The following is a 92009-nucleotide window of genomic DNA, read 5'->3' on the forward strand; positions in this document are numbered from 1 at the left end:
TTCGGATCGTTGGTGATCACACCGCCCAGGGAGCAGTAGGGAATGTTGATAGCGGTATAGGTCAGCGACAGCAGGAAGTAGGTAATAAACGCGTAGATCACCTTACTGTGATAGGTCCAGTCAGGGGTGGTGAACATTAATACGCTGAAAACGGCATACGGCAGAGCTATCCACAGCAGCCACGGGCGAAAACGCCCATATTTACTTTGCGTACGGTCGGCGAGGGCACCCATTAACGGGTCAGTCACCGCATCAATTACACGAATCGACAGCAGTAATACCCCGACCAGCGCAGGGGCGAGGCCGAAGATATCGGTATAGAAGTAGTTAACAAACAACATGATGGCGCCAAAAATGATGTTACATCCGGCATCGCCCATGCCATAGCCAATCTTCTCTTTAACAGACAGTTTATTGTTGTCCATTGCCGGTTCTCCCATTGCGATGTGGAAGAATTATTTGCCTGCAAATTTGACTTTGCGTAGCAGGATCAGGCCGCAGTGATGGACAAAATGGCTATGTAAAAGAAAGTGTGAGGAAGGTAACACAGTGATAATACCCCTCTCCCGGGCGGGAAAGGGGTAAACGGATAAGGATTAATGAGCTTTTACGGCTTTGGCGTTTTTCTGTTTGAGCATGTAACCGACGGCAAGGACCACAATCCATACCGGGATCAGCCATACCGAGATAGCCATACCCGGGGTCATCAGCATGATCACCAGCACCGCAGCCATAAACAGCAGGCAGATCCAGTTGCCTAACGGGTAGAACAGCGCCGGGAAGCGCGGCATCACGCCTTGCAGCTGTTTCGCGCGGCGGAAACGCATGTGCGCGAGGCTGATCATCGCCCAGTTGATCACCAGTGCAGACACTACCAGCGCCATCAACAGACCGAATGCGGACTCAGGCGCCAGGTAGTTGATCAGCACGCACAGTGCCGTCACGATCGCAGAGACCAGAATGGTGTTCACCGGCACGCCGCGTTTGTCGACTGAGAGCAGCGCTTTTGGCGCGTTACCCTGTTGCGCCAGACCGAACAGCATACGGCTGTTGCAGTAAACGCAGCTGTTATAGACAGACAGTGCGGCGGTCAGCACCACAATGTTCAACGCATTGGCTACAAACGTGTCGCCCAGTTCGTGGAAGATCAGCACAAACGGACTGGTATCCGCCGTTACGCGCGTCCACGGCAACAGAGAGAGCAGTACCGCCAGCGAGCCCACATAGAAGATCAGGATGCGGTAGATAACCTGGTTGGTGGCCTTCGGAATGCTCTGTTCCGGGTTGTCGGCTTCCGCGGCGGTAATCCCCACCAGCTCCAGACCGCCAAAAGAGAACATAATGATCGCCATCATCATCACCAGCCCGGAAAAACCGTGCGGCAGGAATCCGCCCTGTTCCCACAGGTTACGCACGGTGGCCTGCGGGCCAGCGCTGCCGCTAAACAGCAGCCAGCCGCCGAAAACGATCATGGCGACCACGGCGAAGACTTTAATGATGGCGAACCAGAACTCCATTTCCCCAAACACTTTTACGTTGGTCAGGTTAATGGCGTTGATGATGACGAAGAAGGCGGCAGCAGAAGCCCACGTTGGGATCTCTGGCCACCAGAACTGGATGTACTTACCCACGGCGGTCAGTTCCGCCATGGCCACCAGCACATAGAGCACCCAGTAGTTCCAGCCGGAAGCAAAACCGGCAAAGCTTCCCCAATATTTGTAGGCAAAATGGCTGAACGAACCGGCAACCGGCTCTTCCACGACCATTTCACCGAGCTGACGCATGATCAGAAATGCAATAAAACCGGCAATGGCGTAGCCCAGAATAATACCCGGACCCGCGGACTGAATGACTGACGCGCTACCCAGAAACAGGCCAGTCCCGATAGCACCACCCAGCGCGATAAGCTGAATATGGCGGTTCTTAAGGCCGCGCTTTAGCTGATCGCCGTGCTGTTGACCTTCCATTATGAAACCTCGTGTGTGGTTGTTATGTATACGCTGTCGTTTGCGTGTAAGCGATAAATTCCATTTTTTGTAGTTTTTAGTTTACGAAATGTTGAAGCGAATTTTCGTCCATCCCTTTCGTATGGCTCAGAATAGTGGTAAGCGCAGGGGAATGCATCTGCTTTATGAAGGTCAGATGACGACCTGGTGAAAAAGAAACCATTTGTCAGTAACCCACTCATAACCCCTCTTAAGTAAAATTGGTTATTTATGCGATTAATGTGAATACACATTCATTTATTAATTAACTGAATCGGTTCATATGCCTTAATTATCGTTTCAGGAAAGTTAAAACTGCCTCTTTCGTGGTAAACGGGTCATTTGTGCAAGGTTACATCTTTGAAACGTCATTTCTGTAACATTGTTAAAATGTGCATGGTTTCCTGATTTCAATCAAAACCTGTATGGACATAAGGTGAATACTTTGTTACTTTAGCGTCACGAACATGAAATTGGTAAGACCAATTGACTCTGGGCGAATGGTAGAGACAAGGAACAATGGCCTACAGCAAAATCCGCCAACCAAAACTCTCCGATGTGATTGAGCAACAGCTGGAGTTTTTGATTCTTGAAGGGACATTGCGTCCCGGTGAAAAACTGCCTCCAGAGCGCGAGCTGGCTAAACAGTTCGACGTTTCTCGTCCTTCATTGCGTGAGGCCATCCAGCGTCTCGAAGCGAAAGGTTTGCTTCTTCGTCGCCAGGGTGGTGGAACCTTTGTCCAGAGCAGTCTGTGGCAGAGCTTTAGCGACCCGCTGGTCGAGCTCCTGACCGATCATCCCGAATCCCAGTTTGACCTGCTTGAAACTCGCCACGCGCTGGAAGGCATTGCCGCCTATTACGCTGCGCTCCGTAGCACCGATGAAGACAAGGTACGCATTGGCGAACTGCATCAGGCGATTGAGCTGGCGCAGCAGTCGGGCGATCTGGATGCTGAGTCCGACGCTGTCGTGCAGTATCAAATTGCCGTAACCGAAGCGGCGCATAATGTGGTGCTGCTGCATCTGCTACGCTGCATGGAGCCCATGTTGGCGCAAAACGTTCGTCAGAACTTCGAATTGCTGTACGCGCGCCGTGAGATGCTCCCGCTGGTTAGCAGTCATCGTTCCAGTATTTTCGCGGCGATCATGGCCGGGCAACCGGAAGAAGCGCGCGAAGCGTCGCATCGTCACCTGGCATTTATTGAAGAGATTTTGCTGGATCGCAGCCGCGAGCAGAGCCGTCGTGAACGCTCGCTGCGTCGGCTGGAGCAGAGAAAGAATTAATATTTTCTGGTGCAGTTTGTACCGGAAGAGTTGTAACACCAGCGCCAAACTTTAGAGCGCGGCAACTAAACGCAGAACCTGTCTTATTGCACTTTTGTTGTTCAGTCATGATGAGAATGCAATGGGACAGGTTCCAGACAAATCAACGTATTAGATAGATAAGGAATACCCCCCATGTCAGAACGTTTCCAAAATGACGTGGATCCGATCGAAACTCGCGACTGGCTACAGGCGATCGAATCGGTCATCCGTGAAGAAGGTGTTGAGCGTGCTCAGTATCTGATTGACCAGCTCCTTTCTGAAGCCCGCAAAGGCGGTGTGAAAGTGGCAGCTGGCACAGGGGCGAGCAACTATGTAAACACTATTGCCGTTGAAGATGAACCGGAATACCCGGGCAATCTGGAACTGGAACGCCGTATTCGTTCAGCTATCCGCTGGAACGCAATCATGACCGTTCTGCGCGCGTCCAAAAAAGACCTCGAGCTGGGCGGCCACATGGCTTCCTTCCAGTCTTCTGCGACCGTTTATGAAGTCTGCTTCAACCACTTCTTCCGTGCCCGCAACGAGAAAGACGGCGGCGACCTGGTGTACTTCCAGGGCCACATCTCCCCAGGCATCTACGCACGTGCGTTCGTGGAAGGTCGTCTGACTGAAGAGCAGATGAATAACTTCCGTCAGGAAGTTCACGGTAAAGGCCTCTCTTCTTACCCGCACCCGAAACTGATGCCGGAATTCTGGCAGTTCCCGACCGTATCCATGGGTCTGGGTCCGATTGGCGCTATCTACCAGGCGAAATTCCTGAAATATCTGGAACACCGTGGCCTGAAAGATACCTCTGAACAAACCGTTTACGCTTTCCTGGGCGACGGTGAGATGGATGAGCCGGAATCTAAAGGCGCCATCACCATCGCTACCCGTGAAAAACTGGACAACCTGTGCTTCATCATCAACTGTAACTTACAGCGTCTTGATGGCCCGGTTACCGGCAACGGCAAAATCATCAACGAACTGGAAGGCATCTTCAGCGGTGCTGGCTGGAACGTAATCAAAGTCATGTGGGGTTCCCGTTGGGACGAACTGCTGCGTAAAGACACCAGCGGTAAACTGATCCAACTGATGAACGAAACCGTTGACGGCGACTACCAGACCTTCAAATCCAAAGACGGCGCTTACGTGCGTGAGCACTTCTTCGGCAAATACCCGGAAACGGCAGCGCTGGTTGCTGACTGGACTGACGATCAGATTTGGGCGCTTAACCGTGGCGGCCACGATCCGAAGAAAATTTACGCTGCATTGAAAAAAGCACGTGAAACCAAAGGCAAAGCGACCGTTATCCTGGCCCATACCATCAAAGGTTACGGCATGGGTGATACCGCAGAAGGTAAAAACATCGCTCACCAGGTGAAGAAAATGAACATGGACGGCGTGCGTTATATCCGCGACCGTTTCAATGTACCTGCCACCGACGAGCAGGTTGAAAACCTGTCTTACCTCACCTTCCCGGAAGGTTCTGAAGAGCACAAATACCTGCACGAACGTCGCCAGGCGCTGAAAGGCTACCTGCCGTCACGTCAGCCGAACTTCACCGAGAAACTTGAACTGCCGGCTCTGGAAGACTTCTCCCAGCTGCTGGAAGAGCAGAACAAAGAGATCTCCACCACTATCGCTTTCGTTCGTGCCCTGAACGTGATGCTGAAGAACAAATCGATCAAAGATCGTCTGGTTCCGATCATCGCTGACGAAGCGCGTACTTTCGGTATGGAAGGTCTGTTCCGTCAGATTGGTATCTACAGCCCGAACGGCCAGCAGTACACCCCGCAGGACCGTGAGCAAGTTGCTTACTACAAAGAAGACGAAAAAGGTCAGATTCTGCAGGAAGGTATCAACGAACTGGGTGCTGGTGCATCCTGGCTGGCGGCTGCGACCTCTTACAGCACCAACAACCTGCCGATGATCCCGTTCTACATCTACTACTCCATGTTCGGGTTCCAGCGTATCGGCGACCTGTGCTGGCAGGCAGGCGACCAGCAGGCTCGCGGCTTCCTGGTTGGCGGTACCTCCGGTCGTACCACCCTGAACGGTGAAGGTCTGCAGCACGAAGATGGTCACAGCCACATTCAGTCGCTGACTATCCCGAACTGTATCTCTTACGACCCGTCTTACGCGTACGAAGTGGCTGTCATCATGCACGATGGCCTGGAGCGTATGTACGGTGAGAAACAAGAGAACGTTTACTACTACATCACCACGCTGAACGAAAACTACCACATGCCGGCAATGCCGGAAGGTGCCGAGGAAGGTATCCGTAAAGGTATCTACAAACTCGAAACCGTTGAAGGCAGCAAAGGTAAAGTTCAGCTGCTGGGCTCCGGTTCTATCCTGCGTCATGTACGTGAAGCAGCACAGATCCTGGCGAAAGATTACGGCGTGGGTTCCGACGTCTACAGCGTGACCTCCTTCACTGAACTGGCGCGTGATGGCCAGGATTGTGAACGCTGGAACATGCTGCACCCGCTGGAAACCCCGCGTGTACCGTACATCGCTCAGGTGATGAACGACGCACCGGCTGTAGCTTCTACTGACTATATGAAACTGTTCGCCGAGCAGGTTCGTACTTATGTACCGGCTGATGATTACCGCGTACTGGGTACGGATGGCTTCGGTCGCTCCGACAGCCGTGAAAACCTGCGTCACCACTTCGAAGTTGATGCTTCTTACGTGGTTGTTGCAGCACTGGGCGAACTGGCTAAACGTGGCGAAATCGACAAGAAAGTGGTAGCGGAAGCCATCACCAAATTCAACATCGATGCAGAAAAAGTTAACCCGCGTCTGGCGTAAGAGGTAAAGAGATAATGGCTATCGAAATCAATGTACCGGACATCGGGGCTGATGAAGTTGAAATCACCGAGATCCTGGTCAAAGTGGGCGACAAAGTTGAAGCTGAACAGTCGCTGATCACCGTAGAAGGCGACAAAGCCTCTATGGAAGTCCCGTCTCCGCAGGCTGGCGTTGTTAAAGAGATCAAAGTCTCTGTTGGCGACAAAACCGAGACCGGCAAACTGATCATGATTTTCGATTCCGCCGAAGGTGCAGCAGCCGCTGCACCTGCTCCGGCAGAAGCGAAGAAAGACGCCGCGCCAGCAGCAGCCCCGGCCGCTGCGGCAGCCAAAGACGTTAACGTACCGGATATCGGCGGCGACGAAGTTGAAGTCACTGAGATCCTGGTAAAAGTCGGCGATACCGTGGCTGCAGAACAGTCGCTGATCACCGTTGAAGGCGACAAAGCCTCGATGGAAGTTCCGGCGCCGTTCGCGGGCACCGTAAAAGAGATCAAAATCAACACTGGCGATAAAGTCTCCACCGGCTCGCTGATCATGATCTTCGAAGTTGCGGGTGCAGCACCGGCTGCGGCACCGGCACAAGCGGTGGCTCCGGCTGCGGCGAGCGCACCGGCAGCAGCGTCTGGCCCGAAAGAAGTCAACGTACCGGATATCGGCGGCGACGAAGTTGAAGTGACCGAAGTGCTGGTGAAAGTGGGCGACAAAGTCTCCGCTGAGCAGTCTCTGATCACTGTCGAAGGCGACAAAGCCTCGATGGAAGTTCCGGCACCGTTCGCAGGCACCGTGAAAGAGCTGAAAGTGAACGTGGGCGACAAAGTCTCCACGGGCTCTCTGATCATGGTATTCGAAGTGGAAGGCGCTGCGCCTGCTGCGGCTCCGGCTGCTGCACCTGCTGCTGCTGCCCCGGCTGCTCAGGCGGCGAAACCGGCTGCTGCTCCGGCGAAAGCAGAAGGTAAATCTGACTTCGCAGAAAACGATGCTTACATCCATGCCACTCCGCTGATCCGTCGCCTGGCGCGCGAATTCGGTGTGAATCTGGCGAAAGTGAAAGGCACCGGTCGTAAAGGCCGTATCCTGCGCGAAGACGTACAGAACTATGTGAAAGACGCGGTTAAACGCGCTGAGTCTGCACCTGCTGCTGGCGCAACCGGTGGTTCTCTGCCGGGCCTGCTGCCGTGGCCGAAAGTGGACTTCAGCAAGTTTGGCGAAGTCGAAGAAGTCGAACTGGGTCGCATCCAGAAAATTTCTGGCGCTAACCTGAGCCGTAACTGGGTGATGATCCCGCACGTTACGCACTTCGACAAAACTGATATCACCGATCTGGAAGCGTTCCGTAAACAGCAGAACGCCGAAGCTGAGAAGCGCAAACTGGATGTGAAATTCACCCCGGTTGTCTTCATCATGAAAGCGGTCGCTGCTGCACTGGAACAAATGCCGCGCTTCAACAGCTCACTGTCTGAAGATGCACAGCGCCTGACGCTGAAAAAATACATCAACATCGGTGTGGCGGTGGATACCCCGAACGGCCTGGTTGTTCCGGTCTTCAAAGACGTGAACAAGAAGAGCATTACTGAACTGTCTCGTGAACTGACGGTGATCTCGAAAAAAGCGCGTGACGGTAAGCTGACTGCTGGCGAAATGCAGGGCGGTTGCTTCACCATCTCCAGCATCGGCGGCCTGGGCACCACCCACTTCGCGCCGATTGTTAACGCGCCGGAAGTGGCCATCCTGGGCGTCTCCAAGTCTGCCATGGAGCCGGTCTGGAACGGTAAAGAGTTCGTACCGCGTCTGATGATGCCGATTTCGCTCTCCTTCGACCACCGTGTGATTGACGGTGCGGATGGTGCGCGCTTTATCACCATCATCAACAACATGCTGTCTGACATCCGCCGTCTGGTGATGTAATCGAAAAAGCCGGCCTGACGGCCGGCTTTTTTCTGCTAATCTCATACTGCTTATGGGGTTATCAGGGGCAAAGGACAAATCGTTTGCCGTTTGTTGTTTCAAAATTGTTAACATTTTTGTAAACTGCGGGCGGATAGAACGTCCCGGTGGATGAAGGGCGACATGAAGTACCCCTGACCGCCGGAAATCAATAAGAGGTCATGATGAGTACTGAAATCAAAACTCAGGTCGTGGTACTTGGGGCAGGCCCGGCAGGTTACTCTGCTGCCTTCCGTTGCGCTGATTTAGGTCTGGAAACCGTCATCGTTGAACGTTACAGCACCCTTGGCGGTGTTTGTCTGAACGTGGGTTGTATCCCTTCTAAAGCGCTGCTGCACGTAGCAAAAGTTATCGAAGAAGCCAAAGCGCTGGCTGAACACGGCATCGTTTTTGGCGAGCCGAAAACCGATATCGACAAAATTCGTACCTGGAAAGAGAAAGTTATCACTCAGCTGACCGGCGGTCTGGCGGGGATGGCGAAAGGCCGTAAAGTTAAAGTGGTTAACGGTCTGGGTAAATTCACCGGGGCGAACACCCTGGAAGTTGAAGGCGAAAACGGTAAAACCGTGATCAACTTTGACAATGCAATCATCGCGGCGGGCTCCCGTCCGATTCAACTGCCGTTTATCCCGCATGAAGATCCGCGCGTATGGGACTCCACCGACGCACTGGAACTGAAATCCGTACCGAAGCGTATGCTGGTTATGGGTGGCGGTATCATCGGTCTGGAAATGGGTACCGTGTACCATGCGCTGGGTTCAGAGATTGACGTGGTTGAAATGTTCGACCAGGTTATCCCGGCGGCTGACAAAGACATCGTGAAAGTCTTCACCAAACGCATCAGCAAGAAATTCAACCTGATGCTGGAAACCAAAGTGACCGCCGTTGAAGCAAAAGAAGACGGTATCTATGTTTCCATGGAAGGCAAAAAAGCCCCGGCTGAAGCGCAGCGTTACGATGCCGTGCTGGTAGCCATCGGCCGTGTGCCGAACGGTAAAAACCTCGACGCAGGCCAGGCAGGCGTGGAAGTGGACGACCGTGGCTTTATCCGTGTTGATAAACAACTGCGCACCAACGTGCCGCACATCTTCGCTATCGGCGATATCGTCGGTCAGCCGATGCTGGCGCACAAAGGCGTACATGAAGGCCACGTGGCCGCAGAAGTTATCGCCGGTAAAAAACACTACTTCGATCCGAAAGTTATCCCGTCTATCGCCTACACCGAGCCAGAAGTTGCATGGGTGGGTCTGACCGAGAAAGAAGCGAAAGAGAAAGGCATCAGCTACGAAACCGCCACCTTCCCGTGGGCAGCGTCTGGTCGTGCTATCGCTTCCGATTGCGCAGACGGTATGACCAAACTGATTTTCGACAAAGAGACGCACCGTGTTATCGGTGGCGCGATTGTCGGCACCAACGGCGGTGAGCTGCTGGGCGAAATCGGTCTGGCGATCGAAATGGGTTGCGACGCTGAAGATATCGCGCTGACCATCCACGCTCACCCGACCCTGCACGAATCCGTGGGTCTGGCGGCGGAAGTGTTCGAAGGCAGTATCACTGACCTGCCGAACCCGAAAGCGAAGAAAAAATAAGTTTTCGCCACGCTAAAGCGCCTCTTCGGAGGCGTTTTTTTTGCGCCATTTTCGTGAGCGGGTAGAGACTTTCACTGCCAGGGTATAAATATTACGCAGATTTTGCCGATATTACCCTCTGTCGACCATTCCCGGCGAGAGAAGGAGTTTTATCGTCATGATCAACGGCCTCAACCTGTCGTCGCTCTCTTCCGCGGCGCGTGTTACCCCATCGTCAACAGTGAACACTTCGGCGCGTACCGCCAGCAGTAACAGCACTTCTGCGGGTGCAACGGCATCGGCAAAAGTGATGTTTGGCAGCCAGACCGCAGAAATCGCCGCGGTGTATAGCCTGTCGCCGAAGAAAATCAGCGCCAGCACATCCCTGCAAAACAATGCGACTATCCAGGCATTGATGCAGTCTGCAAAGGGGAGCAACTCTGTTTCCGCATTTGGCAGTCTGGGCAGCGTGCTGCTCAGTAACCTGAAAGAAAATCGCGCCGATTTCACCCAGGCACTCACCGGCGTCGGGATGAACGGGAGCGGCGGAAATGAGTCCGCTATCACGCTGGATATCGTCACGCAATCTGGCTCCACTGTTCATCTGATCATGACCCAGCAGGATGATGGCATGGCGGTGGAGGTCAAAACGGAAGGCGACAGTCTGAACGATGACGAAGCTGAGGCGGTCGCCAAACTGGGCGAGTCGTTGCAAAAAACGTTATCAGGACTGGGCCGCAACCCGCCTGAAGTCGACGTGAAGGGGTTAACGCAGTTTGACAGCAGTGTGCTCAAATCGGTGGATTTGAAAACGGATATGCGCACTGGCGACACGTCGCTGCAATCGCTCAATTTCCATGCGGACACGAAAGAACGCTGGATTGCCTATGAAGATAAGGATTTCTCGCTGAAGATGAGCAGCGACCTTTCTCAATCCGGGCTGTCTGGCAACTATGCACAGCAGCAAAGTGCGCTGAATGCCTACGACAGCAAGTTTGATAAAGCGCGCATTGCCGGTCACGGCGATCGCGCGCAGATGGAAGCGCTGAAATCGGTATTCAGGGCGTTAAATACCACGACGGAAAACGATGAGTCATTAAAAGTGGGCGTGGCGGATATTCGCGTCGGCGATAATGGTAAATCGCAGCTAAGCGGGCTGAATGACTTCTCTTTATCACTGACGCAAACGGAAAAATCCATCAACCCGCTGCATGAAGAAGAGAAAGATCGTTTTTCCTACCAGGCTTCGCAAACGACCGAAGAGTCTGTCGCCAGTGATGGCTCAAAAACCCTGAAGCAGACCGCGCGTAGCCATACCAGCGCCGCCTGGCATCAAGCGTTAGATCCCTCTTTCCCGCTGTCGCTGAACGGCATGAAGTCGTCGCAGAACTACTATTACCACTTGCTGGAAAATGACGAAGAGAGCAGCACGACCCTCAATTACACGGCGCGCGGGCAACTGGCGAGCGTGGGACACCACGAGCAGGTGAACAACCGCGAAACGGTGAAAAAATATGTGATGGGAGAACTGGTTGATCAAACCGTTACCCCGGAACAATACACGCGCAACAACGTGGTTTCCTTGCTACGAACGTTGTCACAATAACGTCATAAAAACGGTCCTTTGGGGCCGTTTTTTGTTTTTTATGGCGTCGATTCTGTTCCCTAAAAACCGTCTGCCGTCTGCTTTATTCCGCCTTTAACGATTCAGCCAATTTTTTATGTTGCTTTTTTGTAAACAGATTAACACCCCCCGTAAATCCTGCTATGCTGCCGAACGCGGTTCGCGGATTTACCCTACAAACTGCTGTCTCACAGGAGAGTGAAGAGAAACGCCTGCCGCATTATGACAATGAGAGCGAGGAGAACCGTCGTGCTAGAAGAATACCGTAAGCACGTAGCTGAACGTGCCGCTGAGGGGATTGCGCCAAAACCATTAGATGCAACCCAAATGGCAGGCCTTGTCGAGCTGCTGAAAAGCCCGCCTGCTGGCGAAGAAGAATTCCTGATTGATCTGCTGACTAACCGTGTCCCGCCAGGCGTTGATGAAGCCGCCTATGTTAAAGCGGGTTTCCTTGCTGCCATCGCCAAAGGCGACGCCACCTCCCCACTGGTTACCCCTGAAAAAGCCATTGAACTGCTGGGCACCATGCAGGGCGGCTATAACATTCATCCGCTGATTGATGCGCTGGATAGCGACAAACTGGCGCCGATCGCCGCTAAAGCGCTGTCCCACACGCTGCTGATGTTCGACAACTTCTACGATGTGGAAGAGAAAGCCAAAGCGGGCAACGCCCACGCGAAACAGGTGATGCAATCCTGGGCCGACGCAGAATGGTTCCTGAGCCGCCCGGCACTGGCCGACAAAATTACCGTGACGGTGTTTAAAGTCACCGGCGAAACCAACACCGATGATCTCTCTCCGGCGCCGGATGCCTGGTCCCGCCCGGATATCCCGCTGCACGCGCTGGCGATGTTGAAAAACGCCCGTGAAGGCATTGAGCCGGATGAGCCGGGCGTTGTTGGTCCGATCAAACAGATCGAGGCGCTGGCGAAAAAAGGTTTCCCGCTGGCCTATGTCGGCGATGTGGTCGGTACCGGTTCTTCCCGTAAATCCGCCACCAACTCCGTACTGTGGTTTATGGGCGATGACATTCCGAACGTGCCGAACAAGCGCGGCGGCGGTCTGGTGCTCGGCGGTAAAATTGCGCCCATCTTCTTCAACACCATGGAAGATGCGGGCGCGCTGCCTGTCGAAGTGGATGTGAACAGCCTCAATATGGGCGACGTGATCGACGTTTACCCGTTTAAAGGTGAAGTTCGCAACCATGAAACCGGCGAACTGCTGGCCAGCTTTGAGCTGAAAACCGACGTGTTGATCGACGAAGTGCGCGCCGGTGGCCGTATTCCGTTGATTATCGGTCGTGGGCTGACGACCAAAGCGCGCGAAGCGCTGGGTCTGCCGCACAGCGATGTGTTCCGTCAGGCGAAAGACGTGGCGGAGAGCAGCCGCGGCTACTCGCTGGCGCAGAAAATGGTCGGTCGCGCCTGCGGCGTGGCCGGTATCCGTCCTGGCGCTTATTGCGAACCGAAAATGACCTCCGTGGGTTCTCAGGACACCACCGGTCCGATGACCCGTGATGAACTGAAAGACCTGGCCTGCCTGGGCTTCTCTTCCGACCTGGTGATGCAGTCTTTCTGCCACACGGCGGCCTATCCGAAGCCTGTAGACGTGACCACGCACCATACGCTGCCGGACTTCATTATGAACCGTGGCGGTGTTTCCCTGCGTCCGGGCGACGGCGTAATCCACTCGTGGCTGAACCGTATGCTGCTGCCGGATACCGTCGGTACCGGTGGTGACTCGCATACCCGTTTCCCGATCGGCATCTCCTTCCCGGCGGGTTCTGGCCTGGTGGCGTTTGCCGCCGCCACCGGCGTTATGCCGCTGGATATGCCGGAATCTGTGCTGGTGCGCTTCAAAGGTAAAATGCAGCCGGGTATTACCCTGCGCGATCTGGTGCATGCCATCCCGCTGTATGCCATCAAACAAGGCCTGCTGACCGTTGAGAAGAAAGGGAAGAAAAACATCTTCTCTGGCCGCATCCTCGAAATCGAAGGTCTGCCGGATCTGAAAGTCGAGCAGGCGTTTGAGCTGACGGATGCCTCTGCTGAGCGTTCGGCTGCCGGTTGCACCATCAAACTGAACAAAGAACCGATTATCGAGTATCTGAACTCGAACATCGTGCTGCTGAAGTGGATGATTTCTGAAGGCTACGGCGATCGTCGTACGCTGGAACGTCGCGTGCAGGGCATGGAAAAATGGCTGGCGGATCCGCAACTGCTGGAAGCCGATGCTGACGCGGAGTACGCGGCGGTCATCGACATCGATCTGGCGGAAATCAAAGAGCCGATCCTCTGTGCACCGAACGATCCGGACGACGCGCGTCTGTTGTCTGACGTGCAGGGTGCGAGCATCGATGAAGTGTTTATCGGTTCCTGTATGACGAACATCGGTCACTTCCGTGCCGCCGGTAAACTGCTGGACAGCCATAAAGGCCAGCTGCCGACCCGCCTGTGGGTTGCGCCGCCGACCCGTATGGATGCCGCGCAGTTGACGGAAGAAGGGTATTACAGCGTGTTCGGTAAGAGCGGCGCGCGCATTGAGATCCCGGGCTGCTCCCTGTGCATGGGTAACCAGGCGCGTGTGGCGGACGGTTCGACTGTGGTATCCACGTCCACCCGTAACTTCCCGAACCGCTTAGGTACCGGGGCGAACGTTTACCTGGCATCTGCGGAGCTGGCGGCGGTCGCTGCGCTGACCGGTAAACTGCCGACGCCGGAAGAGTACCTTAACTTTATGTCGCAGGTGGATAAAACCGCTGCAGACACATACCGCTACCTGAACTTCGACCAGCTTAATCAGTACACTGATAAAGCAGACGGTGTGATTTTCCAGACTGCGGTCTGAGTGCCAGAGCCACCCTTCGGGGTGGCTTTTTTCTTTCCCCTCGCGCTGCAAAAAATCGCTTTTTAAGCGCATCAAATGTCTATTACTGACATATCGAAAACGCGGGTACCGCCGCAATCATCCTGTGTCTTATGCGCCACAGCAACCAGACGGATGATTTCCGCGCAGGCGAAACGTCCTCACGCGGATATTTTTCGTTGCTTCCCGTTACTACGCTTTTTTTCTGGCAGTGTGCTGCGATAATTACAGCATAGGCGGGCCATCAGGCCGGCAGGAGGAAGCGATTATGGATTACGAATTTCTGCGTGATGTCACCGGCGTGGTGAAGGTGCGTATGTCGATGGGCCACGAAGCTGTCGGACACTGGTTTAATGAAGAAGTGAAAGAGAACCTGGCTTTACTGGATGAAGTGGAGCAGGCGGCGAAAACGGTGAAGGGCAGCGAGCGCTCCTGGCAACGCGCCGGGCATGAATACACGCTGTGGATGGATGGCGAAGAGGTGATGGTGCGCGCCAACCAGCTGGAATTTTCCGGTGATGAGATGGAAGAAGGGATGAGCTATTACGATGAAGAGAGCCTGTCGCTGTGCGGCGTGGAGGATTTTCTTCAGGTGGTGGCCGCCTATCGCGAATTCCTGAAACAGCGATAGATAAAGGAGCCTCCGTGCTCCGTCGCGGGTTATACGGCTGGAATATTGCGGCCGTAGTAGATCTCGCGCATCTCTTTCCACAACGCTTCTGTGATCTCTTTGCGTTCTTCTGCGGTCAGGTCTTCCGGTTTGGTATGGAACATGTAGTGCTTAAGATCGAACTCTTTAAGCAACATCTTGGTATGGAAGATATTTTCCTGATAAACGTTCACGTCCACCATGTCGTACAGTGATTTCATGTCATCAGACATAAAGTTCTGAATCGAATTAATCTCATGATCGATAAAATGCTTCATGCCGTTAACGTCGCGGGTAAAGCCGCGCACGCGGTAATCGACCGTGACAATATCTGACTCAAGCTGGTGGATCAGGTAATTCAGCGCTTTGAGCGGAGAGATAACGCCGCAGGTGGAGACCTCGATATCGGCGCGGAACGTGCACAACCCGCCCTCAGGATGGCTTTCCGGGTAGGTATGGACGCAAATATGGCTCTTATCCAGATGCGCGACCACCGCTTCCGGCAGCGGGCCCGGGTGCTCGGTTTTATCAATAAGCTGCGGGTCGACGGGTTCTTCGCTCACCAGAATGGTCACGCTCGCGCCCTGCGGCTCGTAATCCTGGCGGGCAATGTTCAGGATATTGGCACCGATAATATTGCAGGTTTCGCTCAGGATCTCTGTCAGACGGTTGGCGTTATAGAGTTCATCAATATAGGCAATGTAGCCGTCACGCTCTTCCGCTGTTTTGGCGTAGCAGATGTCGTAGATACAAAAACTCAGGCTTTTTGTCAGGTTGTTAAAGCCATGCAGCTTCAGCTTTTTCAATTTTCATCACCTCCTTAGAAGGACAGAGCGTCTTGCAAATATTGCGGCAAGGCGAAAGCCGCCGTATGAATCGCCGGATTATAGTAACGGCAGGTTATTGCGGCAGTATGGAAACGGGCGGCGATGATCCCGGTTGAGAGGTGGCGCAATGCTTCGTTATCCGTCGCCCAGGCAAACGTCATGATGCCGCCGTAATAGGTCGGAACCGCTGCCTGATAAAAACTGACGTCGCTAAAATAGTGACTCAACTTGCGATGACTGCCGGTGACCTCCTCTTGTTGCAGAAAGCTTACGCCATTCTGCGCCACGAAGATCCCGCCCGGGTTCAGGCAGCGTTTGCAGCCCTCATAAAAGGCGGAGGTGAACAGGCTCTCCCCCGGACCGATAGGATCCGTGCAGTCAGAAATGATCACGTCGAATGTCTGGCGGGTGTGGTTAACAAAATTGACGCCATCGTCGATCACCAACTGAAAACGGGGATCGTCATACGCGCCTGCGCTGTGATTCGGCAGGTACCGACGGCAGAAAGAGACGACGCCTGCGTCGATTTCCACCATGGTAATGGTGGCAATATTTTTATGGCGCGAAACTTCACGCAACATGGCCCCATCGCCACCGCCGATGATTAACACATCTTTTGCGTGGCCGTGAGCCAGCAGCGGAACATGGGTCATCATTTCGTGGTAGATAAACTCATCACGTTCGGTGGTCTGAACAACGCCATCCAGCGCCATTACGCGACCAAACGCCGCATTCTCGAAGATGACCAGATCCTGATGATCGGTTTTCTCATGATACAGCACTTTATCAACGGCAAAGTATTGACCAAAGTGGTCATGCAGGGTCTCGTGCCACACGGCGTTGTCGGCCATAGGTTGCTCCTTTGTTAACACCGCGAAAATGGGCGCAACATCATAGCTAACTCTGACCGGGGTTGCACGGTCAGAATTTCACCGTTATCCCGTCTTGCTTCGTGGCGCAGTGCGATCAGAAAGAGGACGGGACAGGGAACGATTATTTGACGTAGGCGAGAAGGCTAAGGGAGTCGCGAGCGAGGGCTTTACATTTTTTTGCGGTAGGAATACCAATGCCGCTCAGGTCGCGGTAGCTATCTTCACCCAGCGATTTCATATCCCAGGTGTCATAGTTGCTGAGATCCCACTGGTTTTGCTGGGCAAAAAAGACCAGTGCGCGACGGATCTGCCCGTTAGGCAAGTTGTTATAGCCGCAGTCGTTTTTCAGAAATACAAACACGGCCGTCAGATCGGCCATATCTTCAGCTTCGGATTCACTTAGCGCATAACTGTTAGCGGAGACAGCCAGCAGGCTGCCGAGGACTACTGTTCTGAAAAACGTCTTCATTATTTCTACCACGGCGTAACGGAATTTAAACGTTAGCACAGTCCTGATAGGGCGACGATATTTATTATTATCTGATTTCTTGACCTTCCGGCAGGGGGAGGGTTTATGCTCAAAATATCGCCTGCAATTGATAAGGAAATGCCCATGCAACGCCGTGATTTTTTGAAATATTCCGCCGCGTTAGGCGTAATGAGCGCGCTGCCGCTATGGAGCCGATCGCTGTTTGCCGCTGAACGCCCGACACTCCCCATCCCGCCACTGCTCAGCCCCGATGCGCAAAGCCGTATTCAGCTTACGGTACAAGCGGGGGAAACCCTGTTCGGCGGTAAATCTGCAACCACCTGGGGTTACAACGGCTCACTGCTTGGGCCTGCGCTTCAGCTCCGCCAGGGGCGCGCCGTCACTGTTGATATCCGCAATACGCTGGCCGAAGAGACCACTGTGCACTGGCACGGCGTTGAAGTCGCAGGTGAGGTTGATGGCGGGCCGCAGGGCGTCATCAAACCCGGCGGCAGCCGTACGGTAACCTTTACCCCCACGCAACAGGCGGCAACCTGCTGGTTCCACCCGCATCAGCACGGTAAAACTGGCCGCCAGGTGGCAATGGGGCTCGCCGGGCTGGTACTGATTGAAGATGATACGCTTCGCCAACTGCGCCTGCCGCAACAGTGGGGCATTGACGATGTTCCAGTAATTATGCAGGACAAAAGGTTTACCGCGCAGGGGCAAGTTGATTACCAGCTTGATGTGATGACCGCGGCTGTGGGCTGGTTTGGCGATACCTTACTGACTAATGGCGCGGTGTATCCTCAGCACGCCGCACCCCGCGGCTGGTTACGTCTGCGCTTGCTCAATGGCTGTAATGCGCGTTCGCTTAATGTTGCGGCCAGCGATAAACGCCCGCTGTATGTGATCGCGAGCGACGGCGGCTTGCTCAGTGAACCGGTCAAGGTCAGTGAATTACCGATGTTGATGGGCGAGCGGTTCGAAGTATTGGTGGATATCAGCGACGGTAAGCCCTTCGATCTTGTTACGCTACCGGTACAGCAGATGGGGATGACGGTTGCGCCGTTTGACCAGCCGCAGCCGGTGCTGCGTATTCAGCCGTTGCAGGTCACCGCTTCCGGCATATTGCCCGATAAGCTCGCATCGCTGCCTGCGTTGCCTCCGCTCGAAGGGTTAACGCAACGGACGCTGCAACTGTCGATGGACCCGATGCTCGACATGATGGGGATGCAGGCGTTGCAACAGAAGTACGGTGATGCGGCAATGGCCGGCATGATGATGGGCCATGGGCAAATGAGTCATACCCAGAGCGGGAATATGCCGATGAGTCACGGGCAGATGGGCACGATGCAAATGAATCATGGCCAGATGAACCATGGCGGGATGAACAGTGATCAGGGTACGATGAACCACGGTAACGGCGGGTTTGATTTCCACTCCGCCAACCGGATCAACGGCAAAGCCTTCGACATGACCACTCCGGCTTTTGCGGCGCAAAAAGGGCAGTACGAACGCTGGGTGATCTCGGGCGAAGGCGACATGATGCTGCACCCCTTCCATATTCACGGGACCCAGTTCCGTATCCTGTCAGAAAACGGCAAACCGCCTGCGGCGCATCGCGCGGGCTGGAAAGATACCGTGAATGTTTACGGGGCGCGCAGTGAAGTGTTAGTGCGTTTCCAGCATGATGCGCCAAAAGAGCATGCTTATATGGCGCACTGCCATCTGCTGGAGCATGAAGATACCGGGATGATGTTAGGGTTTACGGTGTAAAAAAAAGCCGGAGGGCGTCAAAACGCGCCTCCGGCTGCGAGAGTGTTCGGCCCGGTAAGCAATCTCGCTACCGGGCTGCGTTCTCTTTATTTGGCATCATCCGGCAGTGCATAAGCGACAATATAGTCGCCCATTTTGGTGCCGAACGACCCGTGACCGCCAGCGGAAATGACGACATACTGTTTGCCATTGACCTCATAGGTCATCGGTGTGGCCTGACCGCCTGCCGGCAATCGACCCTGCCACAGTTTTTCACCGTTGCTCATATTGTAAGCGCGCAGGTAGTTATCAGCGGTGGCCGCGATAAACAGCACATTACCCGCTGTGGAGATCGGGCCGCCAAGCATCGGCATCCCCATATTGAACGGCACCGGAACTGGCATCGGGAACGGCATGCTGTCCTGCGGCGTACCAATACGTTTTTTCCACACCACCTGATTGGTTTTCAAATCGAGAGCGGAAATATAACCCCATGCCGGTTGTTTACACGGCAGACCGAACGGCGACAGGAACGGGTTCAGCGTTACGCCGTACGGTACACCGTACTGCGGCTGGATCCCCGACTCTGAGCCGGTGCCTTTCGCGTCTTTCGGCGGTTCCATCGGGTTACCCGGACCGCGCGGGATCAGCTTCGACACAAACGGCAGCGCCATCGGGTTGGCAATGGCGACCTGGCGATGCGGATCGACAGAGATGCCGCCCCATTCAAACATCCCGAGGTTGCCCGGGAACACCAGCGTGCCCTGTTCCGACGGCGGGGTGAAAATGCCTTCATAGCGCATCTGGTGGAACATGACGCGGCACACCAGCTGATCGAACATGGTGGCGCCCCACATGTCCGCCCCGCTGAGATCTTTCTTCGGACGGAAGCTCAAATCGGAGAACGGCTGGGTAGGGGTGACATGGTCGCCTTTGGCAGCCCCCTGCGGCACTGGTTTTTCCGGCGCGGGCACCACCAATTCGCCATTACGACGATCCAGTACGAAAATGTTGCCGGTTTTCGCCGGCGCATAAATCACCGGAACCGTTTTGCCGTTGACGCTGATATCCGCCAGCGTCGGCTGCGACGGCATATCCATGTCCCACAAATCGTGGTGAACGGTCTGGTAGCTCCAGGCCAGTTTGCCGGTGGTGGCGTTCAGTGCGACGATCGAACTGGCGTAACGCTCCTGCTCGGGTGTGCGGTTACCGCCCCAGATATCCGGCGTGGTGACGCCCATCGGCAGATAGACCAAATCCAGCTTCGCGTCATAGGCGGCAGGCGCCCAGGAGTTCGGCGAGTTGACGGTATAGTGGTGTTCATCGGCCGGGATCGCATTTGGATCTTTCGCGCCCGGATCGAAGGCCCACAGCAGTTTACCGGTATTGATATCGAAACCGCGGATCACCCCCGAAGGCTCACGGGTGGAGAAGTTATCCGTTACCGCACCGGCAATAATAATCACCTTATCGGTGACGATGGGCGGCGAGGTGGGTTCGTACATGCCCGGTGTGGTCACCGGCATATTGGTTTGCAGGTTGAGAATGCCTTTATTGGCAAAGGAGTCACACAGCTTACCGTTATCCGCGTTGACGGCGAACAGACGACCATCATTCACCGGCAGGATAATGCGGCGCGGGCAATCCGCCACCACATCCGGGCTGGCATTGTCAGCGGTCGCTTCATGATAAGAAACGCCACGGCAGGTGACATGCTGGAAGGTCGGATTGGTATTCAGTTGCGGATCGAAGTGCCATTTCTCTTTACCCGTGGCGGCATCGAGGGCGAACAGGCGCTGGTGCGCAGTACACAGGAATAGGGAGTCGCCAACTTTAATGGGCGTCACTTCGTTGGTGATTTCACCCGGATCGTTCGGCTGCTTCAGATCGCCGGTGCGAAACACCCACGCTTCTTTCAGATTATGCACGTTATCGGCGTTGATCTGCTTCAACGGCGAGTAACGCTGCCCTTCCTGATTACGACCGTAAGCGGGCCAGTCGCTGTCAGCAACCGCAGAGATAGCCTGTGCAGGCGTACTCTCTGCACTCAGCGTGCCGCGGATCTCTTGCGGATCGTGAAAACCGGCCCACGTCAGAATGCCGCCGCTGACCAGCAGCGTCACCACCAGCGCAGCGACCGCGCCGCGAGCGGGGACGACTAATCGCCGCCAGACAAACGGCAGAATCAGCCAGATACCGAAGAAGACCAGGATGTCGCTACGCGGCGTGAGCGCCCAGAAATCGAAACCGACTTCCCACACGCCCCAGATCATGGTGACCAGCAACAGGGCGGCATACAGCCATAATGCCGCACGCTGGCCTTTCCACAGCAACCAGGTCACCGCCAGCATCACCAGGCCTGCGATAGGGTAGTACCAGGAGCCGCCAATGGCGACCAGCCAGGCACCGCCGATTAACAGATACAGCCCGCAAAAGGCTGCGAACAGCGCCGTCAGCGTCACCAGACGCCGCGGCTGTTGCGTTTTTGTTTCTGCCATAAAAAGACACTCATCAGTTTGTTAATATTTTGATAGCAATTAATTATAGGAGTTAACAAGTGTGATCGTCATCACAAAATGAGCTTTGTTGCGGAATGGCACCTAATGATCTTTTTGCTGGTATACTGCGCACCTTGCGTTTCAATTACCGGCGCTCTCAACCGGTGTTGAATGATTTACTATTTAAATCATATGGTTAGTTAAAATGAAACACACTGTTGAAGTGATGATCCCGGAAGCGGAGATCAAAGCGCGTATCGTTGAGCTGGGTCGTCAAATCACTGAACGTTACAAAGATAGCGGCAGCGAAATGGTGCTGGTGGGGCTGCTGCGTGGATCGTTTATGTTTATGGCTGACCTGTGCCGTGAAGTGCAGGTTTCTCACGAAGTCGATTTTATGACCGCCTCCAGCTACGGCAGCGGTATGTCCACCACCCGCGATGTGAAAATCCTGAAAGATCTGGATGAAGACATTCGCGGCAAAGACGTGCTGATCGTCGAAGACATTATCGATTCGGGTAATACGCTGTCGAAAGTGCGTGAAATCCTCAGCCTGCGCGAGCCGAAATCGTTGGCGATTTGCACCCTGCTGGATAAACCTTCCCGTCGTGAAGTGGACGTACCCGTTGAGTTTGTCGGTTTTTCCATTCCGGATGAGTTTGTGGTGGGTTACGGCATTGATTATGCGCAGCGCTATCGCCATCTGCCGTATGTCGGCAAAGTGGTCATGCTGGAAGAATAAAAAAATCGGGGCCGACGGCCCCGATTGTTATTTGTGATTACTGTGTTTCTGACTGAGGTTGGAAACACCCTGACGGTAACGCTGTTCCAGCGTTTCGCGGTTGGTGGCGGTGACATCCAGATTACGCAGCAGGCCATCATGAATGCCGTAGGCCCAGCCATGAATCGTCACTTTCTGCCCACGTTTCCATGCGGACTGCATGATCGTCGAGTGACCAAGGTTATACACCTGCTCCATGACGTTCAGTTCGCACAGCGTATCGAGACGACGTTCCGGCGGCATTTCGCCAAGCAGCGAGCTATGTTTAAACCAGATATCGCGAATATGCAGCAGCCAGTTGTTGATAAGACCCAGTTCCGGGTTTTCAACCGCGGCCTGTACACCGCCGCAGCCGTAGTGGCCGCAAATGATGATGTGTTCAACTTCCAGCACATCCACGGCGTACTGAACCACGGAGAGGCAGTTCAAATCGGTGTGGATAACCAGGTTGGCAACATTTCGGTGAACAAACAGTTCGCCGGGTTCGAGGCCGGTAAGGCGTTCGGCGGGAACGCGGGAGTCAGAGCATCCAATCCAGAGAAAGCGCGGCTTCTGTGCTTGCGCCAGTGTTTCGAAAAATCCGGGATCTTCTTCCACCAGCATTTTTGACCATAGTGCATTATTGCTGATGAGTGTATCTATGTCTTTCATGGAAGTTAACAACCTGTAACCAGATAAGTGCGTTGCGCTAATATAGGTTAACTCCAACTCTTTTTAAACCACACATCGAGTGTAAGAAAACAGGTAAGTGATAATTCATGACCATTGCACTGGAGCTTGAGCAGCTTAAAAAAACCTATCCGGGCGGCGTTCAGGCGCTGCGCGGCATTGATTTAAAAGTCGAAGCGGGCGATTTCTATGCGCTTCTTGGGCCGAATGGCGCGGGAAAATCCACCACCATTGGCATTATCAGTTCGCTGGTAAATAAAACCTCCGGGCGTGTCAGCGTCTTTGGTTACGATCTGGACAAAGACGTCGTTAACGCCAAGCGCCAGCTAGGGCTGGTGCCGCAGGAGTTTAACTTTAACCCGTTTGAAACCGTGCAGCAGATTGTGGTGAACCAGGCCGGTTACTACGGCGTGGATCGTAAAGAGGCGTTGGTTCGCAGCGAAAAGTACCTGAATCAACTCGATCTGTGGGAAAAACGTAACGAACGTGCGCGGATGCTTTCCGGCGGCATGAAACGCCGTTTGATGATTGCCCGTGCGCTGATGCACGAGCCGAAACTGCTGATCCTCGATGAGCCAACCGCAGGCGTGGATATTGAGTTACGCCGCTCAATGTGGGGGTTCCTGAAAGATCTGAACGATAAAGGCACCACCATTATTCTGACCACCCACTATCTGGAAGAAGCCGAAATGTTGTGCCGCAATATTGGCATTATTCAGCGCGGCGACCTGATTGAAAACACCTCAATGAAAGCGCTGCTCTCGAAGCTGAAGTCAGAGACGTTTATTCTCGATTTAGCGCCGAAAAGCCCGCTTCCGAAGCTGGAAGGGTACCAATACCGGCTGGTGGACACCTCCACGCTGGAAGTGGAAGTCTTGCGTGAGCAGGGGGTAAATAGCGTGTTCAGCCAGCTTAGCGCGCAGGGCGTGCAGGTATTGAGTATGCGTAATAAGGCCAACCGTCTCGAAGAGCTGTTCGTCACGCTGGTGCATGAGAGAAAAGGAGAAAGCGCATGATGCAGCTTTTTTGGGTGGCGCTGAAGAGTATCTGGTACAAAGAGATCCAGCGTTTTATGCGCATTTGGGTGCAAACACTGGTGCCGCCAGTGATCACCATGACGCTCTATTTTATTATTTTCGGCAACCTGATCGGTTCACGCATCGGTGAAATGCACGGTTTTACCTACATGCAGTTTATCGTGCCGGGGTTGATCATGATGGCGGTGATCACCAACGCTTACGCCAATGTGGCCTCGTCCTTCTTTAGCGCGAAATTTCAGCGCAATATTGAAGAGTTGCTGGTTGCCCCGGTGCCGACGCATGTCATTATCGCCGGTTACGTCGGCGGCGGTGTGGCGCGCGGGCTGTGCGTTGGCATACTGGTGACCGCCGTATCGCTGTTTTTCGTGCCGTTTCAGGTGCATTCGTGGCTGTTTGTCGCCCTGACGCTGTTGCTCACCGCCGTGCTGTTTTCTCTCGCCGGTTTATTGAACGCGGTTTTTGCCAAAACGTTTGATGATATCAGCCTGATCCCGACATTTGTGCTGACGCCGCTGACCTATCTTGGCGGGGTGTTCTATTCACTGACGCTGCTGCCGCCGTTCTGGCAGGCGTTGTCTCATCTGAACCCGATTGTCTATATGATCAGCGGGTTCCGTTTTGGTTTCCTTGGCATTACCGATGTACCGCTGTTTACCACAGTCGGGGTGCTGGTGGTGTTTATCGTCGCCTTTTATCTGTTCTGCTGGTATCTGATCCAGCGCGGACGCGGGCTGCGCAGCTAAAACCAGGCCTGGCTCTCTTCTGCGGGAGAGAGCCAATCCCCTGGATTAGCGTATTTTTTGTACTAAAAAGAGCCGTTGGTATCTGTTTCTGCTTTGTTACACTGGGCTCACTTTCTCAAGCCGGTTCGTCTCATGTCTCGTTTGATTACCATTCTGTTGCTGCTGATAACCTGCAGCGCTTCTGCCAGCATTGTGAGTGAACAACGCGTTCCTGCTCGCTATATGCAAACCACCGAAGATGCCGATATCTGGGCGCAAGTCGGCGACAAAGTGGTTACCGTTGGCAATATTCGCGCCGGGCAAATCCTTGCCGTTGTCCCGGGGGCGGAAGATTACTATGCGTTTCGCTTCGGCTTCGGCAGCGGGTTTATCGACAAAGGGCATTTGGGGCTGGTTTCCGGCAACCAGCGCGTGGAAGATAGCCTTGGCGATCTGAACAAACCGCTCAGTAACCAGAATCTCATTACCTGGCAGGACACGCCGCTCTATAACGCACCGGATGTGACCAGTGAGCCGTTTGGCACGCTGGCGGAAAACCTGCGTTACCCGATTATTGATAAGCTCAAAGATCGTCTGAACCAGACCTGGTTCCAGATCCGCATTGGCAACCGGCTGGCGTGGGTGAGCAGCCTGGATGCGCAGGAAGATAATGGCATTCCCGTGCTGACGTACCACCATATTCTGCGTGATGAAGAGAACACCCGTTTTCGTCACACCTCGACCACCACGTCGGTGCGTGCTTTTACGAACCAGATGACCTGGCTGCGCGATCAGGGCTATACCACCCTGTCAATGTATCAACTGGAAGGCTACGTCCGTAACCGTATGAATCTGCCGGCGCGTTCGGTGGTGATCACCTTTGATGATGGGCTGAAGTCGGTCCGTCGTTATGCCTGGCCTATCCTGCGTGAATATAATTTCAAAGCCACGGCGTTTATTATCTCGTCGCGTATCAAGCTGAAACCGCAGCCGTGGGATCCGAAGACGCTGCAGTTTATGAGCGTGTCAGAGCTATACGATATCAGCGATGTGTTTGATGTGCAGTCGCATACCCATTTTCTGCACCGGGTCGACGATGCCATGCATCCGATTCTACTGAGCCGCAACTATCACAACATTCTGTTTGATTTTAAACGTTCGCGCCGCGCGCTGGCGCAGTTCAACCCGCACGTGCTCTACCTGGCGTATCCGTTTGGCGTGTATGACGATAAAGCGGTCAAGGCGGCGAATGACGCCGGTTTCCATCTGGCGGTCACCACGGTGCGCGGGAAGGTAAAACCGGGGGATAATCCGTTCTTGCTGAAACGACTGTATGTGCTAAGAACGGATTCGCTGGAAGCGATGTCGCGGCTGATCAGTAATCAGCCGCAGGGCTAGGGCATCAGGCAACCTGAACCGGCACGGCTTTGGCCGTGCGTTTCATCTCATTGTCGCCATCAAAATAGGCCACTTTCGGCTGCCAGCTACGGGCAACCTCGTCCGGTACGGTGACGTAGCTGGCGATGATCAGGATATCGCCCACATCTGCGCAGTGCGCTGCCGCGCCGTTAACCGAAATAATTTTTGAGCCGCGCTCACCGGCAATCGCATAGGTGGAAAAGCGTTTCCCGTTGGTCACGTTGTAAATATCAATGGCTTCGTATTCCAGAATACCAGCCGCCTCAAGGAAATCCTGGTCAATGGCGCAGGAACCTTCGTAATGCAGGTCGGCCTGTGTCACTTTGACGCGGTGGAGCTTGCCTTGCAGCATTGTGCGAATCATAAGTTAAACCCTACTGATAAGTAACCTGAAAGAGGGGGCGGCTCCATGCGTATCCCCCCGTACGGCGTGCCACGTCTGCATGATCACAGGTGGCGTATTGCCCATTTTTTTACCCCGCCTGATGGGCGAGTTCAACCACTTTATTGTCGATAAGCCGCGCCTGACCAAGCCATGCCGCCATCAACACCACTGCCCGTTGGCTGCCGTCGGATAACGCCTGTAGTGTGTCTGCATCGCGGATCTGGATATCATCGGCGCGTAAACCGGCGTCATTGATCTCCTGCTCAGCAATCGTAATCAGCTCGTCGCAGTTGCGCTCGCCTGCCAGCAGTTTATCTGCGAGTGCGTTCATGACTTTGCTGAGCGCCGGGGCGATTTTGCGCTGATCGGCGGTGAGGTAACCATTACGTGAGCTCAGTGCCAGGCCATCTTTTGCCCGCACGGTGGGAACGCCGACAATCTCAATGTCGTAGCCCATATCGGCCACCATTTTGCGAATAAGCTGTAACTGCTGGTAATCCTTCTCGCCAAAACAGGCGATATCCGGCTGCACCATGTTAAACAGCTTGCTAACGATGGTCGACACGCCCCGGAAATGACCCGGGCGGCTTGCACCTTCCAGCATGGTGGAGATGCCGGGTACGTCGACATAAGTCTGGGTATCGGTGCCCTGTGGGTAAATATCCGCAGGGGCCGGGGCAAAGACGATATCCGCTTTGCGTTTGTTCAGCTTTTCACAGTCTTCCTGCAGGGTGCGCGGGTAACGCGCTAAATCATCCGGCCGATCGAACTGCATCGGGTTAACGAAAATACTCACTACCACCACATCGGCGCGGGCTTTGGCTTCCTCAACCAGCTTCATATGACCATCATGCAGGTTGCCCATGGTGGGCACCAGCGCAATGCGTTTACCTTCCAGGCGTAGTCGGCGGATATGCTGACGCAGCAGCGGGAGGGTTTCAATAATCAACACAACAGGACTCCTTAATGGAAACTGTGTTCTTCGCCCGGGTAGACGCCGGACTCAACGTCAGCAACATACTGCCTAACGGCGGCGCGCATGTCGCCTGCTTCATTCAGGAAATTTTTAGCGAATTTAGGAATGTGGCCGCCGGTAATGCCGAAGGCATCGTGCATGACCAGAATCTGACCATCGGTGACGTTACCTGCGCCAATGCCAATCACCGGGATACTCAACGCATCGGTAATACGCTGCGCCAGCTCAACCGGTACGCACTCCAGCACCAGCAATTGCGCGCCTGCGGCTTCCAGCGCCAGCGCATCATCAAACAGTCCCTGTGCGGCCTCACCGCGTCCCTGGACCTTATAGCCGCCGAAAATATTCACCGATTGCGGGGTTAACCCCAGATGCCCGCACACCGGCACGGCGCGTTCTGTGAGCATTTTGACGGTAGGCGCAAGCCAGGCGCCGCCTTCGATTTTGACCATATTGGCGCCTGCGCGCATCACCACCGCGGAGTTCTCAAATGCCTGCTCCGGCGTGGCATACGCCATAAACGGCAGGTCGGCAAGCAGCAGACAGGCCGGTGCGCCACGGCGTACGGCCTGCGTGTGATAGGCGATATCCGCCACCGTTACCGGCAGGGTGGAGTCATGACCTTGTACCGTCATCCCAAGCGAGTCGCCCACCAGCATCACGTTAATCCCCTCTTCGGCGAACAGTTTCGCGAAGCTGTAGTCGTAAGCGGTGATGGTTGCGAAGCGTTTCTTTTCCTGCTTGCACTTGTGCAGCCAGGAGATGGTGGTCGGTTTCATAGCGTTTCCTGATAGTCCAAAACGAATCTTGGCGCATTCTAACAGCAACACTCAGGTGGGCAATGATTTTAGACAACCCGTGGGACGCGGGTGGGCAGAAAGGAAATATTACCAGGCGTCAGGTTTCGGCGCGTTAAGTTGCGCCAGTACTGACCGCAGGGAGGTGCCATCCGGGAACACGCATTCAGGTGCGATTTCAAACAGCGGCCACAGCATAAAGCCGCGGTTTTTCATATCGTAATGAGGGACAGTCAGACGGGGGATATTCAACGTTAATTCACCGAACAGCATAATGTCCAGGTCAAGCGTACGTGGTCCCCAGCGCTCCGCTTTACGCACGCGACCTTGTTGCAACTCAATACGCTGGGTGTGATCGAGCAGCGCTTCGGGCGCGAGTTCCGTTTCCAGCGCCACGGCGGCGTTGAGATAGTCCGGTTGATCCTGCGGGCCAAGCGGAGGAGTGCGGTACAGTGAAGAAACCGCCACAATCCGGCTTTGTGGGATCTCCCCAATGGCCGTTATGGCGGCATTAACCTGGTCGAGCGGTGACGCCAGATTGCTACCCAGCGCAATATACGCGAGGGTCACGCATTGCCCTCGCGACGCGGTGTGCGTTTGCGTGGTCGACGATGACGACGGCGTTCAGCCGGTTCATCACCTAAATCATCCAGCATATCTTTTTGCGCTGGCGGCGCAGAAACCTGGAATTCACCCCACCATTTCACCAGACGTTGCAGCTCACCGTTGTTTTCGGCATCGGCGCGCAGTGCCATCAGGTCGTAGGCGGCGCGGAATTTCGGATGCTCCATCAGTTTCCAGGCGCGTTTCCCCTGACGACGGGACATACGCAACTGCAACTGCCAGATATCGCGAATCAGCGTGGTAATGCGCTTCGGAATTGCCAGTGAACGACAGGCTTCGTCCAGCACATCATTCATCGCCAGCGCGAAAGCGTCGTAATAGGCCAGCCCGCCTTCTTGTGCGATGCGCTGGGCATTCTCCAGCAGCGGATACCAGAACATGGCGGCAAACAGAAACGCCGGGTTAACACGCATATCATTGCGGATGCGGTTATCCGTGTTCTTCAGTACCTGCTCGATAATGCGCTCCATCGGGCTATCGCCGTTTTCGGTGAAATAGCGCGTGATGGTCGGGAACAGCGGCTGAAACAGGCCGTATTCGCGCAGCAACTGGCAGGTGTCGTAGCCGTAGCCCGCCTGCAACAGTTTGAGCGACTCCTCAAACAGGCGCGCTGGCGGTACATCGTTGATCAGGGTGGCGAGACGTGGAATAGGTTCGGCGGTTTCTTCGCTGATGCGCATGTTCAGCTTGGCGGCGAAACGCACGGCGCGCAGCATGCGTACCGGATCTTCGCGGTAACGCGTCTCCGGGTTGCCAATCAGGCGGATCACGCCTTCTTCCAGGTCGCGCATACCGCCCACGTAATCGCGAACGGTAAAATCGGCTACGCTGTAATAGAGACTGTTAATGGTGAAGTCGCGGCGCTGGGCATCTTCTTCGATGGAGCCGAAGATATTGTCGCGCAGCAGCATACCGTTTTGCCCGCGCTGGGAGATGGTACGATCGGTTTGTTGATCGTCATGGTGCCCGCGAAAGGTGGCGACTTCGATGATTTCCGGCCCGAACATCACATGCGCGAGGCGGAAACGGCGACCGACCAGGCGGCAGTTGCGGAACAGTTTACGTACCTGGTCCGGGGTCGCGCTGGTGGTAACGTCAAAATCTTTTGGTTTTTTGCCCAGCAATAAGTCACGCACGCCGCCGCCCACCAGGTAAGCGTCGTAGCCCGCTTTATTCAGACGATAGAGCACCTTGAGCGCGTTTTCACTGATATCTTTGCGGGAAATAGCGTGCTGCTCACGCGGAATAACCGTCATCTGTGGTTGGGCCATAGCCTCAACGACCATGCTCTCTTCGCGGCTCAGCACCTTGCGGCAAAAATTAGCGACTCGGGTAAAAATAGTACACCTCGGTAAGTGTCAAACGTCAGGACAAAAAAATAGCGGCTAATCATAGCTCAGCGCGAGGCATTTGAGAATGCCGTATTCGCACACGCTGCTCCCGGCACGCGGGAAAGCGCCCAGTTCGCCACCGCCCTTTTCAGCAATGCCTCAATGCTGAGATCCTGCCATTCTTGTGTTACATCCTGGTTCAGGAATTGTAAAGCCCTGATTATTATGGGGCGCGGATCGCCAGCAGGCAAGGCGGGCGCATGGTTCTGCTTGGAGAGCTTATTTCCCTGCTCATTCAGCGCCAGCGGCAAATGAATGTACTCTGGCGTCGGCCAGCCAAGGTGTTGATACAGGGAAATTTGCCGCACCGTGGGTTCGATCAAATCCGCACCACGCACAATCTCGGTAACACCCTGAAAATGGTCATCAACCACCACCGCCAGGTTGTAAGCAAACAGCCCATCGCGGCGATGAATAATAAAATCTTCCCGCGCCAGTTTTTCATCGGCAATGATATGACCGCGCAGTTTGTCATCAAACGCCAGCACCGGATGCTGCTGCATCAGGCGTACGGCCGCGTTTTCCGGGCCGTTATGGCGGGTACGGCAATAGCCATCATAGATGCCGCCCACGCGTTGAATCCGCGCGCGCGAGCAGGTGCAGTAATAGCTTAATCCTTCACGTTGCAAAGTGGCGAGCGCGTCGCGGTAGGCCTCATGGCGCTGTGACTGCCAGAGTACATTGCCGTCCCACTGCAGGCCGTAATGTTCAAGCTGACGCAGGATGGTGTTTGCTGCACCGGGGACTTCGCGTGGAGGGTCAATATCTTCGATGCGAACAAGCCAAAGGCCTTGACTGGCGCGGGCTTGCAGGTAGCTGCCAAGCGCAGCGATCAGCGAACCAAAATGCAGTTCACCAGAGGGAGATGGCGCAAAGCGCCCAATATAGTGTGATTCAGGCATATCAACAGGCAAAAAAATATAGGGCGGGAATAAATCCCGCCGTATAGGGCGCAACCACAGCGTTGTGGTACGCCATCAGTGATAACGGGTGATTAACCCGCCATCTGTTTTTCGCGGATTTCCGCCAGCGTTTTGCAGTCGATGCACAGATCGGCGGTCGGACGCGCTTCCAGACGGCGGATGCCAATTTCCACACCGCAGGATTCACAGAAGCCGAAATCTTCGTCTTCCACTTTTTTCAGCGTCTTCTCGATCTTTTTAATCAGCTTGCGCTCGCGATCACGGTTACGCAGTTCGAGGCTGAACTCTTCTTCCTGTGCGGCACGATCAACCGGATCAGGGAAGTTTGCAGCTTCGTCCTGCATATGTGTGACGGTGCGATCGACTTCATCCCTAAGTTGATTACGCCATGCTTCAAGAATGCGCTTGAAGTGAGCCAGCTGGGCTTCGTTCATATACTCTTCGCCCGGCTTCTCTTGATACGGCTCCACCCCAGCGATGGCGAGAATACTCAGGGACGATGTTTTACGGTTTTGCCCTTCTTGCATGTTGCTTCTCCTTAACACGCACTATCGATCCCCGGTTGGGGGAAAAATCAGGCCGCTATAAATAACAGATGCTTTTCCGGATGGCAAATATCTAAACGTAACACTTGACAACCCTGTGAAGAAAAGCGTATTTGCGCACGCGACCAGAACACTTATTAGTCAAACGCCTGCCTCTAAACGGTGAAAGGCACCGGCAAACTCAGAGTGATGTTATCGGCAGAAAGTTCCGCTTTATAAGCGAGAATTTCCACCCCCTGACGTTGTGCGTCATTCAACAAACGTGCGTATTCCTCATCAATATGGCGCGCTGGAGAAAAATGTTCAACGGCTGAGTGCAAGACGGCAAACAGGATGACAGCGCGATCGCCATTGGCCGCCACGCTCATTAACTCCCGCAGATGCTTCTGACCCCGGAGGGTGACCGCATCCGGGAAAAAACCTGACTGCTGCTCGGCGAGCGTGACCGATTTCACTTCAATATAGCAGTTGCGGCGATCATCCGCCTGTAGCAGAAAATCAATTCTGCTACGTTCCGCACCATATTTTACTTCGCTTTTCAGCGCGCTATAGCCGGTCAGTTCTGGCAGGTTTCCGGTGAGGATCGCCTCTTTGGTCAGCGTATTTGCGCGCAGCGTGTTGACGCAAATAAACACCCCTTGCCGAGTTTGCGTTAATTCCCAGGTGTGCGCATATTTGCGTTTAGGATTTTCTGATGTGGAATACCAGACCGTGTCGCCAGGTGTGGCGCAGCCGGTCATTGCGCCGGTATTCGGGCAATGCAGCGTCAGCGTTTCACCCTCTGGCGTAATCACATCGGCAAGGAATCGTTTATAGCGCTGAATCAGCGTGGCGGGTTTTAGCGGCGGGGAAAACTGCATAGCAAATCCTTATTGTTATGTTTTTAATGCCCAGCGATTGAGCGCCGTATAACGGGTGCGCCCGTTGATAAACTGCGATTCATACAACGCAAACGCTTCGACCGGAAAGGTCCAGCGAAAACCCGGCGGCGGAATGGTCACCGCCTGACCGGCGTCGCGCAATAGCGTGATATGCGGGTGGAAAGGCTGCGGGCTTTGGTAACAACCGCTGCGGGAAGCCTGCGCGCGAAGCATATCTGCCAGCTGTAGCAACCCGCGCGGCGGCTGACGCGCACCAAGCCAGACCACGCGCGATCGCAGCCACTGTCCTGCATCATCCAGCGTCAGCGTAAAACCAGGCTGATGTATGCGCCCGGCAAGCGTTTCCAGCGCCCGCTGTTTCTCCGCGCTGATGTCACCGAGAAACGCCAGCGTCAGATGCAGGTTGGCGGCGGCGATGGGTCGCCCTGCATCAGCCGGAAAGTGTTGCGCGCGCCAGTGCACCACCTGCGTCTGGATCCCGGTGGGTAACTCAATGGCAAAAAACAGCCTTTTGGATTCGGACATGCGCTCCCCGGTAATGGCTCGGTAATGGTTTGCGGCGATGGTATACTACTGCGCTGTTCTATGTTAACCCTCAGGAGCTTTTGTGTCCTTATTGCCGGTCGCCGCTGTTCTTCCCGATATCCTTTCTGCGCTGCAACGCGCGCCCCAGGTGCTATTGAGCGCGCCGACCGGGGCAGGGAAATCCACATGGCTGCCGCTGCAATTGCTGCAACAGGGCGCTATTGAGGGGCGTATTTTGCTGCTGGAGCCGCGTCGTCTCGCTGCCCGCAATGTTGCGCAGCGGCTGGCGGAACTTCTTGATGAGAAACCCGGAGAAACGGTTGGCTATCGCATGCGGGCGGAAACCTGCGTGGGGCCAGACACGCGGCTGGAAGTGGTCACCGAAGGGATCCTGACGCGCCTGATCCAGCACGATCCGGAGCTGAGCGGCGTGGGGCTGGTGATACTGGATGAATTTCACGAGCGCAGTTTACAGGCCGATTTGGCTCTGGCGTTGCTGCTGGATGTTCAGCAGGGGCTACGTGATGACCTCAAGTTGCTGGTGATGTCCGCGACGCTGGATAACGAGCGCTTGCAGGCGCTGTTGCCGGATGCGCCGGTCGTTGTTTCGCAGGGGCGCGCCTGGCCGGTTGAACAGCGCTTCCTGGCCTTGCCGGCGCATCAGCGTTTTGACGAAGCGGTGGCGCAGGCGACCGCCGAGCTGTTGCGCAGCGAGCCGGGTTCTCTGCTGCTGTTTTTACCGGGCGTAGGTGAGATCCTGCGCGTTCAGGAGCAGCTCGCTTCCCGCGTGGGCAGCGATGTCGTGCTCTGCCCGCTGTATGGCGCGCTGCCGTTAAGCGAACAGCGTAAAGCGATTTTGCCGCCCCCGACCGGGCAGCGAAAAGTGGTGCTGGCGACCAATATTGCCGAAACCAGTCTGACCATTGAAGGCATACGGCTGGTGGTAGATAGCGCGCAGGAGCGCGTCGCCCGTTTTGACGCCCGTAGCGGGTTAACCCGGCTGATCACGCAGCGTATCAGCGTCGCCTCGATGACGCAGCGCGCCGGACGCGCAGGCCGTCTTGAACCTGGAATTTGTTTGCACTTGCTGGGCAAAGAGCAGGCGGAACGCGCCGCGGCGCAAAGCAGTCCGGAAATACTCAACAGCGATTTGTCCGGCTTGTTGATGGAATTATTACTGTGGGGATGCCAGGATCCCGCCCGGCTCAACTGGCTGGATATGCCGCCTGAGGTAAATCTCGCTGCGGCTCGTAAGCTGCTGAAACAGCTGCAGGCGCTGGAGGAAGGGCGTTTAACGGCATCAGGCCGGAAGATGGCTGCGCTCGGTAACGATCCGCGCCTGGCGGCAATGCTGGCTTCGGCGAACGGTGATGATGAGATTGCCACTGCGGCGAAGCTGGCAGCCATTCTTGAAGAGCCGCCGCGCGCAGGAAATAGCGATCTCAGCATCGCGTTCGCGCGCCAACAGACGAACTGGCAGCAGCGCGCACGGCAGCTTGCCCGGCGGTTGAAAAGCCATGCTGGTGAACCGGACAGCGATGCGCTGGCACCGCTGCTGGCCAGCGCCTTTGCCGATCGTATTGCGCACAGGCGAGGCCAGCAGGGGCGTTATCAACTGGCGAACGGTATGGGCGCCACGCTGGACGCCGACGATGCGCTGGGCCGCCATGAATGGCTGATTGCGCCGCTGCTGTTGCAGGGGAGTCAGTCGCCGGATGCCCGTATTCTGCTGGCGCTGCCGCTGGATATCGACGCGCTGATTGCCCGTTGCCCGCACTTATTGCAGCAGTCAGACACCATTGAGTGGGACGATGCGCAAGGCACGTTAAAAGCGTTCCGCCGGAGCCAGATAGGGCAACTGACGGTAAAAGTGCAGCCGCTGGCAAAACCGTCGGAAGAAGAATTGCATCTGGCGATGCTCAATGGCATCCGTGATAAAGGGCTGCAGGTGCTGAACTGGACGCCGGAAGCTGAACAGTTGCGTTTACGATTACACTGTGCGGCGAAGTGGCTGCCGGAGCAGGCGTGGCCCGCAGTGGATGACGCTTCGTTACTGGACTCGCTGGAGCAGTGGCTGCTGCCGCACATGGGCGGTATCCGTTCGTTGCGCGATCTGAAAGCGCTGGATGTTACGCAAGCATTACAAACCCTGTTGCAGTGGTCATTACGTCAACGGCTGGATAGTGAGCTGCCTGGGCATTACACTGTGCCGACCGGAAGCCGGATAGCCATTCGCTATCATGAGGATAATCCGCCGGTGCTGGCGGTTCGCATTCAGGAAATGTTTGGCGAAGCCACCACACCCACCATTGCGCAGGGGCGCGTGGCGCTGGTGCTGGAGCTGCTTTCTCCTGCGCAGCGACCGCTGCAAATTACCCGTGATTTAGCGGCATTTTGGGCCGGTTCCTGGCGCGATGTGCAAAAAGAGATGAAGGGGCGCTACCCGAAACATCTCTGGCCGGACGATCCGGCCAATACCGCCCCCACGCGGCGGACGAAAAAGTACTCCTGAGCCGGTCAACGTTTACCGCCCGGCGCGGGTGAAAATTGAGAGATTTCTTCTTCTGCCTTTGTGCAGAAGAGCTGAGAATCAGGCCCTTGCGCCTGAAAGTTGCGGAGAGTAAAGCATGGCGGGGAATGACCGCGAGCCAATTGGACGCAAAGGGAAACCAGCGCGTCCGGCAAAAGAGAAGATCAGTCGTCGTCGACTCCGGGAAGAGGAGTATGACGAGTACGAAGATGATGACGATGAGGATGAAGAACCGATGCCGAAAAAAGGAAGAGGCAAAGGCCGGAAGCCCCGGGGAAAACGCGGTTGGTTCTGGCTGCTGTTTAAAATCTTCATTGTCCTTGCCGTGCTGTGCGCCATTTATGGCGTCTATTTGGATCAAAAGATCCGCGCCCGTATCGACGGCAAAGTCTGGCAGTTGCCAGCAGCGGTCTATGGTCGCATGGTCAACCTTGAACCGGATATGGCGGTCAGTAAAAACGAGATGGTGAAACTGCTGGAAGCCACGCAGTACCGCCAGGTGACGAAGATGACGCGTCCCGGCGAGTTTACGGTGCAGGCGAAAAGCATTGAGATGATCCGCCGTCCGTTTGATTTCCCGGACAGTAAAGAAGGGCAGGTGCGCGCGCGTCTGACGTTTGATGGTGATCGTCTGGAAACCATCGAAAACATGGACAGCAACCGCCAGTTCGGTTTCTTCCGCCTCGATCCGCGTCTGATCACCATGCTCTCGTCGCCAAACGGTGAGCAGCGTCTGTTTGTGCCGCGTAATGGCTTCCCGGATCTGCTGGTGGATACACTGCTGGCAACGGAAGACCGCCATTTTTACGAACACGATGGCATTAGCTTCTACTCCATTGGCCGTGCGGTACTGGCCAACCTGACGGCAGGCCGCACCGTGCAGGGGGCGAGTACGCTGACCCAGCAACTGGTGAAAAACCTGTTCCTCAGCAGCGAGCGTTCTTACTGGCGTAAAGCTAACGAAGCCTATATGGCGCTGATCATGGATGCCCGTTACAGCAAGGATCGCATCCTTGAGCTGTATATGAACGAGGTTTACCTGGGTCAGAGCGGTGATAACGAGATCCGCGGTTTCCCGCTGGCAAGCCTGTACTATTTTGGTCGTCCGGTGGAAGAGTTGAGTCTTGATCAGCAGGCGCTGCTGGTTGGGATGGTTAAAGGGGCGTCGGTCTACAACCCGTGGCGCAACCCGAAACTGGCGCTGGAACGCCGCAATCTGGTGTTGCGCTTGCTGCAACAGCAGAATGTGATCGACCAGGAGCTGTATGACATGCTGAGCGCCCGTCCGCTGGGCGTGCAGCCGCGCGGCGGGGTGATTTCACCGCAGCCGGCGTTTATGCAGATGGTGCGTCAGGAGCTGCAGGCGAAACTGGGCGACAAAGTGAAAGATCTCTCCGGCGTGAAGATCTTTACGACCTTTGATTCCGTGGCGCAGGATGCTGCCGAAAAAGCGGCAGTTGATGGCATTCCGGCGCTGATCAAACAGCGCAAATTGACCGACCTTGAAACCGCGATGGTGGTGGTAGACCGCTTTACCGGTGAGGTGCGGGCGATGGTCGGTGGCGCTACACCGCAGTTTGCCGGTTATAACCGTGCGATGCAGGCACGCCGTTCGATTGGTTCACTGGCGAAACCGGCGACTTATCTGACCGCGTTAAGCCAGCCGAATCAGTACCGCCTGAATACGTGGATCGCGGATGCGCCGATTTCACTGCGCCTGTCCAATGGCCAGGTGTGGGCGCCGCAGAACGATGACCACCGTTTCAGTGGTCAGGTCATGCTGGTGGATGCGCTGACCCGTTCTATGAACGTGCCGACCGTTAACCTCGGGATGGCGATTGGTCTGCCGGCGGTGACGGATACCTGGGAAAAACTCGGTGCGCCGAAAGATCAGCTGACGGGTATGCCGTCGATGCTGCTTGGTGCGCTGAACCTGACGCCGATTGAAGTGGCGCAGGCATTCCAGACGATCGCCAGCGGGGGTAACCGTGCGCCGCTTTCCGCGTTGCGCTCGGTGATCGCTGAAGATGGCACGGTACTCTATCAGAGCTTCCCGCAGGCCGAGCGTGCAGTACCGGCGCAGGCGGCATATATGACGCTGTGGACCATGCAGCAGGTGGTGCAACGTGGTACGGGTCGTCAGCTTGGCGCGAAGTATCCGGGGCTGCACCTGGCGGGCAAAACCGGGACCACCAACAATAACGTGGACACCTGGTTTGCCGGTATCGATGGGCGTGAAGTGACCATTACCTGGGTAGGCCGCGACAATAACCAGCCGACCAAACTGTATGGCGCCAGCGGCGCAATGGCGATTTATCAGCGCTACCTGGAAAACCAGTCGCCGATCCCGTTAGATCTGACGCCGCCGGAAGACATCACCACGATGGGCGTCGACGATATGGGCAACTTTGTCTGCGGTGGCGGCGGTTCACGTCAGCTACCGGTCTGGACCACCAGCCCGGAAACGTTGTGCCAGCAGAACCAGATGCAGCCGCAGACGAGTAACCCGTTTGACTCGTCGACGCAGCCACAACAGCAGCCACAACAACCAACGCAACAACCGCCGCAGCAGGAGCAGAAAAGCGATGGCGTAGCGGGGTGGATCAAAGAGATGTTCGGCGGCAACTAAGCCATGACATTGCCATCAAACCCCTGGCCGAAAGGCCGGGGGTTTTTCTTTTCCGTTATCTAAAACATCCGGATAACGCGATAGTAAATTCCTATTAATAGCCATTTAACCCCCCATTTCTATCTGGTTATTTCTTCATCCTTTAAGCCCGTTCAGACGGCGCGTTGCTTGCTATACAGGCAACCCTTCGCCTATTATGCTGCGGTCATAATAATAATTATCGTTTACGTTATCATTCACTCATTGATTCAGAGATAAAACAATGGCGCGTCCCAATACTGCTCAGCCAGTCAACACCACGCTGCGTAAAATCGCAGTGGTGGTAGCCACAGCGGTTAGCGGCATGTCTGTTTATGCACAGGCAGCAACGACCCAAAAAGAAGAAACCATCACCGTCACCACCGCCGCTCCGCAAGAGAGCGCATGGGGACCGGCAGCGACGATCGCAGCGAAGCACTCTGCGACCGCCACCAAAACGGATACGCCGCTGGAGAAAACCCCGCAGTCTGTTTCTGTGGTGACCCGCGATGAAATGGATATCAAGCAACCCGGTACGGTGAAAGAGGCATTAAGTTACACCCCCAGCGTTTTCTCTACTCGCGGCAGTTCGACGACCTATGATGTCGTCACTATTCGAGGTTTCACAACGTCCACAACCGTGAATACCAATCAGTATCTGGATGGGATGAAGTTGCAGGGGAATAACTACTCTGAAATTTCAATGGACCCCTATTTCCTGGAGCGTGTCGAGTTGATGCGTGGTCCGGTGTCGGTTCTCTATGGACAGAGTAATCCGGGCGGTGTCGTCAGTATGGTGACTAAGCGCCCGCAAACGACCCCACTGCGTGAAGTGCAGTTCAAAATGGGGACAGATAATCTGTGGCAAACCGGGTTTGATTTTAGCGATGCCATTGATGATAACGGCGTCTGGTCTTATCGTTTGACTGGCCTTGGGCGCAGTCAGGATGCCCAGCAACAAATGGCAAAATCGACGCGCTATGCTGTTGCGCCTTCCTTTAGCTGGCGTCCGGATGATAAAACCGACTTTACTTTCCTGAGTAATTTCCAGAACGATCCGGATGCCGGCTACTATGGCTGGCTGCCGCGTGAAGGTACCATCGTTCCGTTCTATGATGCCAACGGTAACGCTCACAAGCTGTCGACAGATTTCAATGAAGGTGAACGAGACAATAAGATGTCCCGTCGTCAGCAGATGGTTGGCTATAGCTTCTCTCATGCGTTTGACGATACTTTCACTGTCCGCCAGAACCTCCGCTATGCGCGTGTTCACACCCTTTATCGCTCCGTTTACGGTGATGGCTACAGTTCAACTGTTCCAGGGCAAATTAATCGCGCCTTCGTTCGGTCTGATGAAGACCTGAATACTTTCACGGTTGATAACCAGCTGGAATCTAAATTTGCTACCGGGAGCGTTGACCATACGTTGCTGACGGGCGTCGATTATATGCGTATGCGTAATGACATTGGCGCTGACTACGGTAGCGCCAATCCGATTAATGCGCTTGATCCGCAATATGGTAATGCAAACGTCAAGATTACCTTCCCGTACGCAGTGATTAACCGTCAGGAGCAAACGGGCCTGTATGTTCAGGATCAGGCTGAGTGGAAAAAATGGGTGCTGACCCTTGGTGGTCGCTACGATTTTGCAAAAACGTCTACCTTTACTCGTTCTACATCAAGTCTTGCTGAGATTAATGATCAGCAGTTCACCTGGCGTGGTGGTCTGAATTATCTGTTTGATAACGGTATTGCGCCATATTTCAGCTACAGCGAGTCCTTCGAACCGGTTTCAGGTTCCAGCGCCAGCGGTCAGCCATTCGATCCTTCCCGCGGTAAGCAATATGAAGCGGGTGTGAAATATGTGCCGAAAGATATGCCTGTGGTGGTCACCGCTGCTGTCTTCCAGTTGACCAAAGATAAAAATCTGACGGCGGATCCGAATAATACCCTCTTCAGTACGCAGGGTGGCGAGATCCGTGCTCGTGGGATTGAGCTGGAAGCGAAAGCGGCTGTTACCGCGAATATCGATGTGACTGCTGCCTACAGCTATACCGATAGCAAATATACGCACGATACGGTATTCGAAGGAAAACGTCCGGCAGAAGTTCCGCGTAATCTTGCCTCGCTCTGGGCTGACTATACCTTCCATGAGACAGCGCTCAGCGGGCTCACTATCGGCGCTGGCGCCCGTTATGTTGGCTCTACCTCCAGCATCTATTCCAACCGTACTAACCAGGAGAATGAACTCTTCAGTGTTGCGGGTTATACCGTAGCGGATGCGGCAGTGAAATATGATCTGGCGCGTATCGGGTTACCGGGTTCCTCGGTCGGCGTGAATGTTAACAACCTCTTCGACCGCGAATACGTCTCCAGCTGCTATCGCGAATATGCATGCTACTGGGGCGCAGAGCGTCAGGTGGTGGCGACCGCAACCTTCCGCTTCTAATCTCTCTTCGGGCACGGTTCGCCGTGCCCTCTGATAAGTTGGCTACCATGCAGGATAACAAAACGCTTCCCGATACCACCTTTCAACTGAATGATGTGAGCTTTAGCGTGCCCGGACGCACACTATTGCATCCGTTATCCCTGACTTTTCCTGCCGGGAAAGTGACGGGCCTGATTGGTCATAACGGTTCGGGTAAATCCACACTGCTCAAAATGTTGGGCCGTCATCAGCCACCTTCCGGCGGCGACATTTTGCTGGATCAGCAGCCGTTGGCGAGCTGGAACAGCAAAGCCTTTGCCCGCAAGGTGGCGTATCTTCCTCAGCAACTGCCGCAGGCGGAAGGGATGACCGTACGTGAGCTGGTGGCGATTGGTCGTTATCCGTGGCACGGCGCGTTAGGGCGTTTTGGCATTGCTGACCGGGAAAAAGTGGAAGAAGCGATAGCGCTGGTTGGGCTGAAACCGTTGGCGCATCGCCTGGTCGACAGCCTTTCTGGCGGTGAACGCCAGCGGGCGTGGATCGCCATGCTGGTGGCGCAGGATAGCCGTTGCCTGCTGCTTGATGAGCCGACATCCGCGCTGGACATCGCGCACCAGGTTGATGTGCTGGCGCTGGTGCATCGTCTCAGCCAGCAACGTGGGCTCACGGTAGTTGCCGTCCTGCACGACATTAATATGGCGGCGCGATATTGCGATTATCTGGTGGCGCTGCGCGGCGGTGAAATGATCGCGGAAGGCGTACCGGATGCCTTAATGCGTGCCGACACGCTTGAACACATTTATGGCATCCCGATGGGGATCCTGCCGCATCCTTCCGGCGCCGCACCGGTGAGTTTTGTTTACTAATGGCCCAATTACCTCAGATTAGCCGTCGCCGCCTGCTGACGGCGATGGCGTTCTCTCCCTTACTGTGGAACATGCGCAACGCGCAGGCGGCATCTGTCGACCCGCACCGTATCGTTGCCCTCGAATGGCTACCCGTTGAGCTACTGCTGGCGCTCGGCGTTGCGCCCTATGGCGTGGCGGATGTGCATGACTACAACGTGTGGGTTAACGAACCCGCACTGCCTGACTCGGTGATCGATATCGGGCTGCGTACAGAGCCGAATCTTGAACTGCTGACGCAGATGAAGCCCTCTTATCTTGTCTGGTCCGCAGGCTATGGCCCGTCAGAAACCAAACTGGCGCGCATTGCGCCGGGGCGCGGTTTCACCTTCAGCGATGGCAAAAAACCGCTCACTATGGCGCGTCACTCCCTTAACGAGATGGCGCAGTTGCTGAACAGGGAAGCGGCTGCGAAAACGCATCTGGATGCGTTTGATGCGTTGATAGACGGGACAAAACCGCATTTTGCCCGCCGTGGCAACCGCCCGTTGCTGATGATCACGCTGCTGGATCCCCGCCATGTGCTGGCGTTTGGTCCGAACTGCCTGTTTCAGGAAGTGCTTGATAGCCTTGGCATTCGTAATGCCTGGCACGGTGAAACCAGCTTCTGGGGCAGTGTGGCGGTTGGTATCGACAGGCTGGCGGAATACAAAGACGTGGATGTGCTCTGTTTCGATCACAGTAATGACCAGGATATGAACAAGCTGATGGCGACACCGCTGTGGCAGGCGATGCCCTTTGTGCGCGCCGGTCGTTTCCAGCGCGTTCCGGCTGTCTGGTTTTATGGCGCGACGCTGTCAGCGATGCACTTTACCCGGGTGCTGGACAATGCGCTGGGAGGCAAGGCATGAGTCGTCGTCTCTCCCTTTTCCCGGCGCTGTTACTGGCGCTGTTGTTTGCTATCGCCGCAGGGCTGAGCTGGTTCAATTTAAACATTGCGCTGCCGCGAGCGCAGTGGGGTGAGGCGCTGCGCGCGCCAGACATTGACCGTATCGATCAGATGCTATTCCACTACAGCTTGCTGCCAAGGTTGGTGATTTCCCTGCTGGTGGGGGCAGGTCTTGGGCTGGTGGGGGTGTTGTTCCAGCAGGTGTTGCGCAACCCGCTGGCGGAACCGACCACGCTTGGCGTGGCGACCGGCGCTCAACTGGGGATCACTGTCACCACATTGTGGGCGATACCGGGCGCGCTGGCTTCGCAGTTTGCCGCACTGGCGGGCGCGTGCGCTGTGGGTGCGCTGGTGTTTGGTGTGGCCTGGGGCAAACGGTTATCGCCGGTGACGCTGATCCTTGCCGGGCTGGTGGTGAGTCTTTATTGCGGGGCAATCAACCAGTTGCTGGCGCTGTTTCATCACGATCAGTTGCAAAGCATGTTCTTATGGAGCACCGGTACGCTGACCCAGACCGACTGGAGCGTGGTGCAGCGTCTGTGGCCGCAACTGGTGGGCTGCGGTGTATTAACACTGTTGCTGCTGCGCCCGCTGACCCTGATGGGGTTGGATGATGGTGTTGCGCGCAATCTCGGGCTGGCCTTGTCGCTGGCCCGTCTGGCGGCGCTGACGCTGGCGATTGCACTCAGTGCATTGCTGGTGAATGCGGTGGGCATTATTGGTTTTATCGGCCTGTTTGCCCCGCTGTTGGCAAAAATGCTCGGCGCGCGCCGTTTACTGGCGCGACTGGTGTTGTCGCCGCTTATTGGTGCGCTGATTTTGTGGCTTTCCGATCAACTGGTCTGGTTGCTGACCCGCGTATGGATGGAGATCTCCACCGGCTCTGTTACCGCGTTGATTGGCGCACCGTTGCTGCTGTGGCTGTTGCCGCGCCTGCGCAGCATGAGCGCCCCCGCGATGAACGCCGGGGATAATATTCCCGCTGAGCGTCAGCATGTGCCGTGGTTTGCCTTCGGGGGCCTGGTGTTGCTGTTGCTGGCGATGTGGGTGGCGCTGGCATTCGGTCGGGATGCGCAGAGCTGGCACTGGGCCAGCGGCACGTTACTGAATGACCTTCTGGAATGGCGCTGGCCGCGCATCATCGCGGCACTGACCGCCGGTATCATGCTGGCGGTTGCGGGCTGCATTATTCAGCGCCTGACCGGTAACCCGATGGCCAGCCCGGAAGTACTGGGGATCAGCTCCGGTGCGGCGTTTGGCGTGGTGCTGATGCTCTTTTTCGTACCGGGGAACGCCTTTGGCTGGCTGATGCCCGCCGGGAGTCTTGGGGCAGCGGCGACGCTACTGATTATCATGGTTTCTGCCGGGCGCGGCGGGTTTTCACCGCACCGCATGCTGCTGGCCGGTATGGCGTTAAGCACGGCGTTTACTATGCTGCTGATGATGATGCAGGCCAGTGGTGACCCGCGTATGACGGCGATCCTGACGTGGATTTCCGGTTCAACCTATAACGCCTCCGGTGAGCAGGTATGGCGCACCAGTGCGATGATGGTAGTGTTGCTGGCGTTGACGCCGCTGTGCCGTCGTTGGCTGATGATTTTACCGCTGGGCGGCGATACCGCGCGGGCAGTGGGCATGGCGCTGACATCATCGCGTGTTGCGCTACTGCTGCTGGCTGCGGCTTTAACGGCCACGGCGACGATGACCATTGGGCCGCTGAGCTTTGTCGGGCTGATGGCGCCGCATATTGCACGGATGATGGGTTTTCGCCGCACGATGCCGCATATGCTGATTTCAGCACTGGTAGGGGGCGTGTTGCTGGTCTTTGCCGACTGGTGCGGGCGGATGATGTTGTTTCCGTATCAGATCCCGGCGGGGCTGCTGTCGACCTTTATTGGCGCGCCGTACTTTATCTATTTGCTGAGAAAGCAGAGCCGTTAATATTCTCCCTCTCCCGGGTGGGGAGAGGGAAAAAGAACATCAGAGCTTCGCGAATGCGCGGCGAGCCGCATCGATAGTCTTGTCGATATCTTCTTCGCTGTGTGCGACGGACATGAAGCCCGCTTCAAACGCAGACGGCGCAAGGTAAACGCCTTCTTCCAGCATCAAATGGAAGAATCGTTTGAAACGTTCAACATCGCACTTCACCACATCCTGATAGCAGGTCACGCTTTGCGCATCGGTAAAGAACAGGCCGAACATACCGCCAACATGGTTCACAACCAGTGGGATGCCTGCCTGCTGAGCGGCGTCGAGCAGACCATTGGCCAGTTGGGTGGTCAGTTCGGTCAGAGTGCTGTGGATGCCAGGCTGAGCCACTTCGGTTAAACAGGCGTAGCCCGCCGCCATCGCAATCGGGTTGCCGGACAGCGTTCCCGCCTGATAAACCGGGCCGGTGGGTGCCAGCGCATCCATCACCTCGCGGCGACCGCCAAATGCGCCGACCGGCATGCCGCCGCCGATGATTTTGCCAAGGCAGGTCAGGTCCGGCGTCACATCGTAGTACGCTTGCGCCCCGGCCAACGCCACACGGAAGCCGGTCATCACTTCATCGATAATCAGCAGCGCGCCAAACTCATCGCACAGCGCACGCAGGCCTGGCAGGAATTCCGGCTGCGGCGGAATGCAGTTCATATTGCCTGCTACCGGCTCAACAATAATGCAGGCGATATCCTGCGGATATTGTTCGAAGGCGGCGCGCACGGAGGCGAGATCGTTATAGGTGCAGGTGAGGGTATGTTTGGCGAAATCCGCCGGTACGCCAGGTGAGTTCGGCTGGCCCAGCGTCAGCGCGCCGGATCCGGCTTTTACCAGCAGGCAATCCGCATGCCCGTGGTAGCAGCCTTCGAATTTGATGATTTTATCGCGACCGGTAAAGCCACGCGCCAGGCGAATCGCGCTCATGGTCGCTTCCGTACCGGAGTTCACCATCCGCACCATATCCATCGTCGGCACCAGCTCCGTCACCAGTTCAGCCATTTTGACTTCCATTTCGGTCGGTGCGCCAAAGCTCAGTCCACGGCTGGCGGCTTCAATTACCGCATTGCGAATGGCCGGATGGTTGTGCCCCAGCACCATTGGCCCCCAGGAGCCGACATAATCGATATAGGCTTTACCATCGACATCGTACAAATAAGCGCCGTCAGCACGCTCGATAAACAGCGGCGTACCACCCACGCCAGTAAAGGCGCGCACCGGCGAGTTGACTCCGCCCGGGATCAGCTCACGCGCTGCGTTATAGAGTTTTTCAGACTTACTCATGCTTTCAATTCCTGGTTGGTGGAAAAATCAATGCCCGCCATTCTATGTGATTACAGGAAGGTTATGCACGCCCTGGCCAGTGGAATGACATATTTTGCAGGGATTTTAGCCGCGACGCGGGCACCCCGGTTCGTTACAATGCCCGCTGTATTTGTATTATCTTTTCTTATCTATGACTCCTGAAACCTCCTCATTTGAACAGCAGCAAGTGGAACGTCGGCGTCGCAGAGATATTTTGCGTCACTTGTTGCAACGCGATAAAACGCCGCTGGCGATATTGGTTATGGCTGCCGTCGCGGGAACGCTGACCGGGTTAGTGGGCGTTGCTTTTGAAAAAGCGGTCAATTTCGTCATCAACACCCGCACAGGTGCACTGGCCCAGGTGGCGGATAGCGCGTGGCGGGTCTGGTCGCTGGCATTCATTGGCTCCGCGCTATTGGCGATGGTGGGGTATTTTTTGGTTCGCCGCTTTGCGCCGGAGGCCGGAGGTTCCGGCATTCCGGAGATTGAAGGCGCGCTGGAAGAGCTACGTCCGGTACGCTGGTGGCGCGTGCTGCCGGTCAAATTCATCGGCGGTATGGGGACGCTCGGCGCAGGAATGGTGCTTGGTCGGGAAGGTCCGACGGTGCAGATTGGCGGGAATATTGGCCGCATGGTGGCGGATCTGTTCCGAATGCGCAGCGCAGAGGCGCGCCATACGTTACTGGCGACCGGCGCAGCGGCAGGTCTGTCTGCCGCGTTCAATGCGCCATTGGCTGGGATCCTTTTCATTATTGAAGAGATGCGCTCCCAGTTTCACTACAACCTGATCTCCATTAAAGCCGTGTTCACCGGTGTGATCATGTCGAGCATTGTGTTTCGCCTGTTTAATGGCGAAGCCGCGGTCATTGATGTAGGCAAACTCAGTAATGCGCCGGTCAACACGCTCTGGCTCTATCTGGTGCTGGGGATGATTTTTGGCTGCGTAGGGCCTTTGTTTAATACGCTGGTGCTGCGTACTCAGGATCTTTTTCAACGTATTCACGGCGGCCAGACGACTCGCTGGGTGCTGGTCGGTGGGCTTATCGGTGGCGCTTGTGGCGTGCTGGGTTTGATTGCTCCGGCGTTTTCCGGTGGGGGTTTTGCCTTGATCCCGATAGCGGCAGCCGGGAACTATACTGTCGGGGCGTTGCTATTACTCTTTTTGATCCGTGTTGCCATGACGCTGCTTTGTTTCTGCTCGGGCGCGCCGGGGGGAATATTTGCCCCGATGCTGTCGCTGGGCACGGTATTTGGGATGGCCTTCGGCAGTGCGAGCGCGGACCTTTTTCCACACTATCAACTTGATGCGGCAACATTTGCCGTCGCTGGTATGGGCGCGTTACTGGCGGCTTCGTTGCGTGCGCCGTTGACCGGGATCGTGCTGGTTCTGGAAATGACAGACAATTACCAGCTTATTCTGCCAATGATCATCACCTGTCTCGGTGCGACACTGTTAGCACAGTTCCTTGGCGGTAAACCGCTCTACTCCGCCATCCTGGCACGTACACTTGCCAGGCAGGAAGCGGCCGCTATTGATGCGTCGCGGCGGGAGAATACTTGAACGATTTAATAGCGTATTGGATAATAGCCAAAAATGATCGGGTTACTATTTGCCCAGATCGCAGTAGCAATGGGAGCAAGACATGAGTGATGACGTAGCGTTGCCGCTGCAGTTTACCGATGCAGCAGCCAACAAAGTAAAAAGCCTGATCGCAGACGAGGAAAATCCAAACCTGAAACTGCGTGTCTACATCACCGGTGGTGGTTGCAGCGGCTTCCAGTATGGTTTTACCTTTGATGATCAAATCAACGATGGCGATATGACCATTGAGAAACAGGGCGTTGGCTTGGTGGTTGATCCCATGAGCCTGCAATACCTGGTGGGTGGTTCGGTCGATTATACCGAAGGCCTGGAAGGTTCCCGCTTTGTGGTCACCAACCCGAACGCGACCAGCACCTGCGGCTGCGGTTCTTCGTTCAGTATTTAACGAACCCGGCAGGTATAAAAAAGCCGTGTCATTGACACGGCTTTTTTGTTATCGGCCCGATTCATCCAGTGCGAACGTTGGTAGCTTCAGATGCCAGCGAATAGCCGCCAGGCGAATCACCAGCGTGACCACCATACCCAGCATACTGGCCGTTTCCAGTGGAACGGTAAAAAAGTAAAACGCAGTCGCATGCACGATGCCGCCAGCAATACAGGCAGTGGCGTAAATTTCAGTACGCAGGATCATTGGCACTTCCCGCGCCAGAACATCGCGGATTATCCCGCCGCCCACCCCGGTGACCACGCCCATACAGATGGCGACCAGCGGCCCGGTTTCGGCCAGAAAGGCCTTATTCACGCCAATCCCGACAAACACGGCCAGACCTACGGCGTCCAGTACGGGGAGTATCCACTTCGGCAGGCGGCGCGGCTGACGCACCAGCACAATGGTCAGCATGCAGGTCACCATGGCGACCACCAGATCGGTGGGATCTTTTACCCAGAATACCGGCCCGTGCGCCAGCGCCATATCGCGGATCGTCCCGCCGCCGACGGCGGTAACCACGCCGAGCACCAGCACGCCAAACGGATCCATCCGCAATTTCCCGGCAAGCAGGACGCCTGAGATGGCAAACACGGCAGTGCCGATAATATCCAGCCAGTAGACGAGCATGTGAATTCCCCGGTTATTTCACCTGCGCAAGGGCAGTACAGAGTTGTTGAGCGGCGAGGATAATACGCGGGCTTGCGCGTTCAAACCAGTCGCTGTGGAGAGAAATAATCGGTATATCGAGCTGGCTATGCCAGAACTGTTCGATGTTGGGGATTTCACGCGTCTCTCCGGCAACCACAATCGCCTGCGGCTGGCGGGCTAACACTTGCTCGCGACTGACCTGCGGCCAGGGCACGCGACTGGCGGCAAAGATGTTTTCACCGCCGCACAGTTCCAGCACCTCGTTCTGAATCGAACCTTGCCCGCTGGTGAACAGCGGCTGTGCGCCAAATTGCAGGAACACGCGTTTTTTCGGTTGGTTTGCATAGCGCGCTTTCAGTTCGTCATAACGCGCCATAAGCTGTTGCGCCGCTCGCCGGGCCTGCTCTGGATGCGGGCTGTAGGGCTCAAGCGCGCGCAGCGTCTGTGCAACTTGTTCGATGGTGATGGCATCCACCCACATCACGGTAACGCCAAACTGCTTCAGTTGATTGACCTGCCGCTCGGTGTTGCCGCCGCGCCACGCCAGCACCATGTCGGGTTTCAATGCGACGATGCGTTCGAGATTGATGCCCTGCCAGCTGGCGACTTGCTCAATATGTGCGGCTTCGGGAGGGTAATCGGAATAGCTGCTCACGCCGACAGGCGTAATCCCCGCGGCAAACAGCAGTTCTGTATTAGCCGGTGAGAGCGAAATCACGCGCGGCGCGGCGAACAGCCACGCCGGCAGCAGAATAAGCAGGGCGGCAAGCGCCCCGAGTGAACGATTAACCACGCGCCAGGTTCTGCACCAGGGTTTCCACCATCAGGCTGGATTGTTTCGCCGCGACGGCCAGGAACTCATCAAAGCTCAGGTGCGACTGTTGATCCGCCACGTCGGAGATGGCGCGAACCACAACAAACGGCACGCCAAAGTTATAGCAAACATGCGCAATGGCGGTGGCTTCCATTTCAACGGCGATAGCTTGCGGGAAGTTGTGGCGGATTTTCGCCAGACCCACTGAACCGTTGATAAAGGCATCGCCGCTGACAATCAAACCACGCACGGCGTGCAGATCCAGTTGTGCGATACAGGCTTCAGCGGCGGCAATCAGTTTATCATCGGCTTTAAAGCCCGCCGGGCAGCCCGGTAACTGACCGTACTCATAACCGAAAGCGGTCACGTCGGCATCGTGATAACGCGCTTCATCAGACACCACGATATCGCCTACCTTCAGCGTTGGCGCCAGACCGCCCGCAGAGCCTGTATTGATAATCACATCCGGCTGGCAGCGCTCCAGCAGCAACGTTGCGCCCATCGCAGCCGCGACTTTGCCAATGCCCGACTTCAGCAGTGCGACGTCAGTGCCATTCAGCGTACCGGTGTAGATTTCGCTCCCGCCAATATTCAGGGTCTGACGGTTCTCGATTTTGTCACGCAGCAGCGTCACTTCTTCTTCCATTGCACCAATAATGCCAATTTTCATGGAGATACTCGCTAATGTGATAAGACAGAATTACGTTTTCAGGGCATAGTCTATCATGGCATACACAATTGCATGATATCCCGTGACGCTTCGCACAGGAGAGAAAATGGCAGAGATCGACTTTCGCAACAAAATAAACTGGCGCCGCCGTTATCGTTCGCCGCAGGGCGTGAAAACCGAGCGTGAAATCCTGCGTATTTTTGAAAGCGATCGCGGGCGCATCATCAACTCCCCGGCCATTCGGCGGTTGCAGCAAAAAACGCAGGTTTTTCCTCTGGAGCGCAATGCAGCGGTACGTACGCGTCTGACCCACTCACTGGAAGTACAGCAGGTGGGACGCTATATCGCCAAAGAAATCCTTAGCCGCCTGAAAGAACTGACGTTGCTGGAAACCTACGGGTTGGATGAACTGACCGGACCGTTTGAAAGCATTGTTGAAATGGCGTGCCTGATGCATGACATTGGCAACCCGCCTTTCGGGCATTTTGGCGAGGCGGCAATTAATGATTGGTTCCACCAGCGACTGGCGCCGGAAGATGCGCTTGGTCAACCGTTGTCGGACGATCGCTGTGAGGTGGCGGTGTTGCGCCTGCATGAGGGCGAAGATGGGTTAAACGCGCTGCGCAGGAAAGTTCGCCAGGATTTAAGCCATTTTGAAGGAAACGCGCAGGGGATCCGCCTTGTGCACACGCTGATGCGAATGAACCTGACCTGGGCGCAGGTTGGCTGCATTTTAAAATATACGCGCCCTGCGTGGTGGGTGGGTTCTCCTCCGGCGTCGCACAGCTATTTAATGAAAAAGCCGGGTTATTATTTCAGCGAAGAAGCCTATGTTGCGCGCTTACGTAAAGAATTAAACCTGGATACTTACAGCCGCTTCCCTTTGACGTGGATAATGGAAGCCGCCGACGATATTTCTTATTGTGTCGCCGATTTGGAAGATGCGGTGGAAAAACGTATTTTCACGGCGGAACAACTTTACCAGCATCTTTATGATGCCTGGGGAGCGCATGAAAAAGGTTCGCTGTTTGCTCAGGTGGTCGAAAATGCCTGGGATAAATCCCGCGTGAATTCCATGCGTCGTAGTGCAGAAGACCAATTTTTTATGTATCTGCGGGTCAATACCCTTAATAAGCTGGTGCCTTACGCGGCACAGCGTTTTATTGATAACCTGCCCCAAATCTTCAGCGGCGAATTCAACCATGCGTTGCTGGAAGATGATAGCGGTTTCAGTCAGCTACTTGAATTATATAAAAATGTCGCCATTAAACATGTATTCAGCCACCCGGATGTCGAGCAGCTTGAATTACAGGGTTATCGCGTCATCAGTGGGTTGCTGGATATTTACCGCCCGTTGTTGCAATTATCGTTGGCGGATTTTACTGAGTTGGTGGAAAAAGAGCGTCTGCGCCGCTTTCCGATCGCATCGCGCCTGTTTCATAAACTGTCGACGCGTCATCGATTAGCGTATGTAGAGGCGGTCAGTAAATTATCGCCCGATTCGGCGGAGTATCCGGTGCTGGAGTATTATCATCGTTGTCGATTGATTCAGGATTATATCAGCGGTATGACTGATTTATATTCTTGGGATGAATATCGTCGTTTGATGGCGGTGGAATAACCCCGTTGTTTTGTAAAGAACGACAATAAATTTTTACTTTTTGCCGAAACGGCACCCCGGAACTTCAGGCTATAAATCGACTCTGAGTGGTACATACACAGCAGTTTGTTTGCGTTAATCGGTAATGAGATAGAGACACATGAAAAAAACCACGTTAGCAATGAGTGCACTGGCCCTGAGTTTAAGTTTAGCGCTGTCTCCTCTGTCGGCTACGGCGGCGGAAACAGCATCTTCAGCTACTTCGTCGCAACAAATGCCGAGTCTTGCGCCGATGCTGGAAAAAGTGATGCCTTCGGTGGTGAGTATTAACGTAGAAGGCAGCACGACGGTGAATACCCCGCGTATGCCGCGTAACTTCCAGCAGTTCTTTGGTGATAATTCGCCGTTCTGCCAGGACGGTTCTCCGTTCCAGGGTTCGCCATTCTGCCAGGGAGGCCAGGGCGGGCAAGATGGCTCCGGCGGCGGTCAGCAGCAGAAATTTATGGCGCTGGGCTCCGGGGTCATTATTGATGCTGCGAAAGGCTACGTTGTGACCAACAACCACGTCGTGGATAACGCCAACACCATCAAGGTTCAGTTGAGCGACGGGCGTAAATTTGACGCCAAAGTGGTGGGTAAAGATCCACGCTCCGATATCGCGCTGATCCAGATTCAGGATCCGAAAAACCTGACCGCTATCAAGCTGGCGGATTCTGACGCCCTGCGCGTGGGCGACTATACGGTGGCGATTGGTAACCCGTTCGGTTTGGGTGAAACGGTGACCTCCGGGATTGTTTCCGCGCTTGGCCGCAGCGGCTTGAATGCCGAAAACTACGAAAACTTTATTCAGACAGATGCGGCGATTAACCGGGGTAACTCCGGTGGCGCGCTGGTTAACCTGAATGGCGAGCTGATCGGGATTAACACCGCGATCCTCGCACCGGACGGCGGCAACATCGGTATCGGTTTTGCCATCCCGAGTAATATGGTGAAAAACCTGACCGGCCAGATGGTTGAGTTTGGTCAGGTGCGCCGTGGCGAGCTGGGGATTATGGGTACCGAACTGAATTCCGAACTGGCGAAAGCGATGAAAGTCGATGCCCAGCGCGGGGCGTTTGTCAGCCAGGTGATGCCGAATTCTGCCGCCGCGAAAGCCGGTGTTAAAGCGGGTGATGTGATCACCTCGCTGAATGGCAAACCGATTAGCAGCTTCGCAGCGCTGCGAGCGGAAGTGGGTTCGATGCCAATTGGTAGCAAAGTTGCTCTTGGCCTGTTGCGTGACGGTAAACCGGTGAATATCACGCTGGAATTGCAGCAGAGCAGCCAGAACCAGGTGGATTCCAGCACCATCTTCAGCGGTATTGAAGGTGCGGAAATGAGCAACAAAGGCAAAGATGCCGGCGTGGTGGTTAACGCAGTGAAAGCGAATACCCCGGCAGCGCAGATTGGCCTGAAAAAAGGTGATGTGATTATCGGCGCCAACCAGCAGCCGGTTAAAAACATCGCTGAGTTGCGCAAAATTCTCGACGGCAAACCTTCTGTACTGGCGCTGAATATTCAGCGTGGCGATACCTCCATCTATCTGCTGATGCAGTAATCTGCAAAACCCCTCTTTCTCCATACGGGGAAGGGGGGCTCCCCTTCTGTTTTGTGAGGCCTTCCACAACTCCATACTTCTGAATGCTGCTTTGTGCATATGCACAGTGCACGCTATGATTTTCTCCCATATGCTTGGGCTCTGCTCACGGGAGGGTTACATGGCTGGCTGGCATCTTGATACCAAAATGGCACAGGATATCGTGGCGCGCACGATGCGCATCATTGATACAAACATTAACGTCATGGATGCACGTGGTCGCATCATCGGTAGCGGCGATCGCGAACGAATTGGGGAATTGCACGAAGGCGCGCTGTTAGTTCTCTCCCAGGGCCGCGTGGTGGATATTGACGATGCCGTCGCGCGTCACTTGCATGGCGTACGTCAGGGGATCAACCTGCCGCTACGACTGGAAGGGGAAATTGTCGGCGTTATCGGTTTGACCGGCGAACCGGAAACGTTGCGCAAATATGGCGAGCTGGTCTGCATGACCGCTGAGATGATGCTGGAACAATCCCGTTTGATGCATCTGCTGGCCCAGGATAGCCGCCTACGTGAAGAGCTGGTGATGAACCTGATCCAGGCGGAAGAGCATACGCCCGCATTAACGGAATGGGCGCAGCGACTGGGTATCGATTTAAATCAGCCGCGTGTGGTGGCGGTGGTGGAAGTCGACAGCGGCCAACTGGGCGTTGATAGCGCGATGGCCGAATTGCAGCAGTTGCAGAATGCGTTGACCACGCCGGAACGCAACAATCTTATCGCGATTGTCTCGTTGACGGAGATGGTGGTGCTCAAACCGGCGCTCAATCAGTTTGGTCGCTGGGACGCAGAAGATCATCGCAAGCGCGTTGAGCAGCTGATTACCCGCATGAAAGAGAACGGTCAACTGCGTTTTCGCGTTGCACTTGGCAACTATTTTACGGGGCCCGGCAGCATTGCCCGTTCATACCGTACGGCGCGCACCACCATGATGGTGGGTAAACAGCGTATGCCGGAAAGCCGCAGCTATTTCTATCAGGATCTGATGTTGCCGGTGCTGCTGGACAGTTTACGTGGCGGCTGGCAGGCGAATGAGCTGGCGCGCCCGTTGTCGCGTTTAAAAGCGATGGACAACAATGGCCTGCTCAGGCGCACTTTATCGGCTTGGTTTCGCCATAACGTGCAACCGCTGGCAACATCCAAAGCGCTGTTTATCCACCGCAATACGCTGGAATACCGTCTCAATCGTATCTCTGAACTGACCGGGCTGGATTTAGGGAATTTCGATGACAGGCTGCTGCTGTATGTGGCGCTGCAATTAGACGAACAGCGTTGATTTGATATTTCTTACCCGGCCCGTGGAACGCATCCGCAGACCGGGTAAGCGCAACACGGTTATTTCCCGCGCGTTAACTTCTCAAGATCTGACTCTATTTCGTTGATCTTGTTGGTGACCACGCTTTCAAGGTGACGCAGATCGTCAAGGATCTTACGTTTCAGATCCACTTCGGTACGATCGCGCTGACAGATTTGATCTAATTCATCAATCACATAGCGCAGGTTAGGGCTGATCTCCTGAACCTCTTTATACCCCTGACCGACGCCGTCGGCGACCACGGTTTTACGCTGACGCGGGTATTTAAACTTCACGCTTTTGGCAAAAAACTCGCCTTTGTCCTTATGAAAATAGATTTTCAGGATATCGTTGTTCGCTTCCTGACGGAGGCTGTAACGATCAATTTCATCGGGATTGGTAATGCCTAAACTTTTCAGATTATCGTACATAGCGGTACCCTTAAGCTCAACATAACCTATGAATAATTAACGAAAAAATCTATTTTTTCCACCTGCGCGTATTAAAAAGGCGGGACAGGTCACCCTCTCCCGAAAGGGGAGAGGGGAAAGACTTAATCGATGGTGCGCAGGAGTTCGTTGATACCCACTTTGCCACGCGTTTTCGCATCGACTTTTTTCACGATAACGGCACAGTACAGGCTGTATTTGCCATCTTTGGACGGCAGGTTGCCGGAAACCACAACGGAGCCCGCCGGTACGCGACCGTAGTGAATTTCGCCGGTTTCGCGGTCATAAATACGGGTGCTCTGGCCGATATACACGCCCATGGAGATAACCGAACCCTCTTCAACGATAACACCTTCCACCACTTCGGAACGCGCGCCGATAAAGCAGTTATCTTCAATGATAGTCGGGTTTGCCTGTAATGGCTCCAGTACGCCGCCGATTCCCACACCGCCGGAGAGGTGAACGTTTTTACCAATCTGCGCGCAGGACCCTACGGTTGCCCAGGTATCGACCATGGTGCCTTCATCAACGTAGGCGCCGATATTAACGTAAGACGGCATCAGTACAGTGTTACGGGCGATAAACGCACCCTGACGAACCGCAGCTGGCGGCACCACACGGAAACCTTCTTTCTGGAAACGCGCTGCATCGTAGTCGGCGAATTTCATCGGCACTTTATCGAAGTAGCGGCTTTCTGCACCGTCGATAACCTGGTTATCGTTAATGCGGAAAGAGAGCAGAACCGCTTTCTTCAGCCACTGGTGAGTGACCCATTGACCATCGATTTTTTCTGCGACGCGCAGGGCGCCGGAATCGAGCAGAGCAATAACCTGGTTGACCGCTTCACGGGTAACGGTATCCACATTGGCCGGTGTGATCTCTGCGCGACGCTCGAAAGCGGTTTCAATAACGTTCTGTAACTGCTGCATTGTTAAGCTCTTTCCATCTGTGTAAAAAATTCATCACCCTTTATCGTTTGGATTGAGGGCCTCTGTCAACCGTTGTTGCACCTCCTTTTGCAGCGCATTATTAAGGCCACGCCGGTCGGCGGTTGCGATTATAAATAAATCTTCTACTCGTTCACCAATTGTTGTAATTCTCGCCCCGTGCAACGAAATTCCAAGGTCGGCAAACACCTGGCCAACGCGTGCGAGCAAGCCGGGTTGATCGAGCGCAATCAACTCAAGGAAGGATTTTCTGTCGGTATGGGTCGGCAGGAAATTCACTTCCGTGTCGACGGTAAAGTGACGCAATTTGGCCGGTTGACGTCGTGGCTGCGGCGGTTGCCAGGTGTGTTGCGTGATAGCCTGCTCTAAACCGAAGCAGATGGCATCGTGGCGATCGGCGGAGAGTGGACTGCCATCCGGTTCCAGCACAATAAAGGTATCCATCGCCATGCCGTCGCGGGTGGTGAAGATCTGCGCGTCATGGACGCTGAGATTACGTCTGTCGAGTTCGGCACATACGGCGGCAAAAAGGTAAGGTCTGTCGGGACTCCAGATAAAAATCTCCGTGCCGCCGCGGGTTGCCTGAGGACTGAGCAGGATCAGCGGTTTGCTTAAATCATGCCCGAGCAGGTGGCGGGCATGCCACGCCAGCTGGTTTGGGCTGTGACGCACGAAATAGTTGGCGCGGCAACGCGCCCAAATCTGATGCAACTGCTCTTCATCAATATTGTCCATGCGCAGCAACGCCAGCGCTTGTAATTGATGATGACGCACCCGTTCACGCATATCCGGCGTGTTTTGCATGCCACGGCGCAGCTGTTTTTCGGTGGCGAAATAGAGTTCGCGCAACAGGCTCTGCTTCCAGCTGTTCCACAGGGTTTCGTTAGTGGCGCAAATATCCGCAACCGTCAGGCAGACGAGGAAGCGTAACCGGTTCTCCGTTTGCACCTCTTCGGCGAACTGCTTGATGACTTCCGGATCCTGAATATCACGGCGCTGGGCGGTCACCGACATCAGCAAGTGATGACGGACCAGCCAGGCAACGAGTTGCGTTTCGCGGGAGTTCAGCCCGTGCAACTCGGCAAATTTCAGCACATCCTGCGCCCCCAGTACGGAGTGGTCACCGCCGCGCCCTTTCGCGATGTCGTGGAACAGCGCGGCAATCAAAATCAGTTCCGGATGCGTCAAACGCGGCCACAACTCTACGCATAAGGGATGCTTATTACGCGTCTCTTCTTTGGCGAAACTTTCCAGCTTCAGTAACACGCGAATGGTGTGCTCATCGACCGTGTAGGCATGGAACAGGTCAAATTGCATCTGACCGACGATATGTGACCACTGCGGCATATAGGCCCACAATACGCTGTGGCGGTGCATCGGTAGCAGGCCGCGGCTGACGGCACCCGGATGACGCAGCATACTGAGGAAAATGGAGCGCGCTTCAGCGATGTAGCATAACGGCTGTGTCAGATGGCGACGGGCGTGTCGCAGGTGACGCAGGGTCGTGGAGTAGATGCCAGTAATCGTGCTGTTGCGCACCATGATATAGAACATCCGCAAAATCGCCTGCGGCTCGCGAATAAATAACGTCTCATCGCGCAGGTCAATCAGCGTGCCGCGTAGCTGGAACTCATCATCGATCGGGCGCGGTTTTTCATCAGCCGTGAGCGCCAGTATCGCTTCATCGAAGAGCTGGAGCAGCATCTGATTCAGTTCTGTGACACGGCGTGTGACCCGGAAGAAATCTTTCATCATGTGCTCAACCGGCTGGTTGCCTTCGCCAATATAGTTCAGGCGCTGGGCGACGCTTAACTGGCGATCAAAGAGCAGGCGATTATCGTAGCGGTTCAGTTCCAGATGCAGGGCGAAACGGATGCGCCACAGCAGATGCAGACACTCATTCAGTTCATTACGCTCCGCTTCGGTGAGGAAGCCGAAGCCGACCATTTCATCCAGCGATGTTGCGCCAAAGTGGCGACGCGCCACCCATTGCAGGGTGTGAATATCGCGCAGGCCGCCGGGGCTGCTTTTAATGTCCGGCTCAAGGTTGTAGCTGGTGCCGTGGTAGCGCTGATGACGCTCATTTTGCTCGGCCACTTTCGCCGGGAAAAACGTTTCCGAAGGCCAGAAATCGTCGCTGAAAATATGCTTTTGCAGCTCAAGAAACAGCGCCACGTCGCCAATTAGCAGGCGTGATTCAATGAGGTTAGTGGCGACGGTTAAATCCGACAGCCCCTCCTGCAGGCATTCATCCAGCGTGCGCACGCTGTGACCCACTTCCAGTTTTACGTCCCAGAGGAGTGTCAGCAACTCGCCAATCTTTTGCGCCTGCTCATCGGGCAGTTTGTGGCGACTGAGGATCAGCAGGTCGATATCCGACAAGGGGTGCAGCTCACCGCGGCCATAGCCGCCAACCGCCACCAGCGCGACGTCGCTGATATCGCCAAAACCGTACTCCAGCCACAGGCGTTGCAGCAGCTGATCGATAAATTCGGTACGTGCTTCAATCAGTTGTTCGGCGGAAATACCGGCATCAAATACATGCCCCAGCCACTGCTGGAAGGCGTCGATATGGGCTTTGATCCCCGCACACTGCAGCGCGTCCTGGGGCCAGACGCCAGGGTACTCAGGCTGGCCGGGAAGGGTGGGTTTGACGGTGTTGACGAATTGTTCTGACAAGGTATTGCTCATTATTAACCACCCGTGTGGAGTGAGGATCACTAACAAAACAAAGTAAAAGAGATAGTCAGAAATGAAAAGTCGTTTATACGTATGACGAAGAGGTTGGCGGGGCAAAAAAAACGACCCGCAGAGCGGGCCGTAGAGAGGGGCGTAACGGCGGAGATTAGGCGGCCGTCAGTACTGCGTCGATTGCGTCGTCTTTGCGCAGGGTCAGGATCTCACAACCCGTTTCCGTCACCACGATCGTGTGCTCGTATTGCGCCGACAGGCTGCGATCTTTGGTTTTCACCGTCCAGCCATCTTTCATGGTGCGAATGCGGTAATCACCGGCGTTGACCATCGGCTCTACGGTGAAGGTCATACCGGCCTGCAACACAACGCCGCCGTCATCTGCATCATAGTGCAGAACCTGCGGCTCTTCGTGGAAGCCGCGACCAATGCCGTGCCCGCAGTATTCGCGCACCACGGAGAAGCCCTGCGCTTCTACAAATTTCTGGATAGCTGCGCCAAGGGTACGCAGACGAATGCCCGGTTTCACCATGCGCAGGGCCAGATAGAGGCTCTCCTGGGTGACGTGGCACAGGCGTTCGCCAAGGATGGTCGGTTTGCCGACGATAAACATTTTGGAGGTGTCGCCGTGATAGTCGTCTTTGATAACGGTCACGTCGATGTTGACCACATCGCCATCTTTCAGCAGTTTTTCGTCATCCGGGATACCGTGACATACCACTTCATTAATAGAGATACAGACGGATTTCGGGAAGCCGTGGTAACCGAGGCAAGCGGAGATCGCGTGTTGCTCATTGACGATGTAGTCATTGCAGATGCGGTCCAGCTCGCCGGTGCTGACGCCCGGTTTAACGTACGGTTCGATCATTTCCAGCACTTCGGCGGCCAGACGACCGGCAATGCGCATTTTTTCGATTTCTTCAGGAGTTTTAATTGAGATAGCCATGGAGTGCGTCCATCAGTGTCGAATTTTTCGACTATACCAGGATAAGTGTTGTTCATGGTAACAGTCGGGCAAGCTTTGTGCCAAATTGAGAATCATTAACAGCACACCGCGTCAACAACTATTGGTGTCCGGCAGTGTTTTGTGATATAAAGCGCGCCGGACTTCCGTTCCTGTTTTGGGATGGGAGCCACAAATCTCACTTTGTGTAATAACACACACGTATCGGCACATATTCCGGGGTGCCCTTCGGGGTCGGTAATATGGGATACGTGGAGGCATAACCCCAACTTTTATATAGAGGTTTTAAACATGGCAACTGTTTCCATGCGCGATATGCTCAAGGCTGGTGTTCACTTTGGTCACCAGACCCGTTACTGGAACCCGAAAATGAAGCCGTTCATCTTCGGTGCGCGTAACAAAGTTCACATCATCAACCTTGAGAAAACTGTACCGATGTTCAACGAAGCCCTGGCTGAGCTGAACAAAATTGCTTCTCGCAAAGGCAAAATCCTGATCGTTGGTACTAAACGCGCTGCAAGCGAAGCGGTGAAAGAAGCTGCTCTGAACTGCGACCAGTTCTTCGTGAACCATCGCTGGTTGGGCGGTATGCTGACTAACTGGAAAACCGTTCGTCAGTCCATCAAACGTCTGAAAGACCTGGAAACTCAGTCTCAGGACGGTACCTTCGACAAGCTGACCAAGAAAGAAGCGCTGATGCGCACTCGTGAACTGGACAAGCTGGAAAACAGCCTGGGCGGTATCAAAGACATGGGCGGTCTGCCGGACGCTCTGTTCGTTATCGACGCTGACCACGAGCACATCGCAATCAAAGAAGCAAACAACCTGGGTATCCCGGTATTTGCTATCGTTGATACCAACTCCGATCCGGACGGCGTTGACTTCGTTATCCCGGGTAACGATGACGCAATCCGTGCTGTTAGCCTGTACCTGAATGCCGTTGCTGCTACCGTTCGTGAAGGCCGTTCTTCGGATCTGGCTACTCAGGCGGAAGAAAGCTTCGTAGAAGCTGAGTAATAAGGCACGCTCTCTGAGCCCCTTATTGAGCAGGTAGTACCGAGTTTGGTTAGGGGGCCTGTTTATGGCCCCCTTTTTCACTTTTAAGCCTGTTTGGTTCCCTGAACCAGGCAGGTCATATCTCTCCCGAGGATTAAAGAATGGCTGAAATTACCGCATCCCTGGTAAAAGAGCTGCGTGAACGTACTGGCGCAGGCATGATGGATTGCAAAAAAGCACTGACTGAAGCGAACGGCGACATCGAGCTGGCAATCGAAAATATGCGTAAATCCGGTGCTATCAAAGCAGCGAAAAAAGCAGGCAACGTTGCTGCTGACGGCGTGATCATCACTAAGATCGACGGCACCTACGGCATCATTCTGGAAGTAAACTGCCAGACTGACTTCGTGGCGAAAGATGGTGGTTTCCAGGCATTTGCAAACAAAGTGCTGGATGCCGCTGTTGCTGGCAAAATCACCGACGTTGAAGTTCTGAAAGCACAGTTCGAAGAAGAGCGTGTTGCGCTGGTTGCTAAAATTGGTGAGAACATCAACATCCGTCGCGTTGCTTCCCTGGAAGGCGAAGTTCTGGGTTCTTACCAGCACGGTGCGCGTATCGGTGTTCTGATTGCGGCTAAAGGCGCGGATCAGGAACTGGTTAAACAGCTGGCTATGCACGTTGCTGCAAGCAAACCGGAATTCGTTAAACCGGAAGACGTGTCTGCTGAAGTGGTAGAAAAAGAGTACCAGGTTCAGCTGGACATCGCCATGCAGTCTGGCAAACCGAAAGAAATCGCAGAGAAAATGGTTGAAGGCCGCATGAAGAAATTCACCGGCGAAGTTTCTCTGACCGGCCAGCCTTTCGTTATGGATCCGAGCAAAACTGTTGGTCAGCTGCTGAAAGAGCACAACGCTGACGTAACTGGCTTCATCCGCTTCGAAGTGGGCGAAGGCATCGAGAAAGTTGAGACTGACTTCGCAGCAGAAGTTGCTGCAATGTCCAAGCAGTCTTAATCACTAAAAAGGAGCCGCCTTAGGGCGGCTTCTTTTTATGCCCTTCATCTGAAAATCAGCCAACACGCTAGTGTTTGCGCTGACAGGCGACGTATCATAGCGCCAGTATTAAATCCGTCCAATTGTTGACAGTCTCAGGAAAGAAACATGGCTACCAATGCAAAACCCGTCTACAAACGCATTCTGCTTAAGCTGAGCGGCGAAGCGCTCCAGGGATCCGAAGGCTTCGGTATTGACGCAAGCATTCTTGACCGTATGGCGCAGGAAATTAAAGAGCTGGTTGAACTGGGAGTTCAGGTTGGCGTGGTGATTGGTGGCGGTAACCTGTTCCGCGGCGCGGGGCTGGCAAAAGCGGGCATGAACCGCGTTGTGGGCGATCACATGGGTATGCTGGCAACGGTGATGAACGGCCTGGCGATGCGTGATGCGCTGCATCGTGCCTATGTGAACGCGCGTCTGATGTCCGCGTTTCCGCTGAATGGCGTGTGCGACAACTACAGCTGGGCGGAGGCTATCAGCCTGCTGCGCAATAACCGTGTCGTTATTTTCAGTGCCGGTACCGGTAACCCGTTCTTCACGACCGATTCCGCTGCTTGCCTGCGCGGTATCGAAATCGAAGCCGATGTCGTGCTGAAAGCAACCAAAGTAGACGGCGTGTTTACTGCCGATCCGGTGACCGATCCGACTGCAACGCTGTGTGAGCAACTGAGCTACACCGAAGTGTTGGATAAAGAACTGAAAGTGATGGATCTGGCGGCCTTTACGCTGGCCCGCGATCATAAACTGCCGATTCGCGTGTTCAATATGAACAAACCCGGCGCGCTGCGTCGCGTGGTAATGGGCGAAAAAGAAGGCACATTGATTACGGAATAATTCCCGTAAGCAATAAATAAAGGTAAGATTCCGCTTTAATTTATTGAGCCGTTCTTTCTGGCATCTCACGATGCCAGAATGTTGAACAGCGCTATACTTAGCACACCCGCAACCAGGCGTGCCTGCGTATGGTCTGCCTGCGACAAGATTTCAAGGATCCGTAACGTGATTAGCGATATCAGAAAAGATGCTGAAGTGCGCATGGAAAAATGCGTAGAATCGTTCAAAACTCAAATCAGCAAAGTGCGCACTGGTCGCGCTTCCCCGAGCCTGCTGGATGGCATCGTGGTGGAATATTACGGTACGCCGACGCCGTTGCGCCAGTTGGCAAGCGTAACAGTGGAAGATTCCCGTACGCTGAAAATCAACGTATTCGATCGCTCAATGAGCCCGGCCGTTGAAAAAGCCATCATGACATCTGACTTGGGTCTGAACCCGAACTCCGCAGGGAGCGATATCCGCGTTCCGCTGCCGGCGCTGACCGAAGAACGTCGTAAAGATCTGATCAAAGTTGTTCGAGGCGAAGCTGAACAAGCACGCGTTGCTGTACGTAACGTCCGCCGTGATGCGAACGATAAAGTGAAAGCTCTGCTGAAAGACAAAGAAATCAGCGAAGACGACGATCGCCGTTCACAGGATGACGTGCAGAAACTGACCGATGCTGCCATCAAGAAAGTGGATGCGGCGCTGGCGGATAAAGAAGCGGAACTGATGCAGTTCTGATTCTATAAAAACCGACTAAAACGCCGTACAGAGAGCCATTACAGTGGCTTTGCTGGCGGCGTTTTGCTTTTTATTCTCGCAACGTTGTGAGCGTTTCATGAAGCATTTAACTCTTCTGGGCTCAACGGGTTCTATTGGTTGCAGCACGCTTGATGTGGTTCGCCACAATCCCGATCGTTTTTCCGTTACTGCGCTGGTGGCAGGCAAAAATGTTGCCCGTATGGTTGAACAGTGTCTGGAATTCACCCCACGTTTCGCTGTCATGGACGATGAGCAGAGCGCGCAGCAGTTAAAAATCGCTTTGCAAGAAACGGGTTGCCGTACTGAGGTGCTGAGTGGTCAGCAGGGGGCTTGCGAAATGGCCGCGTTGGGTGATGTCGATCAGGTCATGGCCGCCATTGTCGGTGCCGCCGGTTTGGTGCCAACGCTTGCTGCGATTCGCGCAGGCAAGACGGTGTTGCTGGCGAATAAAGAGTCGCTGGTGACCTGTGGCCGCTTGTTTATGGAGGCGGTGAAAGAGAGCGGCGCGCGGCTTTTGCCGGTGGATAGCGAGCATAACGCTATTTTTCAGAGTTTACCGGAAACAATTCAGCAAAACCTGGGGTACGCTGATCTGGAGCAGAATGGCGTTTCGTCTATTCTGCTTACCGGGTCTGGTGGTCCATTTCGGGAGACGCCATTAGCGGATCTGGCGGCGATGACGCCGGATCAGGCATGTCGCCATCCTAACTGGTCAATGGGGCGTAAGATTTCCGTTGATTCAGCCACTATGATGAATAAAGGTCTGGAATACATTGAAGCACGCTGGTTGTTTAATGCCTCTGCCCGCCAAATGGAAGTGCTGATCCATCCGCAATCGGTGATCCATTCCATGGTGCGTTACCAGGATGGCAGTGTTTTAGCGCAACTGGGTGAGCCGGATATGCGTACGCCTATTGCACATACAATGGCCTGGCCTGATCGTGTGCCTTCGGGTGTTAATGCCCTCGATTTCTGCAAACTGAATTCGTTAAGTTTCGCTGCGCCTGATTATGATCGTTATCCCTGCCTGAAGCTGGCCATTGATGCTTCACGCGACGGACAGGCAGCGACAACCGCGTTAAATGCAGCAAATGAGGTCACTGTTTCGGCATTCCTGGCGTCCGCGATTCGTTTCACGGATATCGCTGCCCTGAATCTGTCTGTGCTGGAGCAGATGGATTTACGTGAACCGCAAAGTATCGATGATGTATTGTCTGTTGACGCCCTGGCTCGTGATGTCGCGCAAAGAGAAGTGACGCGCTTCGCAAGCTGGTGATATTACAGCCATGAGTTACGGTGCTATTTGTTAGCGTTCGGCTTCGGTGATATAGTCTGCGCCACCCAATAGCCAGTTTGTTATATGGGCTGTTGGGTTAGCCGTGGTTTACACGGCTTTTTTGCGTAAAGGCTTGTGTATTCCTGAGTACCGCTCAATCCTTTTCAGGGACTAAAACGCGTTATGTTGTCTGCTAACCAACCGATAAGCGAAAGTTTGCCAACGCATGGCTGCCGCCATGTAGCGATAATTATGGATGGCAATGGTCGCTGGGCGAAAAGACAAGGGAAGCTCCGGGCCTTTGGTCATCGGGCTGGAGCAAAGTCTGTTCGCCGTGCGGTATCTTATGCCGCCAATAATGGTATTGATGCGCTGACGCTTTATGCTTTTAGTAGCGAGAACTGGAACCGCCCGGCGCAGGAAGTCAGTGCGCTGATGGAGCTGTTTGTGTGGGCGCTGGATAGCGAAGTGAAAAGCCTGCATCGTCATAATGTGCGTTTACGCATCATTGGCGATACCAGTCGTTTTAATACGCGTTTGCAGGATCGAATCCGTAAAGCGGAAGCGTTAACCGCCCAGAACACCGGGCTGACGCTGAATGTCGCGGCGAACTATGGTGGTCGCTGGGATATTGTTCAGGGAGTCCGTCAGTTAGCTGTGCAAGTGCAGGAAGGGCTATTACGCCCGGATCAAATTGATGAAGAAACGCTGAATAAGCAAATCTGCATGCATGAACTGGCTCCCGTTGATTTAGTGATTAGGACTGGTGGGGAACATCGCATAAGTAATTTTTTACTTTGGCAAATTGCCTATGCCGAACTTTACTTTACTGATGTTCTTTGGCCCGATTTTGATGAACAAGACTTTGAAGGTGCGCTACATGCCTTTGCCAATCGAGAGCGTCGTTTCGGCGGCACCGAGCCTGGTGGCGACAAAGCCTGATGGGGGTTGCTTTTGCTGAAGTATCGCCTGATTTCTGCTTTTGTATTAATACCAATTGTTATCGCAGCACTTTTTTTGTTGCCTCCGGTGGGGTTCGCGATCGTTACGCTCGCCGTTTGTATGCTCGCAGCGTGGGAATGGGGGCAATTAAGCGGCTTCACATCACGTACTCAGCGGATCTGGCTGGCGGTATTATGCGGGCTTCTGTTGGCGTTTATGCTGATCATGTTGCCGGAATATCATCACAATGTTCACCAGCCAATGGTCGCGGTCTCATTGTGGGCTTCGCTGGTCTGGTGGCTGATTGCGCTGGTGCTGGTGTTGGGTTATCCGGCATCCGCTGCGTTGTGGCGTAAGTCGAAAGTTCTGCGTCTGATCTTTGGCGTACTGACGATTATTCCTTTTTTCTGGGGTATGCTGGCGCTCCGTGTCTGGCACTACGATCAGAACCACTATGGCGGTGCGCTGTGGCTGCTGTATGTGATGATCCTGGTGTGGGGCGCGGATTCAGGTGCGTATATGTTTGGCAAACTGTTTGGCAAACATAAGCTGGCGCCGAAAGTTTCGCCTGGCAAAACCTGGCAAGGTTTTCTGGGCGGACTGCTGACCGCTGGCGTTATTTCATGGGGATATAGCGCCTGGGCGGATCTCAATGTTGCGCCTTCAACACTTTTAATTTGTTCAGTGGTCGCGGCACTGGCGTCAGTGCTGGGTGATTTAACGGAAAGTATGTTCAAGCGTGAAGCCGGAATAAAAGATAGTGGTCATCTTATTCCGGGTCATGGCGGTATACTGGATCGCATTGACAGCCTGACAGCGGCAGTACCTGTATTTGCCTGCCTGTTACTGCTGGTTTTCAGGACGATTTAACGGAAGGTTTTATGCTGAGCATTCTCTGGAATCTGGCGGCGTTCATCGTTGCACTTGGTGTGTTGATCACCGTGCATGAATTTGGCCATTTCTGGGTTGCTCGCCGCTGCGGAGTGCGGGTTGAGCGCTTTTCCATTGGTTTTGGTAAAGCGCTCTGGCGCCGTACGGATAAGCACGGCACAGAATTTGTCATCGCCCTTATTCCGCTGGGTGGCTATGTCAAAATGTTGGATGAGCGTGTTGAGCCGGTTGCGCCGGAGATGCGTCATTATGCATTTAACAATAAAACGGTCGGTCAGCGTGCCGCCGTTATCGCTGCTGGCCCCATCGCCAATTTCCTCTTTGCTATCTTCGCCTACTGGCTGGTCTTTATCATCGGTGTTCCTGGCGTTCGCCCGGTCGTTGGCGAAATAACGCCCAACTCTATTGCGGCCGCTGCGCAAATTGCACCCGGCACGGAACTAAAAGCGATTGATGGTATCGAAACGCCTGATTGGGATGCTGTGCGCTTACAGTTGGTGTCTAAAATCGGCGACAGCCAGACGACTATCAGCGTAGCGCCTTTCGGCAGTAACAATCGTCAGGACAAACTGCTGGATTTACGTCATTGGGCCTTTGAACCTGATAAGGAAGATCCGGTTGCGTCACTGGGGATTCAGCCGCGTTCAGCGCAGCTCGAACCGGTGCTTGCAGAGGTTCAGGCTAACTCTGCGGCCAGCAAAGCAGGTTTGCAAGCTGGCGACAGGATCGTTAAAGTCGATGGTCAGCAGTTAACGCAATGGATGACGTTTGTGGCGCTGGTTCGTGATAACCCCGGCACATCGTTAGCCCTGGAAGTAGAAAGGCAGGGGAGTCCCTTGTCTTTAACGTTAATACCGGATACAAAGCCGGGTAACAAGGCAGAGGGTTTTGCGGGCGTTGTGCCCAAAGTTATCCCGCTGCCAGATGAATACAAGACAGTACGCCAGTACGGGCCATTTAGCGCCATCGCCGAAGCTACGGATAAAACGTGGCAGTTGATGAAGCTGACGGTCAGTATGTTGGGGAAATTGATCACCGGTGATGTAAAACTGAACAACCTCAGTGGGCCGATTTCGATAGCTCAAGGGGCTGGGATGTCAGCGGAGTTCGGGTTGATTTACTACCTGATGTTCCTCGCTTTGATAAGCGTGAACCTGGGTATCATTAACCTGTTCCCATTACCCGTTCTTGATGGCGGGCATCTGCTGTTTTTAGCGATCGAGAAGCTGAAGGGCGGACCGGTATCCGAGCGAGTTCAAGACTTTAGTTATCGCATTGGCTCTATTTTGCTGGTGCTGTTAATGGGGCTTGCACTTTTCAATGATTTCTCTCGCTTGTAAGAGAGTTTGTTAGGAAGAACGCATAATAACGATGGCGATGAAAAAGTTGCTCATAGCGTCGCTGCTGTTTAGCAGCGCCACCGTATACGGTGCTGACGGGTTCGTAGTGAAGGACATTCATTTCGAAGGCCTGCAGCGTGTCGCCGTTGGTGCGGCCCTCCTCAGTATGCCAGTACGCCCTGGTGATACGGTGAATGATGAAGATATCAGTAACACCATTCGCGCACTGTTTGCCACTGGCAACTTTGAGGATGTTCGTGTCCTGCGCGATGGTGATACGCTTCTTGTCCAGGTGAAAGAACGCCCGACAATCGCCAGCATCACCTTCTCCGGCAACAAGTCGGTGAAAGATGACATGCTGAAACAGAACCTTGAGGCTTCTGGCGTGCGTGTGGGCGAGTCACTGGACCGTACGACCCTGTCCGATATTGAAAAAGGGTTGGAAGATTTCTACTACAGCGTAGGTAAATACAGCGCCAGCGTTAAAGCTGTTGTGACGCCGCTGCCGCGCAACCGTGTTGACCTGAAGCTGGTCTTCCAGGAAGGCGTGTCTGCGCAGATCCAGCAGATCAACATTGTAGGTAACCACGCATTCAGCACCGAACAGTTGATCTCCAACTTCCAGTTGCGTGATGAAGTTCCGTGGTGGAACGTCGTCGGCGATCGCAAATATCAGAAACAGAAACTGGCTGGCGACTTAGAAACACTGCGCAGCTACTATCTGGATCGCGGCTATGCCCGCTTCAACATTGATTCGACGCAGGTCAGCCTGACGCCGGACAAAAAAGGGATCTACATTACCGTTAACGTCACCGAAGGCGATCAATACAAGCTTTCTGGCGTGCAGGTTAGCGGTAATCTGGCTGGTCACTCTGCAGAGATCGAAGGTCTGACGAAGGTCGAACCCGGCGAGCTGTATAGCGGCGCCAAAGTGACCAAAATGGAAGACAGCATTAAAAAACTGCTCGGCCGCTATGGTTACGCCTATCCGCGCGTTCAGACGCAGCCGGAAATCAACGATACCGACAAAACGGTTAAGCTGCGCATCAATGTCGATGCCGGCAACCGCTTCTACGTGCGTAAAATCCGCTTTGAAGGTAATGACACCTCCAAAGATGCCGTACTGCGTCGCGAAATGCGCCAGATGGAAGGGGCATGGCTGGGCAGCGATTTGGTTGACCAGGGCAAAGAGCGCCTCAACCGTCTGGGCTACTTCGAAACCGTAGACACCGAAACGCAACGTGTTCCCGGCAGTCCGGATCAGGTTGACGTCGTCTACAAGGTTAAAGAGCGCAATACCGGTAGCTTCAACTTTGGCGTCGGTTACGGTACTGAGAGTGGTGTTAGCTTCCAGGTCGGCGTACAGCAAGATAACTGGCTGGGAACGGGCTACTCCGTCGGCATCAGCGGTACCAAAAACGATTACCAGACGTACTCCGAGTTCTCGGTCACTAACCCGTACTTTACGGTTGATGGCGTCAGCCTCGGCGGTCGTATCTTCTATAACGACTTTAAAGCTGACAATGCGGACCTCTCTTCGTATACCAACAAGAGCTATGGTCTGGATGGCACCCTTGGGTTCCCGATCAACGAGTACAACACCCTGCGCACAGGTTTAGGTTACGTGCATAACTCCCTGTCCAAAATGGAACCGCAGGTGGCGATGTGGCGTTATCTTGATTCCGTCGGGCAGAACGCCAGCAGGACGGATGACAATAACGGCTACTCGGCGGACGACTTCACCTTTAACTATGGGTGGACCTATAACAACCTCGACCGTGGTTATTTCCCGACGAAAGGGTCGCGTATTAACCTGAACGGTAAAGTGACCATTCCGGGGTCTGATAACGAGTTCTACAAAGTCACTGTCGATACGGCTTCCTACTTCCCTATTGATGACGATCACAATTGGGTCGTTCTGGGTCGTACTCGCTGGGGATATGGTGACGGCCTGGGTGGCAAGGAAATGCCATTCTATGAGAACTTCTATGCCGGTGGTTCGAGCACTGTTCGTGGCTTCCAGTCCAATAACATTGGTCCGAAAGCGGTGTATTACGGTGGCAGTGGCCTGGATAACTGCGATACTACAGATACCAGCAAGCTGTGTAAGTCTAGCGATGCGGTTGGTGGTAACGCAATGGGCGTCGCCAGCGTCGAGCTGATTACGCCTACGCCGTTTATCAGCGATAAGTATGCGAACTCTGTCCGTACTTCCTTCTTCTGGGATGCGGGTACGGTTTGGGATACAAACTGGCAGAATACCGCAGAGATGAAAGCACTGGGCGTTCCGGATTATAGTGATCCGAGCAATATCCGTATGTCTGCAGGTATTGCTTTACAATGGATGTCCCCATTGGGGCCGTTGGTCTTCTCCTACGCCCAGCCGTTTAAAAAGTACGATGGAGACAAAGCGGAACAGTTCCAGTTTAACATTGGTAAAACCTGGTAACGTATCGCTGCAAGGGAATGTATCAGCAGTGTAGTGATGGCCGAGGCCCTGGATAGAAGGCCCGGCCACGCAAAGAGCTGTACCTCCGGGTACAAACGGGATGGTAAGGAGTTAATTGTGAAAAAGTTGTTATTAGCTGCAGGTTTCGGTTTGGCAATGGCAGCGTCCGCTCAGGCAGCAGACAAGATTGCGATTGTTGATATGGGTAACCTGTTACAGCAGGTCGCGCAGACTTCCGGCGTTTCTCAGACCATGAAAAACGAATTCGGCGGTCGCGCAAGCGAACTGCAGAGCATGGAATCCGACCTGCAAGCCAAAAAACAGCGTCTGCAGCGTGATGGTTCTACGATGAAACCAGCCGATCGCGCTAAGCTGGAAAAAGAACTGACTACCGGTGGCCAGGCATTTGCTCAGAAAGCACAGGCTTTCGAACAGGATCAGGCTCGTCGTTCTAACGAAGAACGCGGTAAACTGGTTACCCGTATTCAGACTGCAGTGAAAAAAGTTGCTGCGGACCAGGGTATCGATCTGGTTGTTCCTTCCAACGCCGTTATTTACAACAGCAATGATGTAAAAGACATCACCGCTGATGTACTGAAACAGGTTAAATAAGTAATGCCTTCAATTCGACTGGCTGATTTAGCTCAGCAGTTGGATGCAGAACTACACGGTGATGGCGATATCGTCATCACCGGCGTTGCGTCCATGCAATCTGCTCAAGCAGGTCACATCACTTTCATGGTAAATCCAAAATACCGTGAGCATCTGGCTGCATGCCAGGCGTCCGCCGTTGTTATGACGCAGGACGATCTTCCTTTTGCCAGGAGCGCAGCGCTGGTCGTTAAAAATCCGTACCTGACTTATGCGCGTATGGCCCAAATTCTGGATACCACGCCGCAGCCGGCACAAGACATTGCCCCTGGTGCGGTGATTGATGCAACGGCCAGGCTGGGTAATAACGTCTCGATTGGCCCGAATGCGGTGATCGAATCCGGCGTGACGCTGGGTGATAACGTGGTTATCGGCGCCGGCTGTTTTGTCGGGAAAAATACGAAAATTGGCTCAGGCTCGCGCCTGTGGGCCAATGTCACCATTTACCACGAGATTGAGATCGGCGAAAATTGCCTTGTTCAATCCGGGACGGTGATTGGTTCTGACGGTTTTGGTTACGCCAACGATCGCGGTAATTGGGTTAAAATTCCACAACTTGGCCGCGTGATTATCGGCAACAACGTTGAGATTGGCGCCTGCACCACGATCGATCGCGGCGCGCTGGACGATACCTGCATTGGCAATGGCGTCATCATTGATAATCAGTGCCAGATTGCACATAACGTCGTGATTGGCGACAATACCGCGGTTGCGGGGGGCGTCATTATGGCAGGCAGCCTGAAAATTGGCCGTTACTGCATGATTGGCGGCGCCAGCGTAATCAACGGGCATATGGAAATTTGCGACAAAGTTACCGTAACGGGGATGGGGATGGTCATGCGTCCTATCACTGAGCCTGGCGTTTACTCTTCGGGTATCCCGCTGCAGCCTAACAAAGTGTGGCGTAAAACCGCAGCCCTGGTGATGAACATTGATGATATGAGCAAGCGCCTGAAAGCAGTCGAGCGCAAGGTTAATCAACAAGAATAATCATTCGCCGTTTAACGCGTTTAAATCCCGGCCTGTGGGCATTCTCAAGATTGCCGCGGGCCGTGTTATTATTGCCTTTTAGTATATTTGGACAGGAAGAGTATTTTGACTACTGACACTCATACTCTGCACATTGAAGAGATTCTGGAACTTCTGCCGCACCGCTACCCGTTCTTGCTGGTAGACCGTGTGCTGGATTTTGAAGAAGGTCGTTTTCTGCGCGCAGTAAAAAATGTTTCGGTCAACGAACCGTTTTTCCAGGGGCATTTCCCTGGCAAACCGATTTTCCCGGGCGTGCTGATCCTCGAAGCAATGGCGCAGGCAACCGGTATTCTGGCGTTCAAAAGCGTTGGAAAACTGGAGCCGGGTGAGCTGTACTACTTTGCTGGCATCGACGAAGCGCGCTTTAAGCGCCCGGTTGTGCCTGGCGATCAGATGATCATGGAAGTCACTTTCGAAAAAACCCGCCGCGGCCTGACCCGTTTTAAAGGTGTTGCGCTGGTAGACGGTAAAGTTGTTTGTGAAGCGACTATGATGTGTGCACGTAGCCGGGAGGCCTGATACGTGATTGATAAAACCGCCTTTATTCATCCAACAGCCGTTATTGAAGAAGGCGCCATTATCGGCGCTAACGCTCATATCGGCCCATTCTGTATTGTGGGACCCCACGTTGAAATTGGTGAGGGTACCGTACTGAAGTCTCACGTTGTCGTGAATGGCCATACTAAAATTGGTCGCGACAATGAGATTTATCAGTTCGCCTCCATCGGCGAAGTTAACCAGGATCTGAAATATGCTGGTGAACCGACTCGCGTGGAAATTGGCGATCGCAACCGCATTCGCGAAAGCGTCACCATTCACCGCGGCACAGTACAGGGCGGTGGGTTGACGAAGGTGGGGAGCGATAACCTGCTGATGGTTAATGCGCACGTTGCGCATGACTGCACCGTGGGTAGTCGCTGCATCCTCGCGAATAACGCTACGCTGGCGGGGCACGTCTCCGTTGACGACTTTGCGATTATCGGCGGCATGACCGCAGTGCACCAGTTCTGCATCATCGGTGCGCATGTGATGGTCGGCGGCTGTTCCGGTGTCGCACAGGACGTTCCGCCATATGTGATCGCTCAGGGCAACCATGCCACGCCGTTTGGCGTGAACATTGAAGGCCTGAAACGTCGCGGCTTTAGCAAAGAAGCGTTAGTGGCTATCCGTAACGCGTATAAATTGCTGTACCGCAGCGGTAAAACGCTGGAAGAGGCGAAACCGGAGATTGCTGAGCTTGCGGCGAAGCATCCGGAAGTTGATGCGTTCCTGCAGTTCTTCGAACGTTCAACGCGCGGTCTGATTCGTTAATGGTCGACAATCGTCCTCTTACGATAGCCCTGGTCGCCGGAGAAACCTCCGGCGATATTCTTGGTGCCGGTCTTATTCGCGCACTGAAAGCCCGTGTACCCAATGCCCGCTTTGTCGGCGTAGCGGGGCCGCGTATGCAGGCGGAAGGGTGTGAAGCCTGGTATGAGATGGAAGAGCTGGCGGTCATGGGCATCGTTGAGGTGCTGGGGCGCTTGCGCCGGTTACTGCACATCCGCGCCGATCTGACCCGACGCTTTAGCACACTGAAACCGGATGTGTTTGTCGGTATCGACGCACCGGATTTCAACATTACCCTCGAAGGCAATCTGAAAAAGCAGGGTATCAAAACGATTCATTACGTCAGCCCGTCTGTCTGGGCATGGCGGCAAAAACGCGTTTTCAAAATTGGCAGAGCCACCGACCTGGTGCTCGCGTTTCTGCCTTTCGAAAAAGCGTTTTACGACAAATTCAACGTACCGTGTCGGTTTATCGGTCATACCATGGCGGATGCCATGCCGCTGGATCCGGATAAGAACGCCGCACGGGAGCACTTAGGCATTGCCCATGACGTGCACTGCCTGGCGCTGTTACCTGGTAGCCGTGGTGCAGAAGTTGAGATGCTGAGCGCCGACTTTCTGCGTACAGCGCAGCTGCTCCGTGAGCGTTATCCCGATCTTGAAGTGGTTGTACCGCTGGTTAACGCCAAACGTCGCGAGCAGTTTGAACGCATCAAAGCGGACGTCGCACCGGAGTTACCTGTGCATCTGCTCGACGGTATGGCGCGTGAGGCAATGATCGCCGCCGATGCCGCATTATTAGCCTCCGGCACGGCGGCGCTGGAGTGCATGCTGGCGAAGTGCCCGATGGTCGTTGGCTATCGCATGAAGCCGTTTACGTTCTGGCTGGCGAAACGGCTGGTCAAGACGCCGTATGTCTCGCTGCCCAACCTGCTTGCCGGGCGTGAGCTGGTAAAAGAGCTGTTGCAGGATGAGTGCCAGCCGCAAGCATTGGCTGAGGCGCTGGAACCGTTGCTGGCTAACGGCAAAACCAGTAACGAAATGCATGAAATTTTCCGCGAACTGCACCAGCAGATTCGCTGTAATGCCGATGAGCAGGCGGCTGATGCCGTGCTGGAGCTAGCAAAATGATGGAGTTTGTTTATCCACACACGCATCTGGTTGCCGGTGTGGATGAAGTCGGGCGCGGCCCTTTAGTGGGCGCGGTGGTGACGGCGGCGGTGATCCTCGATCCTGAACGCCCTATTTTCGGCCTTAACGATTCGAAAAAATTATCCGAAAAACGCCGTGTGACGCTCTACCATGAGATAAAAGAAAAGGCGCTGGCCTGGAGTCTGGGTCGCGCGGAGCCGCATGAAATTGACGAGCTCAATATTCTGCATGCCACCATGCTGGCCATGCAGCGTGCCGTTGCCGGGTTGGCGATTAGCCCGGAATTCGTACTGATTGACGGCAATCGTTGCCCGAAATTGCCGATGCCATCGCTGGCGGTGGTAAAAGGAGACAGCCGGGTGGCGGAGATTAGCGCGGCATCAATCCTCGCGAAAGTCACGCGTGATGCCGAAATGGCCGCGCTGGATCTGATATTTCCTCAATATGGTTTTGCGCAGCATAAAGGGTATCCCACCGCTTTCCATCTGGAGAAGCTGGCGGAGCATGGCGCAACCGAGCATCACCGACGCAGCTTTGCGCCGGTTAAACGCGCGTTGGGTCTTGTGTCCTGATTCTGGTGACATTAAAGGAATCTGAAAATGGCTGAACCACGTTTCGTACACCTGCGGGTGCACAGCGACTATTCCATGATCGATGGGCTGGCGAAAACCGGGCCGTTGGTGAAAAAGGCGGCCTCGTTGGGTATGCCTGCGCTGGCGATCACCGATTTTACCAACCTGTGTGGTCTGGTGAAGTTCTACGGAACGGGGCACGGGGCAGGCATAAAGCCCATCGTTGGCGCTGACTTTCATGTGCAGTGCGATCTGCTTGGCGACGAGTTGACGCAACTGACGGTCCTTGCCGCCAATAATGTTGGCTATCAGAATCTGACGCTGCTGATTTCACGCGCCTACCAGCGCGGCTACGGTGCGCAAGGGCCGTGGATCGATCGCGACTGGTTGCTTGAGCTTAATGAAGGTCTGATCCTGCTTTCCGGCGGTCGTATGGGCGACGTCGGGAAATGTATGCTGCGTGGCAACAGCGCGCTGGTTGAGCAGTGCCTGGCTTTCTATATTGAGCATTTCCCCGATCGTTACTACCTGGAATTGATCCGCACCGGGCGCGCAGACGAAGAAACCTGGCTGCATGCCGCGGTGCAACTGGCGGAAGAACAGGGTTTACCGGTTGTTGCCACCAACGATGTGCGTTTTCTTGAGGCGGGCGATTTCGACGCGCATGAAATTCGTGTGGCCATCCATGACGGTTTTACCCTCGACGATCCTAAACGCCCGCGCAACTACTCTGCTCAGCAATATATGCGCAGCGAAGAGGAGATGTGCGAGCTGTTTTCCGATATCCCGGAAGCGCTGGAGAACTCGGTAGAAATCGCCAAACGCTGTAATGTCACCGTGCGTTTGGGCGAGTATTTTCTGCCGCAATTCCCGACCGGTGAAATGACCACCGAAGACTTCCTGGTCACTAAGTCGAAAGAGGGGCTGGAAGAGCGTCTTGAATTCCTCTTCCCGGATGCAGAAGAGCGCCTTAAACGCCGTCCGGAATATGATGAGCGTCTGGACATTGAACTCCAGGTGATCAACCAGATGGGGTTCCCCGGCTACTTCCTGATCGTGATGGAGTTTATCCAGTGGTCGAAAGATAACGGCGTACCGGTAGGACCGGGGCGAGGATCCGGTGCGGGTTCGCTGGTGGCGTATGCGCTAAAAATTACCGACCTCGATCCGCTGGAATTTGACCTGCTGTTCGAACGTTTCCTGAACCCGGAACGTGTTTCGATGCCCGATTTCGACGTTGACTTCTGTATGGAGAAACGCGACCAGGTGATTGAACACGTGGCGGATATGTACGGGCGCGACGCAGTATCGCAGATCATCACCTTTGGTACCATGGCGGCAAAAGCGGTTATCCGCGATGTGGGCCGTGTGCTGGGGCATCCGTACGGCTTTGTCGACAGGATTTCCAAGCTGGTGCCGCCCGATCCGGGCATGACGCTGGCGAAGGCATTTGAGGCAGAACCGCAACTGCCAGAGATCTACGAAGCAGACGAAGAAGTTAAGGCGCTGATTGATATGGCGCGCAAACTGGAAGGGGTGACGCGAAACGCCGGTAAACACGCCGGTGGCGTGGTGATCGCGCCCACCAAAATCACCGATTTTGCGCCGCTATACTGCGACGAAGCCGGTCAGCACCCGGTTACCCAGTTTGATAAAAACGATGTGGAATACGCAGGGCTGGTGAAGTTTGACTTCCTCGGGTTGCGCACGCTGACCATCATCAACTGGGCGCTGGAGATGATCAACGCCCGCCGCGAAAAACAGGGGCAGCCGCCACTGGATATCGCCGCCATCCCGCTGGATGACAAGAAAAGTTTCGACATGCTGCAACGCTCGGAAACCACAGCGGTATTCCAGCTTGAATCCCGCGGCATGAAAGACCTGATTAAGCGTCTGCAGCCGGACTGCTTCGAAGATATGATCGCACTGGTGGCCCTGTTCCGTCCGGGGCCGTTGCAGTCGGGCATGGTAGATAACTTTATCGACCGTAAACACGGGCGTGAGGAGATCTCCTACCCGGATGTGCAGTGGCAGCATGAAAGTCTGAAACCGGTACTGGAGCCGACCTACGGCATTATCCTGTATCAGGAACAGGTTATGCAGATTGCCCAGGTCTTGTCTGGTTATACCCTTGGCGGCGCAGATATGCTGCGTCGTGCGATGGGTAAGAAAAAGCCGGAAGAGATGGCGAAGCAGCGCGGTACGTTCGAAGAAGGGGCGAAGAAAAACGGCGTTGACGGTGAACTGGCGATGAAAATCTTTGACCTGGTGGAGAAATTCGCCGGTTACGGATTTAACAAATCGCACTCTGCCGCCTATGCTTTGGTGTCATACCAGACGCTGTGGTTAAAAGCCCATTACCCGGCTGAGTTTATGGCGGCGGTAATGACGGCGGATATGGATAATACCGAGAAAGTGGTCGGTCTGGTGGATGAGTGCTGGCGCATGGGGCTGAAAATCCTGCCGCCAGATATCAACTCCGGCTTGTACCATTTCCACGTCAACGATGACGGCGAAATTGTTTACGGCATCGGTGCCATTAAAGGTGTGGGTGAAGGCCCAATCGAAGCGATCATTGACGCGCGTAATAACGGCGGCTATTTCCGTGAGTTGTTTGATCTGTGTGCCCGTACGGACACTAAAAAGCTTAATCGCCGGGTGCTGGAAAAACTGATTATGTCCGGTGCGTTTGATCGCCTTGGCCCGCATCGCGCAGCGCTGATGAACTCGCTGGGTGATGCGTTGAAGGCGGCCGATCAGCATGCCAAAGCGGAAGCGATCGGTCAGGCGGATATGTTCGGTGTGCTGGCGGAAGAGCCGGAACAAATTGAGCAGTCGTACGCCAGTTGCCAGCCATGGCCGGAACAAGTCCAACTGGATGGCGAGCGGGAAACGTTAGGTTTGTACCTGACCGGGCACCCGATCAACCAGTATTTGAAAGAAATTGAGCGCTATGTCGGAGGCTATCGGCTGAAAGACATGCATCCGACCGAACGTGGCAAAGTGACCACGGCGGCGGGGCTCGTCATTGCTGCGCGGGTTATGGTCACCAAGCGCGGCAATCGTATCGGCATCTGTACGCTGGATGACCGTTCCGGGCGTCTGGAGGTGATGTTGTTCACCGACGCACTGGATAAATACCAGCAATTGCTGGAAAAAGACCGCATACTTATCGTCAGCGGACAGGTCAGCTTTGATGACTTCAGCGGCGGGCTTAAAATGACCGCCCGCGAAGTGATGGACATTGACGAAGCCCGGGAAAAATATGCCCGTGGGCTTGCTATCTCGCTGACGGACAGGCAAATTGATGACCAGCTTTTAAACCGACTCCGTCAGTCTCTGGAACCGCACCGTTCGGGAACCATTCCAGTACATCTCTACTATCAGAGGACGGATGCGCGTGCGCGATTACGCTTCGGCGCAACGTGGCGCGTCTCTCCGAGCGATCGTTTACTTAACGATTTGCGTGGCCTCATAGGTTCGGAGCAGGTGGAACTGGAGTTTGACTAATACAGGAATACTATGAGTCTGAATTTCCTTGATTTCGAACAGCCGATTGCTGAGCTGGAAGCGAAAATCGATTCTCTGACCGCTGTTGGCCGTCAGGATGAAAAACTGGATATTAACATCGACGAAGAAGTGCATCGTCTGCGCGAAAAAAGCGTAGAGTTGACGCGCAAAATTTTCGCCGATCTTGGTGCATGGCAGGTTGCCCAGTTGGCTCGCCATCCGCTGCGTCCATACACCCTGGATTATGTCCGTCTGGCTTTCGATGAGTTCGACGAACTGGCAGGCGATCGTGCCTATGCGGATGATAAAGCCATTGTTGGCGGTATCGCGCGTCTGGATGGTCGCCCGGTCATGATTATCGGCCACCAGAAAGGTCGCGAAACCAAAGAAAAAATTCGCCGCAACTTCGGTATGCCGGCGCCGGAAGGTTATCGTAAAGCGTTGCGCCTGATGGAAATGGCAGAACGCTTTAACATGCCGATCATCACCTTTATCGACACCCCGGGCGCATACCCTGGCGTCGGTGCTGAAGAGCGTGGTCAGTCCGAAGCGATTGCCCGCAACCTGCGTGAGATGTCTCGCCTGAACGTGCCGGTTATCTGCACCGTGATTGGTGAAGGCGGTTCCGGCGGCGCGCTGGCGATTGGCGTCGGCGATAAAGTGAATATGCTGCAGTACAGCACCTATTCCGTTATCTCGCCGGAAGGATGTGCGTCTATCCTGTGGAAAAGCGCAGACAAAGCCCCGCTGGCCGCAGATGCAATGGGCATTATCGCCACGCGTCTGAAAGAGCTGAAGCTGATCGACTCCATTATTCCGGAACCGCTGGGCGGCGCGCACCGCAACCCGGAAACAATGGCAGCGTCGCTGAAAGCGCAACTACTGGCGGACCTGGCCGATCTGGATGTGCTGAGCAAAGACGATCTGCGTAACCGCCGTTACCAGCGTCTGATGAGCTACGGCTACGCCTGATATTGCTGCAAGCCGGGTACGCAAAGCGCCATCCGGCAGAAACAACGAGCTGCACCTTGTGTGCGGCTTTTTTTATATTTGCGGTTTACCTCAGCTATGATTAGCGAATGTTTTTAAGGAGGTAGCCGTGAATATTATTGCCATCATGGGACCGCATGGCGCGTTCTACAAAGATGAACCCATCAAGGAGCTGGAGCAGGCGTTACAGGCGCAAGGGTTTCAGATTATCAGGCCGCAAAATAGCAACGACTTACTGAAGTTTATCGAGCACAATCCGCGCATCTGCGGGGTGATCTTTGACTGGGATGAGTATTCCCTCGATTTGTGCAGTGAAATCAATCAGCTTAATGAGTTCTTGCCGCTCTACGCTTTTATTAATACGCACTCGACCATGGATGTCAGCGCTCAGGATATGCGTATGGCGTTGTGGTTTTTTGAGTACGCGCTAAGCGTTGCTGACGATATTGCGACGCGCATCGGCCAGTACACGCAAGAGTACCTGGAAAACATTACGCCGCCGTTTACCCGCGCGCTGTTCACCTATGTTAAAGAGGGAAAATACACCTTCTGTACGCCGGGGCATATGGCGGGTACTGCGTACCAGAAAAGCCCGGTGGGATGCCTGTTTTACGACTTCTTTGGTGGCAACACGCTAAAGGCGGACGTGTCGATCTCGGTGACGGAGCTGGGATCGTTGTTGGATCACACCGGGCCGCATCTCGAAGCGGAAGAGTATATTGCCCGCACTTTCGGTGCAGAGCAGAGCTACATGGTGACCAACGGTACCTCGACGTCGAACAAAATTGTGGGGATGTATGCTGCACCTGCCGGTAGCACCTTGCTTATCGATCGTAACTGCCATAAATCGCTGGCCCATTTACTGATGATGAGCGACGTTGTGCCGATCTGGCTAAAACCGGGTCGCAACGCACTGGGGATCCTCGGTGGGATCCCGCGCCGTGAGTTCACCCATGCCAGTATTGAGCTAAAGGTGGCGAATACCCGCGGCGCCCACTGGCCGGTGCATGCGGTGATCACCAACTCCACGTATGACGGGTTGCTGTATAACACCAACTGGATCAAACAGACGCTGGATGTCCCGTCGATCCACTTCGATTCCGCCTGGGTACCGTATACCAATTTTCACCCAATCTACGCCGGTAAAAGCGGCATGAGTGGTGAACGGATGCCGGGCAAAGTCTTCTTTGAAACCCAGTCGACGCACAAAATGCTGGCGGCTTTTTCGCAGGCGTCGCTGATCCACATTAAAGGCGACTATGACGAAGAGACGTTCAACGAAGCTTTTATGATGCATACCACGACCTCACCGAGCTATCCGCTGGTGGCCTCGATTGAGACGGCCGCTGCGATGCTGCGCGGTAACCCTGGCAAGCGGCTGATTAACCGTTCGGTGGAGCGTGCGCTGCATTTCCGCAAAGAAGTACAGCGCCTGAAAGAGGAAGCGGATGGCTGGTTCTTCGATATCTGGCAACCTGAAGAGATTGATGAAGCCGACTGCTGGCCGGTTGCGCCGGGCGAGAGCTGGCACGGTTTTCGGGACGCGGACGCCGACCATATGTTCCTCGATCCGGTGAAGGTCACTATCTTAACGCCGGGAATGGATGAGCTGGGAAACATGGGTGACGAGGGGATCCCGGCGGCGCTGGTGGCAAAGTTTCTTGATGAGCGCGGTGTGGTGGTCGAAAAAACAGGTCCGTATAACCTGCTGTTTCTGTTCAGTATTGGTATTGATAAAACCCGTGCTATGGGGTTGTTACGCGGCTTGATGGAGTTTAAGCGCGCCTACGATCTGAACCTGCGAGTGAAAAATATGCTGCCGGATCTCTATGCTGAAGATCCGGATTTCTACCGTACGATGCGGATTCAGGATCTGGCGCAGGGGATCCATCGGCTTATTCGTCAGCACGATCTCCCTCGATTGATGCTGCAGGCATTCGATGTTCTGCCAGAAATGAAAATGACGCCACATGAGGCCTGGCAGCGGCAGATCCAGAGCGAAGTGGAAACCATCGAGCTGGAAAAATTGAGTGGTCGCATCTCCGCCAATATGATCCTGCCCTATCCACCAGGTGTCCCGCTGGTGATGCCCGGCGAGATGATCACCGAAGCAAGCCGGCCGGTGCTCGATTTTTTACTGATGCTGTGTGCTATTGGCCGCCACTATCCCGGCTTTGAAACCGACATTCATGGTGCGAAGCGTGATGAGGAGGGCGTCTACCGGGTACGAGTCCTAAAAGTCCACTGATCTGTTGCGGTCAAATGCAGGCGGAGTTAACGTGCTGGGAGGAATAAAAAGGAGCGATCATGCTGGGTTTAAAACAGGTTCATCACATTGCTATCATTGCCACGGACTATGCCAAAAGCAAAGCCTTCTACTGCGATATTCTCGGTTTTACGCTGCAAAGCGAAGTCTACCGGGAAGCCCGCGATTCCTGGAAAGGCGACCTGGCGCTGAACGGGCACTATGTGATTGAGCTGTTTTCGTTTCCCTTTCCACCCCATCGCCCCAGCCGCCCTGAAGCCTGCGGCCTGCGCCATCTGGCGTTTAGCGTCGAGGATATTGATCAGGCAGTGGCGCATCTTCAGGCGCATGGCGTAGCGTGTGAAGCGATCCGTATTGACCCTTACACCGATAAACGGTTTACCTTCTTTAACGATCCTGATGGCCTGCCGCTGGAGCTTTACCAGCAGTAATGCTTGCCACACAAGGCATTGCCCGGTAACGTGCCGGGCAATGTTTCCGTTTTGATAACTGCAATGACCACACCCCTTTTCGATTCGCTGCCAACCACATCGCGCCAGTTTCTGGTGGCGTTTAGCGGTGGGCTGGATTCGACCGTATTGCTGCACACGCTGTGGTGCTTGCGTGAGCAACAGCCGGATATCTGCCTGCGCGCTGTCCATGTGCATCACGGTTTGAGTCCCTATGCCGACAACTGGGCGCAGCACTGTGAGCAGGTGTGCGCACGCTGGCAGATCCCGTTAACGGTCGTGCGCGTGACGCTGGTGGATAATGGCGAAGGTATTGAGGCGCAGGCGCGTAATGCGCGTTATCAGGCATTTAGCCAGACGTTGCAGGCCGGAGAAGTCCTGCTAACTGCCCAGCATTTAGATGATCAGTGTGAAACATTTTTACTGGCGCTAAAACGCGGTAGTGGGCCCGCCGGGCTTGCCGCGATGCCGGAAAGTCTGCCGTTTGCCGGAACACAGCTTATTCGCCCGCTCCTTCATCACACGCGACATGCGCTGCATCAGTGGGCGCTGACGCATGATTTATGCTGGATCGAAGATGAAAGTAATGCCGATGCCAGCTTCGATCGCAATTTTTTACGCTTACAGATCCTGCCCTTACTGACCGCTCGTTGGCCACATTTCGCATCGGCCACGGCGCGTAGCGCTGCGCTGTGCGGAGAACAGGAGCAACTGCTGGACGAACTGCTGGCCAGTGAACTGGCGGCGGCGACCACTGCCGATGGCGCACTGAATATTGCCTCACTGCTCGATATCAGTGAGGTACGGCGCAATGCGTTGCTGCGTCGCTGGTTGGCACAGCAGGGGGCTGCGATGCCCTCACGGGCGATGCTTAACCGTTTATGGCAGGAAGTGGCGCTGGCTCGCGATGATGCCGAGCCTGTGCTGCGGCTGGGAGAATATGACGTTCGCCGTTATCAGGGCAGATTATGGTGGAACAAACGGCGTATGAGCCAGCGGGGGACGCAGCTTGCGTGGGCATATGTTTCTGAACCGCTGATCTTACCGGCGGAACTGGGGATGCTGTCATTGCTGGCTGGTGGTGAATTACGCGCACCGCAGGCGCATGAAGCGGTGTCGGTACGTTTCCAGGCTCCGGGGTTACTGCATATTGTCGGGCGTAACGGTGGGCGCAAACTGAAGAAGATTTGGCAGGAGCTTGGCGTTGCCCCCTGGCGTCGCGATACCACGCCACTGCTGTTCTATGGCGAAACATTAATAGCGGCGGCCGGGGTGTTTGTGACACAAGAGGGCACTAAAGAAGCGGGTCAGAACGGCGTGCGACTGGTGTGGAAGCAAGAATAACGGGCAACATGCGCTGCCCGCAAAACAATCAGGACTCGCTCACCACAACGGTGCCGATTTCGGGATGGCTGAAGCTGGCAATTTTGTCGAGACGCAGTTCACGCGCGGTGCCCGCCACGTCGACCACCAGATACTCCACATTTTTACGTGAGACTAAATCGTTGGCTTTGGCACTGAGTTTCTCGCCGTCTTTCAGTTCCAGCGCCAGTAAAAGATGATGCTGGCAGGCGAGCTCAAGGTTGTCATAGTCATCACAGTTGATGGGTTGATAGGCATCATTCATTGACATAATCGCTCACCAGTAAGTTCGCGGCAGCGTACGCCGCCTTTTCCCTGACCGACTCTGAAAGGGTGTCATCCGACGCCATTTCATTTAACACTTTCAATACGCACCCCAGCGCGTCCGGGATATACCCGAGATCTCCGCTGGCAATTTCTGCATAGCGTTTACGCACTAACTCACAATAATTGTTCACATCACCTCCTGTCAGCAACCTGACTTTACTGTGAGATAACACTAAGCCTACGAACATACACTCTGTTTAGCAAGGTGACTATACCACAGCTTGTTAATCATTATCAGAGTGATGAATACCTGCACGCGTAAGAGATAACAGCGCTTTATGCCGGGATTCGTTACAATAGCGGCCATTTTATGAAGGAGTGGTGTTATGGCGCTAAAAGCGACAATTTATAAAGCAATGGTCAACGTTGCCGATCTCGATCGTAATCAGTTTTTAGATGCCTCATTGACGCTGGCACGCCATCCTTCCGAGACACAAGAGCGCATGATGCTGCGCCTGCTGGCCTGGATAAAATATGCCGATGAACGTCTGCAATTTACTCGCGGGTTAAGCGCAGACGATGAGCCGGAAGCCTGGTTGCGCAATGATTATCTGGGCATTGATCTGTGGATCGAGTTGGGGCTGCCGGACGAAAAGCGGCTGAAGAAAGCCTGTACCCAGGCAAAAGAGGTGGCGTTATTTACCTATAATTCACGCGCGGCGCAAATTTGGTGGCAGCAAAATCAGACGCGCTGCGCGGCGTTCAGCAATCTGAGCATCTGGTATCTGGATGATGCGCAACTGGCCGGGCTGAGTGGCTTTGCCGACGATCGCACCATGAATTTACAGGCAACATTGCAGGATGGCGCGATCTGGCTTTCGGACGACAGTCAGAATCTTGAGATCCACCTTGAATCCTGGCAACAGCCGTAATGATTGAAATTTCCCGCGCAGTTGCCATTGCCGACGACGAACTGGAGATCACCGCAGTTCGCTCGCAGGGGGCGGGTGGCCAGCATGTGAATAAGAGTTCAACGGCCATTCACCTGCGTTTTGACATTCGGGCGTCCAGCCTGCCAGAGTATTACAAAGCACGTTTACTTGACGCTTCGCACCATCTGATTAGCAGCGAAGGCTGGATAGTGATAAAAGCGCAGGAGTACCGCAGCCAGGAGATGAATCGCGAAGCGGCGATCGCCCGCCTGGTGGCGTTGATAAAAGAATTGACGGTGGTGCAGAAGAGCCGCCGGGCAACGCGCCCGACGCGCGCCTCGAAAGAGCGTCGGCTAACGACGAAAGCGCAAAAGTCTTCTGTGAAAGCGCTACGTGGAAAGGTTCGTCGTCATGATGGCTGACGGACTTCAACAGAACGATTCATAAGGAATAACGAGTGAATAAGGCGATTTTGTCGGCGGTGGTGGGTGGATTGCTTTTCGCCCTCATCGGATGCAATAACCGCGGCGATGTTGAAATGGTGCAGCCCACGCAGGTTGAAGAACTGAAACCGATGCAGCAGAGCTGGCGCGGCGTGTTGCCCTGCGCGGATTGCGAAGGGATTGAAACCTCCCTGTTTCTGGCCAAAGACGGTAGCTGGGTAATGAACCAGCGCTATCAGGGCGGAAAAGCGCCATCCGTTTTTGGTTCGTACGGCAAGTGGGCGCGCACGGCGGATAAGCTTATCCTGACCGATACGCACGGTGAGAAAATCTATTTCCGTGCTAAAGGCGAAGCGCTGGAGATGCTGGACAGGGAAGGCAACCCTATAACCTCAGAGCTTAACTACACACTCCAACCGGTGAAAGCCGCACTGCCTGCCACGCCAATGGCGATGCGTGGTATGTATATGTACATGGCCGATGCCGCCGTCTTTACCGACTGCGCCACGGGCATGAAAGTCGCGGTTGCCAGCAATGCGCAGCTTGAACGCGACTATGCGGCGGCGCGCGGCACAGAGACCAAACCTATTTTGCTGGTGGTTGACGGGCATTTTGCCGTGGAGCCGAATCCGGATACCGGCGCACCGCAGAAGATGCTGGTGACGAACAACAAGGGCAAGTTTGACGCCAAAAAGAACTGTGACGACTAATCCGGCGTTGTGTTAGCCGCAAACAAAAGCCCCGTACGGGGCTTTTGTTTGTGTGGCGCTTAGCCTTTGATGGCGTTAACCAGGTAATCCAGGATATCACCGGTTTTGATCAGTTGCTTCTCGCCGTTGCGACGATATTTGTATTCAATATCGTCGTTGTCGAGGTTGCGGTCGCCAATCACGATGGTGTGCGGAATACCAATCAGTTCCATATCGGCAAACATAACGCCCGGACGCTCTTTACGGTCATCCATCAGCACTTCAATACCCTGCGCGCGCAGCTCTGCGTACAGTTTTTCCGCCAGTTCCTGCACACGGTAGGATTTGTGCATATTCATCGGCAGAATAGCGACCTGGAACGGTGCAATCGCATCCGGCCAGACAATGCCGCGCTCGTCATGGTTCTGCTCAATCGCGGCGGCAACCACGCGGGTAACACCGATACCATAGCAACCCATGGTCAGGATCTGGTTACGACCATCTTCACCTTGCACTGCAGCGTTCAGCGCCTGGGAGTATTTGGTGCCCAGTTGGAAGATATGGCCGACTTCGATACCGCGTTTGATCAGCAGCGTCCCTTTGCCATCCGGGCTTGGATCGCCGGCAACCACATTGCGGATATCCGCAACAACCGGGGTGGCCACATCGCGATCCCAGTTAATGCCGAAGTAGTGTTTACCGTCGATATTCGCGCCAGCGGAGAAATCGCTCATCGCCGCAACGGTACGGTCAATGATCACCGGAATCGGCATATTGACCGGGCCGAGGGAGCCCGGGCCTGCATTCACAACCGCGCGGATTTCCGCTTCGGTAGCGAAGGTCAACGGCGCAGCAACCTGCGGTAACTTCTCGGCTTTGACTTCGTTCAGTTCGTGATCGCCGCGTACCAACAGCGCAACCAGCGCAGAACCGCTCTCTTCTGTGGCCTTCACCAGCAGCGTTTTAACGGTTTTCTCAATCGGCAGATTGAACTGTTCAACCAACTCGGCGATGGTTTTTGCATTCGGCGTATCAACCAGCGTCATTTCCTGCGTCGCGGCAGCACGCGGCTCTTTCGGTGCCAGCGCTTCGGCAAACTCAATGTTAGCGGCAAAATCAGACGAGTCAGAGAAGATCACATCGTCTTCACCACTCTGCGCCAGCACCTGGAATTCGTGCGATGCACTACCACCAATTGAACCGGTGTCCGCTTGTACTGCGCGGAAATCCAGGTCCATACGGCTGAAGATTTTGCTGTAAGCGGCGTACATGGCATCGTACGTTTCCTGCAGGGATTCCTGAGAAGTATGGAAAGAGTAAGCATCTTTCATCAGGAATTCGCGGGAGCGCATCACGCCAAAGCGCGGGCGCACTTCGTCACGGAACTTGGTCTGGATCTGGAAGAAGTTCAGCGGGAGCTGTTTGTAAGAGTTCAGCTCATTGCGGATCAGGTCTGTGATCACTTCTTCGTGGGTCGGGCCGAGTACAAACGGACGTTCGCCGCGATCGACAAAACGCAGCAATTCCGGGCCATATTGCTCCCAGCGACCGCTTTCCTGCCACAGATCCGCTGGCTGCACGACTGGCATCGACACCTCAATCGCACCGGCGTTATTCATCTCTTCACGCACGATGTTTTCGACTTTTTTCAGAACACGCACACCGGTCGGCAGCCAGGTATACAACCCGGAGGCCAGTTTGCGGATCATCCCGGCGCGCAGCATCAGCTGGTGGCTGATGACTTCGGCGTCGGCAGGCGTCTCCTTCAGGGTGGAGAGCAGATATTGGCTAGTACGCATGTTGTTACGGTTCCATTTGGACAATTGGAGCAGGCCCGGGGCGGGCCTGACACAAAAAAAGTGGTTTAGTTTATCAGCCTGGCAGAGATGCCAAAAGAGAGGGGAATAAAATTAGCGTGCTTCGAGCGCAAACACTTCGAATCCCGCATCGGTCACGCGCCAGCGCACGTTAAAATCCAGCAGCCAGACGGCATAGGTTTTTCCCTGTTCTTCATCTTTACGGTAGGCCGGTCGCGGATCCTGCGCCAGAACGTCAACCAGAAAGGCTTTTAACTGCGGGTAACGCGTTGCCAGCGCAGCCAGTTGCAACTCGATTTCCGGCGTAAAAAAGACCGGAATGTCTGCGGTGGGAGCCTGTTGCGCGTAGCTGGCTTGCGCATCGGGCAGCGCTTCGGCAAAAGGCAGGTACGGTTTGATATCCACGACCGGCGTGCCATCGACCAGATCCAGACTGCCCAGTTGCAAGATAACCTGATCTTTCTGGCAACGAATACCGTTGAGTTCAACCAGTGACATGCCAATCGGGTTAGGGCGGAACGTGGATCGGGTGGCAAACACGCCCATCCGGGCATTGCCGCCGAGGCGCGGAGGACGCACGGTCGGGCGCCAGCCGCCTTCCATCGTTTGATGGAAAACGAAAAGGACCCACAGATGGCTGAATGCTTCCAGGCCGCGTACGGCTTCGGCCTGATTATAGGGAGGAAGTAAGTGAAGTTCGCCGCCGCCATGTTTCACCAGACCTGGCTGGCGTGGCACGGCAAACTTCTCTTTGTACGGCGAACGAATAACGCCTATCTGTTCGAAAGCAAAGGTGCTCATTTCGCCGAGATGTTGAGGGCGGAACCAACGCAAATGGCCTGACGGTAGCAACCCGGCGTGCCGCTGGTAACTTCACAGCTATGCAACAGAACGGCGTTGGCTTTCATCTTTGACGCATTGATTTGCATGCGTTTGCGCGCAGTCGGGATGTTCGGCGGAGAGTCCTGGTTGCTTGCCTGGCAGGAGTCACCGGAGACTTCACCCAGATCGCGGAACGGCTTACCGACTAACTCTTCTGCGTTGGTGATAATCCGTACTGGCGCGGGACGTACGACTTTCGGTTTTTCCGGCTCGGCTTTCGGTGCGGCTGCGGTGCTTTTTACAGGTTCGGCGGGAGATCTGCTTAGCAAGGAACAGCCGCTTAGCATGAGTGCTAATAAACAGATCGGTAAAGCACGCATAATATATCCTCAATGAAATGTTCTAAACGCGGCTTATTGAATCAGGCGCGTGCACAAATGACAAGACGGGCTTTCGCCCGCCTTGAATGATATTACAGACTGAGGAGATTACCAGCCTTTCACTGCGCCGCCGTTGAAGACTTTGTTTGCCGCTTCGTTAACTTCGTCAGACTGGTATGCCTGGACGAATTTCTTCACGTTTTCTGCGTCTTTGTTATCTTCGCGAGCGACGATCAGGTTCACGTACGGGGAGTCTTTGTCTTCAACAAAGATGCCGTCTTTGGCCGGGGTCAGGCCGATCTGGCTGGCGTAGGTGGTGTTAATCACTGCCAGTGCGATTTGCGCATCATCCAGTGAACGTGGCAGCTGTGGTGCTTCCAGTTCAACAATCTTCAGGTTTTTCGGGTTTTCGGTGATGTCCAGCACGGTTGGCAGCAGACCAATACCGTCTTTCAGTTTGAGCAGACCCTGTTTCTGCAGCAGCAGCAGAGAACGGCCCAGGTTAGTCGGATCGTTCGGCACTGCTACCTGAGAACCGTCCTGCAGTTCAGACAGCGCTTTGATTTTTTTTGAGTAGCCTGCAATCGGGTAAACGAAGGTGTTGCCGACCGGAACCAGTTTGAAACCGCGATCTTTGATCTGCTGATCCAGGTACGGTTTGTGCTGGAATGCGTTGGCATCAATGTCACCTTTGCTGAGCGCTTCGTTCGGCAGAACGTAGTCATTAAAGGTCACCAGTTCAACATCGAGACCGTATTTCTCTTTGGCAACTTTCTGCGCCACTTCTGCAACCTGCTGCTCAGCGCCCACAATCACACCGACTTTGATGTGATTCGGATCCTTTTCATCCTGGCCGCAGCCGACCAGCGCCAGAGATCCAAGCAGTGCGCCGACTGCCGCAAAGGTCTTGAATTTAAAAGCCATGTTATTTTCCTTACTGTCAGAGTCGTTATGTTGTGTGTAACGTTATTTGTGCGTTACAGCCCGGACGATGCGATCGCCAGCGAACTGAATGAGGTAAACCAAAACCACGAGCAATATCAGTACGGTATTCATCACTAATGGATTGTAGGTCACATAGCCATATTGGATACCCAATTGACCCAGGCCGCCTGCGCCCACGGCACCGCCCATTGCGGAGTAACCTACCAGCGTGATAAGCGTAATGGTCGCGGCGTTGATCAGGCCTGGCAGCGCTTCAGGCAGCAGTACCTTACGAATAATCTGCATAGGCGTAGCGCCCATCGCACGGGAAGCCTCAATTAAACCTGCCGGCAGCTCAAGCAGGGTGTTTTCCACCATACGGGCAATAAACGGCGCGGCGCCTACTGTTAGCGGAACAATGACCGCATACAAACCAATAGAGGTGCCGACAATAATGCGGGTAAAGGGGATCATCCATACCAGTAAAATGATAAACGGAATGGAGCGAAACACGTTAACCAGCGCTGAAATCACCCGATAGAGCCCCGGGTTTTGCATAATCTGACCCGGACGGGTGATGTACAGCAGCACACCAAACGGCAGACCGACGACAAACCCCAAAAAGCCTGAAGCAAAGGTCATAAACAACGTTTCCCAGATGCTGCGGGCAAAGAGCCACATCATTGCCTCAGACATAACCGAGTACCTCTACTTTTACATGGTGTTCCTGCAACCAGGCGATGGCTGCTTGCGTATCTTGTTGAGCGCCGTGCATCTCTGTCAGCATAATGCCGAACTTCACGCCGCCTGCGTAATCCATCTGCGCGCTGATGATATTGTTGTTCACATTGAAGCGGCGCGCAGTTTCCGACAGCAGCGGCGCATCCACCGATTGACCGGTAAACTCCATACGCAGCATTGGCACGCTATCTTTATGCGGTTCGGCCTGTAAGCGCTGCAGGTAATCTTCCGGGATATCCAGATGCAATGTGGACTGAATAAACTGTTGCGCCAGCGGTGTTTTCGGATGGGAAAACACTTCGCTTACCGTATCTTGCTCAATCAACTCGCCATTGCTGATCACCGCGACGCAGTCACAGATGCGTTTCACCACGTCCATTTCATGCGTGATAAGCAGGATAGTCAGACCCAGACGGCGGTTAATGTCTTTCAGTAACTCAAGAATAGAGCGGGTGGTTGCCGGATCCAGCGCGCTGGTGGCTTCGTCGCACAGCAGAACCTTAGGGTTGCTGGCCAGCGCACGTGCGATGGCGACGCGTTGTTTTTGCCCACCGGACAGGTTTGCCGGATAGCTATCATGCTTATCACCTAAACCAACCAGCTCAAGCAGCTCTTTCACCCGGCGATTGATCTCTTCACGCGGGGTATTATCCAGCTCCAGCGGTAAGGCCACATTGCCGAACACGGTGCGGGAGGCGAGCAGGTTAAAGTGCTGGAAGATCATGCCAATCTGGCGACGGGCTTTGGTTAATTCCGCTTCGGAAAGTTGCGTCAGTTCCTGACCGTCAACCAGCACGTTGCCCTGCGTTGGGCGCTCAAGCAGATTGACGCAGCGGATCAGCGTACTTTTACCGGCGCCTGACGCGCCAATAACGCCATAAATTTGACCAGCAGGAACATGCAGGCTGACGTCTTTCAGCGCCTGAATTGTGCGGTTCCCCTGCTGGAACACTTTGGTGATATTCGAAAGTTTAATCATCAGATTATTTTTATCGTATAGGAGTGAGCCGTGGCATTTTCTTCTGCCGGTTACGGGGGATGCCCGTAAACACAGCGGATGGTAAGGCATCCAGACGTCTAAATCAATGTCGCTCTGCGCGATGAGCACTTTCCTGCGTAGCGAAACATGAGATACTAGGCGCATAGGCCTTTTTCAGGAGTAAACCCGTGGCAAAGTCAGTACCCGCTATTTTTCTCGATCGTGACGGCACGATTAATGTCGATCACGGCTATGTCCATGAGATCGATAACTTTGAATTTATTGATGGTGTCATTGATGCCATGCGCGAATTAAAAGAAATGGGCTTTGCCCTGGTGTTGGTGACGAACCAGTCTGGCATTGCGCGCGGTAAATTCACCGAAGCACAATTCGAAACACTGACCGAATGGATGGACTGGTCGTTGGCCGACCGGGGCGTTGATTTGGATGGTATCTATTATTGTCCGCATCATCCTCAGGGTAGTGTAGAAGAGTTCCGTCAGGTGTGTGATTGCCGTAAGCCGCATCCGGGGATGTTTATCTCGGCGCGCGATTTCCTGCACATTGATATGGCCGCGTCTTATATGGTGGGTGACAAAATTGAAGATATGCAGGCGGCGACTGTGGCTCAGGTCGGGACGAAAGTTCTGGTGCGGACCGGCAAGCCTGTGACGCCGGAAGCGGAAAACAGTGCGGATTGGGTGATTAATAGCCTGGCGGAGCTGCCCGCAACCATTAAAAAGCATCAAAAGTAGTCGTTATGATGAAAAGATGAGCGGTTGAAATAAAAATGCATTTTTCCGCTTGTCATTCCTTTCTGGCTCCCTATAATGCGCCTCCATCGACACGGCGCTAAGCGAACAACAGCTCGCAGCGACGGTGAGTCGA

At 54.6% G+C, this 92009-nt stretch carries 79 protein-coding genes (1 of these 79 cut by a window edge); 47 read left to right on the forward strand and 32 right to left on the reverse strand.

What is annotated here, in order from left to right:
* Together ACQ3G7_RS09850 and aroP are read right to left on the reverse strand one after the other, a co-directional pair.
* Positions 1–425 carry the 5' end (the start) of a glycoside-pentoside-hexuronide (GPH):cation symporter gene (locus tag ACQ3G7_RS09850; protein WP_263098039.1) on the reverse strand. The gene continues 982 nt to the left of window position 1, outside the view, so only the first 425 of its 1407 coding nucleotides appear in the window; the start codon lies at positions 423–425; the stop codon falls past the left edge of the window.
* A gap of 171 nt (positions 426–596) precedes the next feature.
* Positions 597–1967 carry an aromatic amino acid transporter AroP gene (gene aroP / locus ACQ3G7_RS09855; RefSeq protein WP_430889683.1) on the reverse strand — a complete coding sequence of 457 codons (1371 nt, stop codon included), beginning with the start codon at positions 1965–1967 and terminating at the stop codon, positions 597–599.
* A 537-nt stretch (positions 1968–2504) separates the two neighbouring features.
* Here aroP and pdhR point away from each other — a divergent pair.
* The 7 genes from pdhR to yacL all read left to right on the forward strand — a co-directional run bounded on the left by pdhR (position 2505) and on the right by yacL (position 14741).
* Positions 2505–3269, forward strand: coding sequence for a pyruvate dehydrogenase complex transcriptional repressor PdhR (gene pdhR, locus ACQ3G7_RS09860; RefSeq protein WP_061497651.1), 765 nt, complete (start codon positions 2505–2507; stop codon positions 3267–3269).
* Positions 3270–3443: 174 nt separating this feature from the next.
* Positions 3444–6107: a pyruvate dehydrogenase (acetyl-transferring), homodimeric type gene (gene aceE / locus ACQ3G7_RS09865; RefSeq protein ID WP_430889684.1), complete on the forward strand. Its 2664-nt coding sequence runs from the start codon at positions 3444–3446 to the stop codon at positions 6105–6107.
* Positions 6108–6121: 14 nt separating this feature from the next.
* A complete protein-coding gene (gene aceF / locus ACQ3G7_RS09870) occupies positions 6122–8014 on the forward strand; it encodes a pyruvate dehydrogenase complex dihydrolipoyllysine-residue acetyltransferase (protein ID WP_430889685.1) in 1893 nt (630 codons plus the stop codon).
* A 203-nt stretch (positions 8015–8217) separates the two neighbouring features.
* Positions 8218–9642 carry a dihydrolipoyl dehydrogenase gene (gene lpdA / locus ACQ3G7_RS09875; protein ID WP_263100968.1) on the forward strand — a complete coding sequence of 475 codons (1425 nt, stop codon included), beginning with the start codon at positions 8218–8220 and terminating at the stop codon, positions 9640–9642.
* A gap of 157 nt (positions 9643–9799) precedes the next feature.
* Positions 9800–11227: a hypothetical protein gene (locus ACQ3G7_RS09880; RefSeq protein ID WP_430889686.1), complete on the forward strand. Its 1428-nt coding sequence runs from the start codon at positions 9800–9802 to the stop codon at positions 11225–11227.
* 267 nt (positions 11228–11494) lie between these two features.
* Positions 11495–14092, forward strand: coding sequence for a bifunctional aconitate hydratase 2/2-methylisocitrate dehydratase (acnB, locus tag ACQ3G7_RS09885; protein WP_430889687.1), 2598 nt, complete (start codon positions 11495–11497; stop codon positions 14090–14092).
* A 286-nt stretch (positions 14093–14378) separates the two neighbouring features.
* Positions 14379–14741 carry a protein YacL gene (gene yacL, locus ACQ3G7_RS09890; RefSeq protein WP_088237396.1) on the forward strand — a complete coding sequence of 121 codons (363 nt, stop codon included), beginning with the start codon at positions 14379–14381 and terminating at the stop codon, positions 14739–14741.
* 29 nt (positions 14742–14770) lie between these two features.
* On the opposite strand, the gene speD is transcribed toward yacL, so the two are convergent.
* The 3 genes from speD to ACQ3G7_RS09905 form a co-directional block, all read right to left on the reverse strand.
* Positions 14771–15565 carry an adenosylmethionine decarboxylase gene (gene speD, locus ACQ3G7_RS09895; RefSeq protein WP_263098031.1) on the reverse strand — a complete coding sequence of 265 codons (795 nt, stop codon included), beginning with the start codon at positions 15563–15565 and terminating at the stop codon, positions 14771–14773.
* A gap of 14 nt (positions 15566–15579) precedes the next feature.
* On the reverse strand, positions 15580–16437 hold the full coding sequence (gene speE / locus ACQ3G7_RS09900; RefSeq protein WP_430889688.1) for a polyamine aminopropyltransferase: 858 nt from the start codon (positions 16435–16437) through the stop codon (positions 15580–15582).
* A gap of 142 nt (positions 16438–16579) precedes the next feature.
* Entirely contained in the window at positions 16580–16927 is a 348-nt protein-coding gene (locus ACQ3G7_RS09905; protein ID WP_061497638.1) for a YacC family pilotin-like protein, read from the reverse strand.
* Between the two features lie 144 nt (positions 16928–17071).
* Between ACQ3G7_RS09905 and cueO the strand changes: the two genes are divergently transcribed.
* Complete coding sequence (gene cueO / locus ACQ3G7_RS09910) at positions 17072–18706, forward strand: multicopper oxidase CueO (protein WP_430889689.1); 1635 nt, start codon at positions 17072–17074, stop codon at positions 18704–18706.
* An 86-nt stretch (positions 18707–18792) separates the two neighbouring features.
* On the opposite strand, the gene ACQ3G7_RS09915 is transcribed toward cueO, so the two are convergent.
* Positions 18793–21183, reverse strand: coding sequence for a glucose/quinate/shikimate family membrane-bound PQQ-dependent dehydrogenase (locus ACQ3G7_RS09915; protein WP_430889690.1), 2391 nt, complete (start codon positions 21181–21183; stop codon positions 18793–18795).
* Between the two features lie 205 nt (positions 21184–21388).
* Here ACQ3G7_RS09915 and hpt point away from each other — a divergent pair, with 205 nt between their 5' ends.
* Positions 21389–21925 carry a hypoxanthine phosphoribosyltransferase gene (gene hpt, locus ACQ3G7_RS09920; RefSeq protein ID WP_061497633.1) on the forward strand — a complete coding sequence of 179 codons (537 nt, stop codon included), beginning with the start codon at positions 21389–21391 and terminating at the stop codon, positions 21923–21925.
* A 27-nt stretch (positions 21926–21952) separates the two neighbouring features.
* On the opposite strand, the gene can is transcribed toward hpt, so the two are convergent.
* On the reverse strand, positions 21953–22615 hold the full coding sequence (can, locus tag ACQ3G7_RS09925) for a carbonate dehydratase (protein ID WP_200552633.1): 663 nt from the start codon (positions 22613–22615) through the stop codon (positions 21953–21955).
* Positions 22616–22722: 107 nt separating this feature from the next.
* Between can and ACQ3G7_RS09930 the strand changes: the two genes are divergently transcribed.
* From ACQ3G7_RS09930 to ACQ3G7_RS09940, 3 genes are all read left to right on the forward strand, one after another.
* A complete protein-coding gene (locus tag ACQ3G7_RS09930; protein ID WP_263098026.1) occupies positions 22723–23649 on the forward strand; it encodes an ABC transporter ATP-binding protein in 927 nt (308 codons plus the stop codon).
* Entirely contained in the window at positions 23646–24416 is a 771-nt protein-coding gene (locus tag ACQ3G7_RS09935; RefSeq protein ID WP_430889691.1) for an ABC transporter permease, read from the forward strand. The genes ACQ3G7_RS09930 and ACQ3G7_RS09935 overlap by 4 nt, the downstream gene beginning before the upstream one ends.
* A 132-nt stretch (positions 24417–24548) precedes the next feature.
* Entirely contained in the window at positions 24549–25793 is a 1245-nt protein-coding gene (locus ACQ3G7_RS09940; RefSeq protein ID WP_430889692.1) for a polysaccharide deacetylase family protein, read from the forward strand.
* 4 nt (positions 25794–25797) lie between these two features.
* On the opposite strand, the gene panD is transcribed toward ACQ3G7_RS09940, so the two are convergent.
* From panD to thpR, 9 genes are all read right to left on the reverse strand, one after another.
* Entirely contained in the window at positions 25798–26178 is a 381-nt protein-coding gene (panD, locus tag ACQ3G7_RS09945; RefSeq protein WP_061497624.1) for an aspartate 1-decarboxylase, read from the reverse strand.
* 109 nt (positions 26179–26287) lie between these two features.
* Entirely contained in the window at positions 26288–27151 is an 864-nt protein-coding gene (panC, locus tag ACQ3G7_RS09950) for a pantoate--beta-alanine ligase (RefSeq protein ID WP_430889693.1), read from the reverse strand.
* Between the two features lie 11 nt (positions 27152–27162).
* The gene (gene panB, locus ACQ3G7_RS09955) at positions 27163–27954 is read right to left on the reverse strand and encodes a 3-methyl-2-oxobutanoate hydroxymethyltransferase (RefSeq protein ID WP_263098022.1); all 792 of its coding nucleotides are present in this window, start codon (positions 27952–27954) and stop codon (positions 27163–27165) included.
* 108 nt (positions 27955–28062) lie between these two features.
* On the reverse strand, positions 28063–28542 hold the full coding sequence (gene folK / locus ACQ3G7_RS09960) for a 2-amino-4-hydroxy-6-hydroxymethyldihydropteridine diphosphokinase (protein WP_430889694.1): 480 nt from the start codon (positions 28540–28542) through the stop codon (positions 28063–28065).
* Positions 28539–29936: a polynucleotide adenylyltransferase PcnB gene (gene pcnB / locus ACQ3G7_RS09965; RefSeq protein ID WP_430889739.1), complete on the reverse strand. Its 1398-nt coding sequence runs from the start codon at positions 29934–29936 to the stop codon at positions 28539–28541. Before pcnB ends, folK begins: the two co-directional genes overlap by 4 nt.
* A 56-nt stretch (positions 29937–29992) precedes the next feature.
* A complete protein-coding gene (gene gluQRS, locus ACQ3G7_RS09970; protein WP_430889695.1) occupies positions 29993–30889 on the reverse strand; it encodes a tRNA glutamyl-Q(34) synthetase GluQRS in 897 nt (298 codons plus the stop codon).
* A 92-nt stretch (positions 30890–30981) separates the two neighbouring features.
* Positions 30982–31437, reverse strand: coding sequence for an RNA polymerase-binding protein DksA (gene dksA, locus ACQ3G7_RS09975; RefSeq protein WP_007373199.1), 456 nt, complete (start codon positions 31435–31437; stop codon positions 30982–30984).
* A gap of 173 nt (positions 31438–31610) precedes the next feature.
* On the reverse strand, positions 31611–32315 hold the full coding sequence (sfsA, locus tag ACQ3G7_RS09980) for a DNA/RNA nuclease SfsA (protein ID WP_430889696.1): 705 nt from the start codon (positions 32313–32315) through the stop codon (positions 31611–31613).
* Between the two features lie 15 nt (positions 32316–32330).
* Positions 32331–32861, reverse strand: a complete 531-nt coding sequence (thpR, locus tag ACQ3G7_RS09985; RefSeq protein ID WP_263098018.1) for an RNA 2',3'-cyclic phosphodiesterase — start codon at positions 32859–32861, stop codon at positions 32331–32333.
* 82 nt (positions 32862–32943) lie between these two features.
* Between thpR and hrpB the strand changes: the two genes are divergently transcribed.
* From hrpB to fhuB, 6 genes are all read left to right on the forward strand, one after another.
* The gene (gene hrpB, locus ACQ3G7_RS09990) at positions 32944–35373 is read left to right on the forward strand and encodes an ATP-dependent helicase HrpB (RefSeq protein ID WP_430889697.1); all 2430 of its coding nucleotides are present in this window, start codon (positions 32944–32946) and stop codon (positions 35371–35373) included.
* 115 nt (positions 35374–35488) lie between these two features.
* Positions 35489–38020 (forward strand): bifunctional glycosyl transferase/transpeptidase, encoded by a 2532-nt coding sequence (gene mrcB / locus ACQ3G7_RS09995; RefSeq protein WP_430889698.1) that lies wholly within the window; start codon positions 35489–35491, stop codon positions 38018–38020.
* A 262-nt stretch (positions 38021–38282) separates the two neighbouring features.
* A complete protein-coding gene (gene fhuA / locus ACQ3G7_RS10000; RefSeq protein ID WP_430889699.1) occupies positions 38283–40487 on the forward strand; it encodes a ferrichrome porin FhuA in 2205 nt (734 codons plus the stop codon).
* Positions 40488–40534: 47 nt separating this feature from the next.
* Complete coding sequence (fhuC, locus tag ACQ3G7_RS10005) at positions 40535–41332, forward strand: Fe3+-hydroxamate ABC transporter ATP-binding protein FhuC (protein ID WP_430889700.1); 798 nt, start codon at positions 40535–40537, stop codon at positions 41330–41332.
* Positions 41332–42222: a Fe(3+)-hydroxamate ABC transporter substrate-binding protein FhuD gene (gene fhuD / locus ACQ3G7_RS10010; RefSeq protein ID WP_430889701.1), complete on the forward strand. Its 891-nt coding sequence runs from the start codon at positions 41332–41334 to the stop codon at positions 42220–42222. Before fhuC ends, fhuD begins: the two co-directional genes overlap by 1 nt.
* Positions 42219–44201, forward strand: a complete 1983-nt coding sequence (gene fhuB / locus ACQ3G7_RS10015; RefSeq protein ID WP_430889702.1) for a Fe(3+)-hydroxamate ABC transporter permease FhuB — start codon at positions 42219–42221, stop codon at positions 44199–44201. Before fhuD ends, fhuB begins: the two co-directional genes overlap by 4 nt.
* A gap of 39 nt (positions 44202–44240) precedes the next feature.
* Here fhuB and hemL read toward each other — a convergent pair whose 3' ends face one another.
* A complete protein-coding gene (gene hemL, locus ACQ3G7_RS10020) occupies positions 44241–45521 on the reverse strand; it encodes a glutamate-1-semialdehyde 2,1-aminomutase (protein ID WP_430889703.1) in 1281 nt (426 codons plus the stop codon).
* Positions 45522–45693: 172 nt separating this feature from the next.
* Here hemL and clcA point away from each other — a divergent pair, with 172 nt between their 5' ends.
* Positions 45694–47103: a H(+)/Cl(-) exchange transporter ClcA gene (gene clcA, locus ACQ3G7_RS10025; protein ID WP_430889704.1), complete on the forward strand. Its 1410-nt coding sequence runs from the start codon at positions 45694–45696 to the stop codon at positions 47101–47103.
* Positions 47104–47185: 82 nt separating this feature from the next.
* Positions 47186–47530 (forward strand): iron-sulfur cluster insertion protein ErpA, encoded by a 345-nt coding sequence (erpA, locus tag ACQ3G7_RS10030; RefSeq protein WP_023480429.1) that lies wholly within the window; start codon positions 47186–47188, stop codon positions 47528–47530.
* Between the two features lie 48 nt (positions 47531–47578).
* Here erpA and ACQ3G7_RS10035 read toward each other — a convergent pair whose 3' ends face one another.
* From ACQ3G7_RS10035 to mtnN, 3 genes are read right to left on the reverse strand one after another with little or no spacing between them, the layout of a single operon-like run.
* Complete coding sequence (locus ACQ3G7_RS10035; RefSeq protein WP_263098009.1) at positions 47579–48202, reverse strand: TRIC cation channel family protein; 624 nt, start codon at positions 48200–48202, stop codon at positions 47579–47581.
* A 13-nt stretch (positions 48203–48215) separates the two neighbouring features.
* Complete coding sequence (gene btuF, locus ACQ3G7_RS10040; protein WP_430889705.1) at positions 48216–49016, reverse strand: vitamin B12 ABC transporter substrate-binding protein BtuF; 801 nt, start codon at positions 49014–49016, stop codon at positions 48216–48218.
* On the reverse strand, positions 49009–49707 hold the full coding sequence (gene mtnN, locus ACQ3G7_RS10045) for a 5'-methylthioadenosine/S-adenosylhomocysteine nucleosidase (RefSeq protein WP_263098007.1): 699 nt from the start codon (positions 49705–49707) through the stop codon (positions 49009–49011). The genes btuF and mtnN overlap by 8 nt, the downstream gene beginning before the upstream one ends.
* Positions 49708–49813: 106 nt before the next feature.
* Here mtnN and dgt point away from each other — a divergent pair, with 106 nt between their 5' ends.
* The 3 genes from dgt to cdaR all read left to right on the forward strand — a co-directional run bounded on the left by dgt (position 49814) and on the right by cdaR (position 54222).
* Positions 49814–51328: a dGTPase gene (gene dgt / locus ACQ3G7_RS10050; protein ID WP_430889706.1), complete on the forward strand. Its 1515-nt coding sequence runs from the start codon at positions 49814–49816 to the stop codon at positions 51326–51328.
* 139 nt (positions 51329–51467) lie between these two features.
* Positions 51468–52904, forward strand: a complete 1437-nt coding sequence (gene degP, locus ACQ3G7_RS10055) for a serine endoprotease DegP (protein WP_263098005.1) — start codon at positions 51468–51470, stop codon at positions 52902–52904.
* Positions 52905–53064: 160 nt separating this feature from the next.
* Positions 53065–54222, forward strand: a complete 1158-nt coding sequence (gene cdaR / locus ACQ3G7_RS10060) for a DNA-binding transcriptional regulator CdaR (RefSeq protein ID WP_263098004.1) — start codon at positions 53065–53067, stop codon at positions 54220–54222.
* A gap of 59 nt (positions 54223–54281) precedes the next feature.
* On the opposite strand, the gene ACQ3G7_RS10065 is transcribed toward cdaR, so the two are convergent.
* The 4 genes from ACQ3G7_RS10065 to map all read right to left on the reverse strand — a co-directional run bounded on the left by ACQ3G7_RS10065 (position 54282) and on the right by map (position 59273).
* Entirely contained in the window at positions 54282–54671 is a 390-nt protein-coding gene (locus tag ACQ3G7_RS10065) for a DUF3461 family protein (protein WP_017457991.1), read from the reverse strand.
* 122 nt (positions 54672–54793) lie between these two features.
* A complete protein-coding gene (dapD, locus tag ACQ3G7_RS10070; RefSeq protein WP_061497581.1) occupies positions 54794–55618 on the reverse strand; it encodes a 2,3,4,5-tetrahydropyridine-2,6-dicarboxylate N-succinyltransferase in 825 nt (274 codons plus the stop codon).
* Between the two features lie 33 nt (positions 55619–55651).
* On the reverse strand, positions 55652–58327 hold the full coding sequence (gene glnD / locus ACQ3G7_RS10075; protein WP_263098003.1) for a bifunctional uridylyltransferase/uridylyl-removing protein GlnD: 2676 nt from the start codon (positions 58325–58327) through the stop codon (positions 55652–55654).
* 154 nt (positions 58328–58481) lie between these two features.
* The gene (gene map, locus ACQ3G7_RS10080) at positions 58482–59273 is read right to left on the reverse strand and encodes a type I methionyl aminopeptidase (protein ID WP_430889707.1); all 792 of its coding nucleotides are present in this window, start codon (positions 59271–59273) and stop codon (positions 58482–58484) included.
* A 309-nt stretch (positions 59274–59582) separates the two neighbouring features.
* Here map and rpsB point away from each other — a divergent pair, with 309 nt between their 5' ends.
* The 20 genes from rpsB (at position 59583) to tilS (ending at position 83109) form a co-directional block, all read left to right on the forward strand.
* The gene (gene rpsB / locus ACQ3G7_RS10085) at positions 59583–60308 is read left to right on the forward strand and encodes a 30S ribosomal protein S2 (RefSeq protein WP_061497575.1); all 726 of its coding nucleotides are present in this window, start codon (positions 59583–59585) and stop codon (positions 60306–60308) included.
* 140 nt (positions 60309–60448) lie between these two features.
* Positions 60449–61300 carry a translation elongation factor Ts gene (tsf, locus tag ACQ3G7_RS10090; protein WP_061497573.1) on the forward strand — a complete coding sequence of 284 codons (852 nt, stop codon included), beginning with the start codon at positions 60449–60451 and terminating at the stop codon, positions 61298–61300.
* A 147-nt stretch (positions 61301–61447) separates the two neighbouring features.
* Positions 61448–62173 carry a UMP kinase gene (gene pyrH / locus ACQ3G7_RS10095; protein ID WP_061497572.1) on the forward strand — a complete coding sequence of 242 codons (726 nt, stop codon included), beginning with the start codon at positions 61448–61450 and terminating at the stop codon, positions 62171–62173.
* Positions 62174–62338: 165 nt separating this feature from the next.
* Entirely contained in the window at positions 62339–62896 is a 558-nt protein-coding gene (gene frr / locus ACQ3G7_RS10100) for a ribosome recycling factor (RefSeq protein ID WP_263098001.1), read from the forward strand.
* A gap of 97 nt (positions 62897–62993) precedes the next feature.
* On the forward strand, positions 62994–64193 hold the full coding sequence (ispC, locus tag ACQ3G7_RS10105; protein ID WP_430889708.1) for a 1-deoxy-D-xylulose-5-phosphate reductoisomerase: 1200 nt from the start codon (positions 62994–62996) through the stop codon (positions 64191–64193).
* Positions 64194–64376: 183 nt separating this feature from the next.
* Positions 64377–65135, forward strand: coding sequence for a (2E,6E)-farnesyl-diphosphate-specific ditrans,polycis-undecaprenyl-diphosphate synthase (gene ispU, locus ACQ3G7_RS10110; RefSeq protein ID WP_061497567.1), 759 nt, complete (start codon positions 64377–64379; stop codon positions 65133–65135).
* A 12-nt stretch (positions 65136–65147) separates the two neighbouring features.
* Positions 65148–66005 carry a phosphatidate cytidylyltransferase gene (gene cdsA / locus ACQ3G7_RS10115; protein ID WP_430889709.1) on the forward strand — a complete coding sequence of 286 codons (858 nt, stop codon included), beginning with the start codon at positions 65148–65150 and terminating at the stop codon, positions 66003–66005.
* 11 nt (positions 66006–66016) lie between these two features.
* Positions 66017–67366 carry a sigma E protease regulator RseP gene (rseP, locus tag ACQ3G7_RS10120; RefSeq protein WP_430889710.1) on the forward strand — a complete coding sequence of 450 codons (1350 nt, stop codon included), beginning with the start codon at positions 66017–66019 and terminating at the stop codon, positions 67364–67366.
* A 31-nt stretch (positions 67367–67397) separates the two neighbouring features.
* On the forward strand, positions 67398–69815 hold the full coding sequence (gene bamA / locus ACQ3G7_RS10125; RefSeq protein WP_263097997.1) for an outer membrane protein assembly factor BamA: 2418 nt from the start codon (positions 67398–67400) through the stop codon (positions 69813–69815).
* Between the two features lie 117 nt (positions 69816–69932).
* Positions 69933–70427, forward strand: coding sequence for a molecular chaperone Skp (skp, locus tag ACQ3G7_RS10130; RefSeq protein ID WP_263097996.1), 495 nt, complete (start codon positions 69933–69935; stop codon positions 70425–70427).
* 3 nt (positions 70428–70430) lie between these two features.
* Positions 70431–71456, forward strand: coding sequence for a UDP-3-O-(3-hydroxymyristoyl)glucosamine N-acyltransferase (gene lpxD, locus ACQ3G7_RS10135; protein WP_263097995.1), 1026 nt, complete (start codon positions 70431–70433; stop codon positions 71454–71456).
* A gap of 105 nt (positions 71457–71561) precedes the next feature.
* Positions 71562–72017, forward strand: coding sequence for a 3-hydroxyacyl-ACP dehydratase FabZ (gene fabZ / locus ACQ3G7_RS10140; protein ID WP_007373234.1), 456 nt, complete (start codon positions 71562–71564; stop codon positions 72015–72017).
* Between the two features lie 3 nt (positions 72018–72020).
* The gene (gene lpxA / locus ACQ3G7_RS10145; RefSeq protein WP_263097994.1) at positions 72021–72809 is read left to right on the forward strand and encodes an acyl-ACP--UDP-N-acetylglucosamine O-acyltransferase; all 789 of its coding nucleotides are present in this window, start codon (positions 72021–72023) and stop codon (positions 72807–72809) included.
* A complete protein-coding gene (gene lpxB, locus ACQ3G7_RS10150; RefSeq protein WP_430889711.1) occupies positions 72809–73957 on the forward strand; it encodes a lipid-A-disaccharide synthase in 1149 nt (382 codons plus the stop codon). Before lpxA ends, lpxB begins: the two co-directional genes overlap by 1 nt.
* On the forward strand, positions 73954–74550 hold the full coding sequence (rnhB, locus tag ACQ3G7_RS10155) for a ribonuclease HII (RefSeq protein ID WP_430889712.1): 597 nt from the start codon (positions 73954–73956) through the stop codon (positions 74548–74550). Before lpxB ends, rnhB begins: the two co-directional genes overlap by 4 nt.
* 27 nt (positions 74551–74577) lie before the next feature.
* Positions 74578–78060 (forward strand): DNA polymerase III subunit alpha, encoded by a 3483-nt coding sequence (dnaE, locus tag ACQ3G7_RS10160; protein ID WP_430889713.1) that lies wholly within the window; start codon positions 74578–74580, stop codon positions 78058–78060.
* Positions 78061–78072: 12 nt separating this feature from the next.
* Complete coding sequence (accA, locus tag ACQ3G7_RS10165) at positions 78073–79032, forward strand: acetyl-CoA carboxylase carboxyl transferase subunit alpha (RefSeq protein ID WP_263097990.1); 960 nt, start codon at positions 78073–78075, stop codon at positions 79030–79032.
* Between the two features lie 127 nt (positions 79033–79159).
* The gene (locus tag ACQ3G7_RS10170) at positions 79160–81298 is read left to right on the forward strand and encodes a lysine decarboxylase LdcC (RefSeq protein WP_430889714.1); all 2139 of its coding nucleotides are present in this window, start codon (positions 79160–79162) and stop codon (positions 81296–81298) included.
* A gap of 59 nt (positions 81299–81357) precedes the next feature.
* Positions 81358–81747, forward strand: a complete 390-nt coding sequence (locus tag ACQ3G7_RS10175; RefSeq protein WP_430889715.1) for a VOC family protein — start codon at positions 81358–81360, stop codon at positions 81745–81747.
* 63 nt (positions 81748–81810) lie between these two features.
* Positions 81811–83109 (forward strand): tRNA lysidine(34) synthetase TilS, encoded by a 1299-nt coding sequence (gene tilS, locus ACQ3G7_RS10180; protein WP_430889716.1) that lies wholly within the window; start codon positions 81811–81813, stop codon positions 83107–83109.
* 28 nt (positions 83110–83137) lie between these two features.
* Here the strand turns inward: tilS and rof are convergent, their stop codons facing one another.
* Together rof and ACQ3G7_RS10190 are read right to left on the reverse strand one after the other, a co-directional pair.
* The gene (gene rof / locus ACQ3G7_RS10185; RefSeq protein WP_061497537.1) at positions 83138–83398 is read right to left on the reverse strand and encodes a Rho-binding antiterminator; all 261 of its coding nucleotides are present in this window, start codon (positions 83396–83398) and stop codon (positions 83138–83140) included.
* Positions 83385–83585, reverse strand: a complete 201-nt coding sequence (locus tag ACQ3G7_RS10190; protein ID WP_007373244.1) for a YaeP family protein — start codon at positions 83583–83585, stop codon at positions 83385–83387. The genes rof and ACQ3G7_RS10190 overlap by 14 nt, the downstream gene beginning before the upstream one ends.
* A gap of 195 nt (positions 83586–83780) precedes the next feature.
* Between ACQ3G7_RS10190 and ACQ3G7_RS10195 the strand changes: the two genes are divergently transcribed.
* From ACQ3G7_RS10195 to nlpE, 3 genes are read left to right on the forward strand one after another with little or no spacing between them, the layout of a single operon-like run.
* Complete coding sequence (locus ACQ3G7_RS10195; protein WP_263097986.1) at positions 83781–84326, forward strand: YaeQ family protein; 546 nt, start codon at positions 83781–83783, stop codon at positions 84324–84326.
* Positions 84326–84748: an alternative ribosome rescue aminoacyl-tRNA hydrolase ArfB gene (gene arfB / locus ACQ3G7_RS10200; RefSeq protein ID WP_263097985.1), complete on the forward strand. Its 423-nt coding sequence runs from the start codon at positions 84326–84328 to the stop codon at positions 84746–84748. Before ACQ3G7_RS10195 ends, arfB begins: the two co-directional genes overlap by 1 nt.
* 35 nt (positions 84749–84783) lie before the next feature.
* A complete protein-coding gene (gene nlpE, locus ACQ3G7_RS10205; protein WP_430889717.1) occupies positions 84784–85479 on the forward strand; it encodes an envelope stress response activation lipoprotein NlpE in 696 nt (231 codons plus the stop codon).
* 59 nt (positions 85480–85538) lie between these two features.
* Here nlpE and proS read toward each other — a convergent pair whose 3' ends face one another.
* From proS to metN, 6 genes are all read right to left on the reverse strand, one after another.
* Positions 85539–87257: a proline--tRNA ligase gene (gene proS / locus ACQ3G7_RS10210; RefSeq protein WP_088237419.1), complete on the reverse strand. Its 1719-nt coding sequence runs from the start codon at positions 87255–87257 to the stop codon at positions 85539–85541.
* A 111-nt stretch (positions 87258–87368) separates the two neighbouring features.
* Positions 87369–88076: a tRNA (N6-threonylcarbamoyladenosine(37)-N6)-methyltransferase TrmO gene (gene tsaA / locus ACQ3G7_RS10215; RefSeq protein WP_430889718.1), complete on the reverse strand. Its 708-nt coding sequence runs from the start codon at positions 88074–88076 to the stop codon at positions 87369–87371.
* Positions 88073–88477: an envelope stress sensor lipoprotein RcsF gene (rcsF, locus tag ACQ3G7_RS10220; protein ID WP_430889719.1), complete on the reverse strand. Its 405-nt coding sequence runs from the start codon at positions 88475–88477 to the stop codon at positions 88073–88075. Before rcsF ends, tsaA begins: the two co-directional genes overlap by 4 nt.
* 108 nt (positions 88478–88585) lie before the next feature.
* Positions 88586–89401: a methionine ABC transporter substrate-binding lipoprotein MetQ gene (gene metQ / locus ACQ3G7_RS10225; protein ID WP_263097982.1), complete on the reverse strand. Its 816-nt coding sequence runs from the start codon at positions 89399–89401 to the stop codon at positions 88586–88588.
* A gap of 42 nt (positions 89402–89443) precedes the next feature.
* Positions 89444–90097, reverse strand: coding sequence for a methionine ABC transporter permease MetI (locus tag ACQ3G7_RS10230; protein WP_430889720.1), 654 nt, complete (start codon positions 90095–90097; stop codon positions 89444–89446).
* Entirely contained in the window at positions 90090–91121 is a 1032-nt protein-coding gene (metN, locus tag ACQ3G7_RS10235) for a methionine ABC transporter ATP-binding protein MetN (protein WP_430889721.1), read from the reverse strand. The genes ACQ3G7_RS10230 and metN overlap by 8 nt, the downstream gene beginning before the upstream one ends.
* Before the next feature lie 188 nt (positions 91122–91309).
* Here metN and gmhB point away from each other — a divergent pair, with 188 nt between their 5' ends.
* The gene (gene gmhB / locus ACQ3G7_RS10240) at positions 91310–91876 is read left to right on the forward strand and encodes a D-glycero-beta-D-manno-heptose 1,7-bisphosphate 7-phosphatase (RefSeq protein WP_430889722.1); all 567 of its coding nucleotides are present in this window, start codon (positions 91310–91312) and stop codon (positions 91874–91876) included.
* Positions 91877–92009 lie beyond the last annotated feature (133 nt).

The sequence above is a fragment of the Kosakonia sp. N21 genome (assembly GCF_050587465.1).
GTDB lineage: Bacteria > Pseudomonadota > Gammaproteobacteria > Enterobacterales > Enterobacteriaceae.

Coding starts and splice junctions, on each gene's coding strand:
- proS (WP_088237419.1), bottom strand. CDS start 87,257: ATGCGTACTAGCCAATATCTGCTCTCCACCCTGAAGGAGACGCCTGCC.
- ACQ3G7_RS09930 (WP_263098026.1), top strand. CDS start 22,723: ATGACCATTGCACTGGAGCTTGAGCAGCTTAAAAAAACCTATCCGGGC.
- ACQ3G7_RS09880 (WP_430889686.1), top strand. CDS start 9,800: ATGATCAACGGCCTCAACCTGTCGTCGCTCTCTTCCGCGGCGCGTGTT.
- erpA (WP_023480429.1), top strand. CDS start 47,186: ATGAGTGATGACGTAGCGTTGCCGCTGCAGTTTACCGATGCAGCAGCC.
- tsf (WP_061497573.1), top strand. CDS start 60,449: ATGGCTGAAATTACCGCATCCCTGGTAAAAGAGCTGCGTGAACGTACT.
- pyrH (WP_061497572.1), top strand. CDS start 61,448: ATGGCTACCAATGCAAAACCCGTCTACAAACGCATTCTGCTTAAGCTG.
- pdhR (WP_061497651.1), top strand. CDS start 2,505: ATGGCCTACAGCAAAATCCGCCAACCAAAACTCTCCGATGTGATTGAG.
- ACQ3G7_RS09905 (WP_061497638.1), bottom strand. CDS start 16,927: ATGAAGACGTTTTTCAGAACAGTAGTCCTCGGCAGCCTGCTGGCTGTC.
- ACQ3G7_RS10035 (WP_263098009.1), bottom strand. CDS start 48,202: ATGCTCGTCTACTGGCTGGATATTATCGGCACTGCCGTGTTTGCCATC.
- rpsB (WP_061497575.1), top strand. CDS start 59,583: ATGGCAACTGTTTCCATGCGCGATATGCTCAAGGCTGGTGTTCACTTT.
- panB (WP_263098022.1), bottom strand. CDS start 27,954: ATGAAACCGACCACCATCTCCTGGCTGCACAAGTGCAAGCAGGAAAAG.
- accA (WP_263097990.1), top strand. CDS start 78,073: ATGAGTCTGAATTTCCTTGATTTCGAACAGCCGATTGCTGAGCTGGAA.
- aroP (WP_430889683.1), bottom strand. CDS start 1,967: ATGGAAGGTCAACAGCACGGCGATCAGCTAAAGCGCGGCCTTAAGAAC.
- rof (WP_061497537.1), bottom strand. CDS start 83,398: ATGTCAATGAATGATGCCTATCAACCCATCAACTGTGATGACTATGAC.
- fhuB (WP_430889702.1), top strand. CDS start 42,219: ATGAGTCGTCGTCTCTCCCTTTTCCCGGCGCTGTTACTGGCGCTGTTG.
- lpdA (WP_263100968.1), top strand. CDS start 8,218: ATGAGTACTGAAATCAAAACTCAGGTCGTGGTACTTGGGGCAGGCCCG.
- panD (WP_061497624.1), bottom strand. CDS start 26,178: ATGATTCGCACAATGCTGCAAGGCAAGCTCCACCGCGTCAAAGTGACA.
- lpxB (WP_430889711.1), top strand. CDS start 72,809: ATGGTCGACAATCGTCCTCTTACGATAGCCCTGGTCGCCGGAGAAACC.
- cueO (WP_430889689.1), top strand. CDS start 17,072: ATGCAACGCCGTGATTTTTTGAAATATTCCGCCGCGTTAGGCGTAATG.
- ACQ3G7_RS10175 (WP_430889715.1), top strand. CDS start 81,358: ATGCTGGGTTTAAAACAGGTTCATCACATTGCTATCATTGCCACGGAC.
- sfsA (WP_430889696.1), bottom strand. CDS start 32,315: ATGCAGTTTTCCCCGCCGCTAAAACCCGCCACGCTGATTCAGCGCTAT.
- ACQ3G7_RS10065 (WP_017457991.1), bottom strand. CDS start 54,671: ATGTACGATAATCTGAAAAGTTTAGGCATTACCAATCCCGATGAAATT.
- dksA (WP_007373199.1), bottom strand. CDS start 31,437: ATGCAAGAAGGGCAAAACCGTAAAACATCGTCCCTGAGTATTCTCGCC.
- tilS (WP_430889716.1), top strand. CDS start 81,811: ATGACCACACCCCTTTTCGATTCGCTGCCAACCACATCGCGCCAGTTT.
- metN (WP_430889721.1), bottom strand. CDS start 91,121: ATGATTAAACTTTCGAATATCACCAAAGTGTTCCAGCAGGGGAACCGC.
- ACQ3G7_RS10195 (WP_263097986.1), top strand. CDS start 83,781: ATGGCGCTAAAAGCGACAATTTATAAAGCAATGGTCAACGTTGCCGAT.
- aceE (WP_430889684.1), top strand. CDS start 3,444: ATGTCAGAACGTTTCCAAAATGACGTGGATCCGATCGAAACTCGCGAC.
- rnhB (WP_430889712.1), top strand. CDS start 73,954: ATGATGGAGTTTGTTTATCCACACACGCATCTGGTTGCCGGTGTGGAT.
- map (WP_430889707.1), bottom strand. CDS start 59,273: ATGGCTATCTCAATTAAAACTCCTGAAGAAATCGAAAAAATGCGCATT.
- rcsF (WP_430889719.1), bottom strand. CDS start 88,477: ATGCGTGCTTTACCGATCTGTTTATTAGCACTCATGCTAAGCGGCTGT.
- glnD (WP_263098003.1), bottom strand. CDS start 58,327: ATGAGCAATACCTTGTCAGAACAATTCGTCAACACCGTCAAACCCACC.
- dapD (WP_061497581.1), bottom strand. CDS start 55,618: ATGCAGCAGTTACAGAACGTTATTGAAACCGCTTTCGAGCGTCGCGCA.
- yacL (WP_088237396.1), top strand. CDS start 14,379: ATGGATTACGAATTTCTGCGTGATGTCACCGGCGTGGTGAAGGTGCGT.
- fhuA (WP_430889699.1), top strand. CDS start 38,283: ATGGCGCGTCCCAATACTGCTCAGCCAGTCAACACCACGCTGCGTAAA.
- ACQ3G7_RS09940 (WP_430889692.1), top strand. CDS start 24,549: ATGTCTCGTTTGATTACCATTCTGTTGCTGCTGATAACCTGCAGCGCT.
- aceF (WP_430889685.1), top strand. CDS start 6,122: ATGGCTATCGAAATCAATGTACCGGACATCGGGGCTGATGAAGTTGAA.
- dnaE (WP_430889713.1), top strand. CDS start 74,578: ATGGCTGAACCACGTTTCGTACACCTGCGGGTGCACAGCGACTATTCC.
- ACQ3G7_RS09935 (WP_430889691.1), top strand. CDS start 23,646: ATGATGCAGCTTTTTTGGGTGGCGCTGAAGAGTATCTGGTACAAAGAG.
- cdaR (WP_263098004.1), top strand. CDS start 53,065: ATGGCTGGCTGGCATCTTGATACCAAAATGGCACAGGATATCGTGGCG.
- clcA (WP_430889704.1), top strand. CDS start 45,694: ATGACTCCTGAAACCTCCTCATTTGAACAGCAGCAAGTGGAACGTCGG.
- hpt (WP_061497633.1), top strand. CDS start 21,389: ATGAAACACACTGTTGAAGTGATGATCCCGGAAGCGGAGATCAAAGCG.
- tsaA (WP_430889718.1), bottom strand. CDS start 88,076: ATGAGCACCTTTGCTTTCGAACAGATAGGCGTTATTCGTTCGCCGTAC.
- metQ (WP_263097982.1), bottom strand. CDS start 89,401: ATGGCTTTTAAATTCAAGACCTTTGCGGCAGTCGGCGCACTGCTTGGA.
- gluQRS (WP_430889695.1), bottom strand. CDS start 30,889: ATGCCTGAATCACACTATATTGGGCGCTTTGCGCCATCTCCCTCTGGT.
- degP (WP_263098005.1), top strand. CDS start 51,468: ATGAAAAAAACCACGTTAGCAATGAGTGCACTGGCCCTGAGTTTAAGT.
- ACQ3G7_RS10230 (WP_430889720.1), bottom strand. CDS start 90,097: ATGTCTGAGGCAATGATGTGGCTCTTTGCCCGCAGCATCTGGGAAACG.
- rseP (WP_430889710.1), top strand. CDS start 66,017: ATGCTGAGCATTCTCTGGAATCTGGCGGCGTTCATCGTTGCACTTGGT.
- fhuC (WP_430889700.1), top strand. CDS start 40,535: ATGCAGGATAACAAAACGCTTCCCGATACCACCTTTCAACTGAATGAT.
- arfB (WP_263097985.1), top strand. CDS start 84,326: ATGATTGAAATTTCCCGCGCAGTTGCCATTGCCGACGACGAACTGGAG.
- can (WP_200552633.1), bottom strand. CDS start 22,615: ATGAAAGACATAGATACACTCATCAGCAATAATGCACTATGGTCAAAA.
- thpR (WP_263098018.1), bottom strand. CDS start 32,861: ATGTCCGAATCCAAAAGGCTGTTTTTTGCCATTGAGTTACCCACCGGG.
- ispC (WP_430889708.1), top strand. CDS start 62,994: ATGAAGCATTTAACTCTTCTGGGCTCAACGGGTTCTATTGGTTGCAGC.
- bamA (WP_263097997.1), top strand. CDS start 67,398: ATGGCGATGAAAAAGTTGCTCATAGCGTCGCTGCTGTTTAGCAGCGCC.
- mrcB (WP_430889698.1), top strand. CDS start 35,489: ATGGCGGGGAATGACCGCGAGCCAATTGGACGCAAAGGGAAACCAGCG.
- mtnN (WP_263098007.1), bottom strand. CDS start 49,707: ATGAAAATTGGCATTATTGGTGCAATGGAAGAAGAAGTGACGCTGCTG.
- speE (WP_430889688.1), bottom strand. CDS start 16,437: ATGGCCGACAACGCCGTGTGGCACGAGACCCTGCATGACCACTTTGGT.
- fhuD (WP_430889701.1), top strand. CDS start 41,332: ATGGCCCAATTACCTCAGATTAGCCGTCGCCGCCTGCTGACGGCGATG.
- dgt (WP_430889706.1), top strand. CDS start 49,814: ATGGCAGAGATCGACTTTCGCAACAAAATAAACTGGCGCCGCCGTTAT.
- ispU (WP_061497567.1), top strand. CDS start 64,377: ATGTTGTCTGCTAACCAACCGATAAGCGAAAGTTTGCCAACGCATGGC.
- ACQ3G7_RS09915 (WP_430889690.1), bottom strand. CDS start 21,183: ATGGCAGAAACAAAAACGCAACAGCCGCGGCGTCTGGTGACGCTGACG.
- hemL (WP_430889703.1), bottom strand. CDS start 45,521: ATGAGTAAGTCTGAAAAACTCTATAACGCAGCGCGTGAGCTGATCCCG.
- lpxD (WP_263097995.1), top strand. CDS start 70,431: ATGCCTTCAATTCGACTGGCTGATTTAGCTCAGCAGTTGGATGCAGAA.